Raw genomic sequence first — 100905 nt, forward strand, 5'->3', positions numbered from 1 at the left:
TCGGCCAGCCTGTGATTAAACAGCTGGTCATTGATCAGGATGTAGGTAGGAGTTTCCAGCTCTGAGCACTGACGGGCCGCACGGAAGCCGAACCGACGGACAAAGGCCATGGTGAGTGCTGCAACCTTGAGGAAGTCAGCGGCCAACCAGGTTGCTCCTGGGGCCTCTCCCCAGTCGCCTTCCTCATCAGGCTCTTTGAGCCATTGGAGGATCTGCATGTTGAGTAGAGCTTCTGCTGGGTCATGGCCTAGGAAGTCTTTGAGGCAACTAGACCCAACCATTTTGGAACGGTCTTTGTTGTCGAGCAGAACAAAGTATTGCTTGCGGTTGCGGGCTGTATAGCAGTGCTCACACTTGAAGTATTGCTGTTCCCGGAGATACCCAAGGCGATCGCTCAGTGGGCCGGAAAGCAGGTTTCCGGCCTCAGTGCGCTCGATGAGTGCAGCAAAGCGCCAACCATCGGGAGCCTTGATCGGCTCATAGGTCAGCTCGGCGGTGCCCATCTCAACGGTGGCAATGTGAGAGCCATTGGCGTTGTAGAGCTTTTCAAAGAAGGTTTCCTTGAGCCAGATAATCTGGGGCGGTTGCAGCTTGTAGCGCTTAGCTTTCTTGGCAAAAAAGTCAAGCTTCTCTTCAATCGCTGCTTTCTTCCAAAGAGGATAGTGAATCGTGGTGGTTTCCATAAGGCGCGAGACTAAATGGATAGACAAAGTAAACGGGTCGGATATGTTGAGCGTTCAACATCTCACAGGTTCTATCGGCTAGATCCTTTGAAAGATAAATCTCCTTTCGCAACCAGCCGCTTTCTGCATCAACTGGATAGAATCGGTCCTGTTTCTTGAGTCGAAAGTCAGGGCCGATCATGTAGATTAAATCAAAGTTAGTAGAGCTAGTCATCCTTCAATTCCTTCAGCAACGAAGGTGAGTAGAAGGACAGAATATCAGTGCCAAAGATTCTGTTTTCCCGACAAACTCTTAGACATTCAGGGCATGATTTACCATAGCCTGATTGATAGTTTCCCCACTGAAAAGAGCAAGGTCTTTTGCTAACTGGCGTATAGTAGGCAGGCTGACCGCAAAGGGAAACTGCACTGGCCCTTGTAGAGCGAGCAGCGGAATTGACTAACGGATTATCAATCTTAGTCACAACATGATTGATAGCTTTAGCCCAGTCCCAGTGGTATTCATCTTTTGCCTCTGTCACTCGGGCAAGCCAAACATACAAATAGGTTTTTTCTTTCTTGCGCCGAGACGTTGGGACCATTCCATAATCAACCATCTAATGTTTCTCCAAAGTAAAGGTATTTCTTCATGTAAAGACCCGATGGCCATCCTGGCGAATGGCGATCGGGATACATGCGGTCGGCAATATGAGTAGCGTGAACAAGACTCTCTGTAGTGGTAAAAAGAGTCCAACCATTTGAAAGGCTAACAACGTAGTTCAATTGATCACTCATCGACAACAGCCAGTTAATCACCTACAGGAATCATTGCAGCTCTAATGCCGATGGCCTTAAGGTTGGTAGCCACCGCTTCACCCTGGGCCAATTCTCGACCTGTGTTATTGTCCATGCCAATATAGATTGCGTGCTTCACGCTTGATGCTTTGACCATGTAGCGCTTACCAGCAATCTGACTTGCTAGCTCAATCTTTGGCATAAGATGGACTAGCATTTGCCGCTTGTAAATGCGCTGAATCTCTTCGTCTTCCAAGTAATCTGGATGGGAGTAGAAGATCTTGACGTAAACAAATCCACATCCTGTAGGTGGAAAGTTTTCAGTTGTGTTTAATCCTTCCTGAATAGCTCTAGCAATTTCATCAATACCAGGAAGATCGGGAATGATAAGTTCTTGCTTCTGGATAATGGCCATTTGATTAGTAGTAGTAAACGTCATAAGGAATCGGTCTGTTGTCGGGAAAAGGAATAAATATGCGGTAAGCGTAAAAATGTTCTCGGTTGAAATGCTCTCTGATCGTGTAAGTGGTAGGACCAATGAATAAAGGATTCATGGGATCAGTAGCCTTATCTTGCCCGCTCACTTTAACGCAAAGATTGTGAAGCCTTTGATAATTGAGGGAAGTATTAGGTAGAGCAAAAGACTTCGCAACTCTACCTGAGCCATGTCTTGCTCTGGTAATTTTTATGTTAATTACCTGCGCAAAAACATTGGCCTCAACCTCAACAAACCCGTGGGATCTAAGATCAAGTTTCATCTTTATATACCTTGCAAACCTCTACTTCATTAGCATCATTAACACTGACTGTATCGGCAAGTTGCAAACATTCTAGAATTGGATATTTCTGAGAAACGTAGAGAATGGTTGCTTGAACTTGCTTTTCCCGTTCGATAGGATCGGTTGGCAAGGTTGCTTCGATAAAATCAAAAACGATCTTCATAGAGCCTTAGTTCCTCTTGTGCTTGCTTGATGTCGTGTTCACGGAGAATAGATTTTTCTTGCCTGTGCATTTGCTGAATCTCTCCAGCGGCTCGGGCCTGATGATAGACTCGATTGCAAATAAGGCTAGAAAGAATAGGCCAAACGCGATCGTCTTTGGCCTTGTTGAATGCTTCCCACTGAAGGGCCTGAGCCTTTGCTACAACCTGAGTAGTATTCTCCTTAAAAAATGCTGAAATCTCAGCAGGAGATTGAGGGCTGATCTGACTTTCACGAAGCAATTGAATCATTGCTTCTTCGAGGAAAGCTAGGGCATCCGGTGAGATGCTGCTAGGCTGCTTTATTTCCTGCATAGGCTTTATCCTATTTTTTCTTCGGCAAAAATAGTGTTGGCCCAGTCTTGAAATTCGTCTATAGAGATGTCATTGAGAACATCTTTGTAATACTGAAATTCCTGCTGGCTCATCTCGGTTTGCCGCATGGCAATATAAATCTTGAACATAATTGCAGAAGCCGCAGCTTTCTTGACTTGCTCTATAGACGTATCAATGACATTAGATACTTCTTTGTTGGCAGCAATAGAAAGTTCACCGCAATTTTGAATAACAAAATTCCTAATGCTTTCATCGGGCATTATCTCTGGCGTGTACCCAGTTTTGGTTAACATGTCATAGATTCCGTCTTTCAAAATGTCGTTAAAAGGAATATCAAAAGCCATCACAATTTTGTCGCTCACAATAATTCTCCTAAATTACAACTGTGTTCTAATTCTATAACGCTAGAAGAAAAGGGTAAACCCTTTAGTCAAGGTCACGTTCGACAACGCCAAGATATTCGATCTTAGCTACGTTGCAAGAGCGATAAGCTACTGTATGGTTTGTCAGTTTACAGACAAAGAAAAAAGCATCAGAGCCAAGGTATGAAAGAAGCTCTTTACCATCCATGGGTTTATTTTCTTGTGCTCTTATGAAATGCTCGTTTGTGTCGTTATTGATAGTAGTGACAACAATGTGATCGTATTTCTGAATCATGATGGTGCAAGCCCCCCTGTGGGGGCACGATACTACAGTGAAAGTTAATCTAGGCTGCGCTTACGCCATACCTGGAAAACTCCAGATACCTCAGTTGTCATGAGAGCGGCTTTTGGGTGGCTCAGTAAGGGCACGTTCTACAGGCCAGCCAGACCGATAGATCCGATTGTGAATCGTCCTCTCGTTTATTTTTGTGATACTGGCCCACTCTGCAATACATTTTGTTTGGCCTTGGTAGGTAATCATTCGGTTGCGTCGGGTATTCCTGCCCTGTTCAATGGGTGTAGCCCATCTACAGTTTCCTTTGGAATAGCCAAGATCGTTATTCTTCCTATCTAAGGTGTGCTTGTCAGTTGGAGGATCACCCATGTCCTGGTAGAATCCCTCAAAGGTTTTCCACTTATTACAGACGGTAATGCCTCGACCTCCATAGTTTGAGTATTTTTTGGCTTTAGGATTGGTGCATCGCTGGATCATGGTGTACCAGATGCAGTAAACCCTGGTGTAACACTTTCCATGTGTAGTGTGAGCGCAATCACTACATTGGCTGGTTTCCCCAGAAAGAAGGCGCGACTCTCGAACTGGTTTTATAATTTCACATTTGCACTTACAAAGTCGATACCAATGCTTGCCTTTCTTAAATCTAGGGCCAACAACTTCCCAGCGTCCAAATTCGTCGCCAAGATTAATTTCAGTTTGTGCCATAAAGTCTTCCTCCTAGGCGTTAACTGATTTTTGGAATACTTGGAAAATGCCACTAACAGAGGTTCCCTCGGCCCAACCGTGCTCTACCTCCTCATGGGTGCAAAGCTCCATGTCCATCGTGAGCAGGCTTACTCCCTTGAGAGAGAAGATCGCCAGCTGCCCACCGGGGACCAGAAATTGAACTGACTTCTCAGCGTGAACTTGGGCCTGGTTGTTGTTCTTCCCGAATGGCGGGTTGCTCACGATCAGGTCATAGGTGCCCAGGTCGTCGGGGGTGAGGTAGAGAAAGTTAGCCTTCATTACCTCAAAGCCCTTGAGCCGTAGAATCTCGGCCTGGGTGTCGGCAACCTCAACGCACATCAGGTAAGCTGGATCGCCATCCTGAATCACCTCGGCCAGCCGCCCGGTTCCGGCCTGGGGTTCGAGCACACGCTTACCCTCGAAGCTCAAGCCCTCAAGGTATTCTTGGGCAATGTGCTCTTTGGTTGGGTAAAAGTCGGTCCACTTGCGATTAGCGCCGACCAGGCTCAGCTCTAACCGGGTGGCCGGGTCAAGCTCGGGCTTGGCGGCAAGTACCTCCAGAAACTCACGGCAGGCCTGCTTGAGTTCGTAGACGGTGCCAATCTCCATGCGCTCAAGGCGCTTGATCGGCAGCATGGCATCATGGATCGACTCCCAGGCCCACCGGGCAGAATGGTTGCGCCGCTTCCACTCGGGGCAGGCCGCAAACTTCTCCAGGGCATCCCAGTCCTTACCCTTGTTCTGGAAGATCAGATAGGGAGACTTGGTGTAGTTGTACTGCTTGTGCAGCCGTTCGTAGGCGCGATGGAAACCGGCCTGTCTGGTCAGGTTGTTGTAGAGGTTGTTCAGCCAGTCCCGGCTGATAGACGGGTAGGGAAACTGGACGTACTCTACATCAGCCTCGCAAAAAGGCTGGGCCACTGCGTCGGCATGGGACCGACTCTCGGCCTGTGCCCGCCGCCACCGGGCATCACGGAACAGGGCAAAGAGTTGGTGAACCTCAGAGCCAAACCGTACCCGGTCAAGCCACTGTAGGCCACCCTGGGCTAGTCGGTCGCAGATGGCCTCCAGCGTGTCGGCAATCTGGATCTGATAGTGGCGATCGCTCAGGCACGATTCATAGATGCGGGCGCGGCGGGCCGTGTTAACCAGGTGGTCCTGGTCGATCCAGTCCTGGGCACCAGAACGGATCGACTCGGCCAGGGCTTGTAGGTGGTGGATGGCATTGAGCTGGCGTTTCTCGGCAAACTGCTCGGCAGTCTCCTCCCCGTTGCCTTGGTCAATCTCAATGAACTCCTTGGCCTTGGCCTCGTCGTAAAAGACAAAGCCTTTGCTCCACCGGGAGTAATACCCGTCGTGAGCCTTGGCACGGGCCTTGAGCTGCTTGAAAGCATCTGGCTCAACCCGATCGTCCAATCGAGCAACCCAAATATCTCGCAGCTCTTTGGTGTGCCACTCCTTATCGATCGTCCACTGTTTGCCTTCTAAGGCATCAGTGCCAATCTCCAGGCGCGAGGCACGTTCACTGATCCGCTGGGATCGGGTGCGCTCAGCTACCAGTCTCTCAAGAGTTTCTTGCTGGTCAGCAGACAAGCCTTTGACCCGACGAAGCTCTAAGTAGTCGTCAATGGTCTGAGGGTCGTTGAGACGGGCAGTATAGGCCTTCAGCTCGGCTATGTGGTCAGCCTTGCGTTGCTCATAGGCAGCGGCTAGGCCGGTCAGGTGGTCCTGGGTCCACCTATAGGCCTGTCTCTGCTCAGCCACAATTTCATGACGGGGGCCAACCCCTGAAAATGTGATGAACTGATTAGAACCATCAGATGGAATAAACTTTATGGCCAGGTTGCCAAGGGCAGTTTTGACAAAGTAGACTTTCTTTTCCCCAGACCTAGGGAAAAGGTGAAAGGTTTTGCAAATCTTCTTGACGGTCCAGGCGCGACCCATAAGCTCAGCTTTAAGGGTTTCATAGTTCTCGTAGAACCATTCCCACCATTCAGGAATTTCAGATAGCTCTACATTCCCACGACGAAGCTGAGTGACAAATTCGATCAGAGAAGACAGATCTTTTTGCTCAATAGTAGAATCCAATTTAAGTTGCTGCATGGTATTATCAATAGAGATAAAGCGTGTTGGCATGTATGTGTCAAACGGGGCTGGCAACGTAACGATTGCCAGCCTTTTTTTTGGTCTATTCACGAATCTGTATCGGCATGACCAGATAGAGAAAGTTCTGTTCAGTCAAAAACTGAAAGATGACAGGAGATGTCGCCACATTGAGCTTGATAGTCACCTTTGGCGAGTTTGAAACTTTGAGCGGTTCAATGAGATAGTTCACATTGAAGCCCATTTTCTCTATGCCAATGTGGGAGCATGGCAGCCCGGTATCGGTAGATGCGCTGGCTACTTCAGCAGCTTCAGCTTTGATGATCAAAGTTTCGCCGGAGAAGTTGAACTCAACCACATCGTTTTTATGTGCGGCAATGAGCTTGGCATACTCAAGAGCTTCCAAAAGTTTTTGTCGATCAAACTCAAGTTCATAGGCAAACTTCTTTGGAACAAGTTGGGGATAGTTAGGGTACTGCCCTTCTAGCACCCGAGACGTTAGCGTAGTTTTTAGATCTGGAAGTTTGAATGTGACGTAGGAAGAGTGCTCGGCCCATTCAATCTGGGTTGTCTCAGAACCTTGAGCAACCTGCTTGAAAGTGGTCAGGAACTTATACGGAATAGTCATCGGCCAGGTTAAATGTTCCCTGACTTCCTCATCAAAAGTGACTACAGAAAGACGATGCCCATCGGTTGCAGCCATCTCCTTGTTTAGATGAACTCCAGTCAAGACTTGTTTGGATTCATCCCTGCTAGAAAACGGATTGACCCGATCAAGAATCGCAATAAAATCCTTGGTCGGCAAGGCGATAAATTGATCGGATTCAATAGCTGGAATATAGGGATAATCCTCGGGGTCCAGGCCTCGGGTAGAGCCTTGCTGATTTGTACCCTTAATTGTTACCTCATGGTTTTCAACTTTGAGGGTCACAACTGAGTCCTTGAGCTGATTAAGGATATCAATCGCCAGAACAGGAATGGTAAATTTGCAAGGAGCCGTGGAGCTAATGACAGTGGTTTCGATCGCAATTGACGATATTTCGTTGCTTGCAAAAATGGAGCAACATGTATCCTCAATCGTTATGACAATTTCGTGCATTACCGGGCGGGAAGACTTCTTATCAATGAAGTGCTTGGCCCTGGTAAGAACGTCGAGAAAGTCAGCGCGAACAATTTCAATGTAGATCCCTGGATCAAGATCCAGGGATTCTGATGGAGACTCTAGAACAGCGGTCGTGGCTTTTTTAGGCATTACCAAATAATCCTTTAGCTGATTGCAAAAATTCGATAATCGCTTTTGCTTGGGCAGGTTTAATAGAAAGTGTTTCAGAGAAAGCCTTGATTCTCTCCTTGCGTAGATCCTTTTCTACAACAGGAGTAAGTTGTAGGGTTAGCTCACTCCTGATTTGATCCTTCTTATTTTTGATGTATATTTCATGAAGCTTTTCAAGCTCAGGCAAGGATTCGGATTCCAGAAGTATATCCGTCAGGAGTAAAGGCTTTTGGTCGCAAAGTGTCAAGAATGCGTTGCGAAATGATTGTTGCTGAGAAAGTTCTTTGAGCTGGTCTAAAACTTCCCATTCACTTAAGGCAAAGCGATCGAGTTGAGTAGTCATGGCGCTAAAGTTCGAGTCACAAGAAACGCATTGATACGATGATCTTTAGGAAAGGCTGGAAGAAAACCTTGCTTTTGATTCCATTCTTTAATGGCATCAAGATGCTCGTCAACGGCCTCTCTATCATTGCGGGCCATTGCTTCTAGCAAGTCATGAATGGTAACAAGTGGGTCCATAGTTAAACTTGAAGTAATTGAATTTGGCTGAGTCGATCATTGAGCTTTGCAGAAATGCGAGGGGCCATGTGCAGAAGATCGGGGGGCACAGGCTCACCCGAGCAGTGCAGCTCAATGGCCCGAGTAAGGGCCGCAGAGTAAGCCAACTGAAGTTGGTACATTTCGTAGTAACGCCTTGCTTCAGGATTGGCAGATAGATCGTTCAATTGGCTCAAGGCATCCATAGATAAACTCCGTGGTAGAAGATGACAAACCTGCCCCGGAGGGGCAGGGATGAACTAATCAATTAATGCAAGCTGGCCGGGGGCTGTGGGGATGATCGACGGATTTTGCCGTTCGGGCAGGGGCGGCAACCAAGCAAGACAGACCGGCCCCTTGGGAGTCATTCGCCAGTAGTTCATGCTTTGTTCAAGGTATTCACCACCGGAGAGATGGTGCATAAGAATTGGGCAAGAATCCCCGGTTTCGTGAAAGCTATCTCTGGCGCATTTAGCGCACCAATGCCCCTGGAAAATTTCGCCTTCAGTACCATTGGAAGGGCAATAGTCTTCGTCTTTGGAGGGGATATAGGCAAGATAGTTGATAGCTCTGGTCCTGGCTGCCGCCTCTTGTTCTTCGGTCGGCTTGATTCTGATCTGCCTACCAATGACAGTATTAATAATTATCTGATCGGCCTCTCCAATGTACTCACCTTTGAGGTAGACAGAATTACCGATCTTTTCATAGGGCAATCCATAATCTCGCTGGTTTAATTCTCGGCATTTCTCAGAGGCGCGATCGCCATAGTTGATGCCTTTGAGTCGAACAGGGCCAATCCGCCTAGGGTTTCCCCGTTTCGTTTGCTGCTTCAAATCACGAATATGCCAAATGTTATTGACGGTGTAAGTTTCCCACATGGCTTAAATAGAAGAAGGATTTTCGGTTGTAAAAACGCAAGTTGCATTGATCTTGTGAATTAAGTCGGCAGCTTTTTCTAGATATTGCTGTCGATCTTGAGCATCCTTAGATGCGTAGGCAGCCATAGTTAGAGCGCTTAAATATCCAAACGCTGCTGTGTAGTCAGGTTGAATAACAGAAAAGCTGGATGAATCAGGTACGACCTGGCCAGTAATGGCGGCATTCTTTCTAACTGACTGAGCACCTTGGTAATAGGAATAGCGATCGGCTTCATTCATGGTTATCACCGGGGGTAGAGTTGTCGGGGTGGTTAAGTCGATAAGACTCTTCAGCCTCATCGACAATTTGATTGAGCAGCTGTTGGCTCAGCTCGGGCATGATGTCCTGCATCTGAACGGCATAGGCATTGAGGGCCAGCCGACTTTGGTGGCCATGCTCTGCATGTGCGTCATAGCGAAGAACAAAATATCTGGCCCGTGGGTCCAGGGGAGTTCCATCAGCTTTGCTCAGCAGGTATTTGCCGTAGAGTCCAACAAGGCTTGGTGCTTCTTCAGGCGACATAGCTAGTCCTGCGCGTTAAAGGATTCGTTCATGGAGTAGTTGAGTTCGGATGCAATCTGGTCAGTTTGCTGGGTCAGGTCACGGGTGACAAACCCAGGCATGTTGAAAGCGGCCAGTGACGCATAGCGGGCATCCCGGTGATTAGCTGCGCGGATCATCTCATCGAGCCAGGGAGTGCCACTGGCCGGAACCCGGAGATGAATGGCCGCATACTCCTGGGCCGTTAGGCCAGGGGCGTAATCACGCTGACCGTCGGGAACAACAAAAGCAGGATCGTGAGGCAGAGATTTAGTCATGGGTCTAGTTCTATAGAGTTGGCAAAGGTAGGCAAGGTAGGCGCGAGGTAGCGTAGCAGGGCACAGAGCCATGGCTTACGCAGTCGATAGCCGGGGAGGGAGCACCCTGGCCCAGGCCAAAACATTGACAGGCCCAGGCCGCATCTGAAAGCCCCTCTGAGGGCAGTACGTTCCCTCGACTAGGGATTCATCATGATCGGGCCAATCAACCCATAGGATGAGCCTGTCGTTTGTCCTGGGCAGCTTCTCGCTGGGGTATTCCCAGATAGCTGCAATCTGGGCCACAGGGTTCCGGGGCATGGCCGCATGGATACTGGCCCAGGCCAAAACTTCAAAGCCCCTGTAGGGGCCAAAGGAATGGGCTGGGGCAACGGGCTTATAGATCTCCCACTGGTTAATTTCGTGGTCGTAGCTAGAAACGTAAAAGCCTTTGCTGCCGTCGTCCCATCTGAGCCAGATCAGAACGTCATGGGAGTACATCGCCTGCCCCCCATAAAATGCCCTCGGCAACGGGAGGCAGTCGCTCGACTGCCAGTAGCCAGCTATCCGGCCCAAATTGTTTCTTCGAGCTTCAGCAAGTTCCATATTCCTAGTCTACATCTTTAGTTGTAACTGGGCTAGAGGCTGGTGCAACCGTTTGGGTTGCACGGCTGGGTTGCACCTAAAAGCCTTGGCCTACAAGCACTTTAGGGATTTAGCGCGAGATTTCTTGAGATTGGTGCAACCCGTGCATCTGAGCAGGGTAACACCTGAAAGGCTTGCGCTGTCTGCCTTTCAGCCATGGTGCAACCGTGCAACCACAATTCTCTCGTTTTTAACTATTAGGGGAAACGTTAGATCTACCCGTACACCCGTACACGTACGGTGTACGGTATGTCATTGAAAAGTCCCTATATATAATTTTGTTTTTTGGTTGCACTATATATATAGAGGGTTCAAACCTTTGCCGTACAAGGGTTTCCGGTGCAACCGATTGAAAGTTGCACAGGGTTGCACGGGTTGCACCGTTTCTGAAAGCCAGTGATATCAAGGGTTTCAGGTGCAACCAAAGGGATTTCCGGGCCAAAAAAAACCGGGCTGAGTTGCCCGGTTTGTGCAAGGGGAAGGTTGGCTTCAATCGCTTGTATCCCTTATGGATAAAGCGTTTTGGATAGATTCAAAGGCGAGGGGCAGAACTTCTTTGGGCAGTACATAGGACTTAGTTGTACGGCTATGCTTCCGGCCCAGCAGCGTACTGATGGACGGTTCTGGCGAGTCAGATTGGACGTACTTACGCCATACATCTTGACTCATCACGTACCGTACAGACACGTTTGTACGCCCCCCTTGTACGGCTTTGACGATCTGTTTGAACTGAGCACGGTCGAACAGGTGCCCGTTCGCTGCAACAATTTCGTCAAAGACCGTGCTGGGGATGGCCACAGAATCGGGCTGTGTCCTGGGGGTGATCATCAGATTCCAGGGGCCAGCCTTGCCCTGCCCGATTGCATGGGTAAGCCAGTCATCGAGCAGGTTGAGTGGGTCTAGATCAAGATGGCCCTCTACCTGGGTCGGTACTACCTCGTCAAAGAGATAGGCTTCCAGGGGGGCCATCTCTTCGGTTCCGAGGATATGCCTCATAACCTGTTCGGTGGCATAGGCGACGATCGCTATGCCCTTAACCGTGCGACGGTCTACGTTCATCTCTTGGATGACTTCTCGCCAGCGGGTGATACCGGCCAGGTCAAATGGAATGTTTACGAACTCGAAGAAACTGGCCGATAGGTCATCGACCAGGGGGGCCAGATCAGACAGGTCGATCAGCTGGTCAGGCCGATCCTCTAGCCTAAAGTTAAGGTTGAGGAATCTGGCGTTGGTTGCATCGTCATCAGTGCCCAGCTTGGGGTTAGTGCAGATAGAGATAGACCGGGTAATCCGGCGATTCGTGTTCTTGGCGTTGCCTCCTTTGGCACCACCAAATGCCCTGCGGCTCAGGTCGTGAAAGTCAAACCTGAGCATCTTCTTCTCGGTCCGGTTGGAAACTGGGTCGTCAAAGAATAGGGGCAGGTTGGTGGCAATGTCCAGCAGGTCAAGCAGCTGGGCCTCTGTCTCCGGTGACTTTGGCTCATGGCCGAGCAACCGAGAGCAGATCATGGCCGCATAGCTTTTGCCGCTGCCGATGCCGCCGAACGGGTTGAGCAGCGGAAAGCTGCCGTGGACCGATAGTATTTCGTCCCGGTGTGTGGCAGCTAGGGTGAAGCCGAGCATAAAGATCAGCTGCATGAAGTAGCGATCGCTCACGGCTGGGGCCAGGGCGTCTAGAAAGTGCTTGAGTGCACCGGGCTTTTGTGCCCTGAAGCCCAGGTAGTTATCAGGCTTAACGCCCTGATAGAACCAATTGGGTGAGCAAAATTCAGGAGCCGGAGCCGGGAAGATCCAGCCTCCGTCTACCTGCTTGCCGTACCGTTTGGCAATGTTCTTGGCAGGCTGCGTCGTGAAATCTACCCCGTCGGCTTGCTCAGCAATATGGGTGAGCAGGTCCACCCGTTCCCCGGTAAATGAGATGGGTGGTCTTGCGTCAGGGAACCGATGGATTGCAGCAATCAGATCTTTAATGGTCGCCATGTCAGCCGGAGTAAGCATACCTTCAAAGGGCTTGCCCTTTTCAAGATGTACCCTGACCCAGTAAGGACAGCCTAAATCCTGCCTGTCTTCTGGGCCAGGAATTGCCGCCCCAACTACCTCGATCCGAAAGTTGGAAATTTTGGTTTTTCGTCGGTAGAGACAATTTCCAATCACGATCGGAGCATTCCAATTGTCAGCAGTCCAGTCTGATTCTATAGACTTAGAATCAGATGCGACGTTTTTACCTGACGATTTGGCAGATTTTTTGGTAGCTGGGGCCAGCTCTTTTTTTGAGCCGTGGCCAGGGCTGGGAAATGTAAAGCCATACTGCTTTGCAATCCATACCACTGTCCCAAAATTACAGGGCCTAGCTGGTGGATTTTTTGCTAGGCTCTCAGCTCTTTTTTGAAGATGCCAATCTTCGGCTGGTTGAGCCAGGGGAGAACCCTGGGCAATATCAATGGCCTTCTGCACACCAAAGGTGTGGACCAGGCCAGCTAGCAGGCGTTGGCAATCCGGGTAGGTGCCACTACCCGGTTTACCCCTGGCGGGAAAGTAGGGGGCCATAAGCCTAGCCAGTTCTTCAGGACTTAGGTTTCCCTTGCCTTCAAACCGTTTTGCGGCTTCCCTTGCCCTGTTCTCTACAGCCCTGATTCGGTTGAACTCCTTTTTCTGAAAGGCTCTAAAGCCCTCAAAGAACGATTCGTCCAACCTTGAATAGGGATTGATGTAATAAGGAGTTCTACCCTCAGCACCGTAAAATACACGGTCTGAGTTTTTACAACTCGGGTCAGGGCCAGGGAATAGAGTATGGAGATATTGATAGGCAAGAGATATATTCTCAAAGCCTTCAATGGGCCGAGGCAGTACAAAGACAATCCTAAATTTGTTATAGTCAGGCTTGCTGCTGGCACTCTCTTGAATGAGTGCCGCATGTCTTCTTATAAAGGGGTGGGCGATCGCATTCTCTAGGGTTAACTCCCCAGAGTATTCGGTGAGATATTTGTCATTCTCATCTTTTATGCGCTTACCTTCGGAATCAAGGATGTATCGAGTGTTGTCAACATCAATGGCAAGACAATCAAGATGATTGCAATATTCCCTTGCCTTACGCTTAGCTCCGCCGTCGAGCAACCCTGGCATCCAGGTGTAGCCCGCCTGGTGGTGTTCGGCCAGGGTGAAAATGTCGGTATACTCGGTAGACCAATTTGCAGGCTCGGCCAGTTCCTCGGGGAACTTCAAGGGCTTGCCCTTGATGACTCTCGTGGAGGACCAGCGGAAGTGAACAGTCTGGGGTGGGTCCGGTGGCATCGGGACCGGAGAGGAAACCGTACCTTCACGCATATTGCGCCCCCGAGCTTACCTGTTGTAATGTGATTCTCAAAAGTACATTTCCCGGTTCCCGGATTGTCGCCAAACATAGGCCGGGAGCCGGGTGCCTTTGTTGTTTCATGGTGGCACCGTTGTCAATTACAACTGTCTTAACATCATAGGACAGATGGCTCTACGATCATAGTCTCACGCTATAGACCTAGAACCCATTAAGCCAAAATTACGATATCTGTCTATAGAAATAGTCCATAGGGGTTCATTCTGCTATTCTTTAGTTTTAACTGAGGTAGATGGTAAGTGTGGGTAGTTCCGAGATTGCGGCATTGGCTGCCAGGTTCAGGGCTGTCTCAACGTCGAAAGACGGCATCAAGACATTCGTAATCGCTTTGAAGCGGGCCATGCCCGACCCGCAAGAAATGACCCAGGAAGAATTGGCAGTAGCCATTGGCATGAGCCGGTCAACGCTTGCAGCTCTACTCGATCCAAGCCGGACCCCTAAGAAAGAATCGATCCCACTGGCCGCTTACGAAAACCTAAGACGGGCACTGGAACCGATTATGCCGGGGGAGTCAGAACCCCTCTCCAGAGAGGGGTTGATCGATCTCATCCTAAAGGAGGATGGTGCAACCGTTGCCGCCGGGAAGCGATCGCTGCTCGGAGTCGAGATAGAGAAGCAGCTGCACCGGAACATGGCCAGAGAAGGCGGCAGAACCTACGAGGAGGTAGAGGCCGAGCTAGTCAAGATGCTGCAAATTCTCCCCAAAGATGGGGAGAGCATGGCAAAGGGCATGTTATCCGAAGAAGAGGCCAAGGAACGTTTGCAGGAGATGCGGTGTGGTCGATACACGCCAGAGCTTGAACTAGAAACTGCCCTCCTCGCAGCATGGTTGGAGTGCGACGAAGAGGGCAATCATGATCAGCGCTGGGTCAAATGGATATGCGGCCTAATGCCGCAAAATTATGAATGGAAGGGGGCTGGATCTAGGGGGTCATAGGTCAATAAAAATTTACGATTGTTAGCAATAACCGTCAGGTTTGAATAATAACCCACCTGTCTTTGCATCAATCTGAAGTAAGCCAGATGGGACGCAAGAGACTTTAACCCGTCGACATACCCAATATCGATCGAAAGTAAATCACCGGAATAAAGTAAGTTAATATTTGTCATCGAGTAGTGTGAAAAATGCTCTCATAATGATGACAAAAAAAGGGGATCTTGAATAAACAAGATCCCCTTTGTTCTGCAAAGAATCTGTAAGGCTAGGCTGCCTGTCCGTGATCCTGCGGAGCCACGTTCAGGCTTACAGACTCTCTCAACCTTTCCGACATAGTGGCAAGGACAGAGGCCATAACCAGCCTGCGCTGAGGGCTTAGCTCATCGAACTCTATCCGCAGTAGGGTGCGATCGGCGTCGGCCAGTGAGATAACCAGGGCGTTGACGGACAGATGGGCCATGTCCGAATCTTCAAGAACGATAGTCTGTAGTCGTCTTTGGGAAATATCCATAGTTTCACGAGTGATCTAGGGTTTACAAATTGAAAACTCTGGGTGGAAATAACTACCCTGCCCCGGAGGGGCAAGGTAGAAAATACTGTTGCTGTAAAAAGGAAAATCAAGCAGCAGCAGGATAAAGCTGCGGGTGGTGCTGTCGAAATAGATGAACCTGCTCGACTGCCCTGACCCTGAACTTATCCATCTGAATAGGGTTGTGAGTCAGAAAGATTTGGGGGCTTTCCTGCCTCTCGCTGAGGACGATAATGCCCCACTGCTGAATGTTCAGGCTGGGGGTGCGCTCAGCAAAACCCATGTCATACAGGGCCAGCTGCTTCATGGTCTTGACGTATTTGTAGTAGCCGCTGGGGTTCTTGCCTCCAGAGCTGGGTGAACGACTAGAGTACAGACCCTCGCAAGTCTTCAGGTCAAACAGCGTCAGCCGCTTGAACATCGTGCCGAACGTGCAGATGTTGTCCGGGGTGCCTACGTACCCGTGCTCCTCATTCCAGATGTGATAGTGTTTCTCACTGGTCCCGTCGGCCAGCTCACGGTGAAATGAGAAATCCACATCGGCAGGCCAGTCAAAGCCTGCGCCGTCGATCGGCCCCTCTGACCAGATGGGCGATCGCAAGTCGGGGACGATCGTTTCGAGCCTGCGCCAGAACGGAGCAATCCAGTCATGACTGGCAATGTCGGCAACCTCGCCCTTCATGGCCGCTTCCAGGCAGGAGTGAACCTGGGTGCCCCGCCATGCGTGGAACTTGTCGGGGTCGATTCCCTCAGCTTCGCACCGGGCAACGATGTCGGGGTTCTTTTCCCGCCACTCCTTGCGCCATTTCATGAGGCCATCGTTATTGCCTTTCGGGTTAAAGCCCAGGATTGATGTAACCCTGGGCAACCTCCGCCCGATGGCAGGCACTAGCCTTAAGTCTTCTTGGTCCAATCCGTCCTGAACAACTGCCATTTCTATAATCTCGGTCTACTTCCAAGATTATAGCAGCCAGTTACAACTAGAGAACTATAGGTAGTCAGGGACAGTCAGGCCGTGATGCGCAGCAATTTCCTTGAGGGCTTGAATCATCTCATCTAATTTGAGAGAGCCGGTAAAAAGAGAACAGCTTTCATCAAAAGACAGATCCCATACAGTCCTGGCATAGTTCCATTCAATTTCACTGCCAAGTGCAGAGGAACCATCTCTCAGAAATACATAAAATTCATCGTCTATATCAAGCACATCTTCGATACTTCCGACACAAGTATCTTCGTCGTCTGAAGTATCAGGCATAAAATAAGGCAGATATTCTGCATGAAAATCTTCAAGGGTAATTCCCTTATGCTCACAAAAATCATCCACGCATTTATCACCGGCTAGGCAATGAGATGTGCCACAGTGAAAAGATGACTGGATGTGTGGACGCTCACCAGTCTTAAAGCGATGAAGTCTCATCGCAATTTCATCTATAGATTGCTGAGTAACCACGTTCAGTACCTCCGTTGTATAGGTAAACGAATTGGACTAAAGTTTGATAATGGAGACTGTAAAATGTCTCGGCAGAACCTTTCAAAATAGGTTGCAGAATCAATGCCTTTTGATACACGACATTCGTAAATTGTGGGCAATTCTCCTTCTTTTTCAATTAGCTTTTCCATCGCGTCATTGCAGGATGCAGCACTGACCACCAAGAATGATGGTCTTGTTTTTCCAGTGTGTAATTTTGCTGCGTAGATAAGAAGATACTTCACGGTTTACTGTAACCTAATGCCTCTCTAACGTTTGCCAGTCGGGCATTAGCTTTCTGCACAGGATTAATGCCCATCAGCTTTCCGGTGGCATAGCCTTCGAGCATGACTAACTGCTGAATGGCATTGGCCAGATGGCCTTGAATTTGATGAAGGTCCGTCTTGTTGTAGACAGCAAAACCGGGCGAAAACTGGTGGGCAGGGATTCGAGAATTGGCAAGATGAGGGGCCAACAAAAGTAGGTCGGCCAGGTTTATCGGTTCTCCAGCAGAGATCTTTGCAAACAACTCTTGCAGCTCTGCATTAATGCCGGACAGAGCCATGTCATCGGAATAAATAAAGAAAATGTCTGCGGCCTGCTGCACCTTGATTCGGTAAGGGCCAGATGTAAATCCAGCTTCCTTTGCAATGTTGGAATTCTTGACGTATTTCCAGGCCCACTCTGCATCTGAAATGTCCTTGATGGTGGAAAAGTCCCCCCAGCGATCGGACAAATAAATTTGCAGAACAGAATCATAAAACGGCAAGGCTTGATAACCTTCCCGCAAGATAGTTTCTTTGGTAATCATGCTGCTTTGACTCCTTCAAACATGGTCAAGATTTCATTTACAAATTGACCGATGACCTGGGTGGTAATCGGTTCATCTTCTTTGGTTTTGCAACCGTCAATGATGGCGATCAGATCATCGGCAGATAGAGCCAGTTCCTTGACCGCAGATAGAAACCGATCCTTTGGCCCCATGACGTAGGGGCCAATGTCGGCAAAATAGGTCAGGTCGTTTTTGTCGTTGAAGCCGTAGTAGCGATCGCTATCGGCCTGGTCATAGAAAAACCTATTGCACTCAAGCAATAGGTTGTAGGCCTGACAATGGACGGCAAAGGCCTCACGGCAGGTTGGGTCTATTTCCCCCCTGGTGCCAGGAAGGTGCCGCAGGGGGGGAGCCTCCAGCACCTCACTGATAGTTAGGGTCATGCTTCTACGGGAACCTTCGGTTTGGCCTTGCCTTCTCGTATCAACTTGCGCTGACGCATTGGCAGTGCAGTTGAATTGAGCGGGTTGCCTCGGTTGTCGAGCAGGTCAGTTGGGTCGTAGTCGTAGTCGTCTACGTTGACCTCGGTAGCCGAGGGAACATCAATGGCATCATTGATTTCACCTGGGCCGACTACCTTTAGGTGCCGCACAGAACCAGCCCCTAGTACTTTGAGCTTGAGCTGTGTTGCCTCTTGCTCAACAGGTTTCTTGAGACTGTTGATCGCTTCATCGATCAAGTCTTCGAGTGCTCGAACAAGGGGGTCGTTGGCCTCGGCCACTTCCCAGGGAATCTCTACGGTGCTCGACACCGACGGGTAGCCCTTCTTGACTGGGGTGTGGATCTTGCACTCGATAGATGCAAGCTCAGCCTCAGCAGACGGGTCGTTGGCGATCAGTTCCTTGCCGTACTTGGACAGGTTGGGAACGATTGAAGAAATGCGGAAATCCTTCAAGTCCCAAAAGCCCAGGTCAAATCCGGCCATCGTGACGATCGCCTCTTTGACTCGGGCAAAGGCTCCCACCATCTGAGCTGTCGGCTCAATGGCGTGTCGAGTCACTGGCCCATCTTGGCCCAGGTACTTGATCGTGAGCTTGTTGGCCTCAGCGGCTTTAATGGCCAGGATGAAAAATTCAGGTTTCTTGCTCATAGTGGAATGCAGATAAACAGCAGAAATTAACCAAGCCGAAGCTCAAGAAATGAAAGGCAGCAAATCAGGCCAGAGTAACGAGCATTGCGTTTGGCATCACCAAATGACACCCACTCGTTAGAGGCAAGAGACTCGTAATGTGTACCGTCACCTGGAGCTGTGTACTGCTCTGAGTTTGTCAAATTGACCGCAAAGCAATAACAGACTTCATCAGTTTGAGTGCCGACAATGTAGGAACCAATTGAGATCATCGTTGAGCGATCAGCCTTATATCCAGCCTCTTCCCATAGCTCAACAATGGCAATGTCTTGCTTATTAAGATCGGGATTATCAAGGCTTCCAGTAATAGGAGAAAGCTGAAGGGGAGAGCCAGGAAACTGAGGCATTGCTTGCTTGCGAACCAATACTTCGACCGCACCGCCACGGCTGCGGTTGTAGCGATAGGGAAGGACAGCAATGCTGTCTCGGCCAAGCCGCTGAGCAAAATGATAGGGATGGACTTCATCAGCATTGATAATTGAAATTCGAGGAGTCGAAAATAATATTTTCATGGTTCAGAGATGAAGGGTGAAGGGTAAGAACAAAGAAAGGGTGCCACTGGGGCACCCTCATATGCGGCAGGTAAATCGTTAGGCGGCGGTGGCCTGGACCTCTATCGTGCCGTCATCGTCTACGGGGATGACCGGAGCAATGGGGGCAACGTCGATAGGGCCAATAAGCTGCTGAGCCATGGCCTCAATGTCAGAGGCAGGCAAAGCGCTAAACTCGCTGGCCGCAGAGAACTGTAGTTGACGGATATCTACAGCCTCTTCCCATTCGGTGCCTGCAATGAGCTGGTGGACCAGCATGGTGCCCATGAACCGAGGCATTTCCTCTCGGGAAACAAGGAACTGTTCCACGGACTCGTAGGCAATGCAGCTTGCCAGGGTGCGAGGCCGGGGAATGTCTGCATCCCCATGGGCCTCGATCGTGTCTGCCACCCGCTTGAGAAAGTCTTTCTCAGCTTTGGTTTCGGGCAGTCGGTAGTCAAAGAAGACACCCGCTAGTTCATCGCCGCCAGGGCCTTTGTGGCTTGCGTCGATACCAATCCGGGTAATCACTTCCCACGGAGCAAGGCCTGCCGTTTGCAAGTCAATCAAGAACTTGGCAAAGCCACCGTTGGCACGGGTCAGAGAGACGTTGTGAAAATTGGTCGTGGTCAACATGCTGGGGCTGATCGCCGCCTTGCCCTCTTCGGTCAAAGCCTCATAGGTCCAGGGGGTAACAAACCCGTAGATGATTCCACGGTTCTTGTAAGCGGTGTCCACCAGGACTTGAATGAACTGTTGCTCACTGGCCTTGGCCTCGATCTGCTTCTGGATGAAGGCATACTTCAATGGCCCCTGCGGGTCGCGTAGCTTATCCAGGGAGATTGGAGGAATAGGCCCGTGAACCAGCTCATTGGCAACCATGACCATTTCAATAGGCTCACGGGTCAAGGAAATAGCCCCGGTGGGACCGTCTGCAAAGAATCGATCCTTGCAGTTGATTCTGAAACTTTGCTCATAGCCGACCATCGTTAGGCCGGTCTTGGAAGGCTGAGGCTTTGCAGAAAGTTTAACCATGATTAACTTCTCGATTGCAGATTACGGATTACAGACTTGGCTCTAGGTAGAGGGGTTGTCTAGCTCTATATCACTAGAACAAATCCCCTCTAGTTCTATAATTCTAGCAGAGGTAGGCTATAGTTACAACTATTTAGCCTTTGTTTTTCGGGGCTTAGACAGGGATAGGGTAGTGCTTTTCTTAATAGCAAAGCCTCTGTATTCGCCATCTTTGAGTATCTTTTTCAGGGATACCTTGTCGGGTTTTACAGACACCTTGATGCAAGAAATACCATAGGCAGAAATGTCTTTGAACTCATCCAGAAAAGCTTCGGGATCTACAGGGACAGCTGAATAAACGCAGTTCTCAAGAAGGTCTTGAAGTCTTCTTTGAAAGACTCCGATACGGTCTTGAGTCTCGGGCAGAACCTCGACCGATTCAGATGACTTCAGAAAAAATTTCCCTTCGTCAGTCTGAACACCTTTCGGAAAGTGGGTTGAGACAAACCAGTGCATCAGCCCATTGATCCATGCGGCCTTAGCCTTTCGGGCCTCGGCCTGGGCCTTGATACGTTCAGCTTTCTCAAGTAGTACAGCAGCCTGAGCATCGAGTGCTTCAGCCGTATCGTTGGCCTGGATCAAAAAGTCTTCAGCGCTATCGGCCAAAATGGCAAGATGGGTTTGGATTCCTGCCAGTTCATCTTCATAAAGAGTGGGGTCTTCGGCAGTTTCTAGCGCCTCTTGAATTTCAAGATAGCGGTTGTAAGCATTGTCTAAGCTTGTGCTGAGAGAGATAGCTTGAGGGAATGGGTTTGGATTCATGAGTTACAATTTTAGAGTCTTTAGGTGGAACAATGAGACGGAAACACACAATCACTGTGAAAGGGCAGACTGTTTCGATTAAGCGAAGTAGTCAATCTGTCCTGTCAATTTCAATGCCAGAAGATCCGTTCAAAGCGATTCAAGAAAAATACGGCTCCCCCCAGGTTCGGGAATGGGCAAGAGCCGTATTGATCCGCGAGGCAATCAAGGTCGGCCTAATCGACAGACCGACCGGCAGGGCGCTTATCCGACTGGGCATGACTGAAATCATCCCGGCTGACCCGGTAGAAAGTATGGGCAGCCCCGATGAGGTTGCCTAATTCCTCCTTGGTCGGCTTTGTGACATTGTGGTAAATCCGGCTGTTACTGGATTCCAGATAAGCGGTAGCAGCGGCATAGCCAGCGGATAGAGCAGCGCCAATAAGGGGTAGGAACATAGTTTCAACTTAGATAGATGGACTTGAAATCAACCTGGAGACTAGGCCCTAAAAGGGAATGTCGTTCAGGTTAGGCTGAGAGTTGGGGTCAGGGCTAATAGCAGCAGTAGGACTGGCACCACCAGAGGCCGGTGGGGCCGGTGGGGCCGGTGGGGCAACAGGAGCCGGGACATACTTGGCACCGGAATCTGAAGATTGATCGTCACGCTTCGATCCCAGAAGTTCCAAGTTCTGCACGGTAATGGTCGGCTCAATGCGAAGCTGTTGGTTTTTGGTCGTGTAGGCGTTGAACTTGAGAGTCCCAGTAACACCAAACTTGGTGCCCTTGGGCAGGTAGCGATCGGCTACGTCGGCCAACTTGTCCCAAAAATCAGCCTTGAACCAACTGGTATGATTGCGATCTCGATTCCCAGCAACCGCCATGCTGCGGTTACAGACAGGCTTTCCGTTTGGTGCAGTCCGTACGTGGTCACGATCGCTCACGCTGCCGACGTTGCCTACGGCAGTCGAGTAAGCAATAGGAGACAGGGTGATGGCGTTGGCCATCGGGTGATTCTCCCAGTTGGGCAGCTGTGGAATGTGCTGAATCACACTGGCCTGCATCTCCAAACGGTCGTGTCCTTCTGCGGAACGAACAACCTGGAGTTCCCCAATAACAAAGATCAGGCCCAGCTGGGTCTGGGCCAGGTTAAGCGGGGGCATACCCGTGTAGCTGGTGACCAGAACATCAAGGCTCTGATCCTCATCGTAGGTAAAAATTCGGCAGGCGATCTCCACCATGTTTCGAGTCGGGTCGGGAGCATTATAGGAGAGGATTTGCAGGGTTAAAGCAGTATTGTTCATAGGTTTGCTCGGGTAGGGTTCAGTTGTAATTTTACAGGATTCTAGCTCTAGGGTCTTAGACTATAGAACTAGAGACTGATCGCAAAAAAAACCCCAAGCCCCGGAGGGGCAAGGGGTTCGAGGTTTTAGGCAACGATGCGTGGATTCTAGGATCTAGACCCACTCCGAGATTCTAGTATGGATTCTTTGAAATAAGTGACCGCAACCTCAACGGGCCGGTCAGGCAGTCTGCCATCTTCTTGCAACATGAAGGTGGAACCGTAGGTTGCATCAGGTTCACCAAAGGAGAATCGACCATTGGGCACTGGCCGGGACTCAGGCAGCTCGATGTTTGCACGGTAAACTACCTGGGTCCACCAGGCTCTAGGCCTGTGCCAGGTGTCCCGTGTAATGCTCACGTTGGCATCATACGGTCCCTCTGGCATCTGAATCTGCACATCTTCATTAATCAGCTCAACAGAACCGTAGGTTGGATAGCCAAGGATGAAGTCAGGGAGGCAAAAGTGTCCCTTCATCCACCACGGATCAGTGGAACTCCACTCGTGCTCTTTGGCCCAAACGGACCAATAAAACGACCAATCGTGAAATGAAAGGCTAAACTCCCTGCCCCGTGGCATCCAGAATGGCTGAGACGGGTCACGAGCAAATTCGCTGGTCGTTAGGTAGTGGGTCCAGCTTTGGGGAATTGGCAGCCGATTGAATGCGATCGCAAGGTAGAAGAATCCAAGACCTAGGTGAAAAGATAGGTCATCTTCTCCGCAGCCAATGCCAAAACGGGCCACACAAAGGCCAGGATATAGGGACAATTCAAGTTTGAACTTTGAATTGCCATAATTTTTGTGATCAAGGTAAATCCGACGGTTCCAATAACTAGCGCTCTTGTCGGTAAAAGACATCCAACGCCAGGTTGGTTCAGCTTCGAGCTGACGTTTTTTGTAATCGTCAAGGGTCATTTGTCAAAGACCAAGTGTAGTTGCAGGACGGGCAATAGCCCAGGGATAGACCGGGCACCCTGGGCCTTGGGGCAGAGCCGTAATAACTGTCGGCATTGAGTCGGACAAACTTGGTCTGCGGGTGACGCTTTCCAATAATGTCCTCTTCGAGACTGCGTTGGTTCACCATGAGTTGGTAAACCGCAACGCTGTTGCAATTTTCTTGTGGGCAGGTAATTGGGTCCATGCCCACAATGATAATTGCTAAGGCCAGCCTCCGTCCTGCCAAGGGGCATCATGGAAAAAGGCACTTCGAAAGTCAGGATCATTAAACAAGTCGTCGTCCGGGTCAGGGGGCAGATTGTATTGAGTGCCAAAACAATTTGCCCAGTCTTCCCAGGATGGGTCATCAAGGGGTTTTAGGTAATCATAGGGATTGGTCCTGATAATCTGCTGGGTTCTAGATAAATGGAAGGACAAATGTGAAATGTTTGAAACAGTTCGGCCTTGGACAGGAGAGTTTGTTAGGGCCTCTTCTGGATAGAGATAGTCCAGCAGAAAGTAGGCTAACTGCTGATTGACCTTCTCAGCGGCTAGTGGATGACGGCGAAGTGTGGTGATCGTGCTCAGCAACTCGCCGTCGATAAGGGCTTGTGCGTCAGCACCGCCCACGAGATGTGACTTATTGAATGTCACATTGAGATTGACGGATTTACCAGGCTGATGAATAGCACCAAAGGATTGAGCTATCAGGGCCAGGTCATCATAAAGAGCCTTGTGCTGAAAGCTGCCGGTCAGAGACTTGATGCCGGTCAAATAACCAGCTGTGGTGATTTTCCCACGACGGGCGGTTGCTTCGGCCATTGCAAATGCGATCGCCAGCAGGTAGGGATCGTCTTTGCATAGCTTCAGAATGCGGGCCAAAATTCCTTCTCTTTGAAGGAAACGGCCAGCAATAGAATCACGAGTACAGGCCTCGGGGTAAAACGTGTAATAGAAGGAGTAAATCACTGATTTACCCAAGGTCTTAAAATCAAAATCATTTGACCTGGCATTAATACCAAGTCGGCGTTGATAGAAAGCCATTCGATTGACCTGAGAGACAAAGCTTTCAACTTTGCTCTGGTCAATAACTCTGGTTAATGCCTGCCATAGGTCAGTGTTATTTTTTTGGTGATAGGTTAAAGACATGATGGGTTAGGAGATAGGAAATACTTCTAGAGATTGGGCTTGTTTGCAAATGTTTTGTAGTTGACCTCTGTTGAGATACAGGGCATCCCAGCGGCCAGGTGTGCCAGCGCAGGCACAAGCATCGGATGTCTTTTCATAGACACCACCCTCTATAAGAGTGTGAAGATACCAGCCTTCTGAGCCAGTTGATCCGCCTTTAGTAATGCGGATAACCCAATCGGTTTCAGACCAAAATATCTCCCATTCACAAACAACTGTTTGTTTGGGGAAACGGTCAACAGAAAAGTTGTAGTGAAGATCTGAACTCTTGATTTTGAAGCCTTTGATTGTTCCGGTCAGGACAGGTGGGAGTTTGGCTGGGCAATAGCCTTGTTCATCCCAACGCTTTTCGTTTTCTTCCCTTGTTTTCTGGATAAGACGTTGCCAGAAAGTATTCCAATCGTCAGAAGTTAGGAGAGGCATAGTGTGTTAGGTAGAGTAGTCTTGAGAATAGGTTTTGAGAATTACAAGTTGAAGGCCATGCCAAGAATATTTGTCCTTAGTAGCAAAGAACTTTTCTATCTCGGCCTGGGCTTCTTCTTCAGAGTCAAACCCAGATGGAAAGGGCCTAACTCTGGTGTAATAGGGATTGTCTTCAGGGACTTCGATAAGTCGCCCTTCATCGGTCAGATGCCTGACCAAAAATTGAATCTTCATGATTGCTATCGGTAACGTCGTTCTCGTGCAGCATCAGCAGCAAGATCAGATAGATAATAGAAAGCGTCGGTTAATTCGCCGCTTTCATCCATCCATCCTCTTTGCTTGAAGTCTTTAGCTTGCTGAGCCTCAGCAGCTTTTTGATACTCTTCAGACTGAAGGTATTCTTGATAGGCTTTTTCGGCTTCAACCTCGATGGCATAGGCCAATGCCTCTTGCTCGGCCTGGGCCTTGAAGTAGGCTTTCCAGTCGAAAAACTGGTAGCTTGGGCATCGCCAAGCATCATAAAATTCGCCTTCGTTGTTCATGTCTGACTGAGGATGTTCAGCCTGCATGTTTGGCCAGGCTGCTTTGCAGAAAATGTCTGCATCTGGGCCAGTTTCGTAATCGTAGGTAGTCTCAACAACATAGTTTTTGCAGTTTTCGCAGGACCGTTGGCCAACGGAACGAAATGCAAAAGCAACTTTGCCAAGCCTGACAAAGGTTGTCCAGCTCTGTGCTGATAGACCAATTCTATAATCTGAGAATATTGCAATAGCAAAAAGACCAAAAATAATCTTGAACTCAAGTAGTTGAATGCCAAGATATTTCATGTCTTGCCAGACCACGGGACCGTGATCAATGGGCTTTGTATAGATGCCGTATTTTGTCACCCAGTCCATGTGTTCAGGCCTGGGCCATGGAGTGTAAAGGTTGTCAATTCGGGGAAGTTTTTGGAATAGTTTAATCATTGATAAACCAGAAAAACAGTGGATTTGTCGGTAGTTGGCTGGGTAATCATTAGAACCTGATCTTGGCCAGCACTATTGGTCAAAGTGCAGTTGGCAAGTAGGTAAAACTCGCCTGGGTCAGGAATTGGAACATAGTCTTGTTCGGACACAAAACCCACCCCATTAATAATGGGGTAGCCTTTGGTGCCGTCTCGTACCGTATGAGGCGTGTAGTCGGCCTTGTAGCAAGTCACATGGCCGCCGTCATAGGTCCGGTCAAGGACCAGTTCGGGGGCAGGCGCAGGCGCAGGGGCCGACGCACAAGCCCCCAGAGAAAGGGCCAAGAATGCAGTGGGGACAGAACGTTTCATGGTCTGAAAATGTATAGTTGTAACTATTCTACCCCCAGGGACAGGTTTATAACTCCGTCGGAATTTTGGCCTGGTCCCATTGCTCAGCTGCCTGAATCATCTGGAATTGGCAGGCAGTCTTAGCGAGTTGGAGCACATCGGCCTTGAGCTGGGCCGGGGCAGCCTCAGCCAAAAGCATGAGGGTTGCGCCCATGCCCCAGCGATCGACCATGCGCCGGAGAGCCGCAGCATCAAAAGCTTTCTCTTCAAGCTCTTGATCGACTTTGCGATCGTAGGCTTCATCGACGGATTCCCAGTAGTGGTCAGAATTAAGGAGAGCCATAGGTCAAGTAGGTTGGTGAAGGACAATAAGAAAAAGCCCCCGGCAGATGCCAGGGGCGAGAGGGAGAGGAGAGGAGGAGGGCTTAGGCCGCTACAGCCTCGGCGGGAACATCAATGGCCTCATAGGACTCAGGAGCCTCGGAGGTAGCAGGGGCATAGGTGGCCAGCAAGTCAGCGATCGCTGCCTCCATGTCGGCCTTTCTACCCTTGGCAGCCTTGGCCAGGGCCTCGGCCTGCTCGGTAGTGAGGCCAACGGTCGCCGGGGTGTACTCATTCATCTGGGCCTGAAGGTCGCCAGCTAGTTTGGTCAGCTGGTCGATCTCGGCCTGCTTTTCAGCAATGATGGCACTGTAGCTGTCTGCGCCAAGGATGAGCTTGTCGGCTTGAATCCAGATACGGTCAACCACTTCAGACCAGACCTGATAGGTGGTCTTGTTGTCCTCGCGGACGGAGACAATCCCAGCCTCACGATGATTGGTGCGAGCATCGTCCCGGAACGAACGGGCCAGTTCGAGATCGTCAAACTCGCCAAGGCAGCCGAGCTGCACAGAAGCACGAGTAGGCCCCTGGTAACGGCCAATGCTGCCGACCAAGGTAACGTGTTTGCCGTCGGTGAGATAAGGCACCAGGTTTCGGCTGGTCCAGTGGTGGCATTCCATCAGGAAGGGCTTAGGCTCTTTAGAGCGCTCGAAGGGGTCAAAGACCAGTACGGTAAAGCTGATTTTGACACGGCCATTCTCAGCGGTTTGAAGCAAAAGAGCATCGCCAACGAGTTGAGCACCGGACACGTTAGAAGTGATAGTTCCAATAGCCATAGTGATTAGCCTCTAGGTAAATGAGTAAGTTGACAGTTGGTTAAAAACCCCCTGGTCCCCGGAGGGGCCAGAGGGATACAATTGAGGTTGGCAGGAGTAAAATCTGGCCTAGGTAGATGCACCTTCAGCCGGGGTTTCAACAATCTCAAGATCAAAGTCGTGAGAGTAGTTGAAGCCTCGGTTTTCTAAGTTTTGAGCAAAGACGGCGCAGAAAAAGGCATCTTCAAAATATGAAGATGTCCAGCTACCAGAGCCAGCTGCCGTTTCGTGGTAAACCACGTAGGGTAGATCTGCGGTGGGTTCGGTATAGGCCTGGTAATCTTCTTCGGCAGTTAATAGATAGTCGGCAATTTGGCAAGAAGCAGGCATGGGTCATACTCCTTCAGAGAAAGTGGACTCAGCAGTTTTTTTGCTGGACTTACTTAGGTCCAGGTACTAAAAAACCCCCTGGTCCCCGGAGGGGCCAGAGGGTCTGTCGATGCGATCGCTAAGCAACCTGCTGGGCAGATTGCTCGTAGTGTTGTTCAAGGGTGGTGGCCCACCATTCTTCAACGGCTTGCACTACCTCTTGGTCGTACCCCTCGGGGAGGGTGTAGCCGAGGTGGCGCAGCAGGGACGGGATGTACTCAGGCATGATGCGACGGTTGCGCTCAGCCGGGTCATAGCCCAGCCGCAGGTCACGGACAGAGAACCGGACGATGCCATTCTTGTCGGCGCTAGCCTGGGCGGTGATGATCACTTGTCGGCCTACGGTCAGGTAGGGAACTAGACCTACCGGATAGTTCCAATAGCTGAAATTGAAATACTCGGTTTTGGCCTCGCCTGCCTGGTTGATGCGATCGCAAGCGACTCGCAGGACCAGCAGCGGAATGATAGAACCACGGACGACACGAGAGGTTTGAGTAGGTTCAACTACAACGTTTCCAACGAAAGTATCCATAGGAATGCCTCAGAAGGTTCGATCGCCAAAAAACCCCCCTGTCCCCGGAGGGGCAGAGGGGCAAGGTTTGCGGTGGAGAGATGGTTACTTAGGTTGCCAAATTCCTATCATCCAGCGATCGTTAGCAACAGCTATTGATCGGTGAAGATGTTTGCAATCAAACTGAATAAGTTCGCCACCAGTCAGTATGAGTTGATCATAAAGAGCTGGCGGTGAATCTGAGTTTCGTTTGACAGCAATCTGGAATGTAGCAGAGCCTAAGTTGAGGATATGAGCTGTTTTGTGGGCGTAACTAGCGTCACGATGCCAGTTAATTCCTGTGCCTTTAGCGACAAGAGCGCATGAAGCACTAGGAACTAGCTGCTTAATGAAAGGCCAGAGTCGTTCATCATGGATAGCTGGCCGGTATTGGACAGGTGAACCGTTGCGTCCACTTCTTAGGTCAGGTTCTTGATGAAGCCAATAGCGCAGTCTGCCTGGGGCGTAGTTGGAAATGTCTTCTTTAAGATGATCAGATTGGGTTTCAAGATGATGAATGATTTCAAGAATCTTTGGAGTTGGGAATGTGTAAAGTATTTCAGCGATCATGGAATATTCCATATCAATAAAGATTGCAAGCAATTCCGTAGAGAGGGTCTGTCTTCCATTTTTGAAGGAGACGATCAAAGTTTTCGGAGCTGACTATACGACAGTCAACACCACCGGATTTGAAATGCCAAAAGAGAGAATAACGGGGTGGCACATCAAACCCGATGCAGGCAAATACATTTGAGTCGTCAATACTTCGCATGGATAACAACCCTCTCGACCGGAGGGAGAAAAGAGGGTAAAACTGTGCGATCGAAAGTTAGTCTTCTTCTTCTTCAATAGGATTGTAGTCTTCGCAGTCAGAAGTTTGAGCATCACAAAGAACTCGGTAAAGAACTAAGTCCATAGGCCTTGTTTTGGGAGCACCAAAGATGCCCCAGTCTTTTGCGCATTGAGCAACTTCGTCAAAGGTGATGCCACCACCTGTTGAATCAGATTCCCAGCGGCTCTTAAACTCTTCTTTGGTCATAGTTAGCCTACAAGTTTTGGTTGTTCGATGTATTCTTTCTCGCCAGCGGGAAAGTATTGAGAGCTAAATTGTGCCTGAGAATAGACCATTGAATAATCATTAGGCCAATTTTGCTCAGCCCATTTCTGGGCAAAGTCTACATCATCGGTATTCAATCGAATCCAATGATTTCGCCATTCGCTACGCTGGCGAAAAGTAATGTAAGTTCCGGGTAAAACGGGGCTAGACATCAGTGAATCTTTCCTTTTGGGGTAAGTTGGATGGGTTGAATTTCGCCGCTATAACCAATTATCCCATAGAGTTAATGTGTAGCCAAGTCGGCAAACTTGACGGAGTGAAAAGGGTATTTCTCGCCTGGGCGATCGTCAAAGTTCCAGCATTCACAGTAGGTATCAGCGTGGGCCGATAGGTAGCCCTCAATGAATGGCTGCTTGAAAACGTGCTCACTTATAGAAATGGCTGGGCCAGTCAAAAAATGTTGATAGCCTAACCGCCAACCAATACACTCAGAGGTTCCTTGAGTGTAAGGATTTCTGGTCTGTTCGCAGTCAAGGTAGATGTGAGTGCAAGCATGATGCCATGCCTCGCCCCAGGTGGCTTCTGCACCATAGGCACACAGAAGCTCGCCACGTTCTGAATGCCACTTGTAAGAGCCATCAGAGAGTTTTTCGATAGAGATTTCTAGCATGAGTAATAAAGGTAAACATGGTTATCAGAAAATCTCCTGCCCCCGGAGGGGCAGGGAGGAGTATTAACGAGCAGCAGCTAGTTCACGCTCAAGCTGGTCCCAGTTGACAGGGCCTAGCTCGAAATCAGATTCATCGGCAAAAGCTGGGGGTAGCTCGGCGGGGATATACTGCTTGCGCTTTGTGTAGTTATCCCAGGCTATGTAGGCACCGAGGCCAAAGGCTCCGACCAAGCAGACACCCAGGGTGATCGGATTGGTGACAACTTCCATGATGGTTGCTCCAGTCTCAGCTAAGAGCGAACCAGCCTCAGCCGTAAGCGAAGTGCCTTCAGCAATATCGGCAGTCGTAGAAACAGCATCGACGGTAGTAGAAACAGCGTCGGCAGCAGTAGCAGTAGCCTCCATTGCATCGGCGGCGATCGCAGTAGCTTCAGCGGCCTCAGCAGCAGTCATTACGTCAGCATAGTGAGATGCAATCATGGCAATAAATAGGTAGAAGAACAGGCACAAAAAACCCCCTCCCTACGGAGTAGGGAAGGGGCGTTTAGCATTGAATTGGTGATATGGCCCATCTTATCAGATAGGCATTTCACCTAGCCATTGATACACCTGGGCATCACAAAAGCCGCAGGGTATCCAGATGGGAGGATCAAGAGGTTTGATAAGACCGTCTTCGAGCAAAGCCCGGTCGAGGGCCTGGTTTTCGGACCAGTTCTTGATTAGAACGCAGCCACTTGGAAGTAGCTGCTTGGTATTGACCGTGGCGACGGCATAAGGCTCAAAGCCTAACAGAAGATGGATGCAAATATTTCGAGGATTTGCATACCACAGTGGTTTGATAGCCAATTGTTTGCCGTGCCAAAGGATAGTTGTCATAAGCGTTCACAGATAATAGGTCAGTCTTAAACCGGGAAAAAGAGTATCCAATCCCCGGCTTTTCGCTAGGGATTGGGTGAGTAGTGGTCTATGTCAATTTGAGGGAGTTGCGAGATTGGATAGAGCTTCGTATAGCTCGGCCTTGGACATGCGGCTATAGCGGGGTAGCTCGATGCGCTTTGCGATCGCCCGCAGTTGGTTGCGGGACATTTGAGCAGTGACCATAGGAACAGGCTCAGCCTCGGCCTCGGCCCGGTCAGGTTCGGCCTCTACCACGGCGGTTGAAGCAACCTCGATGGTGGTAACAGAAGCCTCAGCAGGGGCCTCGGTAGCAGGCATGAGCAGAGCAATAGGACTAGCAGCAGGCATGAGCTGGGCCGGGGGCTTGGCGACGGCAGGCAGTGCAGAGACAACCTGCAAGTCAATCCAGAGCTTGACCAGGATAAAGACGGTCGCCACGATGGCGTAAACCACGGCGAAGGAGAACCGGGCCAGCCATGCAATCAACTGGGCGGCGGCGATCGCCTTCGGAGAGGCCCAGCGATATGCAGCGTAGAGAGTCGAAGCGATTTGAAGGGTGTTGTCGGTAGAGTTGATCAGGGTAGCGTAAGTCATTTGAAGTTTCCTTTGCCCGTGTAGAGAGTGGGCACTAATGGTGAATAGATGCCGTGAAGAGATTGGCATCTTGATCCACAGAATAACCCCCAAGCCTCGGAGAGGCAAGGGGGTCAATTTTGGATTTTAGAAATAGCCTATGGATAGTTGAGCAGGTTGTTTGCAGTAGCGTAATACCACGAACTGGCAACAACCTCACCATGGCAATTGAACGGATAGTCAGCTTCGTCAAGAATACCGTGGACGCAGAAATTTTCCTTGTAGCAAAAACAGCCTAATTGGCTGTCTGTGTCCAGCGATCGAAGCTCATCAAGCACAGCTTGACGAGTCGGAAAGTGAAAGTTTGCAACGGTAGAAGCGTTGAGTTCAGCCTTCAGGTATTCGGCGGCAGCTTGGGGCTGCATCCGGTCCTTCAAAACAAGTTTTATGTAGGCCCTGAACAGCTTCACGCATTGTTTGCGGTCGGCAACAGTTCTGCCAACCGGGAATGGATTGGCCAGGGCTGATTGGGCCTTGCCCTTGCCGCCGCGCCCAATGTAATGGGCCAGTGGAGTTGAGCCAATGGTAGTAATAATCATGGGCATTAGAGATGAATTGCGATCGCAGATAGAACCCTCATCCCCTCGGAGAGGGGAGAGGGTAGTTAGTCAAAGTTTAGAACCAGATGGTGCTAAATTCTCCTGCGTAATAAGTGCCAAGATAACGACGGCGGGGACCAGTCAAGATGTTGATAAGATCGTCTTTGTCAGGCTCAAGCCAGATGTCTCGATAGCCACGCTGAAGCAGTTGATCGATCACCTGGGAGATTGAGCCTTGTATGTCAAAGTCATGGGTAAAGTCAGGTTTCATAGGTGATAGAAATGAGATGAGCGATCGCTAAAAAACCCCCTGGACCCCGGAGGGGCCAGAGGGTAAATGGATTAAGCGGCGTTGCGAATGATGGCGGACAGTTGAGATCTGATGTCTTTTTCAGGGGTGATATGAATAACGCCCCAGAGGTCCAGGCCAAGCCGTTTATAGGCAGTCGCAAGCTGAGCTTGCTTCCTGGCCTTGGCGGCTAAAGCTCGGTCGTTAAGAGTAATGTCAAGGCCGATTACATGGCCTAGATAGAGGATCACTGCATCTAGCCCAAAGACTAGATCCAAATATTCTGTTGGCGGAATTTCTAGCTCACCAAAGATTTGATTGAGGTGAAATTCAGCCGCTTCAATGCGGGCAGAAGGAATGCAGTCGGCAGCGACATTTTGTAAGATGGCCAGGTCAAAGTAGATTGGCTTAGCTCTAAGAGCCTTGAGTTCAGACATAGTGTTTTGCTCTGCGGTCAGAGCAGCAAGAGAGCCGTAGGTCATAGTAGGTTATGGCGATTGCTTGAAATGAGCGATCGCCAAAAGAACCCCCCTAGCCCCGGAGGGGTAGGAGGGTCATTGGTTTAGGGATTAGACAATTTGCCCACGGATACCAGCGGCCTTAGCGGCCTGGACCCGACCGGCAGCAATAGAAACGCTAGCCTTCAGGTCAAACTGGGCAGGAGCAACTGAGATAGTTGCAGAAAGTTCGTGGTCAAAGATAACTTGCAAAAGACGAACAGCCGCACCCTCTACATCAGTAGTAGGGCAGACCACAACAATCTCGTCGCCGGAATACCAGCGAAACAAGGAGTTTGAGCCACGAGAAGAACGAAAGCAGGCAAGGGCAGAACGAATGCGATCGTCTACAGCTTCGTAGCCCAACTCGTCGTTGAGCTGGTGGATGTGGTCAAGGTCAAAAAAGATGACGGAGTAGCGACCGTGACGCAACCTGGCCCAGAGTAATTCAAGCCTCTGGCGAGTGCCGACCCCATAGGCCGGGCAGGTGGTCAGGACATCTACTACCTTACGGTGGTAGATGTAGAAGGAGATAAAGCCAGCAATATAAGCAATGATGGCAACAAGAATCATGGCAATTAAGTAGGCAGTGCGATCGCCAAAAAGCCCCCACCCCATAGGGGCAGGGGCAGACTCAAGGAGAGGGATTAGGCGTTAGTTGTCCAATGCACACTTGGACTGTTCAGCCCAGTTCTTAGCTTTGGCAATGCATGTTTCGTAGTCAGTGGCCTTGAGGTAGCTGTGGTCGATGGTCGTATCAGCGCCAGGGTCAACGGGGTTGACAATAGGCTGGTCAACCGCATTGTTGTCCAATGCACACTTGGACTGTTCAGCCCAGGTCTTGGCATTGGCGATGCAGGTTTCGTAGGGAGTAGCAGCAACAACGGGATGGACGGGAGCCGCAACAGCCACGACAGCAGCAACGATAGGAGCGGCAGCAGTGATGATTTGAACAGCGATGGAGATGGATTTCATAGTTGATAAGTCCTTGTAGGTTAGGTGTGTTATTCGCAACAAGTGAAGGTTGCGATCGCCAAAAGAACCCCCTGGTCCCCGGAGGGGCCAGAGGGTAAAGGTCTAGTCGGAGTCAGTTAGTTCGAGTAGGCGGCGCAAACCTCGGCAGCCAGCGCTAATAGCTCGGCTACCTCGGGGTCAGCCTCATGGCCAGGGTTGATGACCGTGGCTTCTCCGCAGAGAACAACCGCTTCGCTATAACCAGGCAGGGCAACGATGCCCTTGCCGGAAGCATGAGAGGCAGCGGCGCACAGGAAGATAAACAGAGGGACAATAAAGGCGATAATGAGTTTCATGGCAATTGCAAGTAGAGATTGCGATCGCCAAAAGAACCCTCACCGTCCCCGGAGGGGCGGGAGGGTCATAGGGCTTAGTCGGTAGTGAATCGGTAAACGATGCCGAGCATGGCACCGCCGACAGTCAGGGAATAGAGAACAGCCAGTAGGCACTGAGTAATCATGGCAATGAGAGATATAGATTGCGATCGCCAAAAGAACCCTCATCCCCTCGGAGAGGGGAGAGGGTAAGGCGAGTCGCTAGAAGGCGATAAGGTCATAGTCGGATGGAACAGGCCGAACGATAGGCTGGCGCATAGAGACTTGAACCTCGGCACCATCGGCCATAGCGGCCAGTGCAACCTGACGGTTGGTGGTGCAGTAGGTTTCAAAGCAACCAGTCGATTCGGCGTGGATAACGTGATAGTCGAACATGATAGATAGAGGATGACAACACCCAGTGAAGAACCCTCGTCGTCCCCGGAGGGGCGAGAGGGATAGGGATAGTGCGATCGGCAGTGGGCCAGCGTAGCCAGCCATGCGATCGTATAGCGTCCCCAGAGGGGAATCGCTAGGGGTCAGCCCCGGCCCCCAGTCTTGGGGTCAGGTCAACCCCCAGCCCCTACCAGGGGAGAGACTACCCCCACCCCTAGCAAGGGGCCTCGCACCCTAGCCCTGGTCCCAGGGAACTGGTCAGCCCCAGCCCCACTCATGGGACTCCACCCCCCCGGCCCCCTCAAGGGGAGCCACTACCCCTAGCCCCTAGCAAGGGGAACGGTACTCTGCTGTGGGTCTACCATGCGATCGGAACGCTCACACCGCAGCCCGGTCGGCCTGCGTCAGACAGAGGTTAGCGGCCTGGTCCATGCGGCGATCGCCACCTGGCCAGCGATGACCCGTCGCAGTCTCCCTATGCTCGACATGCGATCGCTAACCCGTGGGCATCGGGGATCATAAAAAAATACCCCTTTTTGCCCACGGCAAGAGATATCGAGATCCCTTCTCTCCTCTCACCCCCAAATTGCCATTTCGTTTTGACAGTTTTAACTAGAAAACCGAAAAGAGGGAATAGGTGAAGAGGAGAATGGGAAAAGATTGTAATCTACTGAAAAAATTAGATTAACAAACAGAAATGCCGCCGACCTACAGGGAGAAAGATCGACGGCATTCTGTGAGTTGAGGGCCGGAGTTGCCTTTCCAAAGGCATTGTCTCTCCGGTTGAGACGATTATAACTTCAAGATGGGAAAAGCATCAACAGGTTTCAGGAATTTTTCAGGACATTGTTAGGAGTAAAACTGAATTTCCTCGTTGACTTTCTTTCCACGCCTTGCAATTTCTTGAAGTGCAGCATTGTCTCCAACAGCTTGCGCCTGACGATAAGCATTTCTGAGGCCTTCGAGCTGGCCTTGGAGTCGGCCAACATGTTCAGAACGAAACTGTGGATTATGGTTTAGCTCTCGGCTTTTAAGAGTTGTGCCCTGATTGAGCATGATGGCTCGTTGTCTAGGGTCTTGAGGCAGCTGTTTAACTCCGGGCGGCAAGTAGGAGACGGAATAGACACCGTTACCAGTGGCTTCAGGGAACGGATTAGCAGGCTGGGCCTGGGTACGCTGAACGACCGGGCCGGACGGACCACCCTGCGGGATGATCATAGAGCCAACCTGCCGTCTGGCCTGGGCCACTTCATCAGCGATCGCCTGGTTTCGGACGATCTGAGCATTAGAGTCCTGCGCCCATTGCCGCTGAGCGGGGCTGAGGGCCGACCCAGAGGCCGGAGTAACGACCCTGGGGACCGGAATATTAGCCGTAGGCACCCCGGCCATGTTGGTCGCCTGAGCATTGAGGTTTGCAATCAGGCTTTGCCCGCCCATTCCGCGGACTCCCCCTACAATTTCCTCTCTAGGAACTGGAGCTTGCCGAAAAACGGTAGGTGACTGGAGCACCTGAGAGGCGAGGGCCTGGATTTGGCCAGCCTGGGCAGAGCTTGCAGGGGCAACCTGGCGAGATGCCGCCATGTCACGGGCCATCTGGGCACGAACCTCTTGCAGTGTGATGCTGGGCTGCCCCAGCCAGTCGGCTTCTGCCTGAGATAAAGAGTCGAGCTGCCCGGTTTGGCGGTTAAACTGACGTCGAGCAGTGGGCAGACCACCCATCGCGTTTACTTCGGTCAGGTTCAGGGCATGTAGACCCCGCTGCCGCCGCTGAGCATTGAGCTGACCCAGCTCATCAAGAGGAACTTGGACAGCTGCATAGTCAGGAGAGGTGTTGACGTTCCAACCTTCGGCCCTGGCCTGCTCGATTTCGGCACGGGCTGCGGCAAGTTTGTCTTCTGCGTTGGTGTGACGCAGTTCTCTGTACCGAGACGGGGCAGAGCCAGAGCCGACGCTGACAAAATCGTAGGGCTGGGCAGTCATGGCACCGCCACCAGCACCCTGCACAACCGTACCGGGGTTGATGATCTGCACATTGCCTCGGCTATCGGTCAGGTATTGAACCCCGGTCCTGACCTGATTGTGCTTAACGGTGGGGTCGACCTGGTGCAATGCCCTGAAGACTGGCTCAGTGCTGCGCCAAGCTGGACTATCGGGGGGGGCAGACAGTACGCCAGCATCTTCATCCATGTGCTTTGTGATGATGCTGGAGCTATCAGGAGAGCCATAGAGGCGATAGCCTTGCTTCTGCAACGCTTCGATCGGTACATCCTGGCCATTAACCCGGACGGACCGGGCCGACGGGGCAGACTGGGGCAGGGACAATACCTGACGTACAGGATTCTGTTGGTTCCGTCGTAAGACCTCTTCGAGCGGCAGATCCTCGGTGACGACATTGGACCCCTGACGAGTCTTGGTCGTTAGGAAGTCGGGCATCTCACCCATTTCGTCAAAGGCTCTTTGAATGTTGCCCTGCAATGCCTGCTGGCTATTCATGAGCGAAATGACCCGCTCTTGGCCAACACGGGCCTGAATCTTCTTGGACATCAAATCGTCCAACTGGCCTTGCAGGTAGTCAACAGGTAGACCTTGCTGCTGCCGTTGCAGTGCAAGATTGCTGATCGCCTCATAGGCCGCATCGCCACCAGCTGCATCATATTGATCCAGTGCTCGGGTAACGTTGCCTTCTTCAAAGGCTAGTTTTTTGCGAATCAGGGCCGGGGCATCATAGAGGGCATCGCCGGGGAAGGTTGGATCGTCTGCGAAGTAGCGGGGGTTCTCCGAGCTGAACGGAGTCGGCAGCCGAGTAGGCTGGTCAGGCGAAGGCGCATCGATCGACATCCAAGCGGGCTTAGGCTCTAGCGAAGTAAATGGGCTGTAAATGTCTGAGCGAGTCGCAACATAAGCGTTCTGGTTCAGACCGTACTGGCCGGGACCACGAACGGCAGGCCTAACGCTGCCTCCGCTACGCTGACCGTTGTCGAGAAAGCCAAGGCCGGGGATGACTCGGTTGCTTTCGTCAGTGGCAGTAAGGCTGTAGTTAGGTTGCCTTGAGCCGGAGATAAACCCATACTCGGCCTCTCGGGCCTCGGGCACCACATAGGTCGTGTTCAGATTTAGGTCAGTGGTCACAGGCTGAGAGCTGGCAGCAATCCGAGCACGGGCAGCAGCGTCATTGCTGGCCAGCGCATCATCCCTGATGCTCCGTTGTAGGTGCATGTTGGCCAGGGATTCGGCCTGGGCCTGCTGGCCTCGGGCGGCGAGGAATGGGGTAGTCTCTGCCCCTCGGGTAAATGCAGCGTCGTAAGCGTTCCCGGTCAAAGAAAGGACCGGATTGCCGCTGGTCGGAGCCGGATAGCTGCGGCTGTCTAGATCGTCGCTGGTCTTGCCTGGTTGCCAGCCTGATACCCTATCTCGGGTATCGATCGCTTCTGAGTAGGTGCGAGGGACCAAGGTACGAGTCGCGGCGGAATGAATACCCTCATCCATGCCGACCAAGCGAGGAACTTCAGACGCATCTACGAGAGTTGACCCACCGGCACCCGTAAACACGTTGCCGTCCGGGTCGGTCCCCTGGTACATAAATCGGTTCGGCACATCCTGCACGGTTCCCGGATTTGTCCAGGCATAGGGGGAAGATGTGGGAAAGACCGGGTATTGTCTGCCGCTGGCAATGTTGCCGTAGACATCAGTAAGCGTTTGACTAACATCGACACCGGGGCTATAGCCGCCAGCGATCGCCTGCGGCCCGCCCATCTTGTCGATGAGGCCGGGGGCACCGGAGGCACCACCTAGATAGTCAGCAGCAGCACGACCAGCCAAACCTCCCTGGGTAAAGTCAACATTGGTCCGTGCCCCAGTTACCGAGTCAACGCCCAGGTTATAGGGCATGTTGTATTTGGCAGAGGTTGCAGCGCCTGGGTTGGCCCCAACAATGCGATCGTAGAGGCCTGGAAACTCTTTCTGAAAGCCGCCCGCTACAGGAGAACCATCGGGTGCAGTACTGCCCAGCGACCCCCAGGGCATCTCTGGACGGTAGACCGTTTCATCCGAGCCGGGAACGCTTAGCCGAGATGGATAAAGCTCTGTGGCATAGGAACCTTGACTCGGGTAGCTGGCCCTTGCCGCAGGGGCGGGGGAGCCGGTCGGCCCGTCATAGTCAGCCTGCAAGGAATTTAGAAAAGCATTCTCCTGGCTGGTGCGCTGCCTATAGGGCTTTGCTTCGATTCGCTGGACCCGTCCAACTCGGGCATCGCCAGCAGCAGCCAGTTTTTGAGCCAGTGACCCCGATTGACCGTCTAGAAAAGCGGTCAGGTTAGTAATTTTTTGAAGCGCCATGTTACCCAAGAAGTAGAGTTCGGGGAGCCTCCACTAGGCATATTGTACGGCAGACTTAGAGGAAAGCCTAAGTCTTAAAAAGAATGACCAGGGCAAAGGCCGCTAGGAGAAAGAGAAGGAATATCAGCAACCTTACAATGGTCGTGTCTTGAAAAAAGTCAACCAAAACATGGATGAGATGGACATACCAAATCTCTGAGGTTGCAGCGGGTGCAGGGGCCGAAGCTACCTGGACAACAGCTTGCTGTTCTTCCTGCGACTCTTTTGGCCGTGAAGGTTCGATCAATGGAACCGTGTCTAACTGATCGTCTTCAGAAGGGTGAAGGGTTATGTCAATTTGATAGGTAAAGATGATTTGAGTTTTTTCGTCTCTTCTACCGAAATAAGCGATCGAGTCTTCAATGATGGGATACCAAGAGCCAGGCTTCAATATTTTTTTGTTGAAGGCTGTTTTTGATTGTCGTCCCATGTGTTTGATTTCCCAAACTAAATCCTCTTCGTTGTAACGAAGGAGGGCGTGTAGCTTGGAGACGTAGGGATCTCGAATCTGGATGTGAGTCTGTCGTTTGTCCAAATCAGTAGGCAGCGCCCTGCCTATGGTCCAGACGCGATCAACAGGATAATTGCGTGAGTCCAAAATTCGTTCTGCGTAAGCAGCACCGATACGGATCAAAATCCGTTCGTTATATTCGTTAGATTGGTTTTCCACTGGGACAACAAATAAAAGAATTTTACCTATAGATTCGAGGGTTGAGGCAATTTGGGGGTGAGAGGAGAGAAGGGATCTCGATATCTCTTGCCGTGGGCAAAAAGGGGTATTTTTTTATGATCCGTTGGATAAACTAGGTTGTAGAAGTTTTGTAGGGTATCAGCATGGAGAAACGCTACGCTGGAATGAAGCTTCTAGAGCTGATGAAGCGCCTAGAGCTAGCAAAAATTCTTAACCTATGATCAACGGTTTAGGGGGTGGGGCATCCGATCTTTGGGGTAAAGCTCAGAAGGTAGGGGCCGATGTATGGAACGTAGCGCAACAGAACTTTGGTAGGTCTGTTGTGCAAGAAGCTCTTGACCAATCAAGGCGACCAGTTATAACAGATCCGCTCAAAATTAAGCGTGAGGAAGCGGCAAAGTTACAACGGTATGCAGATGGGTTAAAGGGGACTCCGGGACATGCAGAGGCCTTAGAGAGAGCCAGCAGAGCAAGCCAGGAATTTCAGGCGGAACGGGCCAAAAACATTGCTGGCAAAACACTGGCTGATTACCTGTCAGATGCAAGTCGGTCCAAGTGGTGGTTGCTGAATGCGGCCCAGGCTGTCTCCGGCCTGGCTGGCCAGAAGATTATGAAGTCGGAAGGGTACGGCATGGGTGGGGCTTTGCTCGGCGGTGCTGCGCTGACCGGCCTCATGGAGGTGGCCACCGGGAACATTGACTTTACCAACTTGGATGAAGCGGGCAGACCCAAGGGGTACTCAACGCTATTTCCAAAGGAAATCGAGCAGGTTAACCCTGCCACCGGAGAAACGGAAATTTACGTTGACCGGACCAAAAGCGCTAACCCAGTTGCAGAGCTGGCGGCTCGATACTTCCTGAACCGAACCGGGAACGTGCTGCCAGAGGATCAGTTCCTCCAGGAACGACCGGACGTAACCCCGGAGGAATATGCTCGATTCAAGGCCGCAAAGCGAGACAGACAATTTTTTGGGGTTGAGGATTTACCGATCAGCGTCAGTGCTCCCATCGGTGCAATTGCGGGTGGGCTGATCGATGGCAAGCTGACCAAGCCTAGCCTGCGGGGGATGGTGGCAGGGGCGGTGCTCGGGCCGATTGCAAAACAAATAGCGATTGACGTTCCAACCGAGCTGGGGGTAATCCACGGGACCACAGAGACTCCTAACGACCCAATAGGCGAGGTTGAGTTTTTGGGGTATCGGGTTCCACTTAAAGCTGTTGTCGCTACTGCTGTTGGGGCAGCTGGCCTGAAGTATGGCGGGCGATACCTGAAAAACCAGGGAGCCAAGGTAGGTCAGATCAACCTGAATCTTGATGATGCTGTAGGGGGAGTAAAGCCGGGGCATAGATACTCTGTCGATGAAGTGATCGCCCAGGGTGGAGGAACTTACCGGGAACCGCCGCCCAGCTCTGGCTATCAAAATCAGGTCGATAATTCAGCAGTTCAGTACGGCTTAGACCTAGATGGCACAGGCCGAACACCTGAAGAATTTGTCCGGTTTGCTTCTGGCATTCCTCCAGAAAAAAGCGGTGCACTAAACTATGAAAACTTCCGCATTGAACAAGAGCGCAAAGAAATAGAGCGGATAAATTCAGTAATCGAAAGACTTTACGGATGAGGGCAAAATGCAGCTAATTGATCCTATAACCGGAGAGGTTAGGCCTGCCGGAAGTTTTTCTAGTTCAGAATGGCAAAACCTGGTCAGGGAAAATCCAGATGCCGCTACCTTGATTCTTCAGCTTAGGAGAAAGGAAAAAGATGCGGAAGAGGCTAGGCGGGAAAGCCTCAGAGCTAATGCAACCAGCGTCGGAGCATTGGCCGCTGGGGCGTCCTTCCCTGCCATTAATGCCGCCATGCCAAACCTAGGTAATGCGTTTGCCAAGGAGTGGATTGTTAGGGGCCATGCTGTCCCAGGCAGTGTGATTTACGAGGGGCCTAGGGTTGGCATCTCCGTGAGCGATCGCCCAGAAAACTACGGGCAAACTGTTTTTACGGTCGATGGTTCTACCGAACGACCATATAATCCCAGATTTTCGGAAGATGCGTTTATTGGTGCCGACGGAAAGCCGTTGACCGGGGGGGCCGTTGATGCCAGAAGAAATAAGTTAATTCGAGATGGAAACTTTGACAAAGACTATCTTCCACCAGAGAGGCCAAGGGAAATTGTTGATGATATAGGAGCTGCTAGAACTAACTGGACCGGCTACCAGATGTCTCCAGAGGGGGCACGATTGTATATGGCAACGCCGGAAGCGGCAGGCGTTTTTGGTGGCAGCAAGGGGGTCGAAAGGTTGGCCGAGCTTGGATTTAGTCCAAGCACTTTAGCAGGCAACTCAATCTATACGATGGATGCTCGACCAGGCGCTAGGTTTCTGGGGAGCGGCTATCATTTGGTAGATGATCTGGTCATGAAAGCGGCTCAGGGTCAATCCTTAAAACCTGTCAGGTTTGCGGGTGCTTTGATCGGTGCTTTAGGCCTGGGCGGGGCAATTGCTCAAGGAATCAACATTTTAGGAGACAGGACAAATGCTGCCTAACTATCAGGATTACAGCAACTCGGTAAGAGAAAATTTTCACCCAATGTCGCTGATGAATCCTTTCTCTGCTGCGAACAATTTGTGGCAGATTCAGGCTGGTGCCAACCAGAATCATCAAGACCGGATGAATAATGCCTATAACTCTCAGAACGCAACTAAAGGGATGCAAAGTCAACTTGACAGCATCCTAAAAGGTGTGTCCGAGGGAACGGCTAACTTATCCCAGGCCGAGCAGCTGTTGAATAATGCGGACCAGCTGGGGGTGAGCTTAGATACCCGTGGGGCAAAAATCGGCGGCAATAGTCGGCAGGCCCAGGCCAATCAATTGCTCAATGCCCATGCCGGTCTGGACACCAACGACTATATGGGGAACGTTAACAGCCTGGTAAATCAACAGGCTGGTCAATCCTCAGCTCTGAGTGATTCTGCACTGCAAGACATGGGCCTACGAAACGAAGGAATGGACCCAGGCCTAGCACGGCAGATGGGCCTAACGGCTCAATTGTCGATGCAGAACTCTAAGTTTGAATCTGACCTGGCCTATCAAAATGCTATCCGTAGCAGGCCGATTAGTCGGGACATTGCTCATCAACAAAACGATGCGCAACTGGCCATGACCCGAGAAAATAATCGGGCAAGCATGGCCAACACCTTGCTTAACTCAATGGCTCAGCAAGGTGCAAACTGGGCGAATTTCTACAAGATGGGGTAGGTAAATGGCTACGTCGACTAGAAGCGTATTTCAGGGTGGGGTAGAGGTAAGCCGTACCGTCAATGGTGGGCGATCGGCTAATGCTGGCATCTATGGCCAGCGATCAAGCTCTGGCATAGACAATGAGTACAACCTGCGAAACGAGGTTGACCATTGGGCTGACCAGCGTATGAACCAAGCCCGGTTAGACAACCGGGCCGACCAGGCCACCATGCGCCGAGACGCCATGAACAATCAGGCGATGGACCGCAACGATGCGCGTAGGGCTGCCTATAACGACTACACCATGGGTGTGCAAAGCTTCAACGAAGGAGTACGGCAGAGCCGTGCACAAGAGCGGCAGACGGACTATCAAAACCAAACCCAGAGGTTTGCCAATCAGCTCGACTACAACGCCCGAATGAATACTGCTGGAATGCAAAGCTTTGACAATATGCGTGGGCTGATGGCTCAGCTTGCGATCGCCAAGGGAGAGCAGGGCAATCAAGAGCGGTCTATCTTCGCTGACCTGACCAAGGCCAAGTGGAGCAATGACACTCAGCGTCGAGGCGATTTGCTAGGTGCCTACAGTAACCTTTCGTCTAGCTACACCAACCCTACGCAGTACAAATACTGGAGCTAACCTGACATGAGCAGCAGCTTGATTCAAACTTTCACCCCCAATACCGGGGGTATGGAAGATCTTTACAAAAAGATGCTTGAGCAGTTTGGCTCGGGTGGCACCTCAAGTTACGAGTCGATGATCAAGGCAACGAATGAAGGCAACCTGGCCATGCAGCAGGCTGCTAATGCAGGCGACATGGACTACATGAACCAGCAGTTTGCCAACATGCGGCAGATGGCTAAAGAGCAGGCCGCAGACTGGCTGAACATCAACAGTGATTTGATGGGCAAATCGTCCATGTATCGTTCGCAAGAGTCAGCCCAACAATTTGGCCAGGATCGCCAGCTTCAGGGCGACCAAATTGCTAAAGAAAAGGAGATGCAGCAAGAGCAATTCGGCCAAGAAAAAAGAATGTTTTTAGAGGATGAACGGGCTAAGATAGACGAACAAAACCGCAACTCAAGCCGAGCAGTTAACGCCTACAAAAACTTCTAATGGCAGGAACGCACAAAAGAACTAACGACAACAGGAAGCGTACCGAAAGGTTGCGCAAGCTTGACGTTGACAAGATTCTTGAGTTACTGCCAGAAGATGTTGAGGCCGAGTTCAAAAGGTATGCTCGATTTAATCAGCATTCCAGGGATTTACAGGGCTGGCTGAAGGAAGCACAAGACCAATACGCCAGCCATTTCCCTGAAACATGGAAGCCGTTTGTACCTTCAATTGCAAGTGTCACAAACTGGGTAAGAAAAAACTATCCAACAGGTGAACAAGCCGTAGTGCTCAATGAGCTTACGTCGGCCTACGTTGGTCTTGATTATGACCAGGTAATTGAATCTTCTCTGGCCCAATCGGTTACACTTTGCATGACCCTGGTTGAACGACTTCGGCTTGAAGGGGTCAACGAAATTGACCCAGCTGTTGTTTTACAGCAAGTCGCTTCTTTCCAGAAAACTATCTCAATTCTCTACAAAGACTTGAATAAAGCAAAGCGCATGTCGTCTATGCGTGATGCAGAAATGTCTGGAGCGCAACGGGTCATCGATCTTCTCCTAAATCAGTTCAAAGATCAGGCTGGAGAATCTGCTATTAAAGAGGCCTGCATTGGGGCCTTGGAGCAAATTGAATCCGAAATATATGGGGCCGTTTAAGTGGCCCTACAAGAGGAAAATTATCTTGAACGACAGAATTAGAGCACTCATAAATGCCGGGAATTGGTACTTTGCAATAGTCTTCGAAAGAGCCGTTATTGGCGCAGTTCAGCTAGAAAATGGATGGATCTTTTGCTCTGTAAGGTATTGCGCTGACCCAAAAATGTTTGACTTGGAAACAGGAAAAATGTTGGTTCGTGACGATATAATTGACCAAATTATTAGTTACGAAGCTTACAAAAGTGGGGATGTATCCGCACCCAAGGAAGCTTGGTATAAACTACCTGTTGTTGAAATGAAAGACTAATGCCCGTTCGCAGTTGGCGAGTTCATAATTTCAAGGCTCGTCACTATGCTGAACGATCGAAAGGGCTATTTACAAGTCAAGAAGCGCTCGACGCAAGAGAAGATCTAGACAAATTCATTGAGTATGTGAGCGGGCACAAGGTCGCTCATTGCCACATGAAACGGTGGTCAGAGGCCTGGGCCACTGGCCGAGATAATGTGTTGCTCAAGAAAATTGCTGGGCCAAATGAATCGATCCTTGCTCCGCGAGGATCGGCCAAGTCTACTCGGGTAGCGTACTTTTTGGCCTGGACCATTGGACACAATCCGGCAATTCCGATCATCTACTTGTCCTACAAGTCAGACATTGCCTGTTCCCGCTCAAGGGTTATTCAGCGAATCATTGAAAGCCCCAAGTATCAAGAGGTTTTCCCGTGGATACGACCCAACAAAAAGCGATGGAATCAGTCAGAGTGGGAAATTGATAAAGCCTTTGCTGGGGTATCAAATCTTGAACAAGACTATACCCTGTATGCGGTTGGGATCGACGGGGGTATTGTCTCCAAACGATCGTGGCTCATCGTCGTAGATGATCCGATCAAAAACCGTGAGTCAATCGAAAATCCAGACATTCGGGAGAAAATTTCTAATAACTGGCGAGATGCAGCCAAACCTACCTTGGTCCCTGGTGGTCGAATGCTGTCAATCGGAACCAGATTCAGGCCGGATGATATTCATGCCACCGACTTTAACAAGGAAAACGGTTGGAATATCATCGAGCAGCAGGCCATTATTACCGACGAAGACGGGCAGGAGTCAAGCTACTGGGAAGAACGGTTTCCCTATCGGTCCCAGATCGTTAATGAATTCGGAGACGAAATCGAGGGTCTTTACGAGATGCGGGAGAAGGACCCGGTTTCGTTCTCCTTCCAGTATCAGAACGTGGTCGTTCACTTGTCGAACATTGCCATCAATCCAGATTGGATCGTCTACACCTCGGTCATTCCCAAAGACCCGTTCAAGTATGGCCTTGGCCTGGACCTGTCCGGTGCAGCCCGTGAGCGAAACGACTTCACCGCCATGGTCCTCGGCAGCCTAGAGCGCACCATGGAAGAACGCAGGCGGAAAGTGAGGGATAGGCTAACCATCCTCGAAGCGGTGCGCGGCAGATGGCCAGGAAACCTCGACAAGATCGATAAAATTCTTGAGCTGTGCGTTGAATGGGGAATCATCTTCGAGACAGATAGCGAAGAGTATCCCTATCAGCCAAATGAAAACAAAGGCCTAACTGTCTTTGCTGAAGCTGTTCAGTACCAGGTCAGCTTTCAATATGACTGGAAGCGAATCATTGAAGGAAAGTACAAGTTGTGGAATTTGAGTTGTAAGGGAGTCAAGGTAAAGGGTGACAAAGATCTACGATTGAAATCAGTTACGGGTGTTTTTCAGGATGGTCTTATAAAATTTAATGAGTATCGAGACATGAGCCGGTTGGTCACTGAACTAACAAATCACGGTGCTACCGACAACGATGATTTAGAAGATGCCTTTGTGCATCTGGTCAGAGGAATGGTTAAGTACAGGCCTATCACTACTGGAGAACAAGAGGAATGATCGGCGGAAAAAGAATGCTCGATGGTTTGTATTCGATCGCTAGCAAGGCCCCACCAGAAGGCATGAGAGGGTTAGGAGGGACAGCACTTGCTGATAAAACACTGCTGGCCATGATGGCAGAAGGGCATGTCAAACCAGCCTTTGCTGGCCCAGCACTTGGCAGTGCAGCAAACTTTGCAGGCAGTGCGCTGATGTCTACTCCTGGCGGGATGGCCATGGGCATAGGGGCCACCCTGGGCGCACAGTCGATTTTGGACGAACTTGCAAAATCTAAGGCTCGTCAGCAAATGGAGGCTACGGCTCAGCTGAACCCGGCCAACATGGGAGCCACTGGAATGCCCCCTGAGATGATGTTCATGTGATGGTCTACGACATTGCGGATTGCCTGAGACAGGTTTTTGCTGATCTGTGGAAGATGGAATTTTTGGCCTACTCGATTCACTGGAATCTGAAAGATTGCCCGTTCCTGGCCGTTCACCAGTGGACTCAGGGCATCTACGAATCCCTTGCCGAATTGAAAGATGAAACGGCTGAAAGGATTCGGCAGCTCGACAGCTATCCACTGGGTAGCTTGAGCGAAATTGCTCAGTGGTCATCGGTCATCGACATTCCTCTTCCGTGCGAGAAGGACATAGCGATTCCATTGTTCATCAATAACCTGGAAAAGGTGATTGATATCTGCAATACCTGCGCAAAAATCTGCCAGGACCAAAACGATTTTGTGTCGTTGGACCTGTTGACCAGGTTGCTCAAGGTCTATCAGAAAAATCGGTGGATGGCAAAAAGTCAAATGAGTCAGGAGGCTCCGATCAGTGGAACAGCAGGCAGAGATTATCGCCTACAAAGTGACGGACCCGCTACGGTATAACGAGGCCTGGTATCAGTTCGAGTGGAAGGGGCCAATAACAAAGCCAGCTATCATGGATCGCATGTTCTATGAGGCTGTTCAGCATCAACTACCTTGGCCTGTTGAGGCGATCCCAATTGGTGAATATCCTTTGGACCTGCGAGTTAAAATCATTCGGCTCGACACGGGCCTTAATGGTTATGCCTGGAATCGGCTTTTGAACGACGCAGAAAGGCTTAGGCTATTTTCAGAACGACTCATAGCAAGGTTCGTGCTGATGGCTCAGGTGTGGGGCCTCGCCTATGTACCTCCATACGAGATGCCAAGAATCTTTCATCTAGGGAAAAAGCGAAATGAATCCTGATTTTCTGAAACGTACCGCAATCGGTTCCCTGATCGCTGGGACAGACTCAGGCTATGACATTTTGATGTATGGCAGAGATGCCGATCCTGAGACACAGGCCCAGATCAAAAATACAGCCATCCTTGGCGGCATTGGCGGCCTGGGCGGCAACTTTGCTGGGCAAGGCCTGTCCAGCGTTTTTGGCCTTACAGGTAGTGGGAAGGCCGGGGCAGTTGGCGATATTTTGTCGGCTGGGATGGGCCTCGGCGGATCTATTTTGGGTGGCTTGGTTGGAGGGAAGGTAACTAAAAAGCAGGCACAAGATCTGGAAAGCCAATTACAATTGATTCCATATCAGCCTGAATTTGACTATGCCCAAATCAATTAAAGAAATCGTTGAAGCCGCCTTAACAAAAGACGGTGGTAATACCTCTGAAACGATGATCGTCTCAAACCATCTGGCCCAGATGGTCCTTTTTGGTATTAGAAAAGGGGTTGAGTTTTACCCTCAAATCGACGTAGACGATGAACGGCAGAACTTTATCAATGGCCTGATCAAGCGGAATCGGATCGATCTATACCTGCAATCAATCTGGGAATTGTTTGTAGGGACAGGGGCGATCCTCTTTTATTTAAGGCCCCAGGGCAATACCTACGATATTCACTGGTATAAAAAAGATCAGTTCTTTCCGTACTACAAAGAAGGTGGCCGAGAATTAGAAAAAGTTGTAATTACTTATTCCTACAAGGTTCAGTCAAATCTGACCAACCTTGAGCAAGAGAAGTGGGTCAGGCTGACTATAACAACCGATGAAATTAGGCAAAGCGAGTTTGAAAATAATCCCGGTCTACTTGATATTCACGGTGTTGTAGGGAATGAAAACGTTTGCAAAAATACGCTGGGCATCATTCCGTGCGTGATCATAGACAATAACCCAACGGCCCTAGGCCAGCGTGGGACAAATGACTTTGACTGGCTGGGGGGCCAGATTGAGGCCCATGACAAAATGGCAGGGGCCATCAACAAGAACATTGAGTTTTTCGGTAATCCAAGCCTGGTGACAACCCGTAGCCACCAAGAGGTAACCGAGTCGGTCATGGACAATAGAGTGCCACGCACTGTATCAAGTGGCGCTGCTTTCACAAACCAGCACGTTGCCTCAACCTACAAATATGATCCCAGTTCCTTAGAGGCCTCTGGCAGCAAGATCCGTAAGGTAATAGGCAACGTCGAGGCTGATGAACGGTTTGGCTTTATTCAGCCAAATGCCATTTCTGGGGACCAGAACCGCTGGGCCATGCAGTTCTCGGAAATGATCCGTACTGCAATGGGCGGGGTGGATGAGCTGGGCATCAGCTCGGGGGCAACGGCCTTTGAGATCAAGAGTCTCTATGGACGGGCCGCATCTACAGCCGACCGAAAAAGCATTGCGCTTTACGACTATGGCCTGTGTGAGCTATTCAAGCTAGCGATCGCCGCCGAGGAGTTTTTGTATGAACGCAGTTTTGAGGCAGCGATTGGCTGGGATGTTGAAAAGAATGGGCCAATAAGTGGTCAGTTCATCAACTTCTATCTGGACGGAGGGCAAGACCCGAAGGGCAAAGAAATAAAGCCAAACCCTGAACCACCAGGCCTGGTCGGTTTGCGGCCTCGCGGAGACAGGGCCGTGCTCTGGAGGTATAAGGGGCCAGTCTTTGAAGATGGCCCAATCGACCTTCAGCAAAAATCGATCCTGGCCAGAAATCTGGCTGAGGAAGGTTTTGATACCATCTCGCAAATGCAAATCCTTTTCCCGGATAAAACCGAAAAAGAGATTGACAAAATGTTGGGTGGTGTGCCTTTCCGGCGCATATCTAATACACTTGGAATAGTTCAAAGTTCGATTGGTTTAATTGGACAGTTATCACAAACACCGGACCCACTAAATCCAGCAATGCCACTGGTCGCCAGATACGGGCAATTCGTGGATCAGATGGTTTTTATTCTCTTTCAGAAAATGTTGACGGAACTAAGTAGAGGCCAGACTAATGACCGAATCGTATACGATCCCGAGCCAAGTCCCTTCGGCGCAACCAGTGGCATCCCCTCCGATTCAGGCGCAGGGACAGGGGCCGGTTGGCTATCCCCAGGGCCAGCAGGGCAATTACCCTATGCAGTACCCTACGCAGGGTGGGGCAGCATTAATGCCCCAGCCCTCCCTCCAGGGGCACCAATGGCAGGCCCAGCCGACCAGCAACGTAGTCCAAATGTTCCCACAGGGGCCGCAGGCGTCGCCCCAGGTTCCCCAGGCTATGCCTCCGGGTTACTCGACCCAACCCTCTATGGGCCAGCCGGGTTCCCCAATGCCGTTCCAGCAAATGGGCAACTACAATCAGCAGCCCCAGGTGCAGCCCCAGGGCCAGGGCAACGATGGGAACTTTTTGGCGCAGGCTCTCAACAAAACGTTGGACCTGCTGGCCAGCCCGGTACGGCTCCCCTTCCAGAGTTCGTCCGGCCAATCCCAAGCCCAGGGGCAACCGTACAGTCAGAGTCAGCAAGGCTTGCCGCAATTCAGCAGCAGCAGCCTTGGAGTGCCAATCAGCAGCCCGTCTATGGGGAATCAGACCTGGCAAGGCAGCCAGGGTTACTCGCCCAACTCTTCCCAACCTTCGCAGCAGCAGCCGGGGCAATCAAGCCTGCCTCTAAGCGGGGTGCAAAGAACAAGCGCTGATTACCCCTCGGCAGCCGAGCTACAGGCAGCTGGCTACACCATTGATGGAGTAAACCAGTTTGCCGTTGAAGTGGAACACGCCCTAGTCAAAACAGCTGTTGCCCTCGACCAGGCCAACAATGAAATCACGGCTATTCGAGGCCTGATGACAAACCCTGACCGACTCTCTCAGTACACGCTAGAGTTCTTCGGTCCTAATGGCCCCTATCCGATCGAAGAGGCACGAGCAGCACGGGCACAACGGGACCAGATGGCTCAGCAGGCCCAGTACCAGCAGCAGATGCAGATGCAACAGCAGCAGCCGCAGATGCCTGGGTTTATGGACCCCCGAGTTCGGCCCGACGGTTCCGGCCTCGATAGCTCCTATGCTCGGCAGGTAGATCCGATCGGTGTTGCAAGGCCAAACTTCCCGGCTCCCCCGGTGGGCCAAACTGCGACCCCCCGAGACCTGCAAGTCCTGGGCCAGGTGTTTAGCCAGAACCCTCAAAACGCCTATGAGATCATCGACCAATTGGAACGGTCGGGAGCATTTCGCGGAGCCGTTTTGGCAGTAGACAGCTAGTACAATATAATTAGTGAGAAGGAAATCCAGGGCCTTTTATAGGCCCTTTTTTGTATGCATATATCAGTTGATGTTGATGAACTATTGCTTACATTTTCGGCAGCTCATGCCACTGAGACTAATTACGGTGGCATATACCCAAAAGCAACAGGTCAAGTGATAGACGGAAAAGATTGTGTTTGCTACATGATTGAGCACGGAGAAAACTTGCTTTGGACAATAGACAAAGCAGAAGAAGTGGAAAGACGGACCAAAAGCTATCAGGAAATGACAGGCCTGAAACCGTCTGAGGCGGCTTTAATAGTGTCAAAAGATGGCTTTGATTTTATGCCAAAAGCTGACCTGCAAATTTGACAGTATTCCTGATTTGATTTTGCAAATCAGGTGAATTAAAGTACTCAATGACATTGCCAGTTGGTCCGTAGCTTCCACTGTAACTATTGGGGACATTGCCCCCTAGGAAGTTCAAAGACCTGAGATAGTGAACCTTTTTGGCCATTTCAGAATCAGGCAAAACCTGGCGAAGCAAACCGTAGCCAATTGGCTCTGCATGGATTTCAGCGATTCGATCTGAGGTTGAATTGACGATACCTTGCTTGCCAAACGTTCCTGCAACGGTGTGAGCTGGCATACTAAGTGCATGGCCAAGTTCATGAGCCAGAGTGCCAGCAAATTTCAGCGTGGGAGTATCTGGCTTATTCTGAATATAGATGCCACGGGTTCGACCGCTGGGGGCAGTTATAGATGCAAATCCGTTGACATACTTTGCCCTTTCTAGGTCAATTTGCTTTGCTGATTCTCGATTGTAAGCATTTAGAAATTCTTCAGGATCTAAGCGCTTAACTGGAATGCCTTGTTGTTCAGCAAAGTTTTGAAGCCGAGAGAATGCGTAATTTCCCTGAGCATTATACTCTGGTGAGTTGATCGAAGAGTCGTAGGCAAGTCGTTCCCATTCGCCATTAAACGGATCTTCTAAGTGCTGGGGTAGACGTAACCCTAATTTGGTTAGATAGTCAGGAGGGGCCGCATCAAATTTAAGCTGATTGAGAGTGTCATAGGCAACTGGGGAAAGCTCAGTCGCATCTTTTCCTCGATAACGATAAAGGACTTCTTCGACGTTCGGCCTCCCCAGAAGATGATCTATGAGGCCTGTATTTGTTGAATTATCCTGAAACGTGATCGCCTGGACGGGGGTTCGTTGTTCAACCCTGTCATTTATCGCAGGGTCAAACCTCATCCGGCTTTCGATGGTCGGCTTGGATTGTAAAACTTGAGCGTTCTGCGACTGAATCCACTCTTCCGCCTGGGCTGCTTTGTCGATGGGAACTCTAACCGTTGCCAGGTCAGACAAAGCTGGGTAGGCGTATCTACTAAGAGTGAAATTATCCATAGCCCCAAAAATTAGAGTCCCCCTTTTCCGCCGAAGCTTCCAAGGGGGTAGTAGGCTCCCATCCAGAATTATAGAGACATTCTAGGATTTTGGAACAACAGAGCAAGCAGATATTCTCCTGACCTTTGCAGCTGGAACCCGCGAGGCAAGAATACGGCTGTTCGAAGAAATGGTTCCAGCAGAGTTGGGCTTTTTGATGGTATAAAAAACGTCGCCATTTGGCTGTAGGTGGACATTACCTATCAGGCCTTCTACGTAGACCTGTGCTCCGGCCTTCATTACGGTAGCCTCGACCGGATCTTGATATGCAAGAAAATCGGCCAAATAGCTTTGCTTGAGATCCGCGATTTGCTCATTGATTCGAGAAATGGCGGCATTTAGCCTTGCAAGCTCAGCAGCAAACACACTGGACTTTGATTTTTCCAAAATTGATTCTGGCATTGGGTTGAAGCAAATAATTACAATTTTATCAAACCAATAGATTTGATAGCAATTAATAGTTTTTGGCTATACTTTGGCCAGTAGGTTCATATCTCCCAATAGTAGCGACTCCCAATCGTTTTAACTTTTGGAGACATGACAAGGTATGTTTATTGATGCAGCCTTTCCTCAGCTCTTGGGGGCAGAGCTTTATCGGCCACATCCAAGTTACATCGCAGAGATGTGCTTTTCACCCTTAGTGGTGTGGGACTTTAGTAAAGCACCTGGCGAAACAATTCAGCTCGATCGCTACGCTTTTTGGGGTGAGCCGGGAACAAAAGAACAACGTGAGCGTGAAGCTGCCGAAACGATTGGTACGGCAAATGCTCGGGCAATTACAAAGAAAATTGTCCAGGTCACTCTGAAGGAATATTCAGGTCCAGCAGACCCGAATGATCCGAGTGCTCCCAGTACGTTCAAAATTCCCAAACTCACCATCCTCCGTGCCCAACGTATGTTGTGGGACATGGGGGTAGCAGGCTTCCACCAGTCCATCGGTTCGCTCAACTTGCTTGATGACTATCGGCGTTGGAGGGACCGGGTTTGGATCAATGAAGCTCTGAAAAGCACCAACACCTATAACCCCGGTGGGCAGGCTGACAGCACCGGCTACGGTAGCAATACCACCGCTGAAGTGCAAGGCAAGTTCGACATCAAGCGGGACTTGCTAACCCTGGTTGAGCGTCTGCGCACCCGAAACGTGCCGACCTTTGAAGACGGTAACTATCGGTGCCTAGCCGATCCTCGGTTTATGAAACACCTGCGGCAAGATCCTGATTTCCGCGAGGTGGCCCGGTATCCTGGCTTCCCTGGGATGCAGCCCAACCTGGCAATTTACGGGGGTGGTCAGTACCAGCAGTACAACACTCCCCAGGGCCAGCCGGTCATGCCGTCCGGTTTCGTGTTTGAGGGTGTTCGGTTCTTCGAAAGCACCAATATGCCTACTGCGATCGTGCCAATCAACTTTGGCAGCGGTTATGCAGCTCAGACCAATGAAGCTCACCTTGGTATCTTCTTCGGTCCCCAGGCCCTAGGCATGGGGGTAGGTGGCCCCAACGCTCAGGTACTACTCAATAACAATGACGACTTTAGCCGTTTTGTTATTGCCATTTGGCAGCTATACGCTGGTTTCGAGCCGCTAAACCTCGACTTTGTTGAAGTAGCACGAACCTTCGCAAGCTAGATTAGTAGGCTCCCCAAAATCTTAAACACCACAGAAGGATCGATCGATTCATGGCTAGAAAAATTTTCCCCGGCAACTACGTCAACAACCAGGATTCTTATGATCCTGTTGCCCTTGCAATTCCACCTTTCCTCCGGTATCGGATTTGCGGGTATTTTGAAATCAAAAACGGCAATACTGATACCACGTTCTCGCTCATCATTCCGAGTGTGAATAACACGGACCCGAACAAAACGTTTCCTTCGGGCTGGACAATTCCTGTCGGCTCCTATGTGATGCGCTATGCGTACCGGCTCCCCTCGACTAACACGGACGGAGAGGCCGTTACGGTCGGTGGGACTAACTCTCACGAGTTGATTTTAGGCCCTGACCTGGACGACACCAAGGGTGGAACGATCGTAGCGGCCAGCTCTACGTTTGCAGCGGGCACCGCTAAGCTCGACGTATTCAGCCCAACCAAAACGACTGGTGCACTGGCCATTAAACTGCGGGTTGCTGATGGGTCAGGGGCCGCTGGTGCGGCTCCATCTGTCTCGAAGGGAACTGTCCGCATTCCCGCCGAAATTGTCTATGCAGTTTCGGATGATGTCATCACGCTAGAAGAAATCCCGAACGGCTATAAGTAGGTAGGTAGTTTATGGCAACTTGTACCCATCTTCCTACCCAAGCGAAATGTGAAATCATTGGTGGATTTTCTGATGGTAAGAGAAGATATTACACCCTGAAAGAAATTGTTCAGGGTGATGGTTACGCCAGAACGTTTACAGCTGATGAGGAGGAAATCAAAAAAGATGAGCTGGCCCAGGTTTTGCCGTTTGCAAAGCCGGTCAGGGAGGAAGTCCAGGCCCAGCCTGAACCCGTCAACGAACCTGTAGTAGTTGAGGAAAAGAAAGACCCAGCCAAGGTCTATATCAACGACAAAAGCTTGACCAAAGAAGCCCTGGCCAATTCGGTCATTCAGGGAATTGGGCCTATAACAGCAGGCCGAATTCTTACTTTGCGAGACAGCTTGCCAGATGGCAAGTTTACTGCTCTCGATCAAATTAAGACGATCAAAGGCATTAACTGGGATGCCTATGCTGAGTCGATCGTGTTTTAGGAATAGTGGCGATGGATAAGACAGTTTCCGGCAATTTCAATTTGAACTCGATGCCGAAAAGTATGTTGCTCTATCGCCACTACTACCAAGGCAATCCGATTCCGACCGTCTCCAATTACTTCAGATACGCTGGTGCATTTTCTGACTACGTGAAGTCTATTCCCTATGCTCAGACAAAACGATTCTTCATCAAGGGAATGAAGGGGCCAAACTTACTAACCGCAGAAGAAGGAAAAATCCCGCTATGATGCAGGCCGAACCAAAATACTCTGGAATGCAGTATGCGGCCTGGAGGATGCTAACCCCGGCAGGTTTTGCCGATGCTGGCCAGGAGATGATCGACGGAGCCAAAGCCTATGCGGCCCGTGCAGGCAGCCAGCAGCTACCAGAGAGCTTCTACGAGGGAGCCAGGGCAGGAATTAACCTGCCGGGTTCCCAGCGGTTTCTAGGGGAGGCCAAGACCATCCCCGGAACACAGTTCGCCGGGTCAAAACTGGCCGATGCAGCTGAAGCCTCTACAGCCCTTCGTAGGGCAATCAATGTTATTCCCGGCCTAAACCTGCTCGGTGATGTTGCCGATGTTGGGGCAGCGATCGTCGGGGTGGCCAGGAAAGATAAGGTCAGGCAGGGGCAGGCCCGTGAGCTGGCCCAGGAAATGGCCCAGTCGGGGGTCAGCCTTGACCAGGCCATGCAGTACATCAATAGTGGACAAGGTGGCAGCCAACTGCAAAACCTGGCCGGGGACCAAACAGCAGGCGACTTTGGCAAGACGTTGGCCTACGGTGCATTCACCGGCTTGCCGTCGCTCAACCCGATCGCTGCCGTGGCTGGCCTGGTCGAGGCTGGTGATCTCCAGTGGGAGAAGCATCGTCGGAATCAGATCTTCAAAGACGAGTTCATGAAAGCGCAGGGCCTATGAGTAAGATTGTGCAGGTTGGGACCAATCTACTTGTTGCAGGGGCAATTCTGGGGATGCTTCGAGGCCAGCGCAAAGAACTGGCAGAAGCGAAACGGCAGGGCTTGCAACTGGCCAAGAGTGGGTATTTCTCCACCCTGGACGATGCTCTTGCCTACTCTGAAGCAAATGGCGGCGATCTTCATCGTAAGTATGCCGGTCAGAGCTTGCTTGATTCTCTACAAAGTGGGGTTGGGGTTGGTGGTGTCGCACTAACCAAAAACCCTATCGCTACGATTGCGATCGCAGGCCATCTAATCGACAGAGGCCGAGAAAAGAATGAACGGGCCGAAACATTCCGGCAGGCATTTGAAAGTAATTTACCGGGGTAGATCATGCTGAGATTCGCAGGCCAAGCCATCAAAAACAATCCGCTTAACATGATTGAACCTCAAGGCTCCTATCGTTATTTGTACGATGGCTCTGGCCTTGTACAAGGGTCGCCCTGGGCAAATGGTTATTCAACCTACGGGTATTAAGATGGTCGCTCTTTCTCAACACGATACAGACAGAGCCAAGTTCCATACTGGCATCGTCAATATTGTGACTATTTCGGCCCAGGATGTTTCTCGGCTGCTTGAGGCCTGCGCAAATATCGAAGGTAACTACGCTAAAGATCGAGTCATTGATCAGCTCGATCGATGCGATGCAATCTGGAAAAATACGGACATGACTCAGGAGCCAGCCAATGAAAAACGGCTGTACTCTGGGGACGTAAACCGGACCGAAGTTTACTTTGCCCTGGGTGAGGCAATGCGTCTATGGAATGACGCCTATCTGAGAGAAACTGATCGTCTTTGTAAGCTGCTTGCCGTCCCGAACTATCACCGGGTTGACTTTGATCGATACCAATTTGAACGGTCTGGAGCGTCGTTCATCGAGGCTATTCCAGGCCCTAAAGATACGGCTGTCTACTCCTCAATCGGAGAGACAGCCTATCTTGGTGGGGCCTTTGGATTTTAGGCCTCTTCAGTAAATGACTGGTGAGGTTCTTGAAGATGAGTCCCACCACCCTGACGGCGATTAGGAAATGTGTCGCGTTTACTTGCAACTTCTTCGATTGCATTTGAAAGGCGATTTGCCGTCATGATCATAAAAATGGTCATCAGTCCCATCGGGACGGAAAAAATCAGTAAGACCAGGATAAGAGGGATAGCTTGCTGCATAATTAAAACCAAGGTTGCTCGGGGTTTGTGCGACTCACCCCCTCAGCAAGTCCTTGACTGTTTTCGATTCGCCAGTGGGGTTCGTAGACACAGAATAACCCTTCGTTCACTTCCGTTGATAGCTTCACTCGAAGGTGTTGATTATTCTCTACAAACCACTGAAATTTTTCTACCCAAAGAACGGTTCCTTTTGGGATTGGGACAAAAAGACCGTCAACTGGTTTAGTCTTCAATTTTGTTGTTTCTAGGGCAACAAAGCGATAGTTTCCCTTGAATTGAGCTATGTCTAAATCCAATTGCCCATTGGCATATTCAGCGCTAGGCAAGGCTTTAATCTGTTCAATGGATGGCTCAGAAGATGCACTTGCTGTTGGCACTGATGCAGGGGCAACAGGAAATGTAGCAAGGGCAAGGTGGGGCATGTCTGGTGGGTCAGGAGGTAAGCCGGAAGTAGGTAGCTTTCCGATTGGCTCAATGTTGGGATTAAGCCGCCCCTTGTAGGCCGCAAACAGGCCTACTACCAGGCCGAACCATGATGCACCCTGGGCCTGTTGTGCAACACTTGCAGGCAAATATGGTGCCGAAGATTGAAGCAAGGCTGCGGCAGCGGTTGTAATAATTCCTTGAATGGTGGTAGAGCGAAGCTGAGATTTAGCCATTAAAGTTCCTCGGGCGAAGGGAAGTCAGTAGATGGTTTTAAGGTAATAGGAAGAAACACCAGGATAGAGGCAATTGCATAGTAGTTGTCGGTACTTTCCATGCAATCTGTCAACAAGTCAGCACTTAGCCACAGCTCTCCATTGATATCTGTGATAGGAGCAATATTCATTGGTCCTGATAGCAATGCTCTCATTTGTGCTACTTGATCTTCGGACACTGGCAGCCAGTGATTGCGTAGCAGCTCTTGCTGCTCAGATGTGAACGGGCCATCAGGCCGAAGGGTTTCGCGCAATAGCGATTGCTGGTCGGCAGTCAGACTGACCCAGGCAATCGGATTGGCATCAAGTAGTTGCTTTAGCTCTAGCTGTTCAGGGGTCATAGCGTAGCCAGGTCTGCGGCGAGAGTATTGAGGGACGATCGCATGTTGGCAAGATTAACGGCTTCACCAACCGAATAAAAGAGAATGCGATTGGTTCCAAATAAAACTGGATCACCATCGCCAGCATCAGCGTTATTGCGGCCTAGCAAAAACGTCCGACGACTTGCAGCAGTAGTGGAATTTAAGGCAGCCGTAACAACAGAACCCGTTGCTTCCAGGTAATCAAGCTGAGTCCCATTACTTCGGCTATGTCCATAAAAACCAACCCCAGGGCCGGTGCCTCCTACTGTTGAACCCGTGCTACGACTTCTGAATTGAGATACACCGGAAAAAACTAAGTTATGGCTGGTAGGGTTGGCCCATCCTGCACAAATTACACTTCTTTCGCCACCTGTTCCAGTTGCAGCAAGCTGCGATATGTACGCAACTTGATGGTAGCTATTTTGAGGGTCAGCGTCACTTTGACGATTTAGTTCAACGTATTTACTGATGCCATTTCCCTTTAAGCCACCTGAGCGACTGCGATCACCTGAAACAAATCCAAAGTTTGTAGGTGACGGCATAGCAACTGTCATTGGCACTAGGGAACCTGCCAATGTTCGCGCACCAGCTAAAATGCAGGCTGACTTCAGAGCTAAAAAATTACTGTATGCCTTCAGGGAAATGAAGAACTTATCATAAGCCTGCCTAACTATGTTCTCAAGATTTTGTCCGTCAGCAGCTTCAACACGAGCAATATAGCTAGCGGCATCAACATCTATTGGAATATAAAGAGTCGGCTTCTGTGATATTACAGAAATTGGTATATGTCCTAGGCTTAGTCCGACCACACTTAAATGCTCCATTCAATAGCAGTGCCATTGACCGTAAAACTGTCACTGGTACTAATATTTGCGGGATCACGAAATCTGATAATTTGCCCAGCCTTTAGAAATAAAGGTGGTAGCGGGACCAGAAGATAATCGCTGTTAACGCCACCAAAAGCAGACTCATAGGGAGCACCAGCTGCAAAGGCATACTCACGGGTCTGAGAAGCCGCTTGACTAACGCCTGAGCGTTGACTGCAAAGAACGACACCGCTACTGGTTTCGTAAGTAAGTCTCAGCCCACGATTCCCAGCAGTGGCACTACTTACATAGCTCAGGCGAAAAGCTTGCACTTGCCAGATCTTGTTGGCAGGGACCGTAAAGGTGCGGTTATTGTTTGCCCCTCCAGTGTTGGCATTAAGCAGCTCAACAGGAGTGCCAATAAAAGGAGTTGAGCTACTGGGTTGCTGAAAAGCACCATTAGCATCAACTCTTACGCCAGTCCAAGTCCCATCAGGCAGTTGCCCGTAAAGTCTGCCCATATTGAGCCTCGCAGTTTATTCGATTCTACCGATCTTCTCAGTTAGAACTACAATTAATCAATTCAATGTGTCGGATCATGAAAAAACGACCTAGTATTATTCGTAAGCGAAAGCCTCTGCCGCTAAAGGCTAAAATTGCAATTGCAATAATTAAAGAGTTGCAGGGTGACTCAACTAAGCGAAATCGAGAAAAGCAAAATTAGGTTTCACCTGGGCTATGCCTCCTATTCCGGCATTCCGGCCCAGGATGTTGGTCAGCTCGAAGAGGCTCTTAATGAGGTTTGGAGCAAGACCATCTACGGGTATATCCTGCAACAGATTGAAATTTGTGAGTCGGCCTGGGCCAAAACAAATCAGACCGAAGAACCAGCCGGTGAAAAGACGTTGTTTGTTGGTGATATCAACCGCTCTAACCTCAAGTGGGACTTAGCCAAAGGTACTCGGCAGTGGAACCAATACTATCTGGATAAGTGCGATGACCTGGCCCTGACACTCCACGTTTTCAACTACCGGAACCAAGAGGTTAGAAGTCAGCGGTTTGAACGCTGGGGGGCAGTCTATTTGCAATCAATTCCCGGCCCTGCCGATACGTCGATCGCTGATCATGTTGTGATCGGCAATCTATTGTCTTCATCATTTGGATGGTAATCATGAGCCAAAATACGCAGCCGATCTATACCAAGACTCCACTGACAGGGATGGTTCTGCTGACAAACCAGACAGCTGGCCGAGATCCTGGGTCCGCAAACCTGCCCCTCTTGGTAGAGGGCAGTGCGTCAGGTGCCCTTATTGAGTGCATTCGGGTTGTCTTCTTGGGCAACGAAGCAGACCCCTTCGAGGTTCGGTTGTATCGGAAGAAGGCTGATCAAACCTCGGCCCAGTTATTTGCGGTGCTGCCGATCAACACGGTCGTTGACCTGGGCGACAAAACCAGTGGAGAAGTGACCTGGGCAAACCTGGCCACCGCAAAATTCAGCGCTGATTTTGAACTGCCGCCGATCTTAATGGGAACCGACAAAACAGCTCTGCGGCTCGAACCCTACGAGAATCTGTATCTGGGCGTCAGCTCAGCGCTGACCAATGGGGTGAACGTCTTTGCCATAGGTGGGCAGTACGAATAATGGTCCGGCGCAAAAGTCGAAAGGGTGGTTTTGGCTGGAAAGAGGAAAAGTCGTGGAACCAGTCAAAGCCGCATTCCGACAAAACAGAATCATCGGCCTACTCCCCAAAGGTGCCGGGGGCGAGGCCTCGATCGCCTAAAGTTTGGTGCTCACCAGATGGTGTAGACGACCTGAAGCCTGGGCGCAGGCGGGGCAGGCCCTATGGGTCTAAACCCATCTACGACGAGACGGACACCTACAACTATCAGTCAGAGTATGCACGGTACGAGAAGGCCTTGCAGCTCAAGCCAGAGCTAAAGATTGGTGGCCTGTTTTTCTACAAGGCCAGTCGGGATTGCAACTTCCATGTGGTCATCTCACCAGATGTCACCTACGAGGAATTGCGGGATAACTGGAACCAGATCCCGCCCGAGTTTTCGATCATCGCACCACCGGAGTTCTGGGCCAATTTTCCAAGGCCCCAGTCTCCAACGCCTGGTGAGCCACTGTTCCCGAGCAGGCCAGTCTTCACAAATTCAGGTGACGATGAGCCAATGCCGGTCTACGGCTGCACGGACCCAGAGGCAGAGAACTACAATCCGGAGGCAGAAATAGACGACGGCAGCTGCATCCTGCCCAATGCCGGTTGCACCGATCCCACCGCTGAAAATTACGACCCTACAGCAACCTATGACGATGGCTCCTGTGTCTATCCCGAGGATGATGAGGACCAACCGGAAGATCCAACAGAGCCAGCAAATTGCTACCTTGCGCCAAAGTACGATAGCCGCTGGGTGTCGGTCAGCCGAGAGCAGGCCGAATCTGGCCAGGGTTGCCCAATCGGCTACACCAACAATGGGTATGCTCAGATCGGCAATAACTTTCAGGTGCTCTGCACGTTCGAGCAGACAGAAGCAGAAAGCTTTCAGCGGTTCTGGTATAAACCTGCCGGTGGGGACTGGGTGGCTGTAGATGGCAACAATACAGCCTGCTGGCACGAAGATAGCGAGGAGCTACGAATTACCGGGGACGTTACCCTAACGGTGCCTGGGCCTCGGCCTGATGTGGCATCAGCCTGCGGCAAGCCTGACGCTGGCCAGCCTGCCCCGCTTTGCCCTGCTGCTACGCCTGGGTGGTTTTGCTCGGATGGGGTTTGTGAATACTCCGAGACAGATGGCGTCTACGCCACACAGGAGGAATGTGAGGCGGCCAGGGTGCCGGTCTATGGTCCCCCTCCATTTACCGGGGGCCAGTGCCCACCCCCGGCTCAATATGCAGTGAGCTATGAGATCAGGTCCAGAACGTCATTTTCAATCAACTGTGGAGGTTGGGGAGACTGGCGGCCTCAATCGGGAGTTATCCCTTCCCAGATTTTGTATGGTCCGATCGGCTATCCGGTTCAACAAACATTCCCGTTCCCTGGAAGTTTTAGCGATATGGGTGTTCAGTATGTGTTGTCTGCCCATGATTCGGCTGGCAACCCAATTTCGGTTGCCTTGAATTTAGATGGGGCCGGGGGACGAACTTACTGGTCAGGCTGTGGAGTGTCCTATGAGTTCAGGAACTTCCAGGTGACTAGAATTGATGGTATGGGGCCAGATGACTGCGGTGATCCACAAGGCCCACTCGAAGGTTATGAATGCCCATGAGCACTCCTAGACGCTGGCTATGTTCCTGCCCAGACCATTCAGAACGGTTGCATAAGTTGAGCAACCTAAGCAAGACATGGGCTAATCCTGTGCGCGATTGGTCGGCCTCGAAGGCCGGAGCAAAGAACGACTGCAAGCACATCATGAGCTCAAAGATATCGACTGGAATAACGCTGCCGTCGTTTTCGGATCAGCCGGTCGATCGTAAAAAAGTCTTGGCCCCTGGGGAGGCTAGAGCCAGGAGCCAAGGCCAGTCTTTTACGTTCAAGTCATTCCGTGGGTTTAGCAAATAGCCTGGGCAACGGTGGCCGATTGCCAGGGGACACGTTCTGTAGATGCGCTGAGGTAGAGCGGGTGTTTGGGGTGTCCGGCCTTGGTTGTGCCCAGGCAATAAACGTTAGGCTTCAGCAGTTCATAGACTTCAGCTTCTCGATTAAAACTGCAATGAGCACCCCAGGCGGCGATCACCATTTCCGATCGCTCAGCAAAGTAGGCCAGCCACTTGTCATTGTCTGGCCCTACCGGGTCCGCCGCTGCCTTCATATCCTTCGGCAGGGTGGCCCTGAACCCGTAGGCATTGAGCATGAACATTCCGCCAAAGCCCCAAGATTTAGCAAAATTGATGCAACGTCGAACCGTCGGATCATTATTCTCCTCATCGGCTGTCGATGGGTTAAGGCCACAAAAAGCAACCATCGGCAGCGACTCATCCCAGATGCGCCATAGGCCATAACGCCAGGTTCGGCACTCAGAAAATAAAGCACCGCTAGGGGGCTGAATTAGATCAGAGCTATGAGAGCCTGACGAAACCCTTGAAAAGACAGCCCCTACCTTTTCATCCATGACCTTAGCCCAATAGTCACGGTTAGGGCCTTTGTAAAAAACAATGCAGGTAAAATCGGGTGCGTCGTCGCACCCGTCAAACGAAATGCGTTTGCGAGGATGGCAGGCCAGATCAAAATAGTCTAAAGCCATTCTCGCCCACCTGGTAGACAAGTCGCACCGAGCTAGAACAGTGATCTGTTCAATGTCAGCGTCAAAGTCGATAATTCTTTGCATCCATGGGCGAGGGTTTGAAAATGGCCAGTTGCAGTACATATTGCCGTAGAACGGTTGTTCAAGGCCATCATCCTGAATTGTATAAATCTTGTCGGCCCTGACGTTTTGATTGCCAATTACGTCGGAGCACGGGTCAAGATCAAAGCGATCGCACTGGTGGGCCTCGCGTACTGCATCCATAAACCAAAGAGGAGAATATCGCTTGTCGGTATCTTCAAAGACGCCAACAATTTCAACCTCTCCGGTAATTGTTAGCTGATAGATCATAGCGGCAGCCTTGAGCGAATTTCCAACGGATCAGGTACGGCATCAAGGCCAAGAAAAACAGGGATTCCTTTTAGATCGGCATAGGCTTGTTCTCGATCGGCTCCTGAGCTTGAATACTCGGAGTCTAGCCGCACCAGAGCATCGCAACGGTCTAGCCAAGCTAAACACCAACTCATCCATTCTTCGTAAGGTCTCCCTCTGATTTCATCGGAAAAATGAGAAAGTAGTGGGACAAAGGGAATATACCCCATGTCCATTAAATGATGCTGGGCCTTAATTTGAAGGATGACATTTTGAAGTGAATCGCCTTGAGTGTAGGGTGAGCTAACAAATATTGTTTTCTGTCGGCTTAGGTAGGGAGAACTAACAAGGGGCATATTTTTCATGATGGCAAGAAAGCAATAATAAAAATCTAGAGTGCAGTTTGTTATTCGGTTTTTTCGTCTATTTTTTGAGAGGTTAAAATAGAAGAGACGCGAGGAGCAAAATAATGTGGTTGCAGAACCCTACCATTTTTGCCTGTCCTCTCGACTCGGATAATAAGCCGAGGGTTGCTAGATCCTCCAGTTTTTCCGTACCCGAAAAAACATTGAGATGCTTTTGCATCTAGTACCTCTTGACACTGAGTTGGTTTAATAAACGGTCTGAGGTAATAAATAGCAATGCCTTCTCGAATGCTGGTAAAACTACCGTCAGCTATTCGCCTAGATAATGGAGTTTTCCAGGTCACTTTTTCACCGATATAGCTTTGCGGTGTTCGGTGAGATTTTGGCAATTGTTTTTTCATTTGATGTTTCGATCGGATAAACGACTGTTCTGGTGAGCGTTGAATCTGTTGATAGTCGTCTGTCGAGCTTTACGCTTGCCGTCGGCTTTTCTTCGTAAGGCTTTTGCAAAGCTCAGGGTAGATGCAATGGCATCATTTCTATCAAGCCGGTCAAACGTTTCTTTGGCATAGCCAAACAGTTTGACCACATCAATCAAACTAGGGGAAGTGGTCAGCCATTCAAGAAAAGCCAAGAAGTCATCAGAGGCAGAAAGATCAGTTTCTTGGGGCAGGTACTCTACAGGCTGGCTAGAGCTGGACAGGGGCGGCGGTGGCGGCGGCGGTGGCGGTGGCGGCGGAATAGAAGTCATCTGCTAGAACCGTGGACTGGTAACACGATTCTAGCAGAATTACAACTCAAGACCTATTCTATGGAATTGTCAAACATGCAAACAAACTGTTGTTGGGGTAATGGTTCCGTTGTTCAGGGCTTCTTCTCTTGATCGCTGGCAGTCGTCCAATGTTTCGTAGCGAAAAGTATAACTTTCGCCAGTTTGATTGAGAACTCCGGTGTAATACCATTTCCGGGTATCTTCTGCATGGCCAGTGCAGGTAGTCAATAAAATGAGAAGCAGCGAGAAAGTGGCACGAAGAATAAATTTCATGGCAGGAAGGTAAATAGATGGACAGAATAAAAGTTGCAAATCAGTTGGCTGAGAAGCACCTTGCTCAACACGTTTTGGCTGGAAAGCAATCGCTACACCAGGCATCGAATAACAGAGGAGTGAACCAAACCCGTGAGGTTTATCGCCCTACAGGGATTGGCAAAAATGCGATCGATACCGAAATGGTCAAGCAGAGCAGGCCATTTACTCAAGGTGGACGTAAATACGGCTGGGCTGGCCAGGGAACTGTGGAGGCATGGCGATCGCAGACAGGTCTTGAGCTAGACAATCTGCGTAGGCCTGCCTTCTTTCCGGCAAAGCCAGACCCATCGGCTTGAGGGAATAGCAGTAGGTTCCCCTGCACGGGTGCCGGTGTGTCGGCCCAGGCGTCTTTTGGATGCAGCAAGGCATCTGAACTGAGGTAGGGCATATTGCCTCTAACCTCAAGCCACCGTGCTCGGTAGATGACCTGGCCCTGGGCATCGTCTACGTGGAACTCTTTAGACTGAAAGACGTTGTAGTAGAGCCGCAGGGTGCTGGTGGTGCGCTGGCCTGGGACCAAGATGCCTTGCCCCCAGGCATGGACATTCCGGGTCTGCTGCCGGATGGCCCGGTCGGCTCCTTTTTGGGATACGAAAAAAACCACATCTTTCAATGTGGCCTCGGTCACATGGCCAATGACTCGCCAGCCTTTCTTAGTTGAATCGTAGCTCTGAATTGACATTCGCTTATTCAGTAGGTTGCGGTATATCCTCACAGGCTGGTGTTCCCAGCCCGGTTCGAGCGGTTTGACTCTGGGCATAAGGATCGGGTTCAAATATAAATTGGTAGCCTCGTTTTTCTTGGGCTTTAATAAAATCGCTAAGCTGGCCTAGGCTTTGTCCCTGTGAAATTCCATGAGAATGGAAACCAAACTCATCACTGTAAAATTCACCAGAGGAATACTTGACATTGCCAATCACTATTTCATCTTTTCTGATTTCGTAAATAACAGGGTCATAATCTGGAATTATTGTCATAACTAGCTCTCCTGCTCTTTCCAGTTTTTGCAAGGGCGAATGCTGACGTAATACTCACCTTCGGTGAGATGTTTGTTAGCCTCTCTGGCTTCTTTGACTGCTTTACTGCGCAGAGTACCCGGCTCATATTCATGGGTAGTTTCTCGGGTATTTCCGTAGCGGTAATTTAGATAAAGAGTCATTGAATTAATCCTTGATAAATAAACGCCATTCCTTGTGATGTGAAATTTCACAATTTATGAGCTTCGTGAGCGATGTTCTGGTCAGCTTGTACTTTTTACAAAACCTGGCTACCTTGCCGTTGTATAGGTTCTTCTTGCCATGTTGAGGATGAATAAGCACAGCAATAAGTCTGTCTTGCCTAGCCTTCTTGACAAGGTACTCAGGACACCTTTCGTCGGGCCTTGTAATTACCCAATAAAGAGTGTATTGAGTAACATGGTCGGGATAATAGAAAATCTCGTAGAAGATCAATCCCTTTTGTTTCAGCTCTCTCAATCTGACAGAGTTTCGTTTAACGTTTAGGCCAAGTGTTTCTGATAGGTCGGACATGGAAAATGTTGTGCCGACAAATTCACGTAAGGCTAGAACCCAGTGGATATGGCCTGACTCAATGCCGCATGGATACTTATTTGCCAGCCATCGCATCAGCTCATATTCTTGTTCGTCTAGTGCCATAGTCAATTAGAGAGGCGTTGGTTTTTTGTAGCCGAGAAGACGCTTTTCAGATGGCATCATTGCGCCCAATCTACGAGGCAGCATAATGCGATAATTGGCCTCTGAATACTGAAAAGAAACATCCTTGTTGAACTCAACATCTCGAAAGTTAACGGTGAAGCCGGAAGATCTGTTGACGTAAGTAAAAGGCCTAGACTTCCAACCTTTAGGCTCATCAACCCAATTAACTGGATCGCAGGCGTTGGCTGAAATGCAGGCACCACTTGATTCAACGAGGTCTAATCGTCGTGTTTCTTGATTGCACTCCAAGGCCCGAGTCTTTTTCCCGTTTACTGTTTTGTCTACCCAATTGCAATCGGTATATCTTTCTCGTAATTCAAGCTGGGTCCACCAACTGCCACTGACCAATTTCAAGGTTGTTGGAACACCTGACATTCGATCAAGTATGAATGTAGCAACAATGCCTAGAATTACAACGCCAATCACGATGTAATGTATGTTAGAAGTATAGGATTTCATTAGTTCAGGACTCCAAAAGAAATTCGTTCAAGAACTACCCGGCCAAGCTGGGTAATGTAATAACTCGGCTCTGGAACAGTTTTGGGCGCAACTTCAAAAATCAGCCTGTATCCCATAAGTGGATCAAGGAAGAACTTTCTAAAGCCATCCTTTTCTAGTTCTTCAAGTTGATCCTGATTGAGGCAATCAATAAGACTGGATTTGGCAGGCATTCTATTGCCTTGATTTATTTGAGTCAAAACCAATTTGTGGCACGGAGAGCACCTAATAAATTCTGTGGCAATGCCTGACAAATAAACGTAAGCCTCTAGTTCGGTAAACGGGGAGGTTCTTGTATTTGAAATCATGGTCTAGCTCCATAGAAATAGAATGCAGATGCAGGCTACTAAGGGAGAAGACGATCTATCGTCGTCTTGAAAATTTCGTCCGCAACAGTGTCGAACGGACGGTTTGCGTCGATCGCCACAATGCGTTTAGGGTACAGCTCACAAAGGGCTTTATACCCGGTATATACCCGTTCATGAAACTCAATGTCAGAATTTTCGATGGAGTCCAAAGGCCGGTCAATTCGGCGCAGGCTTTCCCTGGGATTAATATCCAGAAAAATGGTCAGGTCAGGGATTAGGCCCCCGGTGGCAATATTATTTACTGCCTCTACCATACGCAGAGGCAGTCCTAAGCCATAGCCCTGATTGGCATAGGATGAGTCGATAAAGCGATCGCAGATGACCCATGCACCTTCATCTAGTCGGGGGTAAATAAAATTGTGGCAGTGTTCAGCTCGGTCTGCCGCAAAAAGCAGCAGCTCGGCTCGTTTGGAGTTTGCAGATTTCGAGAGTAATTTATCTCTTACCCCAAGCCCAAAGTTGTTAAGGCATGGTTCTGCGGTCAGCAATACTGGCTTTTCAAAGTTAAGATGACGGAGCAATCGTTTACCCAAGTCAATTGCAAGCGTAGTCTTTCCTGCACCTTCGCAGCCTTCAAATGTAATCAGCTTAGATGTGTCCATGGGTTTATGAAAGAATGCCGATAATAACAACTGGCCCGTCAATTACCTTACCATCAAGGTTCTTGTATTTGAACGTGCCGAAGAATGCAGTTTCACTTGGCCACTCTGCGGGTATTTCGTATTCTTCCCCCCAGTCACCTACAGCAACAGGGGGGTCAATACCATCAGGCAGCTCACGCTGAATCTGTTGCAAATTTGCTATGTATTCAGAAAGCTTCATGAAGAATATTTTCCCTTGATATATTCAGCAAATTCTAAAATCTCCTTCTCGGATTCTTCAGAAAGATTCATCCGAGTTACCAGAGTCATTAAGGCTTGCAAGTGAGTAGGGCCAAAATCTTCATCTATAAAATATTCAACCATTCTTGAGATAACTTGCTGCCTATAGTCTTTGGCATCGCAAGACTTATCTAGCTTTTGTTCTTCTGCATCAAGGTTCATAGGAAATCTCAAATAAACAGCTGTAATTGTTGGCCAGCTTCGGCCTCTCCAGTAATCGCATACCAGGCCTGATTAAATTTGGCCTGGTCGGCTACCTTCTCGTTAATGCGATCGGGAGCCACCACGTAAAACTCTTCAGCCGAGGGAAAGGAAAGAATGGGCCTGGGATAACGCACTGCCCGAACAAATGGGAAGCACTTAAAATAGTCAAGCTTTGCAAGCGGTTGGGAATAGCCCTGGTAGGGTTCTCCCCGCAGATCGATGCCTTTCCTGCCTTTAGTTATAATTATAGAACTAGAAAGGCCAGTTATAAGTTTCCGGTTGCTACGAAATTTGCGTTTACGCAGGTCTACCGTCTCAACCTTTTCAAGTGTGAGCCGCCTTTCATCGGCTACTTGCAAGAGAAGTAGGTCCATAGATATGCGATCGCCCTGGGCCAGCTTGACCAGCTCACGCATAGAATCAACCTGCCAGTGAGTCGGATTTTTATCAGTAGGTCTAAAGAACTCCTGATATGCCCGCCTGACCCTGAACAGTGCCCAGGTATCTATCTGGGCCAGAGAGTCGGCTACGAGGTGGTCTACCTCGGGCAGATACTTCTTGGTAAAGGTGAACGCAGAATGATGGCTGAACAGGTGCATTCGGTCATTCAGGACCAGGGTGTTAAACTCGGCCTGGACGGCATCGACAGCCCCGTAGGGTTCGAGCTGGTAACGCTCAACAGCCGACCACTCTTCTACGAACGGGCAGCGAGTGCAGGCCGATTTCTTCCAGTCCACCCCAAAGAGACTCTTGAGGTAGTTGAAGCAATCGGCCCGGTCCCACTTGAGCACGGTGATCAGCGGGTAAAGGTACTGCTCTCCCCGGCAGCCATACTCAGATGAGCGGGACATGCGGCCAGCCTCATCGAGGTTGTAGCCGAGCACTGGCCCCCAGAGCACGGGTGCCTTGCTCTTGCCCTTAGCGGCCTTTCTGGCTTGTGCCAGGTCGGCAGCTACGATCGGCTGGTGAAGCCTCTCACCCCTGGCGTAGAACTCCAAGATGAAGATCGCAGAATCCAGGGTGAACCCTTTGTACTTCATCGCGCAGGTATGGGGCCTGCCGAGCTTAGGTGTACTGGCCGAAATATCGTGCTCGTCGCTGAGCTTCCAGATGCCCAGGCGATCAGCATCCTCTCGGGTGCAGATGAACTCGGCGGGGCAAGTGGAATCACTGGCCACAATAATGCCGTCCTTCTGGCTGGGACCAGCTCGGCCAACTTGGATCAGGCGTATGCCATGCTGACGCAGCAGGGGCAGTATGAACGTCTCGACCAGAAACTTTGTGCTCTGGTATTCGAGGCCGGTGATCGCAAAGAGGACGATGATCTGATGCAGCTCGATCGGCCTGCCGGTGTTCGGGTCGATTGGCCTGGAGCTGGGGTCGAATATCCACTTACAAAGAAGGGCAGAGGATTCAACCCCTGCCCCGAAATTGAACAGTACAAAGTACGGTTTCATTGTCGCTGCTTAGTTTTTTTGTCGTAGATATAGCTAGCAATCAAGCTGGCGCAAGTCGTTGTAGCAAGCCCAGTAGCGATAGTGGCCGAGGATGCTGAGATATTCATGGAAAGAGCCAGGTCAGCTGCAAGGACAAGCCTTGCCGTTGTCTTAATAGCCTTACTTGTGGTAGATGGATTAAGCGACATTTAGATCTTCATTCTCCTGAATCTCAAATGTAACTTTGACAATTTTGCCGTCATACTTTCTGAAGTCAATTTGCTGATTTAACCAAGCCTCAAGATCGGGAAGAATATGTTTTGGAATGCCGTGGTCAATTAGCTCTAGCTTTCTGTAGTAAACATGCAAGCCACCTTCACAGCAAACACATGTTTTTTGATCGCTACGAATACATTTGATTTTAGTGTCAATGGTTAACTGCATTACTGATACCTGGTGCCTAGATGGTAGTCACGCAACTTTCTGCATTCGTCAGACATGGCTTTAATTTCTTGCCATCCTTCAGAAGTTGGGGAACGCAAATAACCTTCTACCTCAAGATGAAGGTCTAACAACTTGCCGTAGAAATTCTCGGCAATTTGAATATTGGGACTTTCTAGTTCAGGAATCTTGGGCATAATAATCACCTGGGTTCTGCTGATTTAAGGTTATTGTTTCTTGAATCTAATTCAGCATGAGCTATATCAATGAACTGATTCTTTCGCTTGCGAATATCAGTAACATTTTTATCGTAATGCAAAATCGCTTTCTCAAGGGCAAGAGAAAGCAATTTTATGTCTTCGTGCAATGCCTGGATTTTTTCTTGCTGAATATCAACTAGATTGTTTGCCATGATCGGGAAATATGGTTTGCCAGTATTCGGTTTGTCGGGGGTCAGCGCCAAAGGCTAAATTCATAAAGTCAGCAGCCCTTTCATTGGCGGGTATGGGATCGGCTCCTGCGTCAACTGCGACCATGGCAATGTTGCAATGCCAGGTCCACAATAGTTCAGGGTCGGCCTGTAGTTGATTGCAGAATAGCTCAAATGGAGTCATGGTTTTCCTTGTCAGCAAATCGAACTTGATGTAGTTGATCGTTTAGTTCTAGTCCATCTATGTAATCACCAGGCATTCCGTCTGGTGCGATCAAGAATTTGCTGATTAGCTTTGCCGCAATAGTTCTTGCTTCGTCTTGAGTTACTTCAAATCCTGATCCGCTGAACGTATCAGATTCGTAAGTTTGAATGTTGTAGACAAGAGCCTCTACAACATTATCCAGGCTAAAGGGTTTTTCGTTAGCAGTTATGTTGTTCAATGTTTGGCCAGCAAGCTGCTGAGGGTTAGGAGCACCCCCAGCAATTTCACTCAAAACAGCCATTGCCTTTGCGTACATCTGCCGAAGTTCTTCAAGCATCTTTACGTTGACTTCTGGATTCATCGAGATATATCCCATAAGTTCTCCTAAATGATAGGTCTAACTTTATTTCTAAATGCCTCGATTTTTTTATCACTAATAGCTCTTGACCGTTCCAAAATGTAGGGCACATGTCCCATCTCCTCGAAGAAGCGGTTCAAGGCGCTAATATCATCTCGGCGGCGACACCATGAACGTTTGCCCTGGCCGGTGTAAGGCATGGCCTCGCCTAGGTCAATCAGGAAAGGTAGACCGTTCCATAGTCCTGCCTGGATACGAGAATCACCGTAGACGTATTTAGCACCATGGAGCCTGTGAATTGTCTTGGCGATCGCCCTGCACTGTAGCTCGGTCATCGGATTTTCCTTCGTGGCAATCTCGATGAACGGCATGAACATGAATGCCTTTTCGCCCACGACTCGGTAGTGAGCCGGGAGGATGCCAGGGATATCCAAATCGAGTAGAGCCATGCAGGTATCAAACTCTCGCTTGAGCTGCTGCACAGACTCTTTGATCGTCAGATGGCCTGGGTTCTCAGGGTGGTACGGAACCGTAGAGGATACCTTGATTGCCTGGGTGCCATAGCGGAACACATTGCCGCTGTTGCCTCGCTCTAACCATTCCCCCCGGCCTTCTACCAGTGCCAGGACAATTTCAGTTAGGTGGTCAGACTTGACCAGGGCGCGAATCTCGGAAGTCGTCAGGCCCGTGTAGACTTCCTGCCGTAGGTCGGCGCAGAAGTGGGGCCAGGACTCGATCGGCATAGCCTGACTCCAGCTAGGGTGCGCCGGTCGGCCAAAAAATAGTTCACCGTCGGCAATGTGCTTGATGTCAAATTTGTAGCCAATTTCTGTTTCTAGGATGTCGCCAATTTGGGGAGCCATAAGATATTAGAGATAGGTGCTGGCCAGGTTTCCCCGGCCAGCTTGTGCAATTAGAAGTACAAATTAAAAATCGTTGAAGTCGGGAATCTCGTCTTTGACCGGAGGATAGGCCGCAAGATAAGCTAACTGGCCGAGCAAGGTTTTCTGAAACTCAGAAACTTGGTCCTTGCGAAAACTACTGCCTGAGGTAATGCCCTTTACGTGAATTGAAGTTTCGTGGATAGACCAGCCTTTTTGCAAGTCCCAGGCGGGAGTATAGACAGTACCAAAGTGAACTTCCAAAGTTCTATCTTCGTAGGGAATTGTGAGATGCAGAAACAATAGGTAGTCGTCTTCACACATTGCCTCGTGAGTCAAACAAGCACGAGGTATGTCCAATGACTCAAAGAAGACTAGATAAAATTCGTCAACTAAGTCATTGCAGAATGCCTTGAAATCCTCACGCTTTCGGGCAAGCCTTGCCTCACAATCTAGCTCGGCTTGTTTGGCTTGCTCCATCTGTCTACGAATATGATCTTGGATCGTCGGCGTAGAACTAGAATCAGTCAGCAACGCTTTTAGCTTCATAATGTATTCAAACTCGTCAATCGCTTCATCATCCCCTTGGGGGCCGTTAGCCATTCGTTGCGCAAGATTAATAATGATGGCATTTACCCCTAAAGTGAAACTCCTAAAAGTTTCGGCTGAAAAATCAGGGATGTATTGGTTGTAAGAGGCCCTAATGAAATCATCAATGCTGAGAGTCATAGCAAAGTACCTTGGGTAATTTGGAGTAGAGGGGAAGTTTGGTCATAGGCCAGCGTGTCAAAAAGCGCTGGCTGTGTGATTCGAAGCGTTGGATCAGGGGCTTGGGCCTGCCGTGATTTATAGATTCGGTCGGCCTGTCTTGCCGCCCGCTTAGGCTCATAGCCTTCTGTGATAAATGCCCAGTAAATTTGTGTCCTGGTGGCGTTAGGGGGAATTTGCATAGAAGGAAATCTAGCTACTCCCCCCCTTACCACTGCCTGCCCCGGAGGGGCTAGGCAGCTAATACCTGGGTGGTGGTGGCTCAACGTAGGGCTGCTGAACACCGGGCTGAGGAACCCGGCTCTGAATAGGTTTAGCCCACGTATGGATCTGATCGCCCATCAATGTTGGGCTAGTCAAAACAACGATCCAGCGCGGAAAGGGCACACCTACGGAGGACAGGAAGCAAAGAACGATCCAGCCTCCGAGCCACCAGTTAGCGATTAGGCTCAGCTTGCTCTGCCTTGGTCCGCTCATAGATTCCCCACACTCCCCCGATGATCGCCAGTAGGCCGAGCACCAGTAGTAGAAAATCTCCGATTCCAAATACTGAGGCGAGTATCAGCAACAAACCGTAGCTGATCGCCTGGGGACGGACTAGGCCCCAGTGAAAAGCAACTTTCATGGTCTGAAGGATCGATCGCACTAATCAAGCATTCCATTGTGTCCACCTCCTATTGTACGACCAACACCACCGGATGGGCCAGCTCCAAGGGCCATGTCAATCCCCTCGCCGCTGTTCAGGGCGACGGAAATTACCTCCGGCCCAAACACCGGCATGAGCACCGCAAAGGCCATGGGATTGTTCATCAGGTTCCAGCTGATCGGAATGCCCATGCCAACCGAAGTGGTCAGAAGGTCAAACCGATAGGCAAAGAAAAGAACGCTTCCCAAGAGCACCAAAATCAAAAGCGAAAATATCATGCTTACAATTTTGATGCCTTGCTCAGCCTTGATAGCAAAAATTTGTTGCACCACCAGGGCAAGACCAAAGGGGCTGGTCACGTAGGTTTTAACAATGATCCAGCAAAAGCCGCTAGTTGCCGTACAAATTACGGCACGGAGAGCTAGACCCATCCAACCGTTTGCAATTACTGGCTGAACATTGTAGCCAGAAGTGCTTTGGAAAATTTCAGCGTTTTGTTTGAGTGCATCCATGCTGAATGCAATGTTTGCCACAAAAAGAATCAGCATCAAAAACCAAAGAACACGGGCCAGTAGCCGATCTTCTTTTCCTTTCCGTCCAAGAATAAACGTCATAGCAATCGTCACCTTGCCTAGTCAGGCATATAAGGAATCTCAAATTCACGAATAGTGTCAAATATGGTCTTGAACTTGGTGTAAGCTTTGCTTCCTCCTTTAGCTATATGGAGCATGTCTTCAGAGATAATGCGCTGGGAAAATCCAAATCGGTTGGCCTTGCGAATCAGGAAAAAGATTTTGACCAAACGTTTTAGCTCTGTCTCGCTAATCTCGAAGTCCGGCATGTCAATGTTTGGCCATGGGCCTGTCTCTCTCATCCAGGCTTGAATTTGTTCGTCATTTGCAGTAGAGCAAAAATCTCGCAATTTGGCCAAGTTGCTTTCGGCCTCTGGAGTCTCAAGGAGAGAGTGAGAAAAAGCAGGGTCAGACACTCTTGCCATTGCGGCAAGTGCGTTCAACATTTCCCGTTCTTCATCGGTTATCTTCTTAACGAATTTCACCTGAACCGGGTCGGCTGAACCGCTGAACCCCTGGTTCAACAGGAGTTCAGGCGCTTGTACGCGGATCATATCCGCATCGTCCGGGTCGCCCCAGGGTGACGGTTCCGAAAACATGTCACGCTCTAGTTTTTTTCTCAGTTGAGCTTTTTTCTCGTCTAGGTAAATTGGCGCAGCAATGATTGTTATAAACGCGACCACGGCCAGAATTCCTATCATCAAAACTCCTATTGGTTCTGGGCAACACCAGCACCGAGAAAGAAAACAAGTAGTATCAGAATGCAGACCAGTATTCTTCCAGAGCCTCCATACTCTTCATTGCTTGAAGACTCAGACCTAGACCTTGAGCTAGATATTGAGTTGGCATCAATGTGAATTATTGGGTTCACTTCAATGCGCGGAGAGAAGGTGGGCGAAAAAGTATTCCGAGGAGAATACCGATAACTTAACTCTGGCTGAACGATTGAAACTGGCGGCGGGGCAAAGCCAGAATTAGGCATTGTGATTGGAGAATGGCTAGAGCCTGAGAAGTATGGAGTAGGAGGAGTTGAGTAGTAATTGTTGATGGTTATTTGACTAACCAAATTCACAATACCTGGGTTCCGAGATAAGTCCCTGTCCTCTAAAACAACAGCCTCTAGAACATCTGGCCGTTCTGCTGCCGCTTGAAGTTTGTTGTAGTTGTTTCGAGTTTGCCTAGCAGGCGGCAATGCCTGGTAAACAGCGTCAACAATTTCAGCGGGCTGGTAGGGAGTAATTGCCCCTTGCTGGCTCAAGGCATTACCTTCAAAAGCTGTTCTTTGATCATCTCGTAGCATTTTCTAGCCTTTTCCTTTGCGGTTGGTGTATGGGCTTGAAAGGTGTTCTTGATCTTTTGGCCAACGCCTCTTTGGCTACAGGCAAAGCCAACAGAAATTGCAATGGCCAATAGCCAAACTACGCCTGGTATATGGACAGGTTGATCTGCAAAAGTTTGAGCAGTCTTAGGTTTGGGAGGATTGGCAAACGGGTTTTCTGCTGAATAGTAGTCATTACCAGCAAGGCCGATTTGCCCATCAGGCTGTACCTCAATTGCTCTGGCCTTGCCTAAAACCTCATTCCAGTCCAAGGTCTGGAAGTGATCTTTAGGTAGCTGGCCTGTCTCAATTTCCTTTTGCACAATCGCAATGAAACCTTGTAAAAATTCGGTTTCATCAGGGGTGCAACCAGATAGCAAGAACTGATTGCCTTGGTCAGTAACATGGCATTGGTCCTGAGTCATAATCCTAGAATTTCACTCCAAAAATTTTTAGCTTTGTCTTTGCCGCAATCCGTCGATTTTGGCCTTGGTATCCATGGCGCGATTGAGCCGTTCCATGTCAAGGGCAGTAAGGATCGAAGACTCGGTTTGGGCCTGCACAAGAACTAGCTTCAGTTCTTCAAGCTCAGAATCGAGCCGAGCGGCTTCCTGCCCACGGGTCAGCCATTCTTGCCGTTGCGTTTGAGACGCTGCCTTGATCGTGGCTGAAAGCGTAGCTACCACCCCACGGGCCTGCTGGTAGAAGGTATCGAGCTGGGAGGCATCTTGAAGGCTGAGGATGGAGCCTGTGTTGAAAGTGGACTCGTCGCCAAAGCCGGAAATGTTTAGCTTTTGCTCTCGCTCATCAACGACGCTAACGCTGACCGGCTGGGGAGGCTCAATGGGCGAGTAACCCTTGAATGCCAGCAGTTCGTTGATGTCCTTCAGGTCGTAGGCCTTGGCCCCTCCAGGGGCCTTGTGGGCGCGGCTGGTGAAAGAATTTTCCCCGTACTCCGCTTCGTAATCGTTCACGTAATCGGTTAGCGTCTGGCGGCTGGGCAAGCCATCCATGCGGCCCAGGTCAGATAGGCTATAGCGCTGCTGCATGTCGTTCCTCCTGTCGGCTGCTGTCGTAAGATGCTGTCGGTTAGCGTAAGGTGCAGTTGTAAAGAGCTGTCAAAGGCTGTCGTATCGCCCATGGTGCAAAGGTGCGTGGGCTGTCAAGAGTTGTCGCCTTTCGGTTACAACTCAAGATAGAACAGGCTTACCAAAAGAGTCAACCCTTTTTTAGGTCTTTTTTAGGTCTAGCAGCGGCGTCAAAATCTGAAGCCTATGTAGGCCAAGGTTTTTGCAGGCCCCCTATCAGTCTCGAAAACTGTTTGGGGGTCAAACCTCACGAGGGTTCGAATCCCTCCCTCTCCGTTCAAAGCATTTTCCGTTCAAAGCATTGATTTATAACAGGTCCAGGGTTCACTCACCTGAGCACTCTCGACTAGCTTGAAGACCAGTGCCAGGATGGTGTCCTTGGAAACACAGCCTCGGATCTTGTAGGTTTTGACGCGCACGGTGGCAAAGGTGGACTATTCAACCCCTATCGGCCCGGCCAAAGCCTAGCCGATGGCCAAAGGGGCTGAGGTGGCGAGCGAGCTTAACCCAACGCGGCCTGAGGAAATAGCTGCCGTTGGCTATGAAAAGCTAGCCAGCAGGGCTTTTGCGGCGTCTAAGGTGTCGGCTTCGGCGGCGGGCTTGTCCTGGCGCCAGCGCAGAATGCGGGGAAACCGCACCGAAATGCCCGACTTGTGGCGGGTCGAGGTGGCAATGCCCTCAAAGCCGATCTCAAATACCTGGACGGGGTCAACCGATCGCACTGGCCCAAACCGCTCGGTGGTGTGGCGGCGAATCCATTTATCGAGCGCATCAATTTCGGCATTGTCCAGCCCGCTGTAGGCCTTGGCGAAGGGCACCAGGGTTTCCCCCTGCCAGAGGGCAAAGGTGTAGTCGGTAAACAGGTTGGCCCGCTTGCCGCTGCCCGCCTGGGCGTAGATCAGCACCGCATCCAGGCTCATGGGGTCTACCTTGTACTTCCACCAGTAGCCGCGCTTGCGGCCCACCAGGTAGGGGCTGTCGATCGCCTTCACCACCAGCCCCTCGGCCCCCTGCTGGCGAGAGTTTTCGCGCAGCTCCGCCAGCTCGGCAAAGGACGTGAAGGACAGGGGAATGGACTGGTGCAGGTTGGGGGCTGTGTGGACGGCGAGGAGCGTGGTGAGGGAGTGGGTGCGATCGCGCCATTCTTTCTCTCGAATATCGACTCCGCCGTACTCCAGCAGGTCGTAGGCGATGAAGTGCACCGGGCTTTCTTCCATCACCTTTTTGCTGACTTTTTTGCGGCCCAGGCGCTTTTGCAGGTGGTTAAACGACAGCGGCCTGCCGTCCTGCCAGCAGAGAATTTCCCCATCCAGCACTGTGCCGTTGGGGAACCCCGCCATCATTGCCTCCACCTCGGGGAACTGGGGCGTGACTAAATCTTCCCCCCGCGACCAGATAAACACTTGATCGGCCCGCTTGATCACCTGGGCGCGAATGCCGTCCCATTTCCACTCGGCCTGCCAGCGATCAAACTCCTCGGTTTGAAACTTGGCTTCGTCCAGGGAGGTGGCCAGAAAGAACGGGTAGGGCTGGCTGGGGGCATTCTGCATGGCCTCCTGGCTGGTCAGGCTGGTGTAGAACTCCACTGTGGGGCTAAAGTCGCCCATCAGCCGGTGGGTCAGCACGGCTTCGGAAACCCCCGTGGCGGCGGCGAGGCCTTTGATCACCAGCTTGGCGGATGCCCCCACCCGAAAGGCCCCGGTGAGAATTTTGTTGAGCACGAAAACTTCGGTGTTGTCCAGCGCCGCCCACCAGGAGACGATCAGATCCCGGCGCTCCTCGTCGGTTTCTACGGATTTCGCCATCGGGATGATCTCTTCCATCCACTGGTGTAGGGGGATTGGGGAGGGGGAGGGTAGGGAAGGTGGGGAGGGTGGGGAGGGTGGGGAAGAGGGGGAAGGTGGGGAGGGTGGGGAGGAGAGGGAGGGTGGGGAAGGTGGGGAGGGCAAATCTACGTCGCGCAGCAGGAGTGCGATCACTTCGGCGGAGTCGCCTACCTGGGCGTAGCAGTCTTTAAACAGCCATTCGGGAATGTCGGAAATTTGCAGAAACACATCCCGCAGCACCCGCGAGGTGACAGTGCGGCGGCGGGTTTTGCCCAGCAGCAGGTACAGCGCCCAAACCTTGTCGGCGGGGTCGGCGGCCTGGAAGTAGGCTTGCAGCGATCGCACCTTCTCGTTGGTGGAGGTGGTGGCGTCTATATCCTGAAAAAGCTGGGTGAATCGCTGCATGGGTAGGCCGATGGGCGCGGGCTGCTTTGCTCATCCTACAAGTCTTGCTCGCCCTCTGCCGCCAGGCTGGCGATGTGGACCAGGGCATCGCCCTGGTTGACCAGCGGGTTTTGGCCGTGGCCGATCACAATGCCCGCCATCGAGCTGCGCACCTGCACCGGTTTATCGCCAAAGGTGTCGCTGATAAAACCCAGGCTCTGGCGCTGCTGGATGGTTTCTCCAAGGGCGATCGCGCGGTGCCAGATGCCGCTGCGCGAGGCCCGCATCCAGCGGGTTTTTTGCGCTTCTACCGTGGCGGGCGGCGGGGAGGCAAGGGGGGCGACCATGCCTAGGTAGGCCATCACCCGGTAGATGCCCTCCACCCCGGTTTGAATGGCGTTTTCGTCGAACCGCAGGGCCTCGCCCGCCTCGTAGAGCAGGGTGGGAATGTGGCGCTTGGCGGCGGCCTGGCGCAGGGAGCCGTCGCGGTGGGAGGCGTGGAGCATGACCGGAGCGCCGAAGGCCCTGGCAAAGTCGTAGGTGGCGGCGTCTTGCAGATCGGCCCGCACCTGGGGCAGGTTAGTGCGGTGAATGGCGGCGGTGTGCAGATCGATGCCGTGGGTGCACTGGCTGACCACTTCTTTCATGAACAGGGCCGCCAGCCGACTGGCCAGCGACCCCCGCACAGACCCCGGAAACGACCGATTTAGATCCCGGCGATCGGGCAGGTAGCGGGACTGATCCAGCAGGCCAAACACATTCACCACCGGCACCGCAATCACCGAGCCGCTGAGGCGGTGCGGCTTCAGCTCTTTGACCACCCGCCGAATGATGTCTACCCCGTTGAGCTCATCGCCGTGGATGGCGGCGCTCAGCCACAGCCGGGGGCCGGGCTTTCTGCCGTTTACCACGGTGATAGGCAAAGACAGCATATTGCCGGTCGTCAGCCGCGCCACGGGCAAATCGAGGCGCAGGCGCTTGCCCCGGGGCACCGTTTCTCCCCCCACGGTGAGAGGTTCAGAGGGCAAAACTGGGGCGGGTGGGACGGGACTAGCCGCCCCCACCCGTTCGAGGTGGTCGGGGGAATTTTTCACCAATTCAGTCTCCCACGGCTGGGGAGGCCTTGTTTTTCGCCACTATAGCGAATCTTCTGGTTCCGCAGACAGATGCCCAGCCCTCTGATGCCTGGTAAGAGAGAACAGGTGCCAGTTGACAGAACGCCAAGAACTTTATTAACTTGAAGTCATTACGATTATGATTTAGGAGATGAGCATGGTCAAATTTGTGGGCATAGCCGGAAGTTTACGGCCCAATTCCTACAGTCAGATGGCGCTGGGGCTGACCTGCGATCGCCTCCGCGCCCTGGGGGCCGAGGTGGAGCTATTGGATTTGCGCGAGATGGATCTGCCCCTCTGCCACGGCGGCAAGGAGTATCCCGACCACCCCGATGTGGAGCGCCTGCGCCAGGCCTTTCTAGAGGCTGACGGCTTTGTACTGGTGACGCCGGAGTACCACGGCAGCGTCAGCGGCGTGCTCAAAAACGCCCTCGATTTAATGAGTTTCGACCAGCTCGACGGCAAGGTGGCGGGCATGATCAGCATCCTCGGCGGCCAGTCGAACAGCAACGCCCTCAACCACCTGCGCACCCTTAACGGGTGACAACATACCTAAAGCGCTTGCTGCATCAGGGATAGAGCATAGAAACCTCGCTGAAAATAGCGGTGTTTGTGGGGTTTGAGTGCTATCAGGTGGCGCGCCCAGTCGGCCCATAATTCCATGGCATAGATCCAGCGATGGCCATAGAGGCCGAGACTAAAATCACTCTGGCGAGGCGTCTTGTCGTGGTGCTCTTGGATACGCCCAGCATACTGCTCTACCCCGAGGTGTTTCATCTGCTGCCCATACATCGTGGCCCAACTGTAGGCCAAGGCGATCAGCAACACTAAGGCTAAAAACCGAGAGTCATTTACCTTGGCATTTTCCAGGTGATAGCCGCCCGTCTTGCAATCTTTGAAGAACTGTTCAATGCCCCAGCGACACCGATAGACCGCTAAGGTTCGTGCCAAGGTAGGCAAATTAGACAAGATATACCAGGGCTCTTTAGGCCCCTTTTGGCGGTACTTTCGCTTCCAATAGACGGCTAAGTTAAAGGGGCCAAGGCCATCGCCTTTATTGCACAAAATGCCCTGATAAAACCGAGACTGTCCTGGCTGGAAGCCCAGGTCTCTGAGCACACGGTAGTCGCCTTCAGAATCGGTTTGGAAATGAAGCGCTTTTTTCTGCCGGAGCGCAAAGAACACCCCTCGCTTATCCAACCAGGCCGCCAGTTTAGGGCTATGGAACTCCCGGTCACCCAGCACGAGCACCGGATAAGACTTGAACAAGGATAGGGCCGTTTTGAGGAGTCGCTGTTGCGTTGTTAGGTCACTACTGCCCGTCTGCCCTAACAACTCCCAATAGACGGGTAAGGCGTGAGTCCCCCATACCACGCTGACCATAAAGATATTCCGTCCTCTCCATTCCGTGCGGTCGATAGCCAGAATCCAATAGCCATATTGATGATGTTTGAGCGTTCTTAGACGGCGGCGTTGGTCGCGGTTCAACCCCCGTCCCGTTTGCACTTGCCGAATCCAATACTTGAGCAGTGGAAACCACAGCACCTTGAGGGTAAGTTTTGGCAGCGCTAAAAATCGCTGTAAGTTGCGTTTTCGACTTTGATACTGAATCGGCTGAGGAAAGACGTTGGCTAACACCGAGAGTTTGACCTGTCGGTGGGCCTGTAGCAATAGCAACAACAGCTGCAAGGTCAAGTACTGGGCTTCACTCAGGTGGGTGCGAAGGGTGGTTTGGTAGAATGCAGGAAACATATTGATTAGGGGGAGCCGCATTGGGGTTCCCTATTTTTTTGCCCCTCCATTGTCTCAAACCCCTATACCGTATGATGTTGATGGCCCTTGTCACCCGTTAAGGAGAACTCCATAGATCTGCCAGATAATCATTTCAAGGCTTTCATGCCTGTTCAGAGGAATTCTATGGTTACTCTACCAAGTATTGCCATCCAGGCCAAAATTTACGAAAGCTCTAATTCCCTGGTATATCGCGGTACTAGAGAAGAGGTAATGTTCTAGACCTGTGGAACCGGCAAAATAGATGGGATCTTTTGTCCTCGGTTTTTCCTATGGTCCTAGAACCCATCTGTTGCCCCCGCTGTCACACCACCGATGTGGTCAAACATGGCAAAAGTGCTGAAGGCAAACAGCGCTATCGCTGCCGTAACGCGGAGTGTACGCGCGCCTCGTTTATTCTTAACTACAGCTACCGGGGCTACTTGCCCCGAGGTGAAACAGCAGATCGCGGATATGGCCGTCAACGTTAGCGGCATTCGAGATACCGCTCGGGTCTTGAAAGTTAGCCCCACAACCGTGATTGAGGAACTCAAAAAAACATCGCCAGCTTGAGAGCGTCAATCGCCCGCTGTTGGAGTCGATGACGACTCCGCCGACCACAGCCATGGTTGTTCGAGTGGAGGAGGCCGAAATGGACGAGATGTGGAGCTTTGTCCAGTCCAAACGGCAACAGCGCTGGCTCTGGCACGCGATCGACCACCAAACGGGAGCCGTCCTGGCCTATATCTTAGCTCCCCATGAGGATCAAGCCCTCAAGACGCTGATGGCGCTGTTAACGCCCTTCGGCATTCAGCAGTTTTACACCGATAGCTGGGGCGCATACTTACGGCTCCTTGACGCCAAGCAACACACGGTGGGTAAAGCCAACACTCAGCGGATTGAACGCAAGCACTTGACCTTGCGGACGCGGATCAAACGCTTGGCTCGTAAAACCATTTGCTTCTCCAAATCGGTTCTGATGCATGATACGGTGATTGGGCTATTTATCAATCGCCATGAATTTGGGCGAGTAGTATGACAGGGCTTCAACAGGTCTAGAACACTACCTGCACCCTCGAACATGCAGCCTGGGCATCGTCGATATTATGCTCTAACTCACTATTCCTTTTCAACGGCCTGTCGAATCCGTTTCAAACCCTGCAAAATTCCATACAGTTCTTGATTAGACGTCAGTGCAGCAAACACTCGCGAGAAATTGTATTGCCTACCCGGAGTCTGGACCAACTTTACAAATACCGAATCATCCCCATTAGTCATCAGCCCATAGCTCGGTAAATCAGGGTAAGGATTTGCCATCAGGTACGCCAAGGTTTGCGGCAAAGCCGACCAGACCGAGAGGGCAGTTTTTTTAGACTCCAAAACAATGACCCAAAACTGATCCTTGAGTACTAGCGCATCCAACCGTCCCTGCAACACCTCTTCAGGATCGGTCAGGGTAATTTGTACTGACTCCTCCGCTTTTAGCCTAAACGGCGGATCGTAGAATCCTGCCAGGGTTAATAGCGGGGACGCAAACAAAAGAGTTACCGTGTTTTCTAAAAGCTGACCCTGGGAGCGCTGATAAAGATAGCGGCGGCGCATCTCCGCTAGACCTGTTTTCTCGGCCTTGGTCAAATTTGGTAAGTCCACACACCATTCTGGGAAAAAGGCTTCCACCTCTGTGCGACTCAGGTGAAATCGCGCTTCCGCTTCTGCCAGGGTGACGATCGCTTCAGTAATGGCAACGGACATAGTTCATTCAGCTACTATGCTCTCATTTTAGTGCGATCGCATCTACAGCCCTCTCTCTCCCCAATCTTTAATCCGCCTGAGGGGGCGTCTGCACCGGCTCCAGCCCCTCGACCGACGGAGGCAGCGGCAATGACACAATTGGCAATTGCCCTGCCGCGCCGGGCAGGTTGCCACTGGGGTTGTAGGCTGCCGCCTTTTCAATCACCACCGATCGCGTTACTTCATCCCCTGCCGCATTGCTGGTGCGTAGTTCAATCCGCTCCACACCGGGAGTGGTGCTGAGGTTGTAGGTAATACTAAACCAGCACCGGAATTTTGAGTCGCGAGCCTGGATAAACGCTGAGATCCTGTAGCGAAAAAAAGACTCGCAGGTCTTTGGTGGGTCTGAGAATTTTAAGGTAGATCGTCTCGACGGCCTCCAGGTCGGCCAGCTCCGTAGAAAAGATCTTGATCTGGAGGGGAAGGGTGGTGCCGTAGGCCGGTAGCGGTGCTTTCAGCAGATTGACATGGAAGCGGGTGCGGTCGCCCGGTGTTTTTTTGGTACAGACATTGGGTTCCACGGTGTACCAGGTGGCTGGGCTGGGGGGGGGTTGACCCTCGGCCTCTAGCTCCAGGTGAAAACTCACGAAATGTTCGGTTGTATTGACCACTGTGACCGTCAGGTCTGGGTCGGCAACATCCTTATCCCTGGCAAAGTCGTGGCCGTCGCCGGGAGAAAAGACAATTTGTTTGGTAGAAAGCTCTACTTTAGGGATATGCGTCACTGACCAAAAGCGATGGGTTTCAAGCCCCGCCCTTTAGGGCGCACCCTTTTGGTCTTTGATGTACTGCTTCAAAACCTCAATGGGGGCACCGCCAACCGACACGGCGAAGTGGCTAGGACTCCACAGAGAGGTCTTGCCCTGGGGCTTGGGTAGCCCAGCTTGGCCATACCGCCGACTGGAAACGCCCTTCATCGCGTTCACCATCTGCGAGATAGCCAGTTTGGGCGGATACTCAATCAGCATGTGAACGTGTTCAGGCTCCCCGTTGAACTCCAAAACCTGAAAGCACATCTTGCTGGCCACCGACTCGCAGGCCGTTTTGATGAGAGCCAAGCTGTCGGCGGTCAGAACCTTTTGCCGATAGTTGGTCACGAAAATAACGTGAGCCTTGAGGTCTGAAACGCTGTGCCTTTCTCGTCTATACACGGTTGCTTTTGGTTGCCGACCAACTTATAATAGCAGGATGAAAGCACGGTATCAGTACAGAATCTATCCGACCGACCAACAGCGCCAAGACCTAGCTAGGCTCTTTGGTTGTTGCCGGGTCGTTTGGAATGATGCGCTGGCACTGTGCCGACAATCAGAAAAGCTGCCCAGCCCTACTGAACTTCAGAAAATCTGCATCACGCAGGCGAAGAAGACGGTAGAGAGGGAATGGCTTTCTGAGGTGTCCAATATCCCCTTGCAGCAATCTATTCAGGACTTGGGCGTTGCGTTTAGCAACTTCTTTAAGTCGTTGAAGGGAGAGCGCAAAGGGCCGAAGATGAAGCCGCCTCGGTTTAAGAAAAGACTGAATCAGCAATCTGCCCGGTTCAGGAAAGGAGGGTTTTCGCTGAAGGGTGCCAAGGTCTACCTGGCCAAAATTGGGGACATCAAAACCAAGTGGTCGAGGCCGCTGCCCTCGGAACCCAGCTCCGTCACGGTCATCAAAGACCCATCGGGGCGTTACTTTCTGAGCTTTGTGGTTGAGATAGAGCCTATTCAAGTTGATGCTGAGAACCAAGGCATCGGAGTGGATTTAGGACTCAAAATCTTTGCTGCCCTGAGTACGGGTGAGAAGGTTCAATCCCCTGGCTATGCCCGCCTAAACCGCAAGATTCGCCGCGAACAGCGCAAGCTGGCTCGGCGGGTTAAGGGGTCGAATCGACGTGAGCGAGTCCGGTTAAGGATTGCCAAACTCAAGGCCAAAATCAGCGACATTCGCAAAGACTTCCTGCACAAGCTGTCTACCCGCCTGGTGCGAGAAAACAGCGTTGTGGCACTGGAAGATCTGAACGTGTCGGGGATGGTCAAGAACCGCTGCTTAGCCCGCGCCATTAGTGAGGCGGGTTGGGGTACGTTCAGATCCATGTGTGAGGCCAAATCCACGATGGTTGAGGAGCGGCAAACGATAGTGATTAATCGCTGGGAGCCGACTTCTCAGATCTGCTCTGAGTGTCGCTATCGCTGGGGCAAACTAGACCTCTCTGTGCGAGAGGTGGTCTGCCTGAACTGTGGATCAGTACATTGCCGCGATGGCAATGCCTCAAAAAATATCGAAACGGCGGGGCTGGAGCTAGCCCACGCCGCTAAACGGACGGGGAGGGCATGTAAGACTGGCTTGCCAGCAATGCCTGATGAACCGTCTACTTGTCCGGGTGTAGCTTGATGCTATGTCCGGCGAATCTCCGTGCCTTTAGGTCGGGGAGGATGTCAATCTCTATCACTCTGTAGCTGCCTCAAACCCGAAACCCGCCCACCTGACCTAGCTCACAAGCTGCCGAAACTGATGGTGCCGCTAGCCATAGTGCAGTAGGTTAATGCCCAGTTCATGCCCCTTACGAATTTCGCTACGGCTGAGGCGATCGCCGCGCCATCCGTCCACCAGGCTGCCCTCAATTACCATCAGCCCTTGATCCCAGTACAGCTCCAGGTCACGCTCTCCCAGCCGAGGCCAGGTATTAAACAAAAAGGGCTGTCGTCGCAGGCTGTGGTGTAGGGGAACTGGCTGTAGGTTTAGATCCCGTTTCACGCTCTCGAGGCTGCGCCGTAGCTCAGCATCAAGGGCTGGAGTTTCGAGCAGCAAGCTGCCATGGCGGTGGATAAAGTTTCTCAGTCCATCCAGCTTGTTGGTCTGGTATGAACCGTCGGCCCCGACCAGCGATTGAGCGGAACCGTAAAGGATCTGGGGTAGAGTTACCTTTTCTTCTAAGGAAGACCGCACTGGCGTTTCATCAAACCTCGCCTGCATCTGGGGGTAAAGACCGGGCATAGCCTCGGTTGGCGTTGCTGGATGAGAGTATGAATTGTCTGATTAACGAGGCCCAGGCGTCACAGCCCTCGGTTCACACCTGTAATCAGCAACGCCCAATCTCTGCATACCAATTCCCGATACCCTGCGCCATTTGTTAGGGAATGAAAAAGAGGCGGGTTCCCTAAGAACATTCCCTAACAAATGGCGTAAGTTCGAGCCCGGTAAGGCTTTAGTGAAGCTTTGCTTTTGCCAGAGGTACGGAAATGCCGGGTGGTCAGCGGTTTTCAGCCGAGGGGAAGCAATGAACCACCTGCTTGAATGCGATGCTCCACAGGAACGGCTTTGCCAACCCTGAGCGCTAGCTATGATCTAGGCCAGAAATCATAAAGCCTATTGGTTTTGTATTTGCTTAACTAGCCAAGCGCTGCCAAAGGCGCGATATCTCAGCCAACAGAATTTGAATATTTTGAGTGAAGGCACGATGCTCGGTGTCGTTAGACTCTCGGTTGCGCCGCATTTCTACCAGTTGCTCGTCAAGGCTCTGCCGCCAGGCTAAGCGATCGGCCCGGGCTTCTTCTAGCAGGGCTTCAAACCGCTGGTTGTGTTCTTCGTGCAGTTCATCGAATCGCACTCGGTCGATGCCCTGGTTATGAGCATTGTCTTCAATGCGTACGGAGAGGTCAGCTCGGGTAGAGCTGGTGGCTTCTTCGGTATCTATGGCGACCTCTTCAATGCGAGTGGCCCAAGCTTCTACTGCCCTAGCATTGCTGCTAGCGATCGCCAGAGTGCTGTCAACCTGAATCTGGGTTTTTTCAAGTTGGGCTTGAGTCCTTTCAACCTGAGCTTCGGTTCTTTCGAGCTGGGTTTGAGTTCTTTCAACCTGAGCTTCGGTTCTTTCGAGCTGGGTTTGAGTTCTTTCAACCTGAGCCTGCGTTCTTTCAATCTGAGCCTCAGTGCTGAGCAACTGGGCCTGTATCTGCTGCTGACCAGTATTGAACGCGGCTTGCCCCTCAGCTAATGCCGCAAGGATAGCTTCTATGCGATCAAGTCGTTCAACACTGGCAGTCATAGGGATAATGTCGCTGGTCGATTAACTCATATTAATACATAGGTATCGAGAAAACCAGACTGTGAGCTAGCATCCAAGCGAGTCTAGCCTTGGGCTACTTTATTGTCTTCTGTCACCACCCCGAGCTTTTCGGGGTTGATCTGAAATTGAATATTGGCTGACTTCTTTTTCCCAGGAATCTCCTGTGCTCCGAGGAGATAGCCGTCTTCTCTCAGCTCTTCAACGGTGCGCCAAAAAATTTGGTTGTTTCGGGACGAATTGCGGCCCAGCAGGTCTAAATTTTTAAACAGATATCGCTTTGAAATACTCAGGTATTGTCCATCGTGCAGCCGATCCCACTTCATGCGGCTGGCGAGATAGACCATTAGTTTGGTTTTGTAGTCGTGTTTGGTGTTGCCGCCGAGCTTCTGGCTGATGTCTAGACTGTTGGCAAACAGCACGTAGTCGCCAGTGCGGGCGGGGCCATCGAAAAACTCTAGGGAGATGGTGTAGGCATCGGCCAACTCATAGGTGTAGTCGGCAGCCTTGAGCAGATCGAAGTTGCGGGGAACATTCTCAATCTCGTAGTCTTTGATGCGCAGCACGCTTTTGATCGTGACCTTTGCGCCCAGGTTGTCGCCTTTGCGCAGAGACTGGGCGAACACTAGCTCAGTGCGGTGGAGCGCTACCAGGTCACGGTGGAGCTGCGATCGCAGCTTTGAAGCAAAGCCACCATCCTTCGTGCGGGTATACCCCAGAGCCTCCAGCAGGTCATTTGACCGAAACGAGACCAGGGGGCCATTGCCCTGCTCGGAGGCCAGACGGTAGAGATACAAAACGATGGATACCTGGCGCGGGTTGAGAAAGGTCAGCAGAGCCATCAACAACCGCTCTATGCGCCGGTCTTGAATTTTCTCAATGCCCTTGCTTACCCCCAGGTCAACAAACGATTGTAGATCGAGGTTTGAGCATTGGGCCTGAAGTTCTTCCCATTCTTCCTCTGAGACGTTCTCAAGCGGTACTCGCCGGGTAACGGCTACCTCAGTGGCATCTCGCCCATCGGCCTCGACCCGCATTTCCAGGTAGTAGCCATCGCCATCGGAGCGGAGGATGGGCAACTGGACATCTGGGTTACTCAACGATGCCCCAGCTCGCGGCAGCACCATCAGGAGCTGCCCATCGACGGGGAATGTCGTCTCTTCGCTAGAAGTTGTAGAGAGATTACTCAACCGGAGTTTCTACCCTCGCAGGCGATCGCAAAATCGAGTTCATTCTAATGAATAACTTGACGGAGTGATCACCCAGGTAGAGGGCCTGTAACTCCGGCGTATGTTTTTGTCAGTTGAGCCTGTAACTTTGGCGTATGGTTTTGCCTATAACTCCGGCGTATGGGGAAGAAAGCCCCTGTAACTTTGGCGTATGGTTTTGCCTATAACTCCGGCGTATGGTCTTTGAATATCAACCATTGGAAGATCTTTCTATACCTTGATCCCGACAATAGAGCCTGTAACTTTGGCGTATGGTTTTGCCTATAACTCCGGCGTATGGAGCAGAAAGTGCCTATAACTTTGGCGTACAGTTTTGCCTGTAACTCCGGCGTATGTAAGCCCTGTAACTCTGGCGTATAGGCCTTTTTGAGGTATTGAGAAGATTTTTGGGCAGTGTTAACCTTTGGCGAATGTTCGATGGGAGAACATTCGCACTATTCACCTGAACCCACGAAGGAGGTGCTCAGACCAATCACAGATATCTCTATGCCAAAAGACCCCAGCTGCAGGAACAGCTAAGGTCTTTCGCTTAAAACTCCACTGCGGGAAGCAATGGCAACACCCAAGAAAATGCTTTGGCGAGCAGCTTGAGGGTTGTCGATAGAGTTATGCGTTCATTTTAGGCTGCTAGATCGGATTCATCAAGGGCTGCTGTGCTCTTGATTGCTTTTGTGCTTGTTTACGGCAGTAAGCGAGGGGTTTTTGTATGCCTATGCGTAGCTATTGCTTAGAAATGCTGGGGTAAAGTCCCAACTATTCTGGCGATTGCTATGGCTTAGGCAATGTCTAGAAGACATCCTACTCAGTAGTGGGCAATGCCCAGCCTACGGCTACCTTGGCAGGCAGGACCTACGGAAATTTCTCGGAATCAACGTCTATGTCATCGCGCAAGCGTCGTGCTTGTTTTGCAGCTGGGACAGCTGTGTGGTGGCCAAAGCTGGGGATATTTACGTCAAGAAATTACCTAACAAAATCCGTACTATCTAGGCTCTAAATACGCAGATTTGCTCCCGCGCACTGACGTTGCGCTCTGGGACTATCAATCGGCGTGAAAACCTTACAACCTCGGTTCACTTGTGTAGAAGAGCAGGAAAACCGCTTTCTGAGCCTGTGGCCCCATCGATTTGACTACATTTGGGCCGAACAAACCGCACCTAACGAGAAGCCAGCTTGGCAGACCGAGTCGCGTCACCCTCTTAGCGATCGGCTGATTTTGCAGGGGGGCTTTCTCTATGGGGTTCGCTTTGGCCGCACTACGAAGTATATGCTTATTGACATTGACAGGGGGAGTCGATACCACCCCGCCGCTGACCCCCAGGCACTGCGTCGAATTCAGCATGCGCTGGAGCCCCTGGGGCTGCCGTCGTGCATCATGCTCACATCGAGCTATAGCGGCGGGTTGCACCTCTATTTTCCCTTTGATCAACCGCAGGTGAGTTGGGAAATTGCTCTGGGGATAACCACTCTGTTGCAAAATGCCGGGTTTAAATGTGCGCCGGGCCAGCTTGAGGTGTTTCCAAATCCAAGGAAGTTTTCTGCTCCGGGCACTGGTGAGGTTTCTCTCTATGCAGCTCACCGGCTACCGCTGCAGGCTGGGTCGTATATTCTCAACAGCGATCTCGAACCGGTTTACAGCTCGCAAGAGCGGTTTGCTGACCTATGGCAGCGCACAAGTATCCACAACACGATTGATAGTCAGCTGCTTAAACAAACTCTGAAAAGTACGCGGCGGCAGGAATACCGCATTACCACCAAGGCCGAGACGTTTCTCAATGACCTCAATGCTGAGATTGAACCTGGGTGGACTGGGCCGGGGCTGACTAATCGCCTGTTGGGCAGAATTGCGATGCGAAGCTATGTGTTTGGCCATGTGCTCTATGCCCAGGCACCGCTGGTAGGGGAGGCGCTAGTGGCAGATATCGTTCGGGTAGCGCGAGAACTGCCGGGGTTTTATGAGTGGAGTAACCACGTTCACGAAATTGAGGAGAAAGCAAAGGCTTGGGCTAGGGCGGTTGAGCAGAGCCACTATTACCCCTACGGCGTGAGCAGAACCCCCAAGGTAACCCCCACGATTGGACTCTCAGCTTATAACCAGGAGAAAGCAAAACAGGCCCGAGAGAAGATTCGACTGGCGATCGCTACCCTGCTCGACGAAGGAAAACTCCCCATTACGGTGAAGGAGCGGTTCACTATATTGACCCGGCAGTTCTCGATTGGTGGGCCAACGCTCTATAAGAACAAAGATCTGTGGCACCCAAATCATCTGCGGGGAGCTGACTCTGGGGAAATCCCCCCCGACCCCCCCGATGATTTAAAGATGACTGCGGGGCAGAAGCGCTTTGGGGCGCTCTGCCCCGCAAGTCACCCAAGCTTATTGGGTGAGGAGGTGCGTAACCCGTTGCCAGAGAAGGGCTGTGGCGCTTGCGATCAGGCTGATGGGCCGCTTGAGGTGTGTAACGCGAAGACGGTGCAGTTTTCGCTGGGTCAGATCAGGGAGGCGATCGCGGCGGCTCAGGAGCAGCGTCGGCAGCAGCAGGCCCAGGCAGAGGCAGCACAGCGGCAGATGAAGCAGCAGGCTGCCCAGCAGGCGATGATTGACCGCATGAATGGGTATTTGGCCTCTGAGGACCCTATTTTGATGGGTGAGGCGTTGAGGTGGATGCGATCGCGCCCAGAGTACCGAGAACTGTTGCTATAGGGATTGATCAGAGCATGAGCGTACTGCTAGGCCGCCTTGACCTCGATACGGGGTCAGTGATGATGCGGCTCTTAAGGGCAAACACCTGCTCGACCATCGTCTCGGTTACAACTGTGGTGGGTTTTCCCTGGGCGATCACCTGTCCATTGCGCAGAGCGACCAAATGATAGCTGTAGCGGCAGGCCATATTCAGGTCGTGAAGCACTATCACAATGGTGCGCTTGGCCTTGCGGTTGAGCAGGTCGAGCACTTCGATTTGATGGGCTAGATCCAGATAGGTGGTCGGCTCATCTAGCAGTAGGGTTTCGGTATCCTGGGCTAGAGCCATGGCAATCCAGGCCCGCTGGCGCTGGCCACCGGAGAGGGTGTCGAGGGGGCGGTTGGCAAACTCGTGTAGGTGGGTGGTGGCGATCGCCTCTTCCACTTGCAGCTCATCATCCTTCGGCCACTGCTGCAGCCAGCTCTGGCGCGGGTAGCGGCCCTGGGCAACCAGTTCCCGCACGGTTGGTCCTTCTGGCGCGGCGGGGCTTTGGGGCAAAATTCCCAGGCGTTTTGCCAGTTCTTTGGTGGGCAGGTGGGCGATCGCATCGCCATCTAAATACACCGTACCCCCCTGGGGCTTGAGCAGCCGCGCCAGCCCCCGCAGCAGGGTCGATTTGCCACAGCCGTTTGGCCCCACCAGCGTGGTGAGCTGCCCCCTGGGGAATGGCAAGACGAGCCCCTGAATGATCACGTTGCCGTCGTAGGCCAGGCTGAGCTTACGGGCGGTGAGGGCGATCGCGGTGGCGACATCTAGCATAGCTATTGGGATTAGTTGCTAATAAATCCAGGCTTATTGTAGGGGATAAGAGGGGCAGTTGAAGCTTGAATGCTAGATTTTAGACCTTTCCTGATATTCAACGCCCGACATCCACCCCTCTCGTTTCCCTTGACTTCTTAGCAGGAATCGTAAACTATTGACATTGATTCCCAGATGCAGGGTAGGTAACACCGAGTCAAAGATTTAGACTTTACCCAACATAAAAGGCACTCACGATTCCAGGTGAGTAGTCTGTAGTTTAGCTTCTAGGATTATAGAGACCTTCATTTTGAAGTTTATCTGCGGCGAATTTGAGGAAGGGCTCGGTTCTACCCTTGTTATGGGTTTTGAGGGAGTCCTGCCCGAGGGATTTGTTGAAAGCCTCAATGTCATCCTCAAGATCAGTGGTAATGGCCTTAATGGCGGCGGCATGAACGCCGACGGCCTTAAGTAAGGCCCCGGAGAACTTGACGGTCGCCTCGGGATGCTCCTGAGCCCACAGTTGAGCGAGCTCAAGGAGCCGCACGCCGCGCTGATAAGGCTTAGTGGCTTGGGCCTTGTCGTGGTCGCCGTCCTCCGCCTCCGCCCGAATGGGTCCGGGCGCCGCCGGTGCTGGCGCCGATGGCACAGCCCCCTCGCCATCGAGTCCATCCTCCTCCCGGTCAAACTCAAAGGCAAAGAAGCGCTGAGCAGCCTGGAGCTGATTAGGGTCAGCGGCGATCGCCTTCAACTCATCGAGCATCGCCAGTAGCCGCGCGTGTTCGCCCTTGAGTGCCACAAACGCCGAATCATCACCCTGACCCCCACCGCCTGCGCGAGCGAGCCTGTCAATGGTTGCCGCCTGAGCCGAGATGGTCTGGGCCTGAGTCGAGATCGTCGCCGCCTGGGTTGAGATCGTCGCCCATACCGGGTCCCCCTCCTGAGACTCACTCATTGTTGCCATTGCCTTTGAATCAACCACGGCCAGTGCTCCTTCGGTGTCTATACAAGGTGGTTCAATCTCTGGTGCATCCAGCTCATCAGGCGGCAGCGGAATCGGACCACTCGCCGCCAACTTCACCCCCCGCGCCGTCAGGGGCTTCCCATTACGCGTCAGATAATATTGGTAGTAATGGCCCGTCACCGACGCATTGCCCGTAGTCGTGTCATCGAGTAGCACATGGCCCAGGAGATGCTGAGCCAGACGCTGCTCCGCCATATTGGCCGGGCAGAAGAAGTGGAGCGCGATCGGCACATAGACCGCCCGGCAGCGGTGAATAGAAATATTAGTAAACCCCTTCGGCGTCGGCAGTACCTCATCCAGCACCTTCACCACCCGACGATTCACCCGAGCATTGAGCGCCTCCATCCTGGGGTCATCTGAGGCGACCCCATCAAGGTCATGAATGTCAGCGGAGGCCCGGAGCGTCTCCACCGCCAGCAAGACATCCTGGGCGGGCACCAGGGTCAGCACGTCATAGGCAGGCTTCGCCGCCTTCTGCTGGCCGGTAAAGCGCAGCAGGTAGGGATGCCCCTGGGGAATGAGCTGAGCCATCTCCCCGACCTGGGGTTGGAGCTGCCCGAGGCTGACGACTTCGGTATGGCGCCGTCCGGTCACGGCCGCGATCGCGATGATTAAGTCGATCGGGTCATTCGAGGCCAACAGGAGATTAATTTTGCCCATATAGGCATCGAGGTCGACGGGCTGGCGATCGTCCTGTCGAGCATTGGCATTTTGGGTGGTAGCGGCTCTGAGCTGGGCCTGTACCTCAATAGGGTAGGTAAACCCGTCTAACGCATAGTGCCGTGCCTCAGAACCGCTGCTGGGCTCCCCCGGTGATGGATTGCGCTTCGTCCAGCGCCGAGGGTAGGAGTTTTTGCCATTGAGGGTAATGCGCCCCGCCTCAATTGCGGATTTAATCGCTTTTGTGTAGCGGGGGAAATAGACCGAATTGATGCTGCTGCGGGGATAAGCCCTCTCCAAAAGCGCCTGCTCCGCTGCACAGAGTCGGTCAATGGCCGCTTTTGTGTCGGTACCGAGAGTATTCATGTCCACCAGCTTGGCTACGAGGATCGCGATCAACTCCTCCAGCTCTTTTTTGGTGAGTTTAGTGCGATCGCGGTTGTCGATACGCGCCTCCATAGCCGCGACGATTTCGGCGCGGGTGGTATCGAAGGATTGAGCTAGAGAGGCCATGGTTATGGACAGTTGAACGGAAACGGCATCATCTACAAGGTTTAATTATAGCAGTCAATAAATCTATATCGGTCAACCTGGCGTTTTTGGCTAGGTGAGTTAGGCGTAGCCCGGAGTGGAGGAGGCCAGGGCCATGGGGGATGGATAGAATAGCGCCATGGAATTTCACCTCAGCCCCTGGCCTGTGCCAGGGGCTTTTTACGGCTCAAATTCCCACAGGTCAGCGAGTTGATAACGGAAGCGGTGTTTTCGATATCATCCGTGCCTTCTACTACCACGATCGCATTGTCGATCAGCAGACCCAGGGCAATGATCAGCCCCGTCACCGACATCTGGTGAATGGGCACCCCCAGCCCCGTCATCCACACAAACACCGCAAACACGGTCAAGGGTAGCGCCGCGCCCACCACCAGGGCCGACCGCCAGCCCATGGTCAGCAGAGTTACCCCCACCACCAGCGCGGCCCCCAGCCGCAGGTTCACTCTCAGCGTGCTGATGCGCGTCTCCACATAGCCGCTCTGGTCAAAAATCACCTCCAGGGCCATGCCGTCAGAGAGGCGACTGCGAAAGTCATCCAGCACAACCTGGGTGCTGGCCCTCCACTGGTCAATGCGTTGCCCCGACTGCATCATCGCCCCCACCACCACGGCGGGCCTGCCCCCTACCAGCGCTAGATTGGTCAGCGGGTCGCGCAGCCCCCGGCGCACCTGGGCAATGTCGCCCAACCGGGCAAACTGCCCGTCCTGGGTGCGAATGGGGATCTGGCGAATCTGCTCGGTGCTCTCCAGGCCGCTGTCCACCTCAATGGCCAGGGTCTGGTCGGGCGATCGCAGCTGCCCGGCGCTGGTCTTGGCATCGCTCAGAGCCACCTGGTCGGCCAGGCCTTGGGCCGACAGCCCCACCGCCACCAGTTCCGGCGCGTTAACTTCCACCAAAATTTCTTCCTCCGGGCGGCCAAAGAAATCCACATCCTCGGTGCCGTCAATACCCCGCAGGGCCACCCCCAGCTCCTCGGCGTAGCGGCGCAGCAGGGCGTAGTTCGGCTCCCCCGGCAAATCCCAGGTCAGCGCCGCCACCACGGTATAGGCTTTAACCAACACCTCCGCCAGGTCAGGGGCGCTCGTCCCCGCCGGGAACCGGGTGGCCGCCTCATCCATCTCGTCCCGCACCCGCGACCACACCGGGGCCGTGTTGGTGACCGAGTCCACCAGCTCCACCGTCACCGACGAAAACCCCACCCGCGAGTCCGATTCAAGCACGTCAATGTCTTCGATTGTCGCCAGCTCCTCCTCCAGCACCCGAGTCACCAGCGCCTCTACCCGCTCGGCACTGGCCCCTGGAAAGGCGGTGGTAATCACGGCTACCCGCGACACCAGCTGCGGGTCTTCCTGACGCGGCAGCGACTGGTAGGCCGACAGCCCCCCGGCGACGATGAGAACGACAGTGAGAATCAGCAGACGAATATTGGTGAAAAAAGGGCGAACCATGGGGTGTTGGGGGAGTAGATGGGTCGGTGGGTGGATGGCTGAGACGTAGGGCGGGCACGGCCCATCAACAGCTTTTGGGGTTGATCAGATCGCCTGACAGGGATTGCCTGAAAACCCTGGGATCTAGTCATTGAGCAACCTGACCTGCTGCCCCGGCACCAGCCGATGGACGCCGCTAGCGACAATGCGATCGCCCCCTTGCAGCGCCCCCTGCACCAGCACCCGGTCGCTCTCCTGGTGCAAAATTTCGACCGCCTTGGGCTGCACCTGGTACCCGTCGGACTCAGCGGCGGGCACCACGCCGTAGGCGCTCCACAGGCCGCGAATATCCTGGGTCAGCGCCTCAATCGGCAGCCATAGACCGCTGGTCGGCACCGCCTCACTGAGAGTTACCCGAACGGTTTCGCCGGGGCTAACGCGGGTCAGGGCCTCCGGCCCTAGCTGAAACACCACCACCTGGGTGCGGGTGTCGGGGTTGACCTCCGGCAGCACCGCCTTCACCGTGGCAGGGAAGCGCTCGGTGTCGGCCTTCACCGTTACGGCTGCCCCAGGGCGCAGGCGGCTGGCGGCGCTGGTGGGCATCCCGATGCGGGCTTCGGGGGCAACGCTTTCCACCAGGCGCACCACCGTCTGCCCGGCCCCGACGACTACGCCCTCATCCACCTGCCGGACGGCAACGATGCCATCGAAGGGTGCCCGCAGGGTGCTCTGGTTGAGATCCACATCGATGCTGGCGATGCTGGCGTCGAGCTGCTGCACCACCGCCTGCTGGGCCGCTACCTGCTCGGGGCGGGTGCCGTTGAGCAGTTCGTCCAGGCTGCTCTGGGCACTGTCACGGCGGGCGGCCAGGGCATCGACCCCAAAGGCAAATTCGTCGAGCTGTTCCTTAGAAATCGCCCCCTGCTCGTAGAGAAATTCCCGCCGCTCCCGCTGCTGCTGTTGCAGCGCCAGCTGGTTGTCCACATCGCGCACCTGGGCCTGGGCGGCGGCGATCGCCTCCTGCCTGGCCCCCCGCTGAAGCTCTAGCCATTGAGCCTGGGCCTGAGCCAACTGAGCTTCGATCTGGCGGCGCTGGGTGAGCAAACTCTGGGTATCGAGTAGGGCCAGCGGTTGCCCCGAAGAGACGCGATCGCCCTCGGCCACCAGCACCTCAACCAGCTCGCCGCTGCGGGTGAAGCCCAGATCGCTGCTGCGCCGGGCGGCAATTTTTCCGGTATAGGCGCGGGCCACCTCGTAGCTGCTCACGGCGTCCACCGTCAGGGTTTCCACCGCCAAAACGTTCACCGCGTCGGGTTCAGCGGCCTCTGTCTCCTGGGCCACCAGGCGACTTTGCACCAGGGGAATGCCCACCGCCAGCAGCAGCCCGGCGGCCCCCAGCCCCACCCACCAGCGGCGGTTTGAGGAGGGGTTGGGCCGATCTGGAGCGCAGGGATGAACGCCAGAGAGATCTTCCTCCGGCAGGGTTTTCTCTGGCAGGGAGCTGTCAGACATGGGGCGTCTCCAAGCAATGGGTTAAAGGTTGCGAAAATTGGGCTAAAAAGGTGGGTGTCGCGGCGCTAGACGATGATGGGCCGTGCCCACCTTACGGTTTAAAAAATCACCTACATTTGCGGAATCTTCTGATTTTGGGCAGCAAAAACGGCGGCTTTTTCAATCCGTTGGGCGCGGGTTTTTGTCGTCTTGGCCAGCTTGATCCAGCGCAGCACGTTGCGCCGATAGGACGGGGCAGAATTCTCGAAGATTTCCCGGGCGGACGAGTGTGAGCCCAGCGCTGCCATCAGGTCTTCAGGCATGATCAGGGCATCGACATCGTCCATGAAATTCCACAGACCATTGCGCTTTGATTGGGCGATTGCCTCCAGCCCAGCCGGGTGCATCTTCCCGGCTTTGATCAGCTTTTCAGCTCTGTCTTTGTAGCTTTTGGCCCAGTGCTGCACCTGGCGCGGTGAGATCATCTGCATGGTGCGATCGCCATCGAGCTGACGGCGAATGCCGTCAACCCAGCCAAAGCACAGCACCGCATCGAGAATGTCTTGAACCGAGACGTATTTTTCGCCCACGTGCTTTTTGTAGGTCACCAGCCAAATGCTCTCTGGTTGCGCGTGATTTTCCTCCAGCCACCGCCGCAGCTGCTGGGGCGATGTCACCTCGACTTGTTCAAAATTTTCGGTTTTGATCATGGCAAAACAATTCCTTAGCCATCAAAGGCGTCATCGCCCAGGTCGGCGCACCAGTGCTAACCCGCCTGCTCAAATGCGGCCAAACTCCAGCAGCGCAGCGCAGCTTTTGGCGTAGTCCACAATGCAGTCCACAACGTCGCCATCGAGCCACGCCCCGCGACCGAGATGCACCAGGGTGACGAAACTTTTGAGCTTGATATAGTCGGCGTAGTCGTGCCCGGCATAGGCGTCATAACCGCGCGGCATTTTAGTCAGTTTGTCCTCGGCACTGAAGGACAATCCTGCTGCCTCCAAATCCTTGATCACCTTGGCAAATTCGTCAGGCTCCTCAACAATTTTGTCGCGAATGGGGCCAAGGGCGGCGGGGCTAAGCTTGTAATACCCGCAGGCAATCAGGCCACCGGACGCTTCGAGTTGCACGTAGACTAATCCCTCTTTTTCGGCCTTGGTGCCCGAGGGGGTGAGAACGCCGCTGACGTGGGTGCTGTAGGGCGATTTGTCCTTAGAAAAGCGCACGTCGCGGTTTTGTCGAAACATGGTTTTTGGCCCGCCCGCCAGGGGCACAGCCGTCTCCGCCAGGATGTCCGTAACCAGTTCCAGCATCGTGGCAAAAGGCTGGCGGACGTAGGTGTCAAACTCATCGCGGTGCTCGTCGTACCAGGCTTTTTCGTTGTTGGCCGCCAGCCCTTCGAGCAGGTCAAAGGTTTTGGGCGTGAAATGGAGATCCGTCATGGGTGTAAGCAAAGCAAAAGATGAGTGCAAACCAGCAATGTTGACGTTGTGATGGGGGTAGTAATCTGACTCTTTCGAAGCACGGTTCTCCCTCGAACTCACGTGTCTGATGGAAAATCAGCGGTATAAAAATCTGCATTAAAACCGCGCTAATCAATATGTAACATGGTATTAATTTCAAAACAAATATCAATTTTTAATTGACCTATATTTCTTTTGGTATCGATGAACCTAAAAACCCTGACGGCCTTCATTGCCCTGGCGGAAGAACTGCACTTTGGCCGCGCTGCTCAGCGCTGCGGTATCTCGCAACCGGCCATCAGCCGTCTGCTGAGCGAGCTAGAGGCCGATATAAACGTAAAGCTGCTGCACCGTACCTCCCGCGAGGTGTCACTGACGAGGGCTGGACAGGGGTTCCTCGACTCGGCCCGCAAGGCGATAGCCTATGCCGACATGGCCGTGCGGGCGGCCCAGGCGGGGGCGGTAGACGGCATCGATTCGCTGACCGTGGGCATGGTGATCGGCACCGAGCAGCCAACCGTGGGCAAGCTGATTGCCGAGTTCAAACGCGCTCACCCCGAAACCCGGGTGGCCCTGCGGCGCATGGACGAGCGGGACATCGGCGCGACGCTGACCAGCGGGGCAATCGATGTGGCGATCGCCTGGGATGTGGCCATTCCCACTGGCCTGCACCATCGCCCTTTGGGCAAGGTGGCCCTGGCGGTCATGGTGCAGTCAGGCCATGAACTAGAGCAAAAAGAGTTTGTTACCTGGGCCGACCTGGCCGGGTATCCGATTATTCTGCCCGATCGCGATCGCCAGCCGATTATCTATGACCACTACAAGCGCTATACCGCTGAAGCAGGCTTTAAACCGCTGATTGCCATCGATGTCTCTACCATGGCCGATACCCTGGCGATGGTGGCTGGGGGAGTAGGCGTGGGCAATGCTCCCGTGGTGCCGGGGTTGCGCTATCCGGGGGTAGCGATTTTGCGACAGGAACCGCTGTTTGAGTTTAACTACGAGCTAGTTTGGGCGCACACTAGTCCTGCGGTAGAAAGCCTGCTGAACCTATTTTGTAATTCACTTTGACCAAAAGCGATGGGTTTCAAGCCCCGCCCTTTAGGGCGCACCCTTTTGGTCTTTGATGTACTGCTTCAAAACCTCAATGGGGGCACCGCCAACCGACACGGCGAAGTGGCTAGGACTCCACAGAGAGGTCTTGCCCTGGGGCTTGGGTAGCCCAGCTTGGCCATACCGCCGACTGGAAACGCCCTTCATCGCGTTCACCATCTGCGAGATAGCCAGTTTGGGCGGATACTCAATCAGCATGTGAACGTGTTCAGGCTCCCCGTTGAACTCCAAAACCTGAAAGCACATCTTGCTGGCCACCGACTCGCAGGCCGTTTTGATGAGAGCCAAGCTGTCGGCGGTCAGAACCTTTTGCCGATAGTTGGTCACGAAAATAACGTGAGCCTTGAGGTCTGAAACGCTGTGCCTTTCTCGTCTATACACGGTTGCTTTTGGTTGCCGACCAACTTATAATAGCAGGATGAAAGCACGGTATCAGTACAGAATCTATCCGACCG

The 100905-nt window shown here is 51.7% G+C and carries 132 protein-coding genes and 2 pseudogenes (1 of these 134 cut by a window edge); 32 read left to right on the forward strand and 102 right to left on the reverse strand.

All coding sequences use genetic code 11. From position 1 onward, the window contains the following. From LEPTO7104_RS0131420 to LEPTO7104_RS0131500, 16 genes are all read right to left on the reverse strand, one after another. Positions 1-683 carry the 5' portion of a hypothetical protein gene (locus LEPTO7104_RS0131420; RefSeq protein ID WP_017302538.1) on the reverse strand. 517 nt of this gene lie to the left of the window's left edge, so only the first 683 of its 1200 coding nucleotides appear in the window; its start codon is at positions 681-683; its stop codon lies off the left edge, out of view. A 206-nt stretch (positions 684-889) separates the two neighbouring features. Next, a complete protein-coding gene (locus LEPTO7104_RS40900) occupies positions 890-1279 on the reverse strand; it encodes a globin family protein (RefSeq protein ID WP_155524033.1) in 390 nt (129 codons plus the stop codon). A gap of 191 nt (positions 1280-1470) precedes the next feature. Then, entirely contained in the window at positions 1471-1872 is a 402-nt protein-coding gene (locus LEPTO7104_RS0131425) for a hypothetical protein (RefSeq protein ID WP_017302539.1), read from the reverse strand. 332 nt (positions 1873-2204) lie between these two features. Then, on the reverse strand, positions 2205-2399 hold the full coding sequence (locus LEPTO7104_RS40910; RefSeq protein WP_155524035.1) for a hypothetical protein: 195 nt from the start codon (positions 2397-2399) through the stop codon (positions 2205-2207). Beyond that, on the reverse strand, positions 2383-2751 hold the full coding sequence (locus tag LEPTO7104_RS0131430; RefSeq protein ID WP_017302540.1) for a hypothetical protein: 369 nt from the start codon (positions 2749-2751) through the stop codon (positions 2383-2385). Before LEPTO7104_RS0131430 ends, LEPTO7104_RS40910 begins: the two co-directional genes overlap by 17 nt. A gap of 5 nt (positions 2752-2756) precedes the next feature. Further along, positions 2757-3134, reverse strand: coding sequence for a hypothetical protein (locus LEPTO7104_RS0131435; protein ID WP_017302541.1), 378 nt, complete (start codon positions 3132-3134; stop codon positions 2757-2759). A gap of 1012 nt (positions 3135-4146) precedes the next feature. Further along, a complete protein-coding gene (locus LEPTO7104_RS0131450) occupies positions 4147-6243 on the reverse strand; it encodes a class I SAM-dependent methyltransferase (protein WP_155524036.1) in 2097 nt (698 codons plus the stop codon). 100 nt (positions 6244-6343) lie between these two features. Then, positions 6344-7510, reverse strand: a complete 1167-nt coding sequence (gene dnaN, locus LEPTO7104_RS0131455; RefSeq protein ID WP_017302544.1) for a DNA polymerase III subunit beta — start codon at positions 7508-7510, stop codon at positions 6344-6346. Next, positions 7503-7874 (reverse strand): hypothetical protein, encoded by a 372-nt coding sequence (locus LEPTO7104_RS0131460; protein WP_017302545.1) that lies wholly within the window; start codon positions 7872-7874, stop codon positions 7503-7505. Before LEPTO7104_RS0131460 ends, dnaN begins: the two co-directional genes overlap by 8 nt. Continuing rightward, positions 7871-8050: a hypothetical protein gene (locus LEPTO7104_RS36465; RefSeq protein ID WP_040697984.1), complete on the reverse strand. Its 180-nt coding sequence runs from the start codon at positions 8048-8050 to the stop codon at positions 7871-7873. Before LEPTO7104_RS36465 ends, LEPTO7104_RS0131460 begins: the two co-directional genes overlap by 4 nt. 2 nt (positions 8051-8052) lie before the next feature. Next, on the reverse strand, positions 8053-8274 hold the full coding sequence (locus tag LEPTO7104_RS40915; RefSeq protein ID WP_155524037.1) for a hypothetical protein: 222 nt from the start codon (positions 8272-8274) through the stop codon (positions 8053-8055). A gap of 54 nt (positions 8275-8328) precedes the next feature. Then, positions 8329-8946 (reverse strand): hypothetical protein, encoded by a 618-nt coding sequence (locus LEPTO7104_RS36470; protein WP_017302548.1) that lies wholly within the window; start codon positions 8944-8946, stop codon positions 8329-8331. A 3-nt stretch (positions 8947-8949) separates the two neighbouring features. Further along, on the reverse strand, positions 8950-9225 hold the full coding sequence (locus tag LEPTO7104_RS40920) for a hypothetical protein (protein ID WP_155524038.1): 276 nt from the start codon (positions 9223-9225) through the stop codon (positions 8950-8952). Beyond that, positions 9218-9508, reverse strand: a complete 291-nt coding sequence (locus LEPTO7104_RS40925) for a hypothetical protein (protein WP_155524039.1) — start codon at positions 9506-9508, stop codon at positions 9218-9220. Before LEPTO7104_RS40925 ends, LEPTO7104_RS40920 begins: the two co-directional genes overlap by 8 nt. 2 nt (positions 9509-9510) lie before the next feature. Next, entirely contained in the window at positions 9511-9804 is a 294-nt protein-coding gene (locus LEPTO7104_RS0131490) for a hypothetical protein (RefSeq protein WP_017302551.1), read from the reverse strand. 1113 nt (positions 9805-10917) lie between these two features. After that, positions 10918-13650 carry a hypothetical protein gene (locus LEPTO7104_RS0131500; RefSeq protein ID WP_155524040.1) on the reverse strand — a complete coding sequence of 911 codons (2733 nt, stop codon included), beginning with the start codon at positions 13648-13650 and terminating at the stop codon, positions 10918-10920. 389 nt (positions 13651-14039) lie between these two features. Here LEPTO7104_RS0131500 and LEPTO7104_RS0131505 point away from each other — a divergent pair, with 389 nt between their 5' ends. After that, positions 14040-14735, forward strand: a complete 696-nt coding sequence (locus tag LEPTO7104_RS0131505) for a hypothetical protein (protein WP_155524041.1) — start codon at positions 14040-14042, stop codon at positions 14733-14735. A gap of 265 nt (positions 14736-15000) precedes the next feature. Here the strand turns inward: LEPTO7104_RS0131505 and LEPTO7104_RS0131510 are convergent, their stop codons facing one another. From LEPTO7104_RS0131510 to LEPTO7104_RS0131550, 9 genes are all read right to left on the reverse strand, one after another. Beyond that, complete coding sequence (locus LEPTO7104_RS0131510; RefSeq protein WP_017302555.1) at positions 15001-15246, reverse strand: hypothetical protein; 246 nt, start codon at positions 15244-15246, stop codon at positions 15001-15003. A 106-nt stretch (positions 15247-15352) separates the two neighbouring features. Beyond that, complete coding sequence (locus tag LEPTO7104_RS0131515; protein WP_155524042.1) at positions 15353-16075, reverse strand: hypothetical protein; 723 nt, start codon at positions 16073-16075, stop codon at positions 15353-15355. 177 nt (positions 16076-16252) lie between these two features. Beyond that, entirely contained in the window at positions 16253-16714 is a 462-nt protein-coding gene (locus LEPTO7104_RS40930) for a hypothetical protein (protein WP_155524043.1), read from the reverse strand. 259 nt (positions 16715-16973) lie between these two features. Next, entirely contained in the window at positions 16974-17543 is a 570-nt protein-coding gene (locus LEPTO7104_RS0131525) for a hypothetical protein (RefSeq protein WP_017302558.1), read from the reverse strand. Beyond that, positions 17540-17947, reverse strand: coding sequence for a hypothetical protein (locus LEPTO7104_RS0131530; RefSeq protein WP_017302559.1), 408 nt, complete (start codon positions 17945-17947; stop codon positions 17540-17542). Before LEPTO7104_RS0131530 ends, LEPTO7104_RS0131525 begins: the two co-directional genes overlap by 4 nt. Beyond that, on the reverse strand, positions 17944-18654 hold the full coding sequence (locus LEPTO7104_RS0131535; protein ID WP_017302560.1) for a hypothetical protein: 711 nt from the start codon (positions 18652-18654) through the stop codon (positions 17944-17946). The genes LEPTO7104_RS0131530 and LEPTO7104_RS0131535 overlap by 4 nt, the downstream gene beginning before the upstream one ends. Before the next feature lie 26 nt (positions 18655-18680). Beyond that, a complete protein-coding gene (locus tag LEPTO7104_RS40935) occupies positions 18681-19205 on the reverse strand; it encodes an NUDIX hydrolase (RefSeq protein WP_155524044.1) in 525 nt (174 codons plus the stop codon). A 78-nt stretch (positions 19206-19283) separates the two neighbouring features. Next, positions 19284-20132, reverse strand: coding sequence for a hypothetical protein (locus tag LEPTO7104_RS0131545; RefSeq protein ID WP_155524045.1), 849 nt, complete (start codon positions 20130-20132; stop codon positions 19284-19286). Positions 20133-20387: 255 nt separating this feature from the next. Further along, a complete protein-coding gene (locus tag LEPTO7104_RS0131550) occupies positions 20388-21059 on the reverse strand; it encodes a hypothetical protein (protein ID WP_017302563.1) in 672 nt (223 codons plus the stop codon). A 113-nt stretch (positions 21060-21172) separates the two neighbouring features. On the opposite strand from LEPTO7104_RS0131550, the gene LEPTO7104_RS0131555 reads away from it, so the two are divergent. Then, entirely contained in the window at positions 21173-21379 is a 207-nt protein-coding gene (locus LEPTO7104_RS0131555) for a hypothetical protein (protein ID WP_017302564.1), read from the forward strand. Positions 21380-21544: 165 nt separating this feature from the next. Here LEPTO7104_RS0131555 and ssb read toward each other — a convergent pair whose 3' ends face one another. The 24 genes from ssb to LEPTO7104_RS40960 form a co-directional block, all read right to left on the reverse strand. Continuing rightward, on the reverse strand, positions 21545-22339 hold the full coding sequence (ssb, locus tag LEPTO7104_RS37710; protein ID WP_017302565.1) for a single-stranded DNA-binding protein: 795 nt from the start codon (positions 22337-22339) through the stop codon (positions 21545-21547). 146 nt (positions 22340-22485) lie between these two features. After that, positions 22486-23292 carry a hypothetical protein gene (locus tag LEPTO7104_RS0131565; protein ID WP_017302566.1) on the reverse strand — a complete coding sequence of 269 codons (807 nt, stop codon included), beginning with the start codon at positions 23290-23292 and terminating at the stop codon, positions 22486-22488. Positions 23293-23535: 243 nt separating this feature from the next. Continuing rightward, the gene (locus LEPTO7104_RS0131570) at positions 23536-24462 is read right to left on the reverse strand and encodes a hypothetical protein (RefSeq protein ID WP_017302567.1); all 927 of its coding nucleotides are present in this window, start codon (positions 24460-24462) and stop codon (positions 23536-23538) included. A 6-nt stretch (positions 24463-24468) separates the two neighbouring features. Next, positions 24469-24924: a hypothetical protein gene (locus LEPTO7104_RS40940; RefSeq protein WP_155524047.1), complete on the reverse strand. Its 456-nt coding sequence runs from the start codon at positions 24922-24924 to the stop codon at positions 24469-24471. A 6-nt stretch (positions 24925-24930) separates the two neighbouring features. Further along, on the reverse strand, positions 24931-25158 hold the full coding sequence (locus tag LEPTO7104_RS0131575; protein ID WP_017302568.1) for a hypothetical protein: 228 nt from the start codon (positions 25156-25158) through the stop codon (positions 24931-24933). Positions 25159-25163: 5 nt separating this feature from the next. Beyond that, positions 25164-25889 (reverse strand): hypothetical protein, encoded by a 726-nt coding sequence (locus tag LEPTO7104_RS0131580; RefSeq protein ID WP_017302569.1) that lies wholly within the window; start codon positions 25887-25889, stop codon positions 25164-25166. Further along, the gene (locus LEPTO7104_RS0131585; RefSeq protein ID WP_155524048.1) at positions 25886-26239 is read right to left on the reverse strand and encodes a hypothetical protein; all 354 of its coding nucleotides are present in this window, start codon (positions 26237-26239) and stop codon (positions 25886-25888) included. Before LEPTO7104_RS0131585 ends, LEPTO7104_RS0131580 begins: the two co-directional genes overlap by 4 nt. A gap of 46 nt (positions 26240-26285) precedes the next feature. Continuing rightward, positions 26286-26561, reverse strand: coding sequence for a hypothetical protein (locus tag LEPTO7104_RS0131590; protein WP_017302571.1), 276 nt, complete (start codon positions 26559-26561; stop codon positions 26286-26288). An 82-nt stretch (positions 26562-26643) separates the two neighbouring features. After that, positions 26644-27375 (reverse strand): hypothetical protein, encoded by a 732-nt coding sequence (locus tag LEPTO7104_RS0131595; protein WP_155524049.1) that lies wholly within the window; start codon positions 27373-27375, stop codon positions 26644-26646. Positions 27376-27483: 108 nt separating this feature from the next. Further along, positions 27484-27744, reverse strand: a complete 261-nt coding sequence (locus tag LEPTO7104_RS0131600) for a hypothetical protein (protein WP_017302573.1) — start codon at positions 27742-27744, stop codon at positions 27484-27486. A 118-nt stretch (positions 27745-27862) separates the two neighbouring features. Beyond that, positions 27863-28315, reverse strand: coding sequence for a hypothetical protein (locus tag LEPTO7104_RS0131605; RefSeq protein WP_017302574.1), 453 nt, complete (start codon positions 28313-28315; stop codon positions 27863-27865). An 84-nt stretch (positions 28316-28399) separates the two neighbouring features. After that, positions 28400-28981 carry a hypothetical protein gene (locus tag LEPTO7104_RS40945; protein ID WP_155524050.1) on the reverse strand — a complete coding sequence of 194 codons (582 nt, stop codon included), beginning with the start codon at positions 28979-28981 and terminating at the stop codon, positions 28400-28402. 181 nt (positions 28982-29162) lie between these two features. Next, a complete protein-coding gene (locus tag LEPTO7104_RS40950; protein WP_155524051.1) occupies positions 29163-29372 on the reverse strand; it encodes a hypothetical protein in 210 nt (69 codons plus the stop codon). Positions 29373-29374: 2 nt separating this feature from the next. Further along, on the reverse strand, positions 29375-29602 hold the full coding sequence (locus LEPTO7104_RS40955) for a hypothetical protein (RefSeq protein WP_155524052.1): 228 nt from the start codon (positions 29600-29602) through the stop codon (positions 29375-29377). Positions 29603-30123: 521 nt separating this feature from the next. Beyond that, the gene (locus LEPTO7104_RS0131620) at positions 30124-30540 is read right to left on the reverse strand and encodes a hypothetical protein (RefSeq protein ID WP_017302577.1); all 417 of its coding nucleotides are present in this window, start codon (positions 30538-30540) and stop codon (positions 30124-30126) included. 96 nt (positions 30541-30636) lie between these two features. After that, a complete protein-coding gene (locus LEPTO7104_RS0131625; protein ID WP_017302578.1) occupies positions 30637-30936 on the reverse strand; it encodes a hypothetical protein in 300 nt (99 codons plus the stop codon). A gap of 93 nt (positions 30937-31029) precedes the next feature. Then, positions 31030-31551: a hypothetical protein gene (locus LEPTO7104_RS0131630; RefSeq protein ID WP_017302579.1), complete on the reverse strand. Its 522-nt coding sequence runs from the start codon at positions 31549-31551 to the stop codon at positions 31030-31032. Positions 31552-31688: 137 nt separating this feature from the next. Then, a complete protein-coding gene (locus LEPTO7104_RS0131635; protein WP_196358214.1) occupies positions 31689-32129 on the reverse strand; it encodes a DUF4326 domain-containing protein in 441 nt (146 codons plus the stop codon). Between the two features lie 76 nt (positions 32130-32205). Beyond that, positions 32206-32400: a hypothetical protein gene (locus LEPTO7104_RS0131640; RefSeq protein WP_017302581.1), complete on the reverse strand. Its 195-nt coding sequence runs from the start codon at positions 32398-32400 to the stop codon at positions 32206-32208. A 71-nt stretch (positions 32401-32471) separates the two neighbouring features. Beyond that, entirely contained in the window at positions 32472-32900 is a 429-nt protein-coding gene (locus LEPTO7104_RS0131645) for a hypothetical protein (RefSeq protein WP_017302582.1), read from the reverse strand. An 87-nt stretch (positions 32901-32987) separates the two neighbouring features. Further along, entirely contained in the window at positions 32988-33488 is a 501-nt protein-coding gene (locus LEPTO7104_RS0131650; protein ID WP_196358215.1) for a diguanylate cyclase, read from the reverse strand. A gap of 81 nt (positions 33489-33569) precedes the next feature. Then, a complete protein-coding gene (locus LEPTO7104_RS0131655) occupies positions 33570-33890 on the reverse strand; it encodes a hypothetical protein (protein WP_017302584.1) in 321 nt (106 codons plus the stop codon). Positions 33891-34006: 116 nt separating this feature from the next. Beyond that, positions 34007-34225 (reverse strand): hypothetical protein, encoded by a 219-nt coding sequence (locus LEPTO7104_RS0131660; protein WP_017302585.1) that lies wholly within the window; start codon positions 34223-34225, stop codon positions 34007-34009. A gap of 240 nt (positions 34226-34465) precedes the next feature. After that, complete coding sequence (locus LEPTO7104_RS40960; RefSeq protein ID WP_155524054.1) at positions 34466-34639, reverse strand: hypothetical protein; 174 nt, start codon at positions 34637-34639, stop codon at positions 34466-34468. 363 nt (positions 34640-35002) lie between these two features. On the opposite strand from LEPTO7104_RS40960, the gene LEPTO7104_RS40965 reads away from it, so the two are divergent. Beyond that, positions 35003-35161, forward strand: coding sequence for a hypothetical protein (locus LEPTO7104_RS40965; RefSeq protein WP_155524055.1), 159 nt, complete (start codon positions 35003-35005; stop codon positions 35159-35161). A 327-nt stretch (positions 35162-35488) separates the two neighbouring features. Here LEPTO7104_RS40965 and LEPTO7104_RS0131670 read toward each other — a convergent pair whose 3' ends face one another. Both LEPTO7104_RS0131670 and LEPTO7104_RS0131675 read right to left on the reverse strand, forming a co-directional pair. Continuing rightward, positions 35489-38974, reverse strand: coding sequence for a hypothetical protein (locus LEPTO7104_RS0131670; RefSeq protein WP_017302586.1), 3486 nt, complete (start codon positions 38972-38974; stop codon positions 35489-35491). Between the two features lie 67 nt (positions 38975-39041). After that, the gene (locus LEPTO7104_RS0131675) at positions 39042-39683 is read right to left on the reverse strand and encodes an FHA domain-containing protein (protein WP_196358216.1); all 642 of its coding nucleotides are present in this window, start codon (positions 39681-39683) and stop codon (positions 39042-39044) included. A gap of 238 nt (positions 39684-39921) precedes the next feature. Here LEPTO7104_RS0131675 and LEPTO7104_RS0131680 point away from each other — a divergent pair, with 238 nt between their 5' ends. The 14 genes from LEPTO7104_RS0131680 (at position 39922) to LEPTO7104_RS40970 (ending at position 51421) form a co-directional block, all read left to right on the forward strand. Further along, positions 39922-41322: a hypothetical protein gene (locus LEPTO7104_RS0131680; protein WP_017302588.1), complete on the forward strand. Its 1401-nt coding sequence runs from the start codon at positions 39922-39924 to the stop codon at positions 41320-41322. A 7-nt stretch (positions 41323-41329) separates the two neighbouring features. Further along, the gene (locus LEPTO7104_RS0131685) at positions 41330-42241 is read left to right on the forward strand and encodes a hypothetical protein (RefSeq protein WP_017302589.1); all 912 of its coding nucleotides are present in this window, start codon (positions 41330-41332) and stop codon (positions 42239-42241) included. After that, positions 42231-42953, forward strand: a complete 723-nt coding sequence (locus tag LEPTO7104_RS0131690) for a hypothetical protein (protein WP_017302590.1) — start codon at positions 42231-42233, stop codon at positions 42951-42953. Before LEPTO7104_RS0131685 ends, LEPTO7104_RS0131690 begins: the two co-directional genes overlap by 11 nt. Before the next feature lie 4 nt (positions 42954-42957). Next, positions 42958-43575: a hypothetical protein gene (locus tag LEPTO7104_RS0131695; RefSeq protein WP_017302591.1), complete on the forward strand. Its 618-nt coding sequence runs from the start codon at positions 42958-42960 to the stop codon at positions 43573-43575. A gap of 6 nt (positions 43576-43581) precedes the next feature. After that, positions 43582-44052 (forward strand): hypothetical protein, encoded by a 471-nt coding sequence (locus LEPTO7104_RS0131700; RefSeq protein WP_017302592.1) that lies wholly within the window; start codon positions 43582-43584, stop codon positions 44050-44052. Beyond that, positions 44052-44708, forward strand: coding sequence for a hypothetical protein (locus LEPTO7104_RS0131705; RefSeq protein ID WP_017302593.1), 657 nt, complete (start codon positions 44052-44054; stop codon positions 44706-44708). Before LEPTO7104_RS0131700 ends, LEPTO7104_RS0131705 begins: the two co-directional genes overlap by 1 nt. A 25-nt stretch (positions 44709-44733) precedes the next feature. Continuing rightward, positions 44734-45015 carry a hypothetical protein gene (locus LEPTO7104_RS0131710; RefSeq protein ID WP_155524056.1) on the forward strand — a complete coding sequence of 94 codons (282 nt, stop codon included), beginning with the start codon at positions 44734-44736 and terminating at the stop codon, positions 45013-45015. Next, positions 45015-46604 carry a hypothetical protein gene (locus LEPTO7104_RS0131715; protein WP_017302595.1) on the forward strand — a complete coding sequence of 530 codons (1590 nt, stop codon included), beginning with the start codon at positions 45015-45017 and terminating at the stop codon, positions 46602-46604. The genes LEPTO7104_RS0131710 and LEPTO7104_RS0131715 overlap by 1 nt, the downstream gene beginning before the upstream one ends. Beyond that, positions 46601-46966, forward strand: coding sequence for a hypothetical protein (locus LEPTO7104_RS0131720; RefSeq protein WP_017302596.1), 366 nt, complete (start codon positions 46601-46603; stop codon positions 46964-46966). Before LEPTO7104_RS0131715 ends, LEPTO7104_RS0131720 begins: the two co-directional genes overlap by 4 nt. Next, the gene (locus tag LEPTO7104_RS0131725) at positions 46966-47472 is read left to right on the forward strand and encodes a ferritin-like domain-containing protein (protein ID WP_017302597.1); all 507 of its coding nucleotides are present in this window, start codon (positions 46966-46968) and stop codon (positions 47470-47472) included. Before LEPTO7104_RS0131720 ends, LEPTO7104_RS0131725 begins: the two co-directional genes overlap by 1 nt. Before the next feature lie 332 nt (positions 47473-47804). Continuing rightward, positions 47805-48182, forward strand: coding sequence for a hypothetical protein (locus LEPTO7104_RS0131735; protein ID WP_017302599.1), 378 nt, complete (start codon positions 47805-47807; stop codon positions 48180-48182). Beyond that, entirely contained in the window at positions 48166-50505 is a 2340-nt protein-coding gene (locus LEPTO7104_RS0131740; protein WP_017302600.1) for a phage portal protein, read from the forward strand. Before LEPTO7104_RS0131735 ends, LEPTO7104_RS0131740 begins: the two co-directional genes overlap by 17 nt. Further along, positions 50486-51067 (forward strand): hypothetical protein, encoded by a 582-nt coding sequence (locus tag LEPTO7104_RS0131745; RefSeq protein ID WP_017302601.1) that lies wholly within the window; start codon positions 50486-50488, stop codon positions 51065-51067. The genes LEPTO7104_RS0131740 and LEPTO7104_RS0131745 overlap by 20 nt, the downstream gene beginning before the upstream one ends. A 54-nt stretch (positions 51068-51121) precedes the next feature. Then, positions 51122-51421, forward strand: a complete 300-nt coding sequence (locus LEPTO7104_RS40970; protein ID WP_155524057.1) for a hypothetical protein — start codon at positions 51122-51124, stop codon at positions 51419-51421. Here LEPTO7104_RS40970 and LEPTO7104_RS0131750 read toward each other — a convergent pair. Both LEPTO7104_RS0131750 and LEPTO7104_RS40975 read right to left on the reverse strand, forming a co-directional pair. Beyond that, entirely contained in the window at positions 51393-52457 is a 1065-nt protein-coding gene (locus tag LEPTO7104_RS0131750) for a hypothetical protein (protein ID WP_017302602.1), read from the reverse strand. The genes LEPTO7104_RS40970 and LEPTO7104_RS0131750 overlap by 29 nt on opposite strands. An 81-nt stretch (positions 52458-52538) precedes the next feature. Then, complete coding sequence (locus LEPTO7104_RS40975) at positions 52539-52898, reverse strand: hypothetical protein (protein ID WP_155524058.1); 360 nt, start codon at positions 52896-52898, stop codon at positions 52539-52541. Positions 52899-53043: 145 nt separating this feature from the next. Between LEPTO7104_RS40975 and LEPTO7104_RS0131760 the strand changes: the two genes are divergently transcribed. The 7 genes from LEPTO7104_RS0131760 to LEPTO7104_RS0131790 all read left to right on the forward strand — a co-directional run bounded on the left by LEPTO7104_RS0131760 (position 53044) and on the right by LEPTO7104_RS0131790 (position 57137). Further along, the gene (locus LEPTO7104_RS0131760) at positions 53044-54120 is read left to right on the forward strand and encodes a hypothetical protein (protein WP_017302604.1); all 1077 of its coding nucleotides are present in this window, start codon (positions 53044-53046) and stop codon (positions 54118-54120) included. A gap of 50 nt (positions 54121-54170) precedes the next feature. Beyond that, the gene (locus LEPTO7104_RS0131765) at positions 54171-54746 is read left to right on the forward strand and encodes a hypothetical protein (protein ID WP_017302605.1); all 576 of its coding nucleotides are present in this window, start codon (positions 54171-54173) and stop codon (positions 54744-54746) included. A gap of 11 nt (positions 54747-54757) precedes the next feature. Continuing rightward, entirely contained in the window at positions 54758-55219 is a 462-nt protein-coding gene (locus LEPTO7104_RS0131770) for a ComEA family DNA-binding protein (protein WP_017302606.1), read from the forward strand. 11 nt (positions 55220-55230) lie between these two features. Continuing rightward, positions 55231-55467 carry a hypothetical protein gene (locus LEPTO7104_RS0131775; RefSeq protein ID WP_017302607.1) on the forward strand — a complete coding sequence of 79 codons (237 nt, stop codon included), beginning with the start codon at positions 55231-55233 and terminating at the stop codon, positions 55465-55467. Further along, positions 55464-56138: a hypothetical protein gene (locus LEPTO7104_RS0131780; protein WP_017302608.1), complete on the forward strand. Its 675-nt coding sequence runs from the start codon at positions 55464-55466 to the stop codon at positions 56136-56138. Before LEPTO7104_RS0131775 ends, LEPTO7104_RS0131780 begins: the two co-directional genes overlap by 4 nt. Then, positions 56135-56506 (forward strand): hypothetical protein, encoded by a 372-nt coding sequence (locus LEPTO7104_RS0131785; protein WP_017302609.1) that lies wholly within the window; start codon positions 56135-56137, stop codon positions 56504-56506. The genes LEPTO7104_RS0131780 and LEPTO7104_RS0131785 overlap by 4 nt, the downstream gene beginning before the upstream one ends. Positions 56507-56627: 121 nt before the next feature. Further along, positions 56628-57137 carry a hypothetical protein gene (locus LEPTO7104_RS0131790; protein ID WP_017302610.1) on the forward strand — a complete coding sequence of 170 codons (510 nt, stop codon included), beginning with the start codon at positions 56628-56630 and terminating at the stop codon, positions 57135-57137. Here the strand turns inward: LEPTO7104_RS0131790 and LEPTO7104_RS0131795 are convergent. From LEPTO7104_RS0131795 to LEPTO7104_RS40990, 5 genes are read right to left on the reverse strand one after another with little or no spacing between them, the layout of a single operon-like run. Continuing rightward, positions 57134-57340 (reverse strand): hypothetical protein, encoded by a 207-nt coding sequence (locus LEPTO7104_RS0131795; RefSeq protein WP_017302611.1) that lies wholly within the window; start codon positions 57338-57340, stop codon positions 57134-57136. The two genes, LEPTO7104_RS0131790 and LEPTO7104_RS0131795, sit on opposite strands and share 4 nt — an antisense overlap. A gap of 2 nt (positions 57341-57342) precedes the next feature. Continuing rightward, positions 57343-57999 (reverse strand): hypothetical protein, encoded by a 657-nt coding sequence (locus LEPTO7104_RS40980; protein ID WP_155524060.1) that lies wholly within the window; start codon positions 57997-57999, stop codon positions 57343-57345. Further along, on the reverse strand, positions 57999-58379 hold the full coding sequence (locus tag LEPTO7104_RS0131800; RefSeq protein WP_017302612.1) for a hypothetical protein: 381 nt from the start codon (positions 58377-58379) through the stop codon (positions 57999-58001). The genes LEPTO7104_RS40980 and LEPTO7104_RS0131800 overlap by 1 nt, the downstream gene beginning before the upstream one ends. Beyond that, the gene (locus LEPTO7104_RS40985) at positions 58376-59224 is read right to left on the reverse strand and encodes a hypothetical protein (protein WP_155524061.1); all 849 of its coding nucleotides are present in this window, start codon (positions 59222-59224) and stop codon (positions 58376-58378) included. Before LEPTO7104_RS40985 ends, LEPTO7104_RS0131800 begins: the two co-directional genes overlap by 4 nt. Next, positions 59212-59727: a hypothetical protein gene (locus LEPTO7104_RS40990; RefSeq protein WP_155524062.1), complete on the reverse strand. Its 516-nt coding sequence runs from the start codon at positions 59725-59727 to the stop codon at positions 59212-59214. The genes LEPTO7104_RS40985 and LEPTO7104_RS40990 overlap by 13 nt, the downstream gene beginning before the upstream one ends. 165 nt (positions 59728-59892) lie before the next feature. Here LEPTO7104_RS40990 and LEPTO7104_RS0131810 point away from each other — a divergent pair, with 165 nt between their 5' ends. From LEPTO7104_RS0131810 to LEPTO7104_RS0131820, 3 genes are all read left to right on the forward strand, one after another. Further along, the gene (locus tag LEPTO7104_RS0131810; RefSeq protein WP_017302613.1) at positions 59893-60375 is read left to right on the forward strand and encodes a hypothetical protein; all 483 of its coding nucleotides are present in this window, start codon (positions 59893-59895) and stop codon (positions 60373-60375) included. Positions 60376-60539: 164 nt separating this feature from the next. Next, positions 60540-60848, forward strand: coding sequence for a hypothetical protein (locus LEPTO7104_RS0131815; protein WP_155524063.1), 309 nt, complete (start codon positions 60540-60542; stop codon positions 60846-60848). A 275-nt stretch (positions 60849-61123) separates the two neighbouring features. Next, positions 61124-62476, forward strand: coding sequence for a hypothetical protein (locus tag LEPTO7104_RS0131820; protein ID WP_155524064.1), 1353 nt, complete (start codon positions 61124-61126; stop codon positions 62474-62476). 282 nt (positions 62477-62758) lie between these two features. Here LEPTO7104_RS0131820 and LEPTO7104_RS39705 read toward each other — a convergent pair whose 3' ends face one another. From LEPTO7104_RS39705 to LEPTO7104_RS0131925, 29 genes are all read right to left on the reverse strand, one after another. Further along, positions 62759-63802 carry a DNA N-6-adenine-methyltransferase gene (locus LEPTO7104_RS39705; RefSeq protein WP_017302616.1) on the reverse strand — a complete coding sequence of 348 codons (1044 nt, stop codon included), beginning with the start codon at positions 63800-63802 and terminating at the stop codon, positions 62759-62761. Then, positions 63799-64188, reverse strand: a complete 390-nt coding sequence (locus tag LEPTO7104_RS39145) for a DUF1937 family protein (protein WP_071527446.1) — start codon at positions 64186-64188, stop codon at positions 63799-63801. The genes LEPTO7104_RS39705 and LEPTO7104_RS39145 overlap by 4 nt, the downstream gene beginning before the upstream one ends. 41 nt (positions 64189-64229) lie before the next feature. Further along, positions 64230-64589, reverse strand: a complete 360-nt coding sequence (locus LEPTO7104_RS40995; RefSeq protein WP_155524065.1) for a hypothetical protein — start codon at positions 64587-64589, stop codon at positions 64230-64232. Beyond that, entirely contained in the window at positions 64586-64939 is a 354-nt protein-coding gene (locus LEPTO7104_RS41000; protein ID WP_155524066.1) for a hypothetical protein, read from the reverse strand. The genes LEPTO7104_RS40995 and LEPTO7104_RS41000 overlap by 4 nt, the downstream gene beginning before the upstream one ends. A gap of 69 nt (positions 64940-65008) precedes the next feature. Further along, on the reverse strand, positions 65009-65338 hold the full coding sequence (locus LEPTO7104_RS41005) for a hypothetical protein (RefSeq protein WP_155524067.1): 330 nt from the start codon (positions 65336-65338) through the stop codon (positions 65009-65011). 103 nt (positions 65339-65441) lie between these two features. Then, positions 65442-65957: a hypothetical protein gene (locus LEPTO7104_RS37715; protein ID WP_155524068.1), complete on the reverse strand. Its 516-nt coding sequence runs from the start codon at positions 65955-65957 to the stop codon at positions 65442-65444. A gap of 4 nt (positions 65958-65961) precedes the next feature. After that, positions 65962-66252, reverse strand: coding sequence for a hypothetical protein (locus tag LEPTO7104_RS41010; protein WP_155524069.1), 291 nt, complete (start codon positions 66250-66252; stop codon positions 65962-65964). A gap of 2 nt (positions 66253-66254) precedes the next feature. Beyond that, entirely contained in the window at positions 66255-66434 is a 180-nt protein-coding gene (locus LEPTO7104_RS41015; protein ID WP_155524070.1) for a hypothetical protein, read from the reverse strand. A gap of 4 nt (positions 66435-66438) precedes the next feature. Then, complete coding sequence (locus LEPTO7104_RS0131835; protein ID WP_017302618.1) at positions 66439-66930, reverse strand: hypothetical protein; 492 nt, start codon at positions 66928-66930, stop codon at positions 66439-66441. Between the two features lie 6 nt (positions 66931-66936). Continuing rightward, complete coding sequence (locus tag LEPTO7104_RS41020) at positions 66937-67449, reverse strand: hypothetical protein (RefSeq protein WP_155524071.1); 513 nt, start codon at positions 67447-67449, stop codon at positions 66937-66939. Further along, positions 67449-67796 carry a hypothetical protein gene (locus LEPTO7104_RS41025; protein ID WP_155524072.1) on the reverse strand — a complete coding sequence of 116 codons (348 nt, stop codon included), beginning with the start codon at positions 67794-67796 and terminating at the stop codon, positions 67449-67451. The genes LEPTO7104_RS41020 and LEPTO7104_RS41025 overlap by 1 nt, the downstream gene beginning before the upstream one ends. 38 nt (positions 67797-67834) lie before the next feature. Further along, entirely contained in the window at positions 67835-68458 is a 624-nt protein-coding gene (gene tmk / locus LEPTO7104_RS0131845) for a dTMP kinase (protein ID WP_017302620.1), read from the reverse strand. 4 nt (positions 68459-68462) lie between these two features. Continuing rightward, entirely contained in the window at positions 68463-68678 is a 216-nt protein-coding gene (locus LEPTO7104_RS0131850; protein ID WP_017302621.1) for a hypothetical protein, read from the reverse strand. After that, positions 68675-68899, reverse strand: a complete 225-nt coding sequence (locus tag LEPTO7104_RS0131855; RefSeq protein ID WP_017302622.1) for a hypothetical protein — start codon at positions 68897-68899, stop codon at positions 68675-68677. Before LEPTO7104_RS0131855 ends, LEPTO7104_RS0131850 begins: the two co-directional genes overlap by 4 nt. 8 nt (positions 68900-68907) lie before the next feature. Next, positions 68908-70398, reverse strand: coding sequence for a hypothetical protein (locus LEPTO7104_RS0131860; protein ID WP_017302623.1), 1491 nt, complete (start codon positions 70396-70398; stop codon positions 68908-68910). Positions 70399-70575: 177 nt separating this feature from the next. After that, the gene (locus LEPTO7104_RS0131865) at positions 70576-70821 is read right to left on the reverse strand and encodes a hypothetical protein (protein ID WP_017302624.1); all 246 of its coding nucleotides are present in this window, start codon (positions 70819-70821) and stop codon (positions 70576-70578) included. Further along, positions 70821-71015 (reverse strand): hypothetical protein, encoded by a 195-nt coding sequence (locus tag LEPTO7104_RS0131870; protein WP_017302625.1) that lies wholly within the window; start codon positions 71013-71015, stop codon positions 70821-70823. Before LEPTO7104_RS0131870 ends, LEPTO7104_RS0131865 begins: the two co-directional genes overlap by 1 nt. A 5-nt stretch (positions 71016-71020) precedes the next feature. Further along, positions 71021-71281, reverse strand: a complete 261-nt coding sequence (locus tag LEPTO7104_RS41030; protein WP_155524073.1) for a hypothetical protein — start codon at positions 71279-71281, stop codon at positions 71021-71023. Between the two features lie 137 nt (positions 71282-71418). Continuing rightward, on the reverse strand, positions 71419-71829 hold the full coding sequence (locus tag LEPTO7104_RS0131880) for a hypothetical protein (protein WP_017302627.1): 411 nt from the start codon (positions 71827-71829) through the stop codon (positions 71419-71421). 8 nt (positions 71830-71837) lie between these two features. Then, entirely contained in the window at positions 71838-72674 is an 837-nt protein-coding gene (locus tag LEPTO7104_RS0131885) for a hypothetical protein (protein WP_017302628.1), read from the reverse strand. A 63-nt stretch (positions 72675-72737) separates the two neighbouring features. Continuing rightward, a complete protein-coding gene (locus LEPTO7104_RS0131890; RefSeq protein ID WP_017302629.1) occupies positions 72738-73421 on the reverse strand; it encodes a hypothetical protein in 684 nt (227 codons plus the stop codon). A 475-nt stretch (positions 73422-73896) separates the two neighbouring features. Next, positions 73897-74085 (reverse strand): hypothetical protein, encoded by a 189-nt coding sequence (locus tag LEPTO7104_RS0131895; protein ID WP_017302630.1) that lies wholly within the window; start codon positions 74083-74085, stop codon positions 73897-73899. Positions 74086-74105: 20 nt separating this feature from the next. Further along, positions 74106-74720, reverse strand: coding sequence for a hypothetical protein (locus LEPTO7104_RS0131900; RefSeq protein ID WP_155524074.1), 615 nt, complete (start codon positions 74718-74720; stop codon positions 74106-74108). A 17-nt stretch (positions 74721-74737) separates the two neighbouring features. Then, positions 74738-75379, reverse strand: a complete 642-nt coding sequence (locus LEPTO7104_RS0131905) for a hypothetical protein (RefSeq protein WP_017302632.1) — start codon at positions 75377-75379, stop codon at positions 74738-74740. 8 nt (positions 75380-75387) lie between these two features. Then, positions 75388-75978 carry a hypothetical protein gene (locus LEPTO7104_RS41035; protein ID WP_196358218.1) on the reverse strand — a complete coding sequence of 197 codons (591 nt, stop codon included), beginning with the start codon at positions 75976-75978 and terminating at the stop codon, positions 75388-75390. Next, positions 75933-76421, reverse strand: coding sequence for a hypothetical protein (locus LEPTO7104_RS0131910; protein WP_017302633.1), 489 nt, complete (start codon positions 76419-76421; stop codon positions 75933-75935). Before LEPTO7104_RS0131910 ends, LEPTO7104_RS41035 begins: the two co-directional genes overlap by 46 nt. A 27-nt stretch (positions 76422-76448) precedes the next feature. Next, positions 76449-77045 (reverse strand): hypothetical protein, encoded by a 597-nt coding sequence (locus LEPTO7104_RS0131915; protein ID WP_017302634.1) that lies wholly within the window; start codon positions 77043-77045, stop codon positions 76449-76451. A gap of 578 nt (positions 77046-77623) precedes the next feature. Then, positions 77624-79315 (reverse strand): ATP-dependent DNA ligase, encoded by a 1692-nt coding sequence (locus tag LEPTO7104_RS0131920; protein ID WP_017302635.1) that lies wholly within the window; start codon positions 79313-79315, stop codon positions 77624-77626. A 35-nt stretch (positions 79316-79350) separates the two neighbouring features. Then, positions 79351-80301 (reverse strand): succinylglutamate desuccinylase/aspartoacylase family protein, encoded by a 951-nt coding sequence (locus LEPTO7104_RS0131925; protein ID WP_017302636.1) that lies wholly within the window; start codon positions 80299-80301, stop codon positions 79351-79353. Between the two features lie 265 nt (positions 80302-80566). Here LEPTO7104_RS0131925 and LEPTO7104_RS36485 point away from each other — a divergent pair. After that, positions 80567-80944 (forward strand): annotated as a pseudogene (locus tag LEPTO7104_RS36485) (NADPH-dependent FMN reductase); the annotation flags it as partial. Between the two features lie 17 nt (positions 80945-80961). On the opposite strand, the gene LEPTO7104_RS0131935 reads toward LEPTO7104_RS36485, so the two are convergent. Continuing rightward, positions 80962-82161 carry an IS4 family transposase gene (locus tag LEPTO7104_RS0131935; RefSeq protein ID WP_026073254.1) on the reverse strand — a complete coding sequence of 400 codons (1200 nt, stop codon included), beginning with the start codon at positions 82159-82161 and terminating at the stop codon, positions 80962-80964. A 311-nt stretch (positions 82162-82472) separates the two neighbouring features. Here LEPTO7104_RS0131935 and LEPTO7104_RS39710 point away from each other — a divergent pair. Further along, positions 82473-83218, forward strand: a pseudogene (locus LEPTO7104_RS39710) (IS1 family transposase). 80 nt (positions 83219-83298) lie between these two features. Here the strand turns inward: LEPTO7104_RS39710 and LEPTO7104_RS0131950 are convergent. From LEPTO7104_RS0131950 to tnpA (LEPTO7104_RS0131965), 4 genes are all read right to left on the reverse strand, one after another. Continuing rightward, entirely contained in the window at positions 83299-83931 is a 633-nt protein-coding gene (locus tag LEPTO7104_RS0131950) for a hypothetical protein (RefSeq protein WP_017302640.1), read from the reverse strand. 67 nt (positions 83932-83998) lie between these two features. Then, the gene (locus LEPTO7104_RS0131955; protein WP_017302641.1) at positions 83999-84196 is read right to left on the reverse strand and encodes a hypothetical protein; all 198 of its coding nucleotides are present in this window, start codon (positions 84194-84196) and stop codon (positions 83999-84001) included. 31 nt (positions 84197-84227) lie between these two features. Continuing rightward, positions 84228-84695, reverse strand: coding sequence for a hypothetical protein (locus LEPTO7104_RS0131960; RefSeq protein WP_017302642.1), 468 nt, complete (start codon positions 84693-84695; stop codon positions 84228-84230). A gap of 33 nt (positions 84696-84728) precedes the next feature. After that, entirely contained in the window at positions 84729-85121 is a 393-nt protein-coding gene (gene tnpA, locus LEPTO7104_RS0131965) for an IS200/IS605 family transposase (protein WP_026073255.1), read from the reverse strand. Positions 85122-85158: 37 nt separating this feature from the next. Between tnpA (LEPTO7104_RS0131965) and LEPTO7104_RS0131970 the strand changes: the two genes are divergently transcribed. Next, positions 85159-86343 (forward strand): RNA-guided endonuclease InsQ/TnpB family protein, encoded by a 1185-nt coding sequence (locus tag LEPTO7104_RS0131970; RefSeq protein WP_017302644.1) that lies wholly within the window; start codon positions 85159-85161, stop codon positions 86341-86343. Between the two features lie 129 nt (positions 86344-86472). Here the strand turns inward: LEPTO7104_RS0131970 and LEPTO7104_RS0131975 are convergent, their stop codons facing one another. The 3 genes from LEPTO7104_RS0131975 to LEPTO7104_RS0131985 form a co-directional block, all read right to left on the reverse strand. Further along, the gene (locus LEPTO7104_RS0131975) at positions 86473-86946 is read right to left on the reverse strand and encodes a hypothetical protein (RefSeq protein WP_155524076.1); all 474 of its coding nucleotides are present in this window, start codon (positions 86944-86946) and stop codon (positions 86473-86475) included. A 391-nt stretch (positions 86947-87337) separates the two neighbouring features. Continuing rightward, complete coding sequence (locus tag LEPTO7104_RS0131980) at positions 87338-87997, reverse strand: hypothetical protein (protein ID WP_017302646.1); 660 nt, start codon at positions 87995-87997, stop codon at positions 87338-87340. An 83-nt stretch (positions 87998-88080) separates the two neighbouring features. Next, positions 88081-89142 (reverse strand): hypothetical protein, encoded by a 1062-nt coding sequence (locus LEPTO7104_RS0131985; RefSeq protein WP_051158650.1) that lies wholly within the window; start codon positions 89140-89142, stop codon positions 88081-88083. A 1150-nt stretch (positions 89143-90292) separates the two neighbouring features. Between LEPTO7104_RS0131985 and LEPTO7104_RS0131990 the strand changes: the two genes are divergently transcribed. Continuing rightward, positions 90293-91942 (forward strand): hypothetical protein, encoded by a 1650-nt coding sequence (locus LEPTO7104_RS0131990; RefSeq protein ID WP_017302648.1) that lies wholly within the window; start codon positions 90293-90295, stop codon positions 91940-91942. A 7-nt stretch (positions 91943-91949) separates the two neighbouring features. Here the strand turns inward: LEPTO7104_RS0131990 and LEPTO7104_RS0131995 are convergent, their stop codons facing one another. From LEPTO7104_RS0131995 to LEPTO7104_RS0132020, 6 genes are all read right to left on the reverse strand, one after another. Beyond that, positions 91950-92741 (reverse strand): ABC transporter ATP-binding protein, encoded by a 792-nt coding sequence (locus LEPTO7104_RS0131995; RefSeq protein ID WP_017302649.1) that lies wholly within the window; start codon positions 92739-92741, stop codon positions 91950-91952. Positions 92742-93000: 259 nt separating this feature from the next. Continuing rightward, positions 93001-94917, reverse strand: coding sequence for a protelomerase family protein (locus LEPTO7104_RS0132000; RefSeq protein WP_017302650.1), 1917 nt, complete (start codon positions 94915-94917; stop codon positions 93001-93003). Positions 94918-95087: 170 nt separating this feature from the next. Next, positions 95088-96404, reverse strand: coding sequence for an efflux RND transporter permease subunit (locus LEPTO7104_RS0132005; protein ID WP_017302651.1), 1317 nt, complete (start codon positions 96402-96404; stop codon positions 95088-95090). A 123-nt stretch (positions 96405-96527) separates the two neighbouring features. After that, complete coding sequence (locus tag LEPTO7104_RS0132010; protein ID WP_017302652.1) at positions 96528-97895, reverse strand: efflux RND transporter periplasmic adaptor subunit; 1368 nt, start codon at positions 97893-97895, stop codon at positions 96528-96530. Positions 97896-98005: 110 nt separating this feature from the next. Beyond that, positions 98006-98584, reverse strand: a complete 579-nt coding sequence (locus tag LEPTO7104_RS0132015; RefSeq protein ID WP_017302653.1) for a YdeI/OmpD-associated family protein — start codon at positions 98582-98584, stop codon at positions 98006-98008. Positions 98585-98653: 69 nt separating this feature from the next. Beyond that, on the reverse strand, positions 98654-99316 hold the full coding sequence (locus tag LEPTO7104_RS0132020) for a DUF2461 domain-containing protein (protein ID WP_017302654.1): 663 nt from the start codon (positions 99314-99316) through the stop codon (positions 98654-98656). A gap of 225 nt (positions 99317-99541) precedes the next feature. Here LEPTO7104_RS0132020 and LEPTO7104_RS0132025 point away from each other — a divergent pair, with 225 nt between their 5' ends. Then, positions 99542-100408: a LysR family transcriptional regulator gene (locus LEPTO7104_RS0132025; protein ID WP_017302655.1), complete on the forward strand. Its 867-nt coding sequence runs from the start codon at positions 99542-99544 to the stop codon at positions 100406-100408. Between the two features lie 30 nt (positions 100409-100438). Here LEPTO7104_RS0132025 and tnpA (LEPTO7104_RS0132030) read toward each other — a convergent pair whose 3' ends face one another. Further along, positions 100439-100831, reverse strand: a complete 393-nt coding sequence (gene tnpA, locus LEPTO7104_RS0132030; RefSeq protein ID WP_026073255.1) for an IS200/IS605 family transposase — start codon at positions 100829-100831, stop codon at positions 100439-100441. Between the last annotated feature and the right edge of the window lie 74 nt (positions 100832-100905).

Source organism: Nodosilinea nodulosa PCC 7104 (assembly GCF_000309385.1).
Lineage (GTDB): Bacteria > Cyanobacteriota > Cyanobacteriia > Phormidesmidales > Phormidesmidaceae > Nodosilinea > Nodosilinea nodulosa.

Coding starts and splice junctions, on each gene's coding strand:
- LEPTO7104_RS40900 (WP_155524033.1), bottom strand. CDS start 1,279: ATGGTTGATTATGGAATGGTCCCAACGTCTCGGCGCAAGAAAGAAAAA.
- LEPTO7104_RS0131425 (WP_017302539.1), bottom strand. CDS start 1,872: ATGGCCATTATCCAGAAGCAAGAACTTATCATTCCCGATCTTCCTGGT.
- LEPTO7104_RS40910 (WP_155524035.1), bottom strand. CDS start 2,399: ATGAAGATCGTTTTTGATTTTATCGAAGCAACCTTGCCAACCGATCCT.
- LEPTO7104_RS0131430 (WP_017302540.1), bottom strand. CDS start 2,751: ATGCAGGAAATAAAGCAGCCTAGCAGCATCTCACCGGATGCCCTAGCT.
- dnaN (WP_017302544.1), bottom strand. CDS start 7,510: ATGCCTAAAAAAGCCACGACCGCTGTTCTAGAGTCTCCATCAGAATCC.
- LEPTO7104_RS0131460 (WP_017302545.1), bottom strand. CDS start 7,874: ATGACTACTCAACTCGATCGCTTTGCCTTAAGTGAATGGGAAGTTTTA.
- LEPTO7104_RS36465 (WP_040697984.1), bottom strand. CDS start 8,050: ATGGACCCACTTGTTACCATTCATGACTTGCTAGAAGCAATGGCCCGC.
- LEPTO7104_RS40915 (WP_155524037.1), bottom strand. CDS start 8,274: ATGGATGCCTTGAGCCAATTGAACGATCTATCTGCCAATCCTGAAGCA.
- LEPTO7104_RS36470 (WP_017302548.1), bottom strand. CDS start 8,946: ATGTGGGAAACTTACACCGTCAATAACATTTGGCATATTCGTGATTTG.
- LEPTO7104_RS40920 (WP_155524038.1), bottom strand. CDS start 9,225: ATGAATGAAGCCGATCGCTATTCCTATTACCAAGGTGCTCAGTCAGTT.
- LEPTO7104_RS40925 (WP_155524039.1), bottom strand. CDS start 9,508: ATGTCGCCTGAAGAAGCACCAAGCCTTGTTGGACTCTACGGCAAATAC.
- LEPTO7104_RS0131490 (WP_017302551.1), bottom strand. CDS start 9,804: ATGACTAAATCTCTGCCTCACGATCCTGCTTTTGTTGTTCCCGACGGT.
- LEPTO7104_RS0131510 (WP_017302555.1), bottom strand. CDS start 15,246: ATGGATATTTCCCAAAGACGACTACAGACTATCGTTCTTGAAGATTCG.
- LEPTO7104_RS0131515 (WP_155524042.1), bottom strand. CDS start 16,075: ATGAAATGGCGCAAGGAGTGGCGGGAAAAGAACCCCGACATCGTTGCC.
- LEPTO7104_RS0131525 (WP_017302558.1), bottom strand. CDS start 17,543: ATGATTACCAAAGAAACTATCTTGCGGGAAGGTTATCAAGCCTTGCCG.
- LEPTO7104_RS0131530 (WP_017302559.1), bottom strand. CDS start 17,947: ATGACCCTAACTATCAGTGAGGTGCTGGAGGCTCCCCCCCTGCGGCAC.
- LEPTO7104_RS0131535 (WP_017302560.1), bottom strand. CDS start 18,654: ATGAGCAAGAAACCTGAATTTTTCATCCTGGCCATTAAAGCCGCTGAG.
- LEPTO7104_RS40935 (WP_155524044.1), bottom strand. CDS start 19,205: ATGAAAATATTATTTTCGACTCCTCGAATTTCAATTATCAATGCTGAT.
- LEPTO7104_RS0131550 (WP_017302563.1), bottom strand. CDS start 21,059: ATGAATCCAAACCCATTCCCTCAAGCTATCTCTCTCAGCACAAGCTTA.
- LEPTO7104_RS0131555 (WP_017302564.1), top strand. CDS start 21,173: ATGCCAGAAGATCCGTTCAAAGCGATTCAAGAAAAATACGGCTCCCCC.
- ssb (WP_017302565.1), bottom strand. CDS start 22,339: ATGAACAATACTGCTTTAACCCTGCAAATCCTCTCCTATAATGCTCCC.
- LEPTO7104_RS0131565 (WP_017302566.1), bottom strand. CDS start 23,292: ATGACCCTTGACGATTACAAAAAACGTCAGCTCGAAGCTGAACCAACC.
- LEPTO7104_RS0131570 (WP_017302567.1), bottom strand. CDS start 24,462: ATGTCTTTAACCTATCACCAAAAAAATAACACTGACCTATGGCAGGCA.
- LEPTO7104_RS40940 (WP_155524047.1), bottom strand. CDS start 24,924: ATGCCTCTCCTAACTTCTGACGATTGGAATACTTTCTGGCAACGTCTT.
- LEPTO7104_RS0131575 (WP_017302568.1), bottom strand. CDS start 25,158: ATGAAGATTCAATTTTTGGTCAGGCATCTGACCGATGAAGGGCGACTT.
- LEPTO7104_RS0131580 (WP_017302569.1), bottom strand. CDS start 25,889: ATGATTAAACTATTCCAAAAACTTCCCCGAATTGACAACCTTTACACT.
- LEPTO7104_RS0131585 (WP_155524048.1), bottom strand. CDS start 26,239: ATGAAACGTTCTGTCCCCACTGCATTCTTGGCCCTTTCTCTGGGGGCT.
- LEPTO7104_RS0131590 (WP_017302571.1), bottom strand. CDS start 26,561: ATGGCTCTCCTTAATTCTGACCACTACTGGGAATCCGTCGATGAAGCC.
- LEPTO7104_RS0131595 (WP_155524049.1), bottom strand. CDS start 27,375: ATGGCTATTGGAACTATCACTTCTAACGTGTCCGGTGCTCAACTCGTT.
- LEPTO7104_RS0131600 (WP_017302573.1), bottom strand. CDS start 27,744: ATGCCTGCTTCTTGCCAAATTGCCGACTATCTATTAACTGCCGAAGAA.
- LEPTO7104_RS0131605 (WP_017302574.1), bottom strand. CDS start 28,315: ATGGATACTTTCGTTGGAAACGTTGTAGTTGAACCTACTCAAACCTCT.
- LEPTO7104_RS40950 (WP_155524051.1), bottom strand. CDS start 29,372: ATGACCAAAGAAGAGTTTAAGAGCCGCTGGGAATCTGATTCAACAGGT.
- LEPTO7104_RS40955 (WP_155524052.1), bottom strand. CDS start 29,602: ATGTCTAGCCCCGTTTTACCCGGAACTTACATTACTTTTCGCCAGCGT.
- LEPTO7104_RS0131620 (WP_017302577.1), bottom strand. CDS start 30,540: ATGATTGCATCTCACTATGCTGACGTAATGACTGCTGCTGAGGCCGCT.
- LEPTO7104_RS0131625 (WP_017302578.1), bottom strand. CDS start 30,936: ATGACAACTATCCTTTGGCACGGCAAACAATTGGCTATCAAACCACTG.
- LEPTO7104_RS0131630 (WP_017302579.1), bottom strand. CDS start 31,551: ATGACTTACGCTACCCTGATCAACTCTACCGACAACACCCTTCAAATC.
- LEPTO7104_RS0131635 (WP_196358214.1), bottom strand. CDS start 32,129: ATGATTATTACTACCATTGGCTCAACTCCACTGGCCCATTACATTGGG.
- LEPTO7104_RS0131640 (WP_017302581.1), bottom strand. CDS start 32,400: ATGAAACCTGACTTTACCCATGACTTTGACATACAAGGCTCAATCTCC.
- LEPTO7104_RS0131645 (WP_017302582.1), bottom strand. CDS start 32,900: ATGACCTACGGCTCTCTTGCTGCTCTGACCGCAGAGCAAAACACTATG.
- LEPTO7104_RS0131650 (WP_196358215.1), bottom strand. CDS start 33,488: ATGATTCTTGTTGCCATCATTGCTTATATTGCTGGCTTTATCTCCTTC.
- LEPTO7104_RS0131655 (WP_017302584.1), bottom strand. CDS start 33,890: ATGAAATCCATCTCCATCGCTGTTCAAATCATCACTGCTGCCGCTCCT.
- LEPTO7104_RS0131660 (WP_017302585.1), bottom strand. CDS start 34,225: ATGAAACTCATTATCGCCTTTATTGTCCCTCTGTTTATCTTCCTGTGC.
- LEPTO7104_RS40960 (WP_155524054.1), bottom strand. CDS start 34,639: ATGTTCGACTATCACGTTATCCACGCCGAATCGACTGGTTGCTTTGAA.
- LEPTO7104_RS40965 (WP_155524055.1), top strand. CDS start 35,003: ATGCGATCGGAACGCTCACACCGCAGCCCGGTCGGCCTGCGTCAGACA.
- LEPTO7104_RS0131670 (WP_017302586.1), bottom strand. CDS start 38,974: ATGGCGCTTCAAAAAATTACTAACCTGACCGCTTTTCTAGACGGTCAA.
- LEPTO7104_RS0131680 (WP_017302588.1), top strand. CDS start 39,922: ATGATCAACGGTTTAGGGGGTGGGGCATCCGATCTTTGGGGTAAAGCT.
- LEPTO7104_RS0131685 (WP_017302589.1), top strand. CDS start 41,330: ATGCAGCTAATTGATCCTATAACCGGAGAGGTTAGGCCTGCCGGAAGT.
- LEPTO7104_RS0131690 (WP_017302590.1), top strand. CDS start 42,231: ATGCTGCCTAACTATCAGGATTACAGCAACTCGGTAAGAGAAAATTTT.
- LEPTO7104_RS0131695 (WP_017302591.1), top strand. CDS start 42,958: ATGGCTACGTCGACTAGAAGCGTATTTCAGGGTGGGGTAGAGGTAAGC.
- LEPTO7104_RS0131700 (WP_017302592.1), top strand. CDS start 43,582: ATGAGCAGCAGCTTGATTCAAACTTTCACCCCCAATACCGGGGGTATG.
- LEPTO7104_RS0131705 (WP_017302593.1), top strand. CDS start 44,052: ATGGCAGGAACGCACAAAAGAACTAACGACAACAGGAAGCGTACCGAA.
- LEPTO7104_RS0131715 (WP_017302595.1), top strand. CDS start 45,015: ATGCCCGTTCGCAGTTGGCGAGTTCATAATTTCAAGGCTCGTCACTAT.
- LEPTO7104_RS0131720 (WP_017302596.1), top strand. CDS start 46,601: ATGATCGGCGGAAAAAGAATGCTCGATGGTTTGTATTCGATCGCTAGC.
- LEPTO7104_RS0131725 (WP_017302597.1), top strand. CDS start 46,966: ATGGTCTACGACATTGCGGATTGCCTGAGACAGGTTTTTGCTGATCTG.
- LEPTO7104_RS0131735 (WP_017302599.1), top strand. CDS start 47,805: ATGAATCCTGATTTTCTGAAACGTACCGCAATCGGTTCCCTGATCGCT.
- LEPTO7104_RS0131740 (WP_017302600.1), top strand. CDS start 48,166: ATGCCCAAATCAATTAAAGAAATCGTTGAAGCCGCCTTAACAAAAGAC.
- LEPTO7104_RS40970 (WP_155524057.1), top strand. CDS start 51,122: ATGCATATATCAGTTGATGTTGATGAACTATTGCTTACATTTTCGGCA.
- LEPTO7104_RS0131750 (WP_017302602.1), bottom strand. CDS start 52,457: ATGGATAATTTCACTCTTAGTAGATACGCCTACCCAGCTTTGTCTGAC.
- LEPTO7104_RS40975 (WP_155524058.1), bottom strand. CDS start 52,898: ATGCCAGAATCAATTTTGGAAAAATCAAAGTCCAGTGTGTTTGCTGCT.
- LEPTO7104_RS0131760 (WP_017302604.1), top strand. CDS start 53,044: ATGTTTATTGATGCAGCCTTTCCTCAGCTCTTGGGGGCAGAGCTTTAT.
- LEPTO7104_RS0131765 (WP_017302605.1), top strand. CDS start 54,171: ATGGCTAGAAAAATTTTCCCCGGCAACTACGTCAACAACCAGGATTCT.
- LEPTO7104_RS0131770 (WP_017302606.1), top strand. CDS start 54,758: ATGGCAACTTGTACCCATCTTCCTACCCAAGCGAAATGTGAAATCATT.
- LEPTO7104_RS0131775 (WP_017302607.1), top strand. CDS start 55,231: ATGGATAAGACAGTTTCCGGCAATTTCAATTTGAACTCGATGCCGAAA.
- LEPTO7104_RS0131780 (WP_017302608.1), top strand. CDS start 55,464: ATGATGCAGGCCGAACCAAAATACTCTGGAATGCAGTATGCGGCCTGG.
- LEPTO7104_RS0131785 (WP_017302609.1), top strand. CDS start 56,135: ATGAGTAAGATTGTGCAGGTTGGGACCAATCTACTTGTTGCAGGGGCA.
- LEPTO7104_RS0131790 (WP_017302610.1), top strand. CDS start 56,628: ATGGTTATTCAACCTACGGGTATTAAGATGGTCGCTCTTTCTCAACAC.
- LEPTO7104_RS0131795 (WP_017302611.1), bottom strand. CDS start 57,340: ATGCAGCAAGCTATCCCTCTTATCCTGGTCTTACTGATTTTTTCCGTC.
- LEPTO7104_RS40980 (WP_155524060.1), bottom strand. CDS start 57,999: ATGGCTAAATCTCAGCTTCGCTCTACCACCATTCAAGGAATTATTACA.
- LEPTO7104_RS0131800 (WP_017302612.1), bottom strand. CDS start 58,379: ATGACCCCTGAACAGCTAGAGCTAAAGCAACTACTTGATGCCAATCCG.
- LEPTO7104_RS40985 (WP_155524061.1), bottom strand. CDS start 59,224: ATGGAGCATTTAAGTGTGGTCGGACTAAGCCTAGGACATATACCAATT.
- LEPTO7104_RS40990 (WP_155524062.1), bottom strand. CDS start 59,727: ATGGGCAGACTTTACGGGCAACTGCCTGATGGGACTTGGACTGGCGTA.
- LEPTO7104_RS39705 (WP_017302616.1), bottom strand. CDS start 63,802: ATGATCTATCAGCTAACAATTACCGGAGAGGTTGAAATTGTTGGCGTC.
- LEPTO7104_RS39145 (WP_071527446.1), bottom strand. CDS start 64,188: ATGAAAAATATGCCCCTTGTTAGTTCTCCCTACCTAAGCCGACAGAAA.
- LEPTO7104_RS40995 (WP_155524065.1), bottom strand. CDS start 64,589: ATGAAAAAACAATTGCCAAAATCTCACCGAACACCGCAAAGCTATATC.
- LEPTO7104_RS41000 (WP_155524066.1), bottom strand. CDS start 64,939: ATGACTTCTATTCCGCCGCCACCGCCACCGCCGCCGCCACCGCCGCCC.
- LEPTO7104_RS41005 (WP_155524067.1), bottom strand. CDS start 65,338: ATGCCTGGTGTAGCGATTGCTTTCCAGCCAAAACGTGTTGAGCAAGGT.
- LEPTO7104_RS37715 (WP_155524068.1), bottom strand. CDS start 65,957: ATGTCAATTCAGAGCTACGATTCAACTAAGAAAGGCTGGCGAGTCATT.
- LEPTO7104_RS41010 (WP_155524069.1), bottom strand. CDS start 66,252: ATGACAATAATTCCAGATTATGACCCTGTTATTTACGAAATCAGAAAA.
- LEPTO7104_RS41015 (WP_155524070.1), bottom strand. CDS start 66,434: ATGACTCTTTATCTAAATTACCGCTACGGAAATACCCGAGAAACTACC.
- LEPTO7104_RS0131835 (WP_017302618.1), bottom strand. CDS start 66,930: ATGGCACTAGACGAACAAGAATATGAGCTGATGCGATGGCTGGCAAAT.
- LEPTO7104_RS41020 (WP_155524071.1), bottom strand. CDS start 67,449: ATGAAATCCTATACTTCTAACATACATTACATCGTGATTGGCGTTGTA.
- LEPTO7104_RS41025 (WP_155524072.1), bottom strand. CDS start 67,796: ATGATTTCAAATACAAGAACCTCCCCGTTTACCGAACTAGAGGCTTAC.
- tmk (WP_017302620.1), bottom strand. CDS start 68,458: ATGGACACATCTAAGCTGATTACATTTGAAGGCTGCGAAGGTGCAGGA.
- LEPTO7104_RS0131850 (WP_017302621.1), bottom strand. CDS start 68,678: ATGAAGCTTTCTGAATACATAGCAAATTTGCAACAGATTCAGCGTGAG.
- LEPTO7104_RS0131855 (WP_017302622.1), bottom strand. CDS start 68,899: ATGAACCTTGATGCAGAAGAACAAAAGCTAGATAAGTCTTGCGATGCC.
- LEPTO7104_RS0131860 (WP_017302623.1), bottom strand. CDS start 70,398: ATGAAACCGTACTTTGTACTGTTCAATTTCGGGGCAGGGGTTGAATCC.
- LEPTO7104_RS0131865 (WP_017302624.1), bottom strand. CDS start 70,821: ATGCAGTTAACCATTGACACTAAAATCAAATGTATTCGTAGCGATCAA.
- LEPTO7104_RS0131870 (WP_017302625.1), bottom strand. CDS start 71,015: ATGCCCAAGATTCCTGAACTAGAAAGTCCCAATATTCAAATTGCCGAG.
- LEPTO7104_RS0131880 (WP_017302627.1), bottom strand. CDS start 71,829: ATGGGATATATCTCGATGAATCCAGAAGTCAACGTAAAGATGCTTGAA.
- LEPTO7104_RS0131885 (WP_017302628.1), bottom strand. CDS start 72,674: ATGGCTCCCCAAATTGGCGACATCCTAGAAACAGAAATTGGCTACAAA.
- LEPTO7104_RS0131890 (WP_017302629.1), bottom strand. CDS start 73,421: ATGACTCTCAGCATTGATGATTTCATTAGGGCCTCTTACAACCAATAC.
- LEPTO7104_RS0131895 (WP_017302630.1), bottom strand. CDS start 74,085: ATGAAAGTTGCTTTTCACTGGGGCCTAGTCCGTCCCCAGGCGATCAGC.
- LEPTO7104_RS0131900 (WP_155524074.1), bottom strand. CDS start 74,720: ATGACGTTTATTCTTGGACGGAAAGGAAAAGAAGATCGGCTACTGGCC.
- LEPTO7104_RS0131905 (WP_017302632.1), bottom strand. CDS start 75,379: ATGATAGGAATTCTGGCCGTGGTCGCGTTTATAACAATCATTGCTGCG.
- LEPTO7104_RS41035 (WP_196358218.1), bottom strand. CDS start 75,978: ATGCTACGAGATGATCAAAGAACAGCTTTTGAAGGTAATGCCTTGAGC.
- LEPTO7104_RS0131910 (WP_017302633.1), bottom strand. CDS start 76,421: ATGACTCAGGACCAATGCCATGTTACTGACCAAGGCAATCAGTTCTTG.
- LEPTO7104_RS0131915 (WP_017302634.1), bottom strand. CDS start 77,045: ATGCAGCAGCGCTATAGCCTATCTGACCTGGGCCGCATGGATGGCTTG.
- LEPTO7104_RS0131920 (WP_017302635.1), bottom strand. CDS start 79,315: ATGCAGCGATTCACCCAGCTTTTTCAGGATATAGACGCCACCACCTCC.
- LEPTO7104_RS0131935 (WP_026073254.1), bottom strand. CDS start 82,161: ATGTTTCCTGCATTCTACCAAACCACCCTTCGCACCCACCTGAGTGAA.
- LEPTO7104_RS0131950 (WP_017302640.1), bottom strand. CDS start 83,931: ATGTCCGTTGCCATTACTGAAGCGATCGTCACCCTGGCAGAAGCGGAA.
- LEPTO7104_RS0131970 (WP_017302644.1), top strand. CDS start 85,159: ATGAAAGCACGGTATCAGTACAGAATCTATCCGACCGACCAACAGCGC.
- LEPTO7104_RS0131975 (WP_155524076.1), bottom strand. CDS start 86,946: ATGCCCGGTCTTTACCCCCAGATGCAGGCGAGGTTTGATGAAACGCCA.
- LEPTO7104_RS0131980 (WP_017302646.1), bottom strand. CDS start 87,997: ATGACTGCCAGTGTTGAACGACTTGATCGCATAGAAGCTATCCTTGCG.
- LEPTO7104_RS0131985 (WP_051158650.1), bottom strand. CDS start 89,142: ATGGTGCTGCCGCGAGCTGGGGCATCGTTGAGTAACCCAGATGTCCAG.
- LEPTO7104_RS0131995 (WP_017302649.1), bottom strand. CDS start 92,741: ATGCTAGATGTCGCCACCGCGATCGCCCTCACCGCCCGTAAGCTCAGC.
- LEPTO7104_RS0132000 (WP_017302650.1), bottom strand. CDS start 94,917: ATGGCCTCTCTAGCTCAATCCTTCGATACCACCCGCGCCGAAATCGTC.
- LEPTO7104_RS0132005 (WP_017302651.1), bottom strand. CDS start 96,404: ATGGTTCGCCCTTTTTTCACCAATATTCGTCTGCTGATTCTCACTGTC.
- LEPTO7104_RS0132010 (WP_017302652.1), bottom strand. CDS start 97,895: ATGTCTGACAGCTCCCTGCCAGAGAAAACCCTGCCGGAGGAAGATCTC.
- LEPTO7104_RS0132015 (WP_017302653.1), bottom strand. CDS start 98,584: ATGATCAAAACCGAAAATTTTGAACAAGTCGAGGTGACATCGCCCCAG.
- LEPTO7104_RS0132020 (WP_017302654.1), bottom strand. CDS start 99,316: ATGACGGATCTCCATTTCACGCCCAAAACCTTTGACCTGCTCGAAGGG.
- LEPTO7104_RS0132025 (WP_017302655.1), top strand. CDS start 99,542: ATGAACCTAAAAACCCTGACGGCCTTCATTGCCCTGGCGGAAGAACTG.